Genomic DNA, 112773 nt, shown 5'->3' on the forward strand with positions numbered 1-112773 from the left:
GACCACTAGGGATTTTAAACGAGGGGCTGGCGGCCATTACGGTTGGGAACGCAACCACTCGGGTTCCGGCGATTTTGCTTTCGGCCATTATTAGTAATCTCTTGATGTTTATCGGGCTGGCGAGTCCCATTGCACAGCCACGGTTGATTAATTACTCGACGTTTTCTGGCGCTAACGCTCAATTTGCCCAGGCGCACCACACGTCCTTTGGGGCACCATATCCGATCACGTTACATACGTTGTACGATGTGTTTGGAAACATTGGTGGTGTTGGTGGGTTATTAGCATTGGCAATTGCCATTATTTTAGTCGGGATTACCCATCGTGAGCGACGGGTTGCTTACCGATCACTGTTACCTGCATTGTCAAACCTATCGGGAATTGGCTTAGTTGGGTTGCCTGTGATTTTCAATTCGATTTATCTGATTCCGATGGTCTTTGTGCCGGTCATCAACATGGTGGTTGGGGCAATTTTAATTAAGACAAAGGTGATTCCACCGGTCGTTTATCGAATTCCGTGGACGACACCGGGCGTGTTGCAAGGATACGTGGGAACCGGGGGCGACATCAAAACGTTGATCGTCGCGTTTGTCTTGTTCATCGTGGATGTGGCGTTGTTTATTCCGTTTGTTAAAAATGGTAATCGTCTGCAGGCCTTATTGATTCAGCGTGACCGGGCAAAGAAAGCCAAGGCAAAAGGAGACGACCATGAAGATTAAACGAACTCGGTGGGGCGTGTTAGGCGCATTTGTTCTCTTTCTGGTGCTCATTGTTGTGTGCACCGTGCCATGGGTTACCCATACAGTGACAAAGCCACGGGCCATCCGTGAGTCGCAAATGTCCCCGGTGATTTTTATTCCTGGATCATCAGCTGGTCAAAATCGGTTTGACGACCTGATCAAAACAATTAATTCTGGGAAGGCGAACCCGAACCAGCAGGGAAACAAGCAACCAGTGCAGCACAGTGTGGTTAAGGTAACGGTCAAAACTGATAACACGCTGCGGGTCACTGGTCATGTGCGGGCTGGTGATAACGCACCATTCTTTGTTGTGGCGTTTGAGAACAATAAGGATGGGTACAGCAATATTAAGAAACAGGCAAAATGGTTTAACACAGCCTTTTTGTACTTAGCAAAGACCTATAACTTCAATAACTTCTCTGGTTATGGCCACTCGAACGGGGGCCTCATTTACACCCTCTTTTTAGAGAATTACTTCAACCAGTCTAAATTCAAGATGCACGAGTTAATGATGTTGGGGTCACCGTTTAACCTTGAAGATAAGGATCAAACTAAACGGGTTGACATGTTAAATGATATGGTTGATAACCGGAATAAATTACCAAAGGCCCTTAATGTTTATCTCGTCGCGGGCACGGAAAATTACACCAGTGACGGGATTGTGCCGGTTGAAAGTGTGTACGCGGGTAAGTATGTTTATCAGGACCAGGTGGCTCATTTTACTGAACTAACGGTCACCGGGAGTGACGCGGAACATACCGATTTGCCGCAGAACAAGCAAATCGTGACGCTAATGTCGCAAAACTTGCTTCAGTTCCAGGGTGCCCGGTTCCGGCAGCCACAGTCAACAGGGACGACTAATCAAAAGACTAATGTAGGTGACCTTAATGATCAGTCATCCTCAAAAAAGTAAGCGATGATGATCTAAATCGTGATTAAGAACGGCGGTAACATAAAATGGCTGCTTCCCAAAACTTGGGAAGCAGCCATTTTATGTTATTGAGCAGAATTATTTAACGCGCTATGAAAGGGGCGTGGCCACTTTCCATACATCGAGAACTTTACCGGAGTAAATGTCGGCTAAGAACGCATAAACAACTGTGTGGTGATTCTCTTGACGAGTTACGCCACCGCGGTAGACGAGGACGTCAGACGCCCGTTTTTTAAACGGAACGGGCCGGTGCTCGATCCATGATCCGTCCAGATCACCGGTCTTTTGAAATGATGTTTTAACTTTGGCGAGGATTCGGTCGGGGTGTTTGACATGGATGGCTTGAATGGCTGATCCAATGGCAAATCCGGCGCTGATACCGGCACCGGCCAAGAGTGCTAAACGGCGGTAATAATGGTCATTTGTCACAATGATTCCTCCTAAACGTGTTAATGAATGTTCATAGTGTACACCAAAAGCGCGAATATAAAAAATTGTTCACCACTAAGTTGCTGACATAGGACGGTTGACAGACTGGATCAAGTTCCGTATCGTGTAACGACATAGAAAAGAGGTGACACCATGAATTATGAACGAATCTTGGTGTGTGTTGCCGTAAACGGTGAAGGACGTTTTTCCTAGATTAAATTTTTAAGGAGAATCTGATGAAAAACGTCCGCGGAACAGTTCCGACGCTCACATTATTGGTGACGTTAGTGGGCTTTCCACAAATTAGTGAATCAATCTTTACGCCGATTTTACCGGCATTACAACAAACACTGCATGTGAGTGCAAATCGCGTGCAGTTGACCATGAGCGTGTACTTTATTTCGTTTGCGCTTGGGGTCCTTATCTGGGGGCAGCTTGCTGACCGGTGGGGTCGTCGCCCCGCACTGTTAGCCGGCATCGTGATCTATCTCATCGGCAATGTTGGCCTGCTACTTAGCCAGACATTGACGGGAATCATTATTAGTCGTCTGGTCCAAGCCTTTGGTGCCAGTACGGGATCAGTGGTGACCCAAACCATCATGCGTGAGAGCTTCCATGGCCGTGCGGGAGCCAAAATTTTTGCACAAACCAGTGCGGCGTTAGCCCTAGCCCCAGCGTTGGGCCCATTAATTGGGGGCGCGATCCAAACCTGGGCGGGTGAGCGAAACGTGTTCGTTGCGCTCGTGATTTTAGCCATTCTTGTGTTTGGCTATGCCGTACTAGCCTTACCAGAAACGAGGCCGCAGTCAATAACGGCTGAAACGGATGCTCAGCAAGATCTGTTACACCGTTTATGGCGTGATCCTGTTGTTTGGGCATACGGCATTTTAATTGGTGGAATCAACGGCATGCTGTTTAGCTACTATGCTGAGGCACCGTTTATTTTTGAAACCCACTTTCATTTTCGTGCGGTAACGTATGGGGCCCTTGGCCTGAGCCTCGCATTGGCCAGCCTGTTAGGCAGCTTATTGGTGAACTGGTTATTAACGTGGTGGCAACCACAGCAGTTGATTATTGGCGGTTTATCATTGAGCTGTTTGGCGTCAGCAGGGCTATGGCTTGCTGCCATCAATAATCAGCCAGGTTGGCTGGTGATTGGCTTTTTTCTGGCCTTTTTGGGGTTCAACGTGACGTTACCAAACGCGCTTAACCGTGCACTTGTTGGTTATGAAGCCGTGATGGGCCGCGCCAGTGGGTGGTTCAGTTTGGGATATTACTGTCTGGTTAGCGCGCTGACGTATGGAATGAGTGTTTTACACGGACACTCGATTCAAACGTTACCGAAATATTTTTTGGGAACCGCAATTGTGATGTTGACCGTATTTGGCCTAGTTGATCAGCGCCATAGACATAAAGCAACGTCCTAGCCATTAATGACGATTGAAAAATGCAGGTGGCCGATTCTTCGAAATGACGAAGCGTCGGCCATTTTTGTTTGGTGCAAACGTTTATCGGCATAGTGAAAACTAAATTTTGTGCAAATTGATGAAAACATGGTGTTTCAGGGCCGTTGCACCTTTAAATTGCTGATAATTTCGTATAAACTGGTGTATAAACGTTTATTGGGCACGAAATCTGGTGATTCTCGTGGCCCAATCTTGGAGGATGAAAAATGTTGATTGCAAGTATGAACCAGCAGGCATCACCGGATGTCCTGGTTGTGATTCTCGGACCGGACGTGAGTGAACAGGCCGTGACGGTTACAGGTAACATTGCCCGGATTTTCGATCCAGCAACAGATCAAACATTGGGCTACAATTTCTTAAACGTTAGCGCGATTGATGCCAGCATTTCTGGTAATGGTCAATTAGCATTGACTGACGCCCAGGTTGCCGCGTTGAATCAGGCGTTAACTGCGGCAAACATGCCAGCTGATTTGGAAAATGATCACGAACCACGCTTTGTGGTTGGCTATGTTGAAGCAACAACACCACACCCTGATTCAGACCACCTATTGGTGACAACAACGCGGATCGATAATGATCAAACGGTTCAAATTGTCAGTGGTTCACCGAACATGACGGATCACATCTATGTTGTCGTTGCCAAAGTCGGTGCAATGATGCCAAGTGGGCAAGTGATCTGGCCGGGCGAATTGCGTGGGGTGCCGTCAAATGGTATGATTACTAGTGGTCGCGAGCTTCGGTTAAAGAATGCACCTCAAAAGAAGGGGGCATTAATTTTGCCGGATGATTTTGCGGCGGTGGGAACCCCTTTTGATTTTGAAAAGGGTAATACACTATTTGCGTAATGCAAAATCTAGCCAAACTAATGATCATTAAGTAATGTATTGATGTGAGGAAGGCCAGGGCCTTCCTTTTTTATTCCTGAATAGGAATCGTCATTTATCGCTGAGTAAACAACAAAATTGATTTAGGTGATTCAATGAAACACTATGATGGTCCGACGTTTTTTCGGCAACATCCAGAAGAATTTGAACGAGCACGTGAACAACGGCAACACCGGTTACTGGCGACACCAGCACCAAGACCGTCATCGACAGCCGCAACACCAATGTCCGCAACCAGCGAGGCCGTTCGCTACGGAAGTAACGAAGTTGAGCTAGACCGGTCAATGGCAATGAAGTATGCGTCGCAGCAAGCCCGTGCGATTGCGCAAACCGTTCGGCCACGTCGTGCATGGCATACGCCCGCTAGTGAAGCAGCGGTGGTGGAATCAACTGTTTCAACGGCACCTGCGGCCGCTTCAGTGACGCCAGTTGCGCCAGAAGCAAGCGCGACGAGCGAGGCAGGCTATGTTTCGGCTGTTAACCGGCCATTCTCACAAGCGTCAACGGCGTTTTCTGAGCAAAACAACGGTGCAATGAGTGCGTGGGGGAGTGATGATTGGTCTCATGAAGTCACGTCTGCAACGGAAACGAGCGCGCCAAGCGCCGTCCAATCACTAGCAACGCCAACCAGTGAACCAACAAGCGCCACGGAAGCAACCGTCTTGAGTGATAAGATCAGTGAAGCGCCGGTCACGACCGAGGAAGCGGCCGTTGTTGTCGCGCCAACCACAACGGTCGTTCCCGTAACGAGCCAACCGGTCATGGTGGCATCAACGGCTGCCGAGTCCGCACAATCAAGTGAAGCCCCGGTTGAGCCAGCAAGCGTTACGCCCACAATCGTTGAAGAAGTTCCGTCAGTGGTTACCAAGCCAGCAAGTGCTGCACCGGTCGCACCATCGCGGCCACAGGGGGCGTTGGGCCATGGGTTGGCTGACATCTTCAATGAAGAGCAAAACGGTCAAAAGGACCTGGCACTGTTTAATAACGACCACGCAGATTCTGTTGATGAAGATGAGGTGGCCGAAGAAACCAGCGCACCAATCACCGAGTTACCGTCTGGTCGAAGCTATGCCAATGAGGATGATAAGTCGTTATTAACGTATCATTTTCCAAGCTTAGATCTGCTGAAGCCTCCGGTGATGCGTGATGAAGCAAAGTTGGATGCGTGGATTGAAAATCAGATCGACGTTTTAAACGAAACGTTATCCTCGTTTCATGTTTCAGGTGAGGTAGTTGACTATACTGTCGGCCCAACGGTAACCCAGTTTCAAGTAAGCTTGGGACCAGGCGTCCGGGTCAATAAAATTACCAATTTACAGGATGACTTGAAGCTTGCACTGGCTGCAAAAGACATACGGATCGAGGCACCAATTCCAGGGAAATCAACCGTTGGGATCGAAATCCCTGATTTGAAGTCGCGGCCAGTTATGTTGTCCGAAGTGCTCCGGTCACCTGCATTCCAGAATAGTACGTCACCATTGACGGTGGCACTTGGGGTCGACCTTTTTGGCCAACCACAAGTGACGGATCTTCGAAACATGCCACACGGACTGATCGCTGGGGCCACTGGTTCCGGGAAGTCTGTGTTCATTAACAGCTTATTGTTGTCCATTTTATATAAGGCGACCCCGCAAGAGGTCAAACTGATCTTAATTGATCCAAAGGCCGTTGAAATGGCACCGTATAATGGGATTCCTCACCTGCTGTCACCAGTTGTCTCCGAACCACAGGCGGCCGCAGCCGCATTGAAGTGGACGGTTACCGAAATGGAAGAACGGTACCAACGGTTAGCAGCTGCTGGCGCACGTAACATTGAGCAATACAACGACAAGGCCATGGCAAGCGACCATCCAGAGCAGAAGATGCCATACATCGTAATCATCATTGATGAATTGGCTGACCTGATGATGGTTGCGTCCTCAGAGGTTCAAGATTACATTGCACGGATTACGCAAAAGGCACGGGCTGCCGGGATCCACTTGCTTGTTGCCACTCAGCGGCCATCCGTCGATGTTGTCACGGGGACCATCAAAAATAACATTCCGACCCGGGTTGCGTTCATGGTTTCAAGTCAAATTGATTCCCGAACGATTCTGGATACGGCGGGTGCTGAACGACTTTTGGGTCGTGGAGACATGTTGTATCTAGGTAACGGAAAGAGTCAGCCAATTCGGTTGCAGGGGACTTATGTCGATGCTGAAATTGACGCAGTGACTGATTTTGTTCGGGAACAAATGGCGCCACACTATGCGTTTGAGCCCAAACAATTATTGGCAACTGAAATTGCGGCGGAAGACCAAGATGATTTATGGCCGGAAGTTTTGACGTACGTCGCTGACGAAAAAACGGTGTCAACATCGAAACTTCAGCGCGTCTTTTCGATTGGGTATAACCGGGCGGCCAACCTTGTTGATCAACTGGAATCTAACGGCTACGTTTCTGCTCAGCAGGGTTCAAAGCCACGGGAAGTGTACTTAACGCCCGAGCAGTTGAACCAGGAGACTGATGAAGATTAGGTTAAACAAGGACCATCAATTGCGCCAAGCGTGCAAAACCTGCTACATTATTAATTAGTAAACAGAGACAATGTGTCTCATGAAGGAGCTCATTAGTCATGGATAACACTGAAACAACGTATTATTTTGTTGGTATTAAAGGGTCAGGAATGGCCTCGTTGGCATTGATCTTGCATGATCGTGGTGACCACGTTGAGGGTTCTGACATTGATCAGTACACGTTTACTCAGCGACCACTGGAACAAGCGGGCATTAAGATCTATTCTTTTGACCCAGCTAACATCCACGAAGGCCTAACAATTATTGCCGGAAACGCCTTTCCAGATACACACCCTGAAATTGTTCGGGCTAAGGAACTGGGCTTAACGGTTGTTCGTTACCATGAGTTCCTCGGGCAACTAATGGGCGGTTATACAAGTATTGGTGTGGCTGGTGCTCACGGGAAGACAAGCACAACTGGCCTATTAGCGCACGTGTTGAGCGGGATTGCACCAACGAGTTACTTAATTGGTGATGGAACCGGGAAGGGGACACCGAACTCACGCTTCTTTGTTTTTGAAGCGGATGAATACCGGCGCCACTTTTTGGCCTACCACCCAGACTATGCGATCATGACAAACGTCGACTTTGACCACCCGGATTATTACAAGGGAATCGATGATGTTTTCGACGCCTTTCAAACGTATGCGAGCCAAGTTGGAAAAGCCATTTTTGCTTGGGGTGACGATCCAGAACTTCGTAAATTGAAGGCGGACGTTCCCGTTTACTACTACGGGGTCAATGAACGTGATGATGTACAAGCACGGAACATCAAGCGGACGACAAAGGGCTCAAACTTTGATGTGTACATCCATGACGAATTTGTGGGAAACTTCGAGATTCAATTGTTTGGTGAACATAACGTGCTGAACAGTCTGGCTGTGATTGCCGTGGCACACTTTGAAAAAGTGGACATGGATGATTTACGCAAGGAACTGTTGTCGTTTAAGGGTGTTAAACGACGCTTCTCAGAACGACAAGTTGCGGATATGACCATCATTGATGACTATGCGCACCACCCATCAGAAATCAAGGCGACCATTGATGCTGCTCGGCAAAAATATCCTGACAAGCAATTAATTGCGGTATTCCAACCACATACGTTCAGTCGGACGATTGCGTTGATGGATGATTTCGCTAAGAGCTTAAACCTTGCTGATAAAGTGTACCTCACAAACATCTTTGGATCAGCGCGCGAACAAAACGGGACTGTTTCCAGTGCCGACCTTGGGGCAAAGATCACCAAGGGTGGCGAGGTGTTAACACGGGCGAACATGTCGCCGCTACTCGATTATCACAATGCCGTTGTGATCTTTATGGGTGCCGGTGATGTTCAAAAGTACGAACGTGAATACGAAACGTTATTGAGTAACACAAGTTTGAATAACGGTTAGAGTCGTCATTAAAAAGCACGCCAGATTTTCTGGCGTGCTTTTTTGTCGTTTATGTTTATGAGTGGGCTGCTGGCAATGTGGTGTTTTTACGACTAAACCATAGTAAAAGCAGTCCGGTTAGTTCAAAGAGGAAAATGATGATAATCATTGGCAGGGCACTGTTAGAACCGAAAAGGCCGACTAACGGTGAGGCGATTCCGCCAACAATTTGTGAAAGTGTGCCAAGGACTGCTGACGCCGTCCCAATGTTGGTTGTGGTGCTTTCCATGGCGATGGCAGTCGTAATGGCACTGTTGAACCCGATCGACACAACGACAAGCCATAAAGCAGCGGTAAACAGCCAGAACTGGTTAATCGTCAGTGCATTGATGACTAAAATAACGCAACTAATGATGGGCACTAAAAAGCCAACTTGGGCAATTTGGTGTTCAGACAAGCGACCACTGGCGCGCCCCATGAGCTGGCTACCAAGGGCAATGCCGACACCGTTAAATGCGTAAATTAGACTGAATGCCCCCGTGCTCAATCCGTACTCCTTTTGGAAAATAAAGGATGAATCCGCAATGTATGTAAACAGCGCACCATAGACCAGGGCAAGCAGCGTTGCGTTTAACATGAACCGTGAATTATGGAAAATTGGTTTGAAGTTAAGCGGTTCTGGTGTTGCTGTGTCTGCTGGCGCTGTTTCCGGGAGACCGAAAAATGTTGCGGCAACGAGGATGAGGCCGATTAGCGCGAGGGTAATAAAAATGGCTGGCCACGGAAAGAGGCTGACAAGCCCGGCCCCAACAATCGGGGCGATGACGGGGAAGACCCCGTTGATCGTCATCAATGTTGCATAAAAGCGGGTCAACCGCGGGCCTTCAAATAAATCACGGGCAACAGCACGGGATAGGACTTGCCCCGCAGAACCAGCCAAGCCCTGTAGCACACGAAGAATTAAAAAGAGCGTAATGTTGTGAACGAAAATAAGGGCCGTTGACGTTACGGTAAATAAAATAAGGCCGGTTAGTAGCGGTGTCCGTCGACCAACACGATCACTCCACGGACCGATGGCAAGTTGGCCAACAGCCATTCCGATCAGGCAGGCACTGATACTCGCCTGAACGGCGGCAGAACTCGTGTGCAAACTCGCTTGTAGTTGCGGAAGGGCCGGCAGGTACATATCAAGTGATAGTGGCCCAAACGCCGACAGGGTTCCTAACAGGAGGGTTAAAAAGGTTGTGGGTTTAACGGATGGTGTGTTTGTTTGACTCATGCAGGTGATCCTCTCTTGAAAATAACGAATGACGTTACTAACCATTCTAAGTGAGTGGTGAGGAAAAAACTAGCGGAAACGGTGAAACGTTGAACCCAATAAAACTTTCTAAAGTTGTGCATGGTTAGCGGTAAACACTTGCTTGTTTAGCTAGATTTGTTAAAATACATGTGAAAGTAATTAGTCAACATTCGTCAGACTTTTACGAATGCACACTAGAAATGGGGAATTGACGTGAATAATAATGAATATCAACAACCGCGCCGTGAAGTGAATGTTTCTGCTTCCGGGTTAAGCGCCTTTATGACAAAGGTGTTTGGTTACATGGGTGGTGCCGTGTTGGTGTCCGCCATCGTGGCGCTCTTAGCCGGGAAGGTGTTTGCCACTCAGTACTTTAACTTTTTGTCAGCCAACCACTGGTTCACATGGGTCTTGGTCATCGCAGAATTTGGGATTGTCATTAGCTCATCGTTTAGCGCTCAACAGAATGAGTCGACTGGGGTTGCCCGGCTAATGGGGTTTGCCTTGGTTAATGGCTTGATGTTGTCGACGATTTTCTTGATCTATGCAAATGCAACCATCATGGCAGCTTTTGTGGCCTCCGCGGTAATCTTTGGGGGAATGGCGGTGTATGGATCAACAACGCACCGTGATTTAACAAAGATCGGAACACAGATGGTTTTTGCTTTGATCGGTGTAATCGTCGTCAGTCTGATCAACTTGTGGCTGCGGTCATCATTGATCAGCTACGTTTTTAGTTTCGTTATTGTTGGGATCTTCGTCGTGTTGACGGCGTGGGACACCCAAAAGATGAAGCGAATCTATGAACAGTACGGTAACCAAGTTGATCTTGGCGGATTAGCTGCTCAAGGTGCTTTGCAACTGTACTTGGACTTCATCAACATCTTCCTGTACGTGCTTCAAATCTTTGGTTACGGCAGCAACCGTGACTAATGCATAAGCCAATAAAAAAGAGTGAACAACCGTGAGCGACGGTTGTTCACTCTTTTTTAATGGCTTAGATTACTTTAGTAACTGAATAATATCAACAACTGATTAAATAATTCACAAGCTTTATTATAATCATATCATAAAATAAATGTTGTCTCTTTTGAGAAACTTTAGTAAAATGAAAACATTGTGCACAGTCAATTTTATGTTTTGCTCACGTGATCGTAACGCATAATGAGTTGATGCAAGTTGTTATGTGATGTTAATCACATTTATAGATCAAGTTGAGCAACGGCATGTCAGTGATTGTGTTTGATAACTTATCATATTTTATGGGGGATTCAAGAATGAAACATAAACGATTATTGGTATTACCAGCGTTAATCCTGGCGACACTGCTCACAGCTTGTTCGTCAGGCTCAAAAGCTGGTCAGGCGTCTCAATCAAACGGGGACGCAGTTACGGTTCAATCGGGGACCTATGTAAAACCAGATCAGGAAGCAGCGCCAACCAAAGGCCATGGTTACTTAGCCTTAAAAGTTGAGATTAAGAACAACGGTCAAAAGCAAACGTTGATGGATACCGACATGGTGTTACGTGATTCAAAAAATAATAAAGTTAAGACCACGATGGTTTTGGGTGACGGCAATGAATTTTCGACGATTTCTGATGAAAAAATTGCTCACGGTGACTCAACCACCGGTTACATTGTTTTCAACATTGATAAAAGTCAGAAATACACGCTTGAAGTAACGCCACAAACGGAGAGTGATAAGGACGAACCATCCACGAAGGTGGCAATTGATCCAAAGAAGTATTCTGATAAAACGGATCAGCCACGCCAAGCATTAGACGCATACATTTCAGAAGTCTTCTTAAATAAAAAGAATTTAAACTATGACAAATTAGTGGCCAACAACGCGACGACTGACAAGCAACAGTATCAAAGCGCAACCCGGAAATTCCTAGAAGAATCATTTGATGATTCAACAACAGATGAAGCTGCTAACAAGATGATCAGTGAAATTCAGGACGTTAACAGTAAGAAATCACGGGTAAAATATGCAGTCAAGTCGGTCACACCGACAAGTGCTGAAATCACGGTCACACCGATTGTTCTTAAGCTAACCTCATTGTCAGATGTTGTTAACGACGTTGAAGACTCAGCACAGGATGCTGCTGACGAAGATGATGATCCAGATGATGTTGATTTAGGTGCAAAGAACGCCGTTTATGAAAAGTTCCCAGAATTATTGGCAAAACTGCCAATCCGCCAGACCGATGATGTTGATATTAAGATGACGAAGGTTGACGGAAAGTGGAAGTTTGATACATCCGATGATGAATTTAAGTTACTGATGGGTGATTACACCGGCGAAGCTTATTAATGAGCACCGACGAGGAGAAAGAGGATGGAAATTTTATTAGGCGGTCTTGGGATTCTAATTATCCTGATTATCGTTATCTTGTTAATTAGCTACCGAAAGGCTGGCCCCAATGAAGTGCTGGTGATTACCGGTGGTGCACTCCGCGGACCGTTTGTTCAGGTTAATGAGATTACCCACTCACGGGTTAAAATCGTGAAAGGTGGCGGAGTCTTCGTCATTCCCATTATTCAACAAGCACAAGTGCAAACGTTGGACACGTTTAACATTGATGTCACGGTCGATAACATCATGACGAGTAGCATGGTTCCCGTTAATGCGAGTGCCAATGCGGTGTTGCGGGTTAGCTCAGACCCAAAACTGATTGCAGTCGCTGCGGAAAAGACACTGGGATTAGACGCGCAGGAACGCGATGCCCAAATGACCGAAATTGTTAAGGGTGGCCTGCGTGAGGTCCTCAGTGCATTAACGCCGAAAGAGGCCAATAACCGTTCGGACTTCCAAAACAAGGTTCGTGATTCGATTGTTTCAACGTTTGAAACGCTCGGACTAGAAATTACGAATTTGCAGATCACCAGTATTAATGATAATAACGGCTATTATGAAAATTTGGCCGCTCAAGAAATTGCGGATAAGCAGGCCGGAGCTGAAAAGGCAAAGGCTGAGGCGGACCGGGTAGCTCGTTTAGCCCGCGCCGAAAACGATCAGGAGGCTAAAAAGGCCGAGCTACAAGCAGATCAGGCGATTGCCGAAAATCAGCGAAATACTGATATCGCAAAGGCGCAGTATAACGCACAGGTTCAGGCTGAAAAGGCGAAGGCAGACCAAGCGTATGCATTAAACCAAGCTCAGGCAGAGCAAGCGGTTAAGGAAGCACAAATTATTGTGCGGCAAAAGGAACTAGAGGGAACTCAGGTTGCTGAGCAGGAAGCCAAGGCGAAGGTGATTCGAAGTCAGGCAACGGCGGATGCGTTCGCTACGGAAACGCAGGCAGAAGCCAATGCTAAACAGATCCGCATTGAAGGAACTGCACGTGCTGAGGCACAAACACGGTTAGCGGCGGCCTTTGCGGATCATGGCCAAGAGTTATTGGCACAAGCAGTCATTGAGCACTTGCCAACGATGGCTGGTCAATTTGCCACTGCCATCGGGAACATTGATCAGTTGACAGTGTTTGATGGTGCGGACGGCGTGACCAACCAGGCGAATGCCGGGTTGGCGGAAACACTGACATTTATCAAACAGGCAACTGGTGTCGATATTACAGATGTGATCAACCAGCGCGCCAAAGGCATGACAACGGTCACCGGCAAACTGCCAGTGGAACTGCAACAAGCGGCAGACAAGCTTGTTGAACCGCTGAAGGGTAACGAGCAACACAAGTAAAAATTCAATGATGTTCAAAGAGAGGACTGGTTATTAGAACCGGTCCTCTTTTTATATGGGACTAAATGTGGCTGAAAATGGTGTCTGATGGCGTTTTTTGGTAAAATAGAATCATTAAAATAACGGAAAGAGACGGCCTTATGAGTGAACAATTAGAATTATCAACCACGAAGAAATTACTATTGATTGATGGAAACAGTGTGGCCTTTCGGGCGTTCTTTGCGCTCCACCAACAGCTGGATCGGTTCACCAATCATGATGGCCTGCATACAAATGCACTCTATGCGTTTAAAACGATGCTTGATAAGGTCATCAAAGCGGTCAATCCAGATAAGGCATTGGTTGCGTTTGATGCCGGAAAGACGACTTTTCGGACCGGTAAATTTGCCGATTACAAGGGCGGTCGCTCAAAAACACCGGAAGAATTATCGGAACAATTTCCTTATCTACGCGATCTATTAACGGGTTACGGGATTAAAAGTTACGATTTGAAAGATTGGGAAGCCGACGACATTATCGGGACCATGGCTCGTGAAGGTGAACAGGCCGGTTACCAAGTGATCATTGTAACCGGGGACCGTGATTTGACCCAGCTGGCGACAGCCCAAACAACGGTGGCCATTACCCAAAAAGGTGTAAGTGAAATTGAATACTATACACCCGCTCATGTTCAGGAAAAGTATGGTTTGGAACCACAGCAAATCATCGATATGAAGGGGCTAACGGGTGACACGTCAGATAATTATCCTGGGGTGACCAAGGTCGGCGAAAAGACGGCCCTAAAGTTGCTTAGTCAGTACGACAGTATTGAGGGCATCTATGAGCACATGGATGAGATTAAGCAAAGTAAAATGAAGGAACACTTGATTGAGGATCACGATCAAGCGTTACTTAGTAAGGATTTAGCGACCATTCGGACAGATGCGCCGATTGCCATTCATCTGGATGAAATTGATTATGTTGGTCCAGATATCGAAAAATTAATTGCGTTTTATCAGAAAATGGATTTCAAAAACTTCCTCAACCAACTTCAAAATGCGGGGCTTGATCTCGATTTGGATGAAGGGTCTACACTGCAACCCGTTAAATGGACTGAGTTAACCAGTGCCAACCTCGAGCTAGTCGATCAGTTTACGGATGAAGTCAGCTTTTTCCTTGAAATGCCAGATGAGAATTATCATTTGAGTTCGTTTGCAGGGTTCGGATTAACTGACGGGAACCAAACACTTGTTAGTCGTGAAGTGGACCTTTTGCAAACGCCTGAACTCAAAACGTTGATGAGTCAAGTGGCCCTTAAAAAGAATGTGTTTAATGCAAAGGCCCAGTATGTCGGCCTGGCTCGTCTTGGCGTTGACCTACAGGGTGTTGATTTTGACTTGTTGCTCGTGTCTTACTTGTTAGATACAAATGATAATTCAAATGACTTGGGCAGCTTAGCACAGCAACACGGGTACACCCAGGTTGAAACAGACGAAGCTGTGTACGGTAAAGGGGCAAAACGGGCCTTGCCAGATGATGATCAGGTCTTTTATGACCATCTCGCCCGCAAGACACTTGCCATTCAAAACTTACATGATCAGTTGTTCCATGAACTGGATGACAATGAACAACGTGATTTGTACACGAACATTGAATTGCCGCTGACGTTTGTGTTGGCTGACATGGAACTGGCCGGTGTCTATGTTGATACGGATCAGTTGATTAACATGCGTGAGAAGTTCAAGGAACAACTGGCGACACTCCAACAAAGCATCTACAATGCGGCCGGTGAAGAATTCAACATTAATTCCACCAAGCAGTTAGGTGAGATCCTGTTTGAAAAGATGAAGTTACCGGTCATCAAGAAAACCAAAACGGGTTACTCAACGTCAGTGGATGTGTTAGAACAACTAGCCCCACAAGCACCAATTGTGGAAGATATTTTGGCATACCGTGGCTTGGCTAAATTGCAGTCCACGTACATTGAAGGACTGCTAAAAGTGGTCCACAGCCGTGATCACAAGGTGCACACCCGTTATTTACAAACACTAACGCAAACAGGGCGGCTCTCCTCAGTTGATCCTAATTTACAAAACATTCCAATTCAAACGCAACAGGGCCGGGAAATCAGAAAGGCGTTTGTACCGAGTCACGAAGGCTGGGAGATCTTTTCTTCAGATTATTCGCAAATTGAATTGCGGGTGTTGGCACACATTACCGGTGACGCCAACTTACAGGAAGCGTTCCGCGAGGATGAAGATATTCATGCAGCGACGGCTCGCCGAATCTTTGGTCTTGCGAACAATGATGAGGTCACGCCACTGATGCGGCGTCAGGCTAAGGCCACCAACTTCGGAATTGTGTACGGGATCAGTGACTTTGGTTTGGCCCAAAACCTTGGTTTATCCCGAAATGAGGCCAAGCAATTTATTGACACGTACTTCCGGGAATATCCTGATGTTAAACGTTACACTGAGGAAATTGTGGAACGGGCGAAGGATCAAGGCTATGTTGAGACGATTACGCACCGGCGGCGGTACCTTCCTGAAATCAATTCAAGCAACTTTAACCGGCGATCGTTTGCGGCAAGAACGGCAATGAACACGCCAATTCAAGGTTCTGCGGCTGACATCATTAAGATTGCAATGATTAACATGCAACAAGCGTTAGCGGACGCAGGGTTGCAGGCAACGATGCTCCTTCAGATCCATGATGAATTGGTGTTTGAAGCGCCGCTTGAAGAAATTCCGACACTGGAAAAGTTGGTCCCAAGTGTGATGGACTCGGCCGTGAAACTGGCCATTCCGTTGAAGGTTGAAAGTGCACACGGACAGTCATGGTACGAAGCAAAATAGTGACAAACTAAAGGGTGGAGGCAGAAACAATGCCAGAATTACCAGAGGTTGAAACGGTCCGGCGGGGCCTAACAAAAATGGTGGTTGGTAAGACCATCACAAAAATTGATGTTTTTTACGATAAGATGATTTTAAACGGGGTTTCTGACTTCAAAAAGCGGCTGACAGGTCAACAGATTCTCCGGGTTGACCGGCGGGGCAAGTACCTTCTGTTTCGCTTTACTGATGACCTAACGATGGTGTCCCACTTGCGGATGGAAGGGAAATATTTTGGGGCACCCGCGGGGACACCAGTGGATAAACATACGCACGTTATTTTCCATTTGGATGATGGGCAGGAATTATGCTACAACGACACCCGTAAGTTTGGGCGCATGATCGTGATTCATACCGGTGACGAAGACACTGTGGGGGGCTTGAAATCATTGGGGCCAGAACCCACACCAGAAACGTTGACCGTTGATTATTTAGTGGCGAAGGCCGCTAAAAGTCGTAAAGCCGTCAAAACGTGGCTTTTGGATCAGCAAAATGTTGCCGGGCTTGGCAACATTTATTGCGATGAAGTGTTATGGCTGAGCAAAATTCATCCCGAACAACCCACGAATTCATTAACGCGTTCACAATGGGCAAGCCTGCGTGAAAACATCTTTGCCGAATTACAATTAGCAATCGATCATCATGGGACCACCGTTTTCACGTACAGTGCATTTGGTCATGCTGGTGAATTTCAAAACGAGCTGCATGCTTACGGCCATGTGGGGGAACCCTGTGAACGGTGCGGCACCGAAATGGTCAAGATTAAAGTTGGCGAGCGGGGGACAACATTTTGTCCCAAGGAGCAAGTGCTGACGGTTAATGGGGCGCCTGTAAAGAAGGCCGGCCAATGACAATTATCATTGGTTTAACGGGTGGAATCGCGAGTGGCAAATCCACCGTTTCGAAGATGCTCGCGGCGCAGCACTTGCCAATTGTTGACGCAGACCAGGTGGCTCATGAGGTGGTTGCGCCCAACACGCCGACCTTAGCACAGTTAGTGAAAACGTTTGGCAAGGAAATTTTGACAACCACTGGGACTTTGAATCGCCGGCGGTTGGGCCAACTGGTCTTCGCGGATCCAGAAAAAATGACACAGTTAAATGCCATCATTCAACCCGTCATTCGGACTGCGATAAAGGGGCAGTTGGCGCGGCTAACAGCGGATAAGGCACCAATTATTGTCCTTGATGCACCGCTACTACTTGAGCAACATTATGAGGCAGAGGTTGATTTGGTCGTGGTGGTTAGCGTACCGCGGTCCATCCAATTACAGCGGTTGATGGCCCGTGATCAGTTAACGACCAGTGAGGCGACACGACGAATCATGAGTCAGCAACCATTGGCTGAGAAGGTTCAACAAGCTGACTTTGTGATCGATAATTCGGGGAGTGTTGAAGCAACCCGTTTACAAGTGGTAAAATTGCTGGACAAAGTCCGCCAACCCGGGGATTAAGCGAGAAACATAAAGGAGCCCATAATTATGCAGTGTCCACATTGTCATCATAACGACACACGGGTTGTTGATAGTCGACCAACGGCTGAAGGACAAGCAATCCGGCGGCGCCGTGAATGTGAAAAGTGTGGTTTTCGCTTCACCACGTTTGAACGTGTTGAGGCAACACCATTATTAGTGATTAAAAAAGATGGAACCCGTGAGGAATTTAGTCGGGACAAGATTTTGCGTGGCGTCATTCGCTCAGCCGAAAAGCGGCCGGTGACCATGCAACAAATGAACGAAGTGGTTGAACGTGTGGACGGGAAGGTTCGCGCGTTAGGTGAAAATGAAGTCTCCAGTCAGTTGATCGGTGAATATGTTATGGATGACCTGGTCAATGTGGACGAAATTGCCTACATTCGGTTCGCCAGTGTTTACCGTCAGTTTAAAGACATGACGGTCTTTCTAAACGAAATGAAAGAAATGGTTGACCGGGATAAACGGTTAAAGAAAAAATCGTAATGTAAAAGAGGAGGGCACGATGACGAATTCAGCATCAGTGACAACGCCGCGATCAGGGCTGATCGTGACCGTGCCACAGCACCAGGCGTTTGACCAAGAAAGCTGGCAGTGGTTGTATTTGCCGGTCCTCGGGGCGGACGCCTTTGCCGTCTATGACGGACTAAAGACATTCACGACTGATCGGCCGCAATTATCGACCCGGCGGTTGCACAGTGAGCTACTTGGATGGCTCAACATGGACCTCCCAACGTTTGTTGCGGCGCGACGGCGGTTAGAGGCGTTAGGCCTGTTAGAAACGTTATACCAAACGGATTCTGTCGGGGATGTTTATGTGTATCAACTTCAGTTGCCACTTTCTGCCCAGGCTTTTTTTGCGGACGATTTGTTAAGCATTTTATTATTACAATTGGTTGGACAGCCGCGGTACGACACCGTTCTTGATCACTTCGATCAACCAATGTTTGACGTTAGCCACCTGACCAACGTTTCGGCGGATTTTTTGGAAGTTTATCACATTAATGAACAGCAACTCGCTAATCGGCCTGCGCAATTAACGGCACCGATGGCGGCTGCGACGCTGAAGCAAACCGGGACGCCAGCGATTGATTTTTCATTATTAGCAAACTATCTAAAACCAGAATATGTCGATGTTGACTCTGTTCTCGCTGAGCGCGAGCTACTGACGGCTGAGGCCCAACTGTATGGTTTTACTGAGCGAGAATTGGCGAACCACATCGTTAAGGCAACGAGTGTCACGACAAACCGCTTTGATCCAGAACGATTTAAGCGGTTGGTGGCCGGCAGTTTTCAAATGGAACAGCAGTCCAGTAGTTCGTCACAGGCTGATCAGGCGAGTGTTGCGGCAGCACCAGTTACTGCTAGTGCAAGTGCGCCAGCGACTGTGGACGCCCAGACTGCTGGTTTGTTAGCGGCCGCCAAGGCTTATGCACCAGCAGATTTTCTAGCAGCGTTGAAACAAGAAAAAAATCAGTACGTGACGGATAATGAGCAGCGTGTCCTTTCTAAACTAATGGAGCGCCATTTGTTTGCACCAAGTGTTGTGAACATGCTGATTTATTATCTGATCAATGATCAGGATCAAAACGTGCTGTACCAAAACAGTGTGGATCGCATTGGTAATGACTGGTCGAAGGCAAAGGTACAAACACCCGAACAAGCGGTAACGCACATGCGTGAGTTTGCAACGGCACAAGAACAGCGTCGGATTCAGCGGCAAACAGGCCGTGGTGGGCAGACCGTTTCACGGGAGCAACTTCCGGATTGGAACGAACAGGCTTCATCATCAGCGGCCACCCAGCCAGCCTCGCAAACCAGTGATGACATTGCCCGGTTACGTAGTCAAATTCAGCAGGCAAAACAAGAACAGGAGGATCAATAATTATGCAAGATCTTGGTAAATCAATGCGCGAATTACTTGATCGTCAAAACCTCAATTCGGATTATCAGCAGCTGATTGCAAAGGCTGTGAATGATCCTGATGTGCAGGCGTTTATTACTGAACATCAGTCAGAATTAGCGGAAGATGTTCTGGAAAAAAACGGGTCGAAGCTGTATGAATATGTGAGCCAACGGGATAAACTTGCTGCAGGCCAGCAGGTGTTTGCCCCGGGATATGAACCCAAGTTGGTCATTAGTGACCATTACATTGAAGTGACGTATGAACCAACGGAAGCAACGCTATTGAACCAGAAGCGGGCCCTCCTTAAAAAGCGGGTCCATGCCGTTTCGATGCCAAAGATGATTGAACGGGCTTCCTTTAACGACTACGATGTGGCCGGAGAAGAAGCACAGCGGAGCGTTGCTTTGCGTGAGGCCATGCAGTTTGTGGCGGACTATGCGCGTCATCCACATGAGTTTTATCAAGGCCTTTATTTATACGGGAACTTTGGGGTCGGAAAAACTTACTTGTTAGGTGCGATTGCTAATGAACTGGCAACGTTAGGGTATCAGAGCACACTGGTCCATTTTCCGAGCTTTGCTGTCGAAATGAAGAACTCCATTGGTGAAAACTCAGTGGCCAAAAAGGTTGAGGCCATTAAACTGGCGCCAATTCTCATGATTGATGATATCGGTGCGGACTCCATGAGCTCTTGGGTCCGTGATGAGGTGTTGGGGGTCATTTTGGAATACCGGATGCAGGAAGAATTACCGACATTCTTCACATCGAATTTCTCCATGCAGTTGTTGGCGGACCAACATTTATCTGTCAACCAACGGGGAGAACGTGAGGACGTGAAGGCGGCACGGTTAATGCAACGAATCCATTTTCTGAGTCGTGAAGTGGTGGTGACCGGACCAAATCGACGGCCACAATAAAAATTTAATTAGAATACCGCCATTTCTGGATGAAATGGCGGTATTTTTGGTTCCAATTGAGGTAAAAATTCACGTTTTACTGATAAAAACACCAAATCTGACAAGAAACGTTCTGCTTTTGATGGGTTTTAACATAATTTACGTGAATTAGTTCGTGATTTTTGAATTTGTGTTCGTGTTTTACATTTTTCTTCAATGGTGATACGATGTTATTCGTTCTTCAAAGAAGATATATCCGAACAATTGCTAACGGCCGTTAGATAATTATTCTAAAAAGGGAGTCACTTACTGTGAACAAAAAACTGAATCACTATTTTATGATCGATGAATTACACACAACGGTGCCTCGTGAACTATTGGCTGGATTTACAACGTTTATTTCGATGGCCTACATCATGTTTGTGAATCCGAGCGTGTTGGGCGCCGCTGGTGTTGATAAGGGGGCAGTCTTTACTGCAACGGCATTGGCGAGTGCGATTGGGTGTATTTTGATGGGTGTTTTAGCTCGTTATCCCATTGCTACTGCGCCAGCACTAGGAATCAACGCCTTCTTTGCATATTCTGTCGTGATCGGAATGAAAGTGCCATGGCAAACAGCCATGGCCGGTGTGTTTGTTGCCTCGCTGATTTTCATGGTGATTACGGTCTTTAAATTACGTGAGATGATTATTAATGCGATTCCGGTTGATTTAAAGTATGCCATTTCAAGTGGGATCGGTTTGTTTATTGCATTTATTGGGTTAAATGGTGGGGGCCTCATTACCGCCAACAAGGCGACGGTGGTTGGGCTTGGTTCGTTATCCACACCGACCACCTGGCTGACGATTTTCGGGTTGTTACTAACGGCGGTGCTGATGGTTAAACGGGTTCCTGGTGGAATCTTCATTGGGATGGTTGCCACGGCTGTGTTGGGACTGATAACTGGCTTGATTCCGATGCCAAGTCATTTAGTCGCTGCGGCGCCCAGCTTAGCACCGACGTTTGGTGTTGGGGTGACCCATATTGGTGATATCAATTCCATTCAGATGTGGGTTGTTGTTTTGACGTTCCTATTGGTCACATTTTTTGACACTGCGGGAACACTGGTTGGCTTGGCCCAACAAGCTGGCTTTATGAAAAATAATGAAATGCCCCGAGTTGGGAAAGCACTGATGTCCGACTCAACGGCAATGTTAGCTGGTTCAGTGCTGGGAACATCCCCAGTTGGTGCTTACGTTGAATCTTCGGCAGGGATTGCTGTGGGTGGTCGGACCGGCTTGACGGCCATTACAACCGGGGTGATGTTCATCTTCGGGATGTTCTTCTCACCGTTGTTAACGGTGGTGACTAGTCAAGTAACGGCGCCAGCATTGATTATTGTTGGGGTGTTGATGGCCCAATCACTGGCCAAAGTTACCTGGACGAAAATGGAAATCGCCATTCCAGCCTTTCTGATTGTTTTGGGAATGCCCTTAACTTACAGTATCTCTGATGGCCTGGCATTAGGGGTCATTACGTACCCAATCACAATGATTGCTGCCAAACGGGGCAAGGAAGTTCACCCATTGATGTACGGGCTGTTCTTTGTGTTTATTGGTTTCATGGCCATTTTGAATTTTGGCAAATAGGGTTATCTATGTGAACCGCCAGAAAAACTTGTGGTTTAACATTGACATTTATAAAGTTTGTGTTTTAATAAGTTATAGCATCCAGTCAGATATGATCGATTAACATTTACCTCTCAGAAAGCGTCCCGATGATGAGAACGGACGTAGGTGATTTAGTGGGTTACCCCTGACTCAAGCGTTTGGTGATCAAGCCAGACCGGTCGACCGCGTTATTGGTCACAAGAGGCAGTTATTGAGCTATGCCAGCTCTAACTGTGAATTTTGGGTGGAACAACGTTACTGACGTCCCTGATCGCAATTGCGATTGGGGGCGTTTTTTTATTACCGGTGTTAACCGCGAACATAAAAGGAGAGAAGAATATGGCAGATATTAACATTACGTTCCCAGATGGTGCAGTCAAGGCGTTTGCAGCCGGTACCACAACGGAAGAAATTGCTAAGTCAATCAGTGTGAGCTTAGCTAAAAAGGCAGTTGCAGGGAAGTTTAACGGGGAATTAGTGGACTACACCATGCCACTGACCGCTGACGGAAAGATTGAAATCGTCACCAAGGATGCCCCTGAAGCATTGACCGTTCTGCGTCACACTGCTTCTCAAATTTTGGCAAACGCGCTACACCAGCTGTATCCAAACATGCACTTTGGTGAAGGCGAAGCCAATGACGAAGGGTTCTTCTTCGACACTGACAACCCCGATAACCAGGTTAGTTCTGATGACTTGGCAACGGTTGAAGCCAAGATGAACGAAATCGTTAAGGAAAACCTGACGATTACGCGTGAAGTGTTATCAAAAGCGGACGCATTGGCACTGGTTGCTGGTGACCCTTACCAAACACAACTGGTTGAACAAGCAGCAGAACAAGATGGTCACGTGGTTGTTTACCGTCAGGGCGACTTTGTTGACCTGAGTGATGGCGTTCAATTGGCAGCAACAGGGGCCGTTAAGATCTTTAAGTTGCTGTCCGTTGCTGGTGCTTACTGGGAAGGGAAATCTTCTAACCCAATGCTCCAACGGATCTACGGAACGGCTTTCTTTGATCAAAAGGCAATGGACGCAGATGACGTTCGTCGCCAAGAAGCACGTGAACGTGACCACCGTGTGATTGGGAATGACTTAGACTTGTTCTTTGTTGATCCTAAGGTTGGTGCAGGGCTGCCTTACTGGATGCCAAATGGGGCAACCATCCGGCGGACGATCGAACGTTACATCATCGATAAGGAATTGCAACATGGTTACGAACACGTTTATACGCCAGTTCTGATGAACTTGGATGCCTACAAGACGTCTGGTCACTGGGACCACTACCGTGAGGACATGTTCCCACCAATGGACATGGGTGATGGCGAAATGCTTGAATTACGGCCAATGAACTGCCCAAGCCACATTCAAGTGTACAAACACCACATCCGCTCATACCGTGAATTACCATTGCGGATCGCTGAACTTGGCATGATGCACCGTTACGAAAAGTCTGGTGCCTTATCTGGATTGCAACGTGTTCGTGAAATGACATTGAATGATGGTCACACGTTCGTTGCACCGGATCAGATCCAAGATGAATTCAAACGGATTTTGAACTTGATGGTTGAAGTGTACGCTGACTTTGACATCAAGGATTACTCATTCCGTTTGAGCTACCGTGACCCTGAAAATACTGAAAAGTACTTTGCTAACGATGAAATGTGGGAGAAGGCGCAAGCAATGTTGAAGGGTGCCATGGATGACCTTGGCCTTGACTACGTTGAAGCCGAAGGGGAAGCAGCCTTCTACGGTCCTAAGTTGGACGTCCAAACGAAGACAGCGCTTGGTAACGAAGAAACGTTGTCAACGATTCAATTAGACTTCATGCTACCTGACCGTTTTGACCTGCACTACGTTGGTGCGGATGGTCAAGATCACCAACCCGTTATGATTCACCGTGGGTTAGTGTCAACCATGGAACGGTTCACGGCTTACCTGACAGAAATCTACAAGGGTGCCTTCCCTACTTGGTTAGCCCCACACCAAGTTTCAATCATTCCAGTTAGTGATGACCACCAGGGTGATTACGCACGGGCCCTTCAAAAGCAATTAGCTGCTGCCGGTGTTCGTGTGACGGTGGATGACCGAAACGAAAAGATGAACTTTAAGATCCGTGATGCCCAAACGCACAAGATTCCATATACGTTAGTCGTGGGTGAAAAAGAAAAGACGGATAACACCGTTTCCGTGCGTCGTTACGGTGAAGATGATTCAACGACTGAAGCAAGCACTGCCTTTATTGCAGACTTACTGGATGACATTGCATCATACTCACGTGCAAACAATTAAGATGTTTTTCACGCAAACGTTCAGCTTTTGCTTGACGGACTGATAAAAATTGATTATGCTGTTACCAACATGGAGAACCTTTAACGTAGTCCTGTGAGACTAGTAAGGTAACGGCGGTTATGACACGGAGATGAGGGGAAAGACCATCATCAAGTGTGCTCATAGCGAAAAGACCACTTACCTGAATGGGTGAGTGGTCTTTTTTTGTGCAAATGCAAGCCGTTGGGGTTCACGTGAAAGATGAAGGGAGCGTTCTCAAATGACGCAGAAGGAATTTCACGATGATACAGCAGTGCTCGATATCCACGACCGGCCACGGTTTTGGCCGTGGGTCGGGCTGTCCTTGCAACACATGTTTTCAATGTTTGGGTCGACGGTCATTGTGCCGTTACTGGTTGGGTTGAGTCCCAGCATTGCTTTATTTTCTTCGGGGGTTGGGACACTTCTACATATTATGATCACCCAGCGAAAAATTCCCGCATACATGGGCTCAAGTTTTGCCTTCATCACACCGATGCTGGCGCTCATGAAAACGACCGGGTATCCGGGGATCGGCCAAGGGGTTGTTGCCGTCGGGGTTGTTTACCTGATCGTTGCGTTACTGATTGGGATGATTGGTTCAAACTGGGTCGACAAGGTGCTCCCGCCGATTGTGGTTGGCCCGATCGTGATGGTCATCGGGTTATCACTCGCCGGGAGTGCGGCAACTGATGCCATGATGAAAAACGGCCATTATAACCTAGAATATTTTATGATCGCCTTGGCAACGTTACTGCTTGCCATTTTGTTTAACATGTTTCTCAAGGGATCGTTGGGATTGATCCCAGTTCTGTTAGCCATTGTGTGTGGTTACGTCATTAGTGTTTTTGCGGGGATTGTCGACCTTCATGCAATCGCCGTTGCGCCATGGTTCAAATTACCAGCCTTCCAAATTCCGGGCTTAACGTATCATTTTCACCTCGAGTGGGGCGCCATCGTCACCATTGCGCCAATTGCATTTGTGACCATGACGGAACATATGGGGCACATCATGGTGCTAGATAACCTGACGCACCGTAATTTCTTCAAGGATCCTGGTCTTCAAAGAACGTTGGCTGGAGACGGAACGGCGTCAATTGTCGCCGGCTTGCTGGGGGGCCCCGCAGTGACAAGTTATGGTGAAAACATTGGTGTTATGGCCATTACTAAGGTTCACAGCGTGTACGTCCTGATGGGGGCAGCCATGTTTGCCATCATCTTCGCGTTTATCAATAAGTTAAACGTCTTGATTATGGCCATGCCGCTACCAGTCATTGGTGGAATCAGTTTTCTATTATTTGGAACCATTGCTACCAGCGGAGTGTCCGTCATGGTTGACCACCAGATTGATTTTGGGAAAAAGCGTAACTTGATGATTGCGTCTGCCATTATGGTCATTGGGATTGGTAATGCTTATCTACAATTGGGGAGTTTCCAATTTACTGGCCTAGCACTCGCAACGGTCCTTGGCATTGTGTTAAACTTAGTGCTACCGGAAACGGCGGCTAGCGAACGTAACCAAGCCGCTGAACCAGTGAAAAAGTCAGCCTAAGTGGTTGACACAGATGAATAAATCCAGTATCATTATTAACTGTTGAGAAAAGCAGAAGCGCCCGCTTCTCGCCTAGGTAACGTTGTTGCCGGGCTAAAGATGAGTTGAACCACATCGTTTCGGTGTGGACAGCGGGTGACCTCGGTCATCCGCTCTTTTTCTGTTTACATCTCTTCATTGTTGGTTCGTTAGAATTTTGGAGGTGAATACCATAGCTCAAGATACTTTGGTAAATAACGCAATCCGCGCCCATGAGGTTCGGTTGATTGCCGATAATGGTGACCAGCTTGGGGTTAAGCTGACCAGAGAAGCCCAACAGCTTGCGGACGATGCAAACTTAGATTTGGTTCTGGTTGCGCCTAAGGCAAAGCCACCGGTTGCCAGAATCATGGATTATGGAAAGTACCGCTTCGAGCAACAAAAGAAGCAGCGTGAAGCTCGTAAGAATCAAAAGACGGTCGAAATGAAAGAAATTCGGCTTAGTCCAACGATTGACGAAAACGACTTTAACACCAAGTTGAAGAACGCAGAAAAGTTCCTGTCAAAGGGAAACAAAGTGCGTGTTTCAATTCGGTTCCGTGGTCGGGCCATTACGCATAAAGAAATCGGACGCGATGTGTTGAACAAGATGGCAGCTGCCACCAAGGAAATTGCCGATGTTCAACAACAAGCTAAGATGGATGGGCGGAGCATGTTCTTAGTGCTCTCACCAAAACCAGAAAAGTAGTTACACATAATTAGGAGGACATACTTATGCCAAAGCAAAAGACAAACCGTGCCGCTGCTAAGCGGTTCAAACAATCTGCAAAGGGCGGTTTCATCGGCGCTAACGCCTACACAAGCCACCGTTTCCACGGTAAGACGAAGAAGCAACGTCGTCAATTACGAGGAACAAAGATGATGGATGCTACGACGGTTAAGACTTACAAGAAGTTATTATTGACCAAGTAATTTTTTAGACTAGAATCTGGCCAGTCTTGGTCAATTATTGGAGGATACAATTATGCGTGTTAAAGGTGGAAGTGTTACACGGCAACGTCGCCGTAAGATGATCAAATTAGCCAAGGGTTACCGCGGCGCAAAGCACATTCAATTTAAGGTTGCTAAGCAACAAGTTTGGAAGTCATGGCAGTACGCTTACCGTGACCGGAAGGCTACTAAGCGTAACTTCCGTCGTTTGTGGATCGCACGGATCAACGCCGCTGCTCGTCAAAACGACATGAGCTACAGCAAGTTGATGCACGGTTTGAAGGAAGCAAACATCGAAATGAACCGGAAGATGTTAGCTGACTTGGCCGTTAACGACCCACGGGCCTTCACTTCTTTGACTAAAGAAGCTGCTAAGGCATTAAAGTAGTCAACAACTAATTATGAAAACCACTCGTCCAATTGGATGAGTGGTTTTTGTTTGCCGTAAATTCGTGTTAACGCGTTGATGGTCAAAAACTTTTTTGTCGAATTCAGTCGAAAAGTGTGTGATAAACGCCCGTTTAACAGCGTTTAAAAACTTCACAGTGAAATATAATATATCGTTCGGATGTGGCTGTTGACGCGTTAGGGGCGAACCTGCTAAATTAGTAACAATTTATTTCACTAGGAGGATTTGATCATCATGACCAATTGGGACGCAAAGTTTGCAAAGCAAGGGTTAACGTTTGACGATGTGCTGTTGATTCCCGCAGCCAGTGACGTATTGCCAAACCAGGTGGCATTAGGCACCCAGCTCGGAAAGAATTTAAAGCTGAACATTCCGATTTTAAGTGCCAGCATGGACACGGTTACCGAGGCACGGTTAGCGACCGTTATGGCCCAGCAAGGTGGCCTAGGTGTTGTTCATAAGAACATGAGCATTGATGATCAGGCCCATGAAGTGAGTGCCGTTAAAGCCGCGGTTGTCGACCTGGATGTAACGCCCATGGCCGCTACGGATGAAGCAGGCCACTTATTAGTTGCTGCTGCCGTTGGGGTGACTGCCGACACGTTTGATCGCGCCGACAAGTTGTTCCAAGCCGGTGCGGATGCCATCATTATTGACACGGCTCATGGTCACTCAAAGGGTGTTTTAGACAAGATTGCGGAAATCCGGACCCATTATCCAGATAAGACATTGATTGCCGGAAACGTTGCGACAGCCTCCGGGACACGGGCGCTGTTTGAAGCCGGTGTTGACGTTGTGAAAGTCGGGATTGGCCCTGGCTCCATCTGTACGACACGGGTTGTTGCTGGTGTAGGTGTGCCACAAATTACGGCCATCTCAGACGCCGCTCAGGTCGCTGCTGAATATGGTAAGCAAATCATTGCTGATGGTGGGATCAAGTATTCAGGTGACATCGTCAAGGCATTAGCCGCCGGTGGTAACGCGGTCATGCTAGGCAGCATGTTGGCCGGAACGGATGAAGCACCCGGCGAAGTGTTCACAGCTGATGATGGAAATAAGTACAAGACGTACCGTGGCATGGGTTCCTTAGCAGCGATGGAAAAAGGATCATCTGACCGTTATTTCCAAAGCGGCGTGAAGGAAGAAAAGAAGTTAGTCCCAGAAGGAATCGAAGGCCGGACGGCTTACAAAGGCGCCGTTGCTGATGTTCTGTTTCAAATGATTGGTGGTTTGCGTTCTGGTATGGGGTACACAGGTGCACATACCGTTGACGACCTGATCGAAAACGCCCAGTTTGTTCAAATTACCAATGCCGGTTTGATTGAATCACATCCACACGATGTCCAAATCACCCGGACTGCTCCTAACTACAAGCGCTCATAACACTTGACCAGGAACGAGGAAGATTAATGAAAACAGTAGACCAATCAAAATTTGATCGCGTCATCGTACTCGATTTTGGGAGTCAGTACAACCAGCTGATTACCCGGCGGATTCGTGAATTCGGTGTTTATTCCGAATTAAAATCACATAAAATCTCTGCCGCAGAACTGAAGGCCATGAACCCAAAGGCAGTCATCTTCTCCGGTGGTCCCAACAGCGTGTACGGTGACGATGCCCTGACCGTTGATCCAGAAATCTATAACTTAGGGTTACCAATCTTAGGGATTTGTTACGGTATGCAGTTGATGGCCAAAGACCTTAAGGGTGGTGAAGTTGCCCCAGCCGAAGATAACGGCGATTACGGTCAGTCCACAATGCACATCTTAAACACGGCGTCACCGTTGTTTAAGGGCATGGCTGAAGACCAACAAGTGCTGATGAGTCATGGTGATTACGTGAAGACCGTTCCTGATGGCTTTGAGGCCATTGGGACAGGAGCTAATTGTCCAACGGCGGCCATGCAAAACGTCGCTAAGGGCTTCTACGGTTTACAATTCCATCCAGAAGTTCGCTTAACAGAAAATGGTAATGACATTTTACGGCACTTTGTGTTTGATATTGCTGGTGCTACTGCTAACTGGACGATGAGTGACTTCATCGACATGCAAATTGCCGATATCCGTGAAACGGTTGGCGATAAAAAGGTGCTGCTAGGCTTGTCTGGTGGGGTTGATTCCAGTGTGGTTGCTGTGTTATTACATCAGGCCATTGGGGATCAATTAACCGCCGTCTTTGTTGACCACGGGTTACTTCGGAAGGATGAAGCCAGCCAGGTTCTTGCCAGCTTACAGGGTAAGTTTGGTGTAAACATTGTGGCCACTGACGCGAGTGCGCGGTTCTTGGGTGCGTTGCAAGGGGTTACGAGTCCGGAAGAAAAGCGGAAGATCATCGGTAAGGAATTTATCGAAGTTTTCAGTGATGAAGCGCGGAAACTCGATGGTGTTGAATTCTTAGCACAAGGGACGCTGTACACGGACGTCATTGAATCAGGGACGGACACGGCCCAAACGATTAAGTCACATCATAACGTTGGTGGGCTGCCAGAAGACCTGAACTTTAAACTGATTGAGCCGCTGAATAAGTTGTTTAAGGATGAAGTGCGGGCATTAGGTGAACAGTTGGGCATGCCACATGATCTTGTGTGGCGCCAACCGTTCCCTGGTCCTGGTTTAGCCATCCGGATGTTGGGTGAAGTCACACCCGAAAAGTTAACGCTGGTTCGTGAATCAGATGCGATTCTGCGTGCAGAGTTCGCGAAAGCCGGTTTAGACCAAACGGTTTGGCAATACTTTACCGCCTTACCAGGCATCCACAGTGTGGGGGTCATGGGTGATGGTCGGACGTACGATGAAGCCATCGTTATCCGAGCCGTTACCAGTGTCGACGGAATGACAGCAGAGTTTGCTGAAGTGCCATGGGCCGTCCTTGGGGATGTGTCCGCGAAGATTGTCAATGAGGTGCCGGGGGTTAACCGCGTTCTCTATGACATCACGGGCAAGCCACCTGCCACGATCGAGTACGAATAGCCTGATAAAAAACGGTCACCATCTATGGGTTGTTAACCCTTGATGGTGACCGTTTTTGCGTTGGATGAAGTAAATTAATTTGGGATAGATTGGGATAATTAGGGATAGTTTTGGGGGATTTTCTGGGGGATTTTTTTAAATGTCGAAAAAATCCCCCAAAAAGTTATCAGCCACCTGACATTCCTTTCATAACGCGTAGCATACCCTCTTTAGTTCCTCTGGTATATTCTTCTGTCATTTGTAGATGCTTATGCCCAAGCCAGTGCATAACGTCCATGTTCGGTAAGTTCGCACCGCTTGCCTCGGTGGCAAAATAGTGGCGAAGCAGGTGGGGGTGCACATCAATGCCACAAGCAGCGGAGACTTTTTTTAGCATGCGATTTGGATAGGTGGGATGCACAGGCTTGCCAGTGTCTTCATTTAAATAGATGTAATCACTGTCATTGATCGATAAGTTGTGCCGCCGGCGGATGCCTTCGGATTCTTGAATCACATAGCGGATCATATCAACAATGTCTCCGAATACATAGATCGACCGATAGGCAGACTTAGTCTTCAAAGTGGTCCCATTGGGTTCATCAGGAGTACGCCCACGATCAAACGTAATTTTACATACATCGCCATGAAGATCATCACGTAAGAAGTCAAACGATTCCTTGCGTAACCCCAATATTTCACTCCGTCGTTCGCCAAGTGTCAGTAAATAGAGCATATCAAATTGATAACGATTCAGAACCTTTTTAGCAGTGTTCATGTAGGTTTCATAGTCTGCTTTTTCCAATGTTTGCGACCGAGGTTCTTCACCGCCCAGGACTTGAACCCCACGAAGCTTGTTCTTTTGAATGATGTCGTTGCGTTCGGCGTCATTCATGATGAGCTGCATAATTGCATTTACCGTGCGAATTGTCGTTTTAGAGAGTGCTTCGTCACCGGTCCTTAATCCAAGTTCATCGATCAGATGCTGATAATCAATCCGTCTGACTTTTTCAAGTGGAGTGTCACCAAGTGTGTCTTTAAAATATTGGTTAAAGTAGTTTCGCGAGACTTTAGCGGTGGAAGTTTTCCAGATGCCCATTTTAAGCTTTCGGTCACGTAGTAGCTTGTAATACTGGGCCACAGTAATATCAGAATGGGAAAGGGGGCCAAGTTCGCCACGGGCTAGACGGCCTTCGAATAGTTTCAGTTGAACATCGGCCTCACGCCAAGTTTTAAAACCGCTCTTATTAAACTCTTGCCGTTTGCTGTAAACATCAGTGAAATGTTCTCGGATGCCATAACGGGTTCCTTTTCTTGTTTCGTAGGAATAAATGTTTGGATGTTTAGGTAGTGGAGTCCATTTCGCCATTGGTTTTACCTCCGTTATTGATTACAAAGTTGGATTTTTAGAATTTAAGTTCTCGTTTTACAAACGTACGTTCTTTTTTGCTGATAAATAAAAGCCCAGAAGGGCGATTATCTAGTTGCTCAAATGCGCTATTGCGAAGTCAGCTTGTTCTTGAGTGAATTGTTCACCGTAAGATGACGTCAATTGTTCCCTGATTTCCTCTGTGGACATGTCACCCATTTTTTGATAACTTTTTGCAGACTGTAACGCGTTTTCGTCCCAGTTTGCATTTAAATTATTAATAGCGTATTGAGCGGCTTCAGGAGAGAACTTATCAGCACTTGAAGTCAACTGATCATAAACGCCCTGTTGGGACATGTGTGCACTCGATGAATAATATTGTGCGGACTTTAAGGCCGCCTTTTCATCGTGTGTGGCTGATTCGGTACTTGAACTGTCGTTAGTTGAATCCGACTCTGTATCGCTTGATGAACTACTTTGATCAGAGGAATCATCGTTGTCTGCATTATCGGATTCTGTGTCAGTAGAATCTGCTTCATAAGAATCGTCGTCTTCATCATCATTTGAATCAGTGGTTGTATCGTCATCAGAGTAATTGCGCACACGCACCTTAATGGATTCACTCTTTTTTCCGTTCTTCTGTGCGAACACTTTATAGGTGGAACCCGCAACAAGGGTATCAATACTAAATTTACCGTGGTCATCGACACTGACATGTCCTGCGTCTTCGCTATCTTTTTCGTTTTTAAAATATACAGTAGACATGTCTGCCGCTGTCCCTTTTAAAGTTGCGTCAGGGGAAATGGTCTTCGCTGAAACATGAAGAGTGGGCTTTGCGTTGGCAATTCCCACTATGATTAATAAAACAGCAATTACTGCTAGCACACCCCAAATTTGTCTCTTGTACTTCTCTAGATTATTCATGGAAAGGCCCCTTTATGTGAAATCAGCTTTTAAGGACATCTTTTTTGGTCCATAACTTCACTTCAATGAGAGTATATATTGTTTATTTTTTCACGAATACAGTTTTCAAAATGCAGCGGCACACCAAACTGGTGCATAAAGTCTACTACATTTATTTCAGTTGGATCCGTCTCAAAATCAGCGAGGTAGTACGGTAGTAGCATTGCAATGGCACCAATATTAGCGTCATGTTCAATTCCATAGTCAACATCTTTGGTAGCGGAATAAGGTAGGATAGCTGTTTCATCGTCACCATTTTCAATGTGACTAATTTCATGGGCAAGCTCCATGGCTAAATCATCATAATCGTCAATGGATCTGTGTACCATTGCATTCATGACGATTACCTTGTATCGAGTAGACACGGTGCTGGGGGTATTTGGTGAAAGGCTATAAGACCAAATTACCTTAATTCCTTCTTTTTTGGCTCGCTTACTTAGGTCTTCGATTACATTATTCATGTCCATCTCTAGCACCCCTGATCAATCGCTTAATTAGCTCCAAATCCTCTGGCGGAATTGGTTTGCCGTTATAACGTAAAATTGCTCCTGGCTTGTCTAAATCGACTTCTTGCCTAGCAGGTGAATTGCCGAGTAAGTAATCCGTTGATACATCAAAATATGATGCAAGGCGTTGTAGAGTGTTGAAGTCAGGTTCTCGCTTTCCCTGTTCATAAGATGAATACGTGGTTTTAGCAATTCCTAATTGATCAGCAAGAGATTCTTGAGTCAATCCACGTCTTTCATGTCTCAATTGTTTTAATCGTTCTGGAAACATAATGGCTCCTTGTCTTGCTTATTATGTACTTAGAATAGTACGCAAAACGCGTATTGCATACTTTTATATGAGTTTTAATACAAAAAGAGTAATTTAAGCTTGATAAGTACGCGTATTGTGTTATTCTATATTCATAGCCAATACAGGACGCGTAGAAAGAAGGTGATCAAATGCGAGAATGGTTATATGGAATTCGTAAAAAAAACAATTTAACCCAAAAAGAAATGGCGGTGCGACTTGGCATACCTCTAACGACGTATGCTTCATATGAGCAAGCGCATAGAACTCCTTCAGTAGAATCCGCACAAGAGTTGGCGTCTAAACTTGATACGGATTGGACCTATTTTTTTACAAAAGAAGTACGCGATACGAGTACAAAAATCAATAAAGCAAAACAGAACGCGTAGGAGGACGAAATGAAAAACGTAGAAGACAAGGTTGAAAAATTAATTTTAGATTTGGCAGATGACCCGCAAACAAAAGCAGATGCGGAAAGGTTAGAGGCTTTCACACACCTGCTTAATGTCTACACGATGTTAATCGGACGTTAGTGTAGTTCTTCGCGTTCTGATGAAGTGGCTTTTTCTTCAGACTTTTTATATTCACGAAGAATGGCCTCAATGGCACTAGATAATTGATTATTGCTATCAGTTATTCCGTGTTGCATCAGAATCCGAGCAATGGTGAATTGGTTAATCATTTGTATCACCTCCTTTGCATTAATTATCGCGCAGAAGGTAAGTAACATATTTAATTTTTAAAGAACGCGCAGGAGGACGAAATGGAAATACTAGCCTTTTTGCTGATTGGGTTTCTCGCTGGCGTCTTTACAACAATGACGGTTATCTTTTTCTTGATTTATTTTAACAAGATTTAGCTGTCGAGTTGTTGAGCAATGATATTAAGCGCGGCAATGATTTCGTTAACACCATCTGGAAGACCACTTTTACTTGCTTCCTCATATATAAGGTCGTCACCATATCCAAAGTTGACTGAAAAGGTGTCGTTGAAAGTGTTTTTATTAGCGTCCGTATACATTACTTCAAAAATAACGGTATCACTGAAATTAGCATTTACGTTTGCACGGACAGACATGCCTGGGGCCAATACAAAATTCTTTAATGATGCCAGTTTCCTCTCTTGATTAGGTTTATCTAGATTGCCTTTAGGAATTATGGAAGATATGTTAGCAGCTGATTTGCCAAAATTTTTGATAACAAGGTATTTGTGCATAGACATTACACCTGTATCTAAGGCAGTCATGTAAATGGTGACGTATGGTCTGGATTCATTAAAAGCAATGTCTTTAGTTCTTAAAGCAGCCTTTCTGGTTTGGAGCAACGCAAGTACCGCAATGGTTACGGAGACTGTGGATGCTGTAAATGAAGCAATAATGCCGATTATTTGAATCCAGTTGTCAGTTGTCAAATGTGTCATTTGAATTCCTCGCTTTCAATCTAATTATTGCATAGCAAGGTGATGAATACTTAATTTTGAAAGGTGCTTTTATGCAAAAAATTAAAGCATGTTGGTACGCCAAAAAAATTACAGCCAATGACCCAACTCATTCTTTCGATGAGATGGTGACGTTGTTGACTCAACATGGTGAGGAATTTGCTGAGAACGTTCTGGCCGTGTCGGAGGGTGTTGCAAGGCGCAGAGCAGTTGCTACTGATTATGACTAAAGCATAGCAAATACCATTTAGAAAATTAGAGGCTTTTTTTCTAAATGAGAGGGGGTGATTATGATGCAGACACAACAGGTAAATAGATTTAGCCGTTTACTAAATCACACAATGGAACGGTTATCTCTAAATCAAAAGGCAGTTGGATTATCGTCAGGAGTTAATAAATCATCTGTTAGTAACGCAGCCAAAGGGGTTCAAGTATCCACTGAAAATATGGTGAAAATGGCTAACGGAATTAATGATTACGAGGCAACGTTGAGTGTTGCTTATGAGCTGTTGCGGGTGCTGCCTTTGTTTAATGGGTCAGCATTTAGACATGAGGCATTAGCAGTCGACGCGTTCAGTGAACAGGAAGAACGGGAACGACAAGAAGCTTATGTAACTGATCAGGTTCGCACGTTACTAGCAACGGGTCATTTAGATCATAAACAACGGGAACAACTTCATCACTATGTCGGTGAAGAAATGGACTCTTTGCTCATGCTACTAACTGACTTCGTTTACGCCTGTCGCTTGTTGGATGTTAACCCGTCTGATCTGTACGACGAGCGTAAGGGCGAGTATTTGAAGAAAGGCTACATTAAGGAGGTGTAACCATGGACATTCAAGTGAATGGACTTGATGAACGTGAAATCGTACAGGCGGTAGTTAACCAGGTGTCTCGCGATTCAATTAATCCATTGTTGGAGCACATTAAGATTCAACTGCAACCGCATGACGAACTTGTTGGCAAGCAGGCAATCTGTGATCGGGTACTTCATTGCGACGTTGGAACGCTGAATGATTTTTACATGTACCAACCGGATTTTCCCTACAGTCGCAAAGGGACGCGCTTACAGTTCTCGCTTAAAGCCGTTGATCAATGGATTGCAAACAATCAAGAAAGGGTGGCCGGGTAAACAATGCTAATTAAAATCATTGATTTTATGTTTTGGGCATTCCATGAATTGCAGACCAACTGGCTTGCACTAGTAGTGTTCGGGACAATGTACACTTATTACCATCAGAATCAACTGTTTAAAGAGGAGGAAAGCACAGATGAAACAAACGCTACAAACAAGACTGATTCAGTCGTCCGGCATGATCGGGCAGCATAAAGGCAATAAAAAAGCCGCAAGCCACGGCAATGGCTTGCGGTTTGGAAATTTGGCAAAACAACTATACCTAAAGCTTATCACGAAATGGCGGTGGCAACAATGACTGAAAACGACTTTGAACAGCAGGTGTTGCCAGACAAGATCTACTCATATGGCGCCTTTAGTTTTACCGGTCAGCAATTACTCAACAACGAAGTCAACATGATTGATGTGATCGCGGCCTACGGCGACACGGTGGCGGTTAACCTGGTGGACCGGATTAACGACGAAGGAAAGGCGTTCTTTATGATCGCCAGTGAGGAGTAAACAATGAGTGAAGCAACGAGTATCAGTTTGAAACCGGAAGTAACTGTTAAGCCCAGTTCCATCGAAATTACTAACTTTGAATCATTACAGAAACAAGTAACCATGTACGCAGCGAAGTACGAAAACTATGTAGCGACTGAGGCAACCCTTAAAAACGACAAGGGGTTACGCGCAGAGCTAAAGAAAACCACCAGCTTACTTGATGAAAAACGTAAAGAAGTGAAGCGAGGTTACAACAAGCCTCTGAATGATTTTGAAACGCAAATCAAGGGTCTGGAAAGAATTATCCAAACGGTTATTGATCCAATTGACGCTGGAATTAAAGACCTCGAAAACAAGGAACGAGAAGCAAGGCGTGCCGATGTACAAACAATCATCGATGAGATGGCGCCTAAGTACGAAGTTGACGCTAACGACGTTGAAATAGATTCCACTTGGCTTAACAAGTCGATCAGTAACAAAAAGTTGCTCGATGGTATCGGCGGAGCAATGCACGACATTAAGGCTGCTAAAGATAAATTAGCAGGCGATATCAAAGCCATTACTGAATATTGTGCTGCTATGGGTATTGACGCTGGTGGTTATATCGACCAAATCAAGTCGGGGGCACTGTTATCAGACGTTATGCAGCGTGCCAATAATTATCAACAACAACTAAAAGAGCAAGCTGAAACAGAACGCAAACAGGAAGAAGCGCGTCAGGCCGTCACTAGATTAGAGCAAATCAAGCACGGTGATAAAACGGTCAATGCCGACACTGGTGAGATCATCATTGAATTCCCAGAGTTTTATAGTGTTGTATTCGAAGTGATCGGTACTGATGAACAGCTAGACAGCTTGGCTCGCTTCTGTGTGCAGAATGACTTGAAGGTTAATACCAAACAACCACGTGAAAGAGTAGGTGCGTAGCTATGAGTGAAGTAGCAAGAAATGAAATAACAATTTCACCGATGGATTTAATTGAACATGTAAATCAGCAAGAAATGAGCAAAAAAGTTCAAGCAATTGATAATTTCCAAAAATTAGTTCAGTCACAACTGGCAAACAAACATGACTACGGTGTGATTCCCGGCACGCAAAAACCGACCTTATTAAAACCTGGTGCAGAAAAAATTTTGATGCTGATGGGGCTCACAAGCGATTATGACATCGTTGATCAGGTTTTGGATTATGACAACGGGTTCTTTAGTTACACGGTTAAATGTACGTTAACGCAAGGCACGCAACGAATTACCGAGGGACTTGGTTCTGCTAACACTAAAGAAAATCGGTACCAATTAAAAACCTGGAACAAAAAAGAAAATAAGAAGATGTGGGATGGGGTTACCTATCAAGACCCATATACATTGAATAACACAGTTTTGAAAATGGCTAAAAAACGGGCACAAATTGACGCTACTTTGACCGTTGCAAGTCTATCAAACGTCTTTACGCAAGATCTTGAAGACTTAGGAAGCACGATGGACAACGGATACTCACGACAGCAGTCAAATAGCGGTGAACAGTCGAGTGGGCGACCAGAGGACTTTACAATGACTTCCGGTAAGCATAAAGGCGAATCGCTTGGACAACTGGTAAACACCGATCGTGAATACGTTGAGTGGGCTGGGTCTGATAAGAACACCTATAACTCTCGTTTGCGTCAGGCCGCGCGTGAAGTGCTTGCTGGGCAACAGACGGCTAAATCACAAGCGACAGCGCCGGTAAGTTCACAGAGCTCTCCATTTGATGGGGATAGGATTGATATTCCAAACGAACAGTTGCCATTTTAGGAGGCGCTCATGGGAAAAATTCTGTTCGATGAACCGCCAATGCTATTGGTTCCATCTTTAGCGGAAGCCTTAGGGGCTAAGGAAGCCCTGTTACTCCAACAAATGCATTACTGGGTGGAGAGGTCGACTAATGTCAAGGACGGCCGTAAATGGATTTACAACACTTATGAGGACTGGCATAAGCAATTTACATTTTACAGTGTAGCGACAATCCGCCGTACTATTACACACCTCGAAAAAATGGAAATTTTGGTAACGGCAAATTACAACAAGGCCGGTTTTGACAAAACCAAGTGGTATTCAATCGACTATGAGAAGTTAGAAAAATCAGTGAGCAGACGATCTGCTCAAAATGAGCAGACGATGAGCTCAAATTGCGCAGATGGAGCTGCTCAAAATGAGCAGACCAATACCATAGACTACACAGAGACTACAACAGAGACTAACAAAGAATCAGCAGCGACTGCTCAGTTACCCGCGGTTCCTGCTGAAAACGACCCACGACCACCGGCCGGTGAGGCAATTGAATATTTTGAAACCACGTGGAGCAAGTTTCCTAATCCTCAACAAGTTCAAGACTTGACCGAAGACGTAGATGAGTATGGCAAAGATTTGACCATTGCTGCGTTGAAGCTGGCAGCCAGGAATGAAGTGAAGAGCAGTGGGCTAATCCGCTATGTGGAAAAAGTGTTGCGGGATTGGCGCGCAGCCAAAATAACCACGGTCGAGGAAGCGCGGGAAGAAATGCGGCGGCACTTAATTCAAGGCCGAGGAAGCTACGGGCCCAAACAATCTATGTCCCGTGAAGAATTGCCTGATTACAACCAGCAAGAGGTAACCTCACAGCCTGATTCAGCAGGGGAAACGATTGAGCAGTTGCGTGCCAGAATTGACGCCGCAAAGAATCAACATGCAGAGGAGGAGCAATCATGACAACTCAAGTACTAGACAAAGAGTTTAACAACCCAGCAGTTAACCTGGGCGATTGGATTCAGTTTCAAGGCGGCGACATCGTGCTCGTTTGCGGAGTTAACGATATTTTCACTCGTTTCGATTTGTTCAGTGTAAAGGACGACGCCGCCAGCACGGCAACACGGGAGAATGATGGAGGCTTATCCACATCTGAACCCTATCGGCTGCTAGATGTGGCTGTGCGGGTTATAGGCACTAAACGGCCAGAGGAGTAAGTCATGGATGAACGAGTTTTCTTGAAGCTAACGCCAAAACTGTTTGCTGACATCGTGGACGCTTTGGACCCAGTGCAGGACCAGAAGACAATTCACCGATTGGCTAAGCTACAAGGTGGCTTGTTCGAAGCCCAGTTCCGCGACGAACGGAAGATAACGGCTGATCAGCGTGCCAAAATTTTCGCCATGATTCGCGATTATTGTAAATCTCAATATGGCTGGCCTTTCAAAGAGACGCTGGCAGCGGCTGAGATGGATATGAAGCTGTTCTTCTGGGAGAAGACGAAACGAGAGCCATTTAGTTTTAGCGATTGCTCAATCGATGCGGCAAGCGACTTCATCGAGTTTCTAATTGAGTTTTTCTATGAGTGGAAGATTCCGTGGGCTAGGCGAACATGGGACCTGTTACAAGGCGATCCTGGGCGGATGTACTACGGCATTAAGTATCGCGTCTGCTGTATTTGCGGCAACGAAGCACAATGGGCGCACGTTCATACGGTTGGTATGGGACGGCCTAGAACAAAAGTGGACCATCGCGGCAACTACGTGATGCCAATCTGCGTTAAGCACCACAATGAGCAACATAACATTGGCATTTGGACATTCATGGACAAGTATCACATCAAAGGTGTGAAGGTCGATGACGAAATCAACGCCATGTTGCAGTACAAACATTTCAGCATTGATGACACGGAGGACGGAGACAAAAATGAAAGCAATTACGGAAATTGAACGCGGCGGCGTTGAACAATATGAAGACGAGATTAACCAGCATGGTAAGACAATACTCAATCCCACCAAACTTGGGATTGAGTATCATAACGGAAAAATGCAAGTGGTGATGGATTGTGAGCCAGTTGAAGCGGGAATGCTACTTGCTAACTTGATTACTAACTTAATTACTGACCATGGCAAAGAGTTTACCGGCTACACAACTGAGGTTGTAACCCACTTGGCAAACACGATTGTGCGGGCACAAATGCCTAAGGAATTGCGCAGCATTGTGGATCATTTAGAAAGTGACACCAAAAATAGCGAGGATAACGGAAATGATTAAAACGAATCTATCTCCGCTTGAGGAAGCATACAACAAGTGGTGGATGGGAAGATTTGATGCCGAAGAATACAAGATTATTTCGCTTATTTCCTATGGCAAAAAGCTTTACGAATACACCACTGCTAACAATCGTTATAGCGATGAAGAAGATTTATGGTGCGCTATCTATGTGGCGAAACAGTACGGCATTCGCGTTGATCAAGTTGGCATTAACGGCAAGCTATTCAAGGTTAGCCACAGAATGTATGAATCAGTGGACACGTCGGACAATCTTACGGGTGGCCGCCTATGAAGACACTGGAAGCCATCACTGTTGTGATTCTAGCGTTTGGAATGTTGGCCGTCACATTTTACTGTAGCATGCACCGGGAAAGCCTAATAGCACTATGGGGTGCTGCAATGACGGCCGTTTTAGGCATTATGCTAACTCAGTTAGCGGGGAAGGATTGAACCATGCTGTACAGAGTAACGACATTAGGCGGGCAGACCCTTGTCGGGTGCGTTCGACTAACAGAGGCCGAGATCATGCGCAAGTTGCAGATTGAGTGTCCATACAAACGGCGTAAGAGTGATTCACTATTGCCCGATGTGTGGAAGAAAGTTAATGGATAGGTGTGAATTTAATCTGAAAAGTAAAAAGCCCACCATTTAGGTAGGTTTCAAAGGTCATTTCAAAGTAGGTATGGATTAATTTAAAATTGCCACTCCTAAAGTCAGATATGTGGCAAATGTAATCCAAATTACGTAGGGCACTAGCAAGTATGATGCTAGTGTACTTGTCTTGTGGAAGACGTTAATGCAGGCAAAGACGACGGCAACCAGGGCGATAATAATAGCTACGCCTACCCAGTAGTTACTTCCTCCGAAAAACACAATGCTCCAGATAAAATTCAGGAATAGCTGTCCGAAGAAGAGGAAAAGGTTTGTTCGTAATTCTTTGGGACTAGTGGAATGATACACAAGTAAATATCCAGCGATACCGATTAAAGCGTATAGTACTGTCCACACAGGTCCAAATACGTAAGATGGTGGGGAAAGCACGGGTAGGTTAAGTCCTTCGTACATGGCTTTGATATTGCCAGCAAAAAGGGATGATAGGATTCCAATAAACTCCACTGCTATTATCCACAATAGTAGTAGCAACCAGCTGAATCTTTTACGGGACATTCTTATGTTCATGATTAGTTAGCCTCCGATCTTTTGAATGAAAAAGGCCACATAAGTGTGGCCGCAAACGTTCTTACTTCTTAGGCTCGTTAATCAAGCCGATGAAACGAAGACAATAAATGGCACTGATGCCAACCAGTATATAAATTATTCTGGAAAGCATGGCTCCTTGGCCTCCAAATATGGTAGCAACTAGATCAAATTTAAAGGCGCCGATTAGCAACCAGTTTAAGCCACCAATAATTAACAGAACTAACGCAGTAATATCTAAAGCTTTCATAAAATAACCTCCTTTGACAAAGTGACGTAAGCTACTAATGCATTTGACAAGTTCATCTTATTCAAAAGCCAATAACAACACAAAATAACTGCTTCATAAACAAAAAAAGCCGCCCTCGAGAACGAGGACGACTGCTTACTAAAACCTGGTATGTCTTAGTATAGCAATCATTCGGGAGGGCGACAACGTGACAGAAGTAGAAGAACTAACATTTTTCCCAGCAATCGACGACGATCAAACGGTGAAGAACGTCCGTGACTTCTTCACACATAAAGTGCCAAGATTTCAGCGGATGAGTGGGTGGCAATTAAAGGACAGTCTCCGCTCTCCGGTTTATGATGGGATGCCTAAGTCACATAGCAACAATAACGGGGCAGAGCGGGCCATTTTGGACGAATTAGAGCGGTTAGATGATGAGGGGTACTTGCTGAATGCTGGCCGAATCATTGAGGCGACTGTTCAAGCCGTGCGGAAATGTGAAGCTGACTTGCAGTACATTCTGATCGGCACACACGTATTACACCAATCGCAGGATTACATCATGGATCACTTCAACTGTGAACAGTCGCAGTACCAGTTGAGGAAGCGTGATGCTTACCTACAATTTGCTGATTACTTTATGCGAACGAGAAAAGAGTGTCATGCAGGCTATCCGAACCTGGTAGCATATGCAAATCGGAAAACGACCGGAGTTTAACCGGAAAAACACCGGAAAAAATCCGTAAGAATTTTGGGAATTGCGGGGTTATATTGGTATTGTGCCATTTAACCGATGGCGCCCTCCAATGATGATGACGTTGGTAGCCGTGATAGGACGTATGGGCGGTTCGATTCCGCCACACGGCATTGGCTTCGGCCAAAAAATATATTATAGAAAAGAGGTGAATGTGCTTCTCTCTTTTTTGTTAATTAGTCCAGCTTCATGTCTGGGCACCATTCATACTTAGTTGGCCGCTCATTTTGGGCGGTTTTTTATGATGTGGTAAGATATTCATATCATAAATGGAGGTCTTGATATGAATATTTTAGCCACAATAGGAACGGTTCTTCTTTTTGTCTTGATCATTGTCATTCAACAGTTGCCGAAACATATCAGTGCGGACATAATTAAAAGACTGGAATTTGGTAACAATCGTCAGCTTCAAGTTGAACAATATTTTAGACAAATAGGCGGTAATGAATTAAAGTCTGTATTGAATGATTGGACTGAATATATCAGCAAAATGAGTGAAAAGAACAAAGAGATGGACACCGATAAAGGAAGAGAAAAATTTATTGATTTAACACATAAAACGCTATTGTATGGTTCTAAGAAGACGGTGGTTTTGTTGTCATTACTTAATCAATATAATTATAAAGGCCAGGATGAGGGTGGGGCGAAGTTTATGATTTACCTAGCAAATCTTATTGCGTCTTTAAAATATGATTTTACTGGTTATGAAATGAACCCACTGGATCTATTAATGACAAAATTAACGGATTATGAAAATGAAAAGACTCAGTACGAAAAATGGAATAATGAAGTGAAAAAAGAAGTGGAAGATGGTTTGAATTAGCGAGGTGCATAAATGCTTGATGTCAGCAATTACGTGACCATTATTTTTACAGCAGTTGCGACGTTGACCATTATTATTTGTATCTTTGTTTATTGGTATTTACATCGCGGAAAGTAAAACGTCCTTCGGGGCGTTTTTATTTTGCTTACATAGTGCGCTTTAAACTTAACCAGTACGGGTGCAGGAACATCCAATGCGCAGTTAACGGTAATCATGGCATGGTAGTCATGCCATACATAGTTTTAAACCCGTCGATTTCGACCAGTTTAGAACACGAACATTAAACCCGAAAGGCATGATAACAAACATGCAGATGACTAGCACCACGTTTGGTTATATGACCAAGCAAGAGGCCGAAATGATTGGCCGCCTCGATAATCGGAATAAACACCAGACTAAGCGTCGTCCAAATGGGCGGCGCTTTTCTGATGCACCCAGAACAAGGACATGGAGGGCTAATGATGAAGCGAGTTCAACGAGGAATCAGACAACAGACCGAGAGTATGACTGCAGCCGAATACGAGAAGGTTAAACGGCACAATGAAGCCGAACGTTTCTTGGTAACAGTCATCAATGATTTACCGGAACCACTATGCGGACCCCACAAAGCACTAATGAAAGTTCTGATGGAACAGTTTGTTAAAATGGCCAGTGCGTTTTGATGAGTAGTAATACTAACAGGAGGTGGCGGTGATATGTAATGGCAGAACAAGTCAAACAGGCTGAACAAGACTACATGGCCGGCATGAAGTACAAGGATATTGCCGCTAAGTATGATGTGTCGATGAACACCGTCAAGTCATGGAAGACACGGCATGGGTGGTCACGTAGTAATGATGCACCGCCGAAAACAAAAAGGGTGCACACACAACCGAAAAAGGGTGCACACAAATCTGCTGTTGATGAGGATGTTTTAGAACCACGGCAGGAGCTGTTTGCTCAACTGGTTGGTGGTCAGAGATTGCCATTATACAGAGCGTATCAGATTGCATTTGACGCGTATAAGAGATCTGATAACTCGGTAATGTCGGCGTCGTCAAAGCTTGCTAAGCAACCGGCCATCAGGGAAAGAATTAACAAGATTTCAGCAGAGGCAGCGGCTAAACATAAATGGTCATTAGACCGTGTACTTGATTCGTTGACGTTCATCCATGATGAAGCTAAAGCTGCTGTTTACATGGAAGGCCCGAAGAAGGGCAACACTGACGCGATGATGAATGCGTTAGACAGAATCGTGAGCCTGTTACGGTTGGACGACGCTTCACGAGACACAGCAGCTAAGGCTCGAATTACTGAACATCAGGCTGATGAGATTGAGGGTAAGGGTGCTACTAACCCATTACTGACAGCCTTGAGTACACAAGCTACATCATTAATACCTGAGGAGGCTAACCCGGATGAGGACACCACTGACTAATGTACATTATGGGGCCAAACAGTGGGATTTTATAAATTCGCTGTTTGATCACACGTTTGATGTCAATGAGGGTTCCATCCGTTCGGGAAAGTCGGCAGCGGATGCCGCACGGTTGGCGATGTTCTATTTAGCAACGCCAGACGTCAATCATCTAGTGAGTGCGTACAACCAGGAACTAGCCTACAACTTGTTTATTGAGGGTGATGGCATGGGATTAGCGTACATCTTCGATGGGGCCAGCCATTTACGACGCGATCGAGGTGGTGACCACTTGGCTTTAGACCTGCCGAGCGGAGAAAAGAAAATTTACTTTAAGGGTGGCGGTAAGTCAAACAGTGCTAATGCTATCCGTGGGTTGTCTTTAGGTTCGGTTGCATATTCTGAAATTCAGCTGCTTAACAAAGAGTTTCTTGAAGAGACGTTTAGACGGACTGCGGCGGCAACGTATCGTTACCATCTAGCTGACTTAAACCCGCCAGCTCCGCAAGACCCAATCATTAAGTTTTTTGATGATCACGATGCTCATTGGCTTCACTGGACTATGCATGACAACCCGATTATGACGCCAGCTAGATTGGCAACCATGAAAGCTGAACTCATCCGCAATCCTTACCTGTACAAACGTGACTGGTTAGGCTTACGGGTAATGCCACAAGGGGTTATCTATGACATGTTCGATCAAGACGCCATGACCGATCAGACGTTAATTGGTAAGCCAGTTGAAATGTTTTTCGAGGGCGATGCTGGTCAAGATGATGCCACCACGATGAGCTGCAATATTGTTACAAGCGTCCGTCAACCTGATGGGCGCTTTAAATTTGTCCTCAATCGGGTAGCTAACTACTACCACAGTGGGACAGAGACCGGCCAAACTAAGGCCATGAGCACGTATGCGGTGGAGCTAAAGCGATTCATTAACTGGTGTGTGAAAACGTACCAGCTTCAATACAGCATGGTTCAAATTGACCCGGCGGCACTGTCACTGCGGCAGGAACTGATTAAGGTTGGCATTCGTGCTGGTAAGGCTGACAACAACGGTCACGACCACGTGGGTGCCGCCAAGGGGATTGAAGTTGGTGTTGAGCGGATGCAGTCACTAATGAGCGACGGTCAGTTTGCTTTGGTTGATACGCCAATGAGTGGACTGGCAGAGCAAAGCTACGACCACTATCACTACATTAAAGAACTGGGGATGTATGTGCGTGATGAGGCCACAGGCAAGCCGGTAGATGCCAATAACCATGCAATGGATGAGAGCCGTTATGCGGCCAACTACTTCACGAAACGATATAAGAGGTGATTAGCCTTGTTTAACAAAGTATGCGACTGGATAAAGGGGGTGTTAGTTAAGATGGGATTAGCAACGACGTTACAGAACGTGAGCGATCACAAGAAAGTGATGGTGGATGACCAGCAATACTCACTGATCAGTGACTGGTTTAGCATTTATCAATCACATCCAGGGTGGCAACGGATCCACCGGCAACTGCCAGACGGAACGTTCCTTGATCGTCAAATGTACTCACTGAACATGGGGCAGGTGTCGGCTAAGAAGATGGCAAGCCTTGTGTTCAACCAGAAGGCGTTGATTTCAGTGTCTGAACACAAGGATAAGGAACCAGACCAGACTTCACCCGATGATTACAACAACGTTGAGAACAACTTCATTCACGGGGTGCTGCAAGATAACCACTTTTACCATAATTTTGAACGGTACCTTGAGTATATGTTTGGTACTGGTGGCATTGTGCTACGTCTGTATACCGACCGCGGCAAGGTCAAGATTCGATTTGCTACAGCGGACTCATTCTATCCAATCTCATCAGACGCTAACGGCGTTACTGAGTGTGTCATCGCTTCGACGATCGTTAGCAATGGGCAGCGCTATACGTTGCTTGAATGGCATGAGGAAGATGACGGCGCCTACATCGTGACTAACGAAGTCTATAAGAGTGTTGATGACAAGGGCAATGATCTTGGTATGAAGATTGTTGACTGGTCCGTGTTGCCAGAAGCGTTTAAGAACATGGCACCACAGACCCGTTACTCTAAGGCGTTGTATTCGCAACCGACATTCATCTACCTAAAGCCCAACCTAGCGAATAACCTTGAGATGAGTAGTCCGCTTGGTGTGCCTATCTACGCGAATGCAAAAGATACACTGAAAGAACTTGATGAAGCTTTCGACATGCTGAGACAAGAGTTCAAGATGGGACGCCGGCGCATTGTGGCACCATCTAACCAGTTAGAAAGTAGTGTTGATCCAGTTACTGGGAAGCGGCGCTTCACGGTAGACTTCAAAGAAGAAGTTTACATGCCATATTCAACGGAAATGAGTGGCGGTGATGGTGAAAGTACCAAGCCGACTGACATCACATTGCCACTGCGTAATGAGTCCATCGTGTCCGGTATTAACGACTTGCTACACATGTACGCTTCACAGGTTGGTTTTAGCTCAGACGCGTTCACGTTTGATTCTAAGACGGGCATGGTGACCGCTACGGCTGTCGTGAGTGAAAACTCTGACACATACCAGACGAAGAACAGTCATGAAACCCTGATTGAGGACGTGCTACACCACATGTGCCAGGTAATCGTTGAGTTGGCTCACAATGACCCGTCGGTGCAGTATAGCGGTGCCACTGATATTGATGTGTCGGTTAACTTCGATGACTCAATCGCCAAGGACCGCGATGAGAACCTCAAGTATTACATGACTGCGAATGGGAACCGGCCTGTGATGTCACAACTTGAATCAATCAAGCGTGCCATGAGTGTTACTGACACAGAGGCACAAGAAATGCTGGATAAAATTAACGCGGAGTCGGCTAATGCTGAGGGTGACATTAGCGACATTGTGGGTGGTGACGGTAAAGACGGTGAGGCTAATGCTTGATCCGTGGGACCTAGATAAAGTCGCTGCCAAAGATTCACAGAACTTTGCCGACGTTGAGGGTTTAATCTGGCAGCACATTGCGAACGTGTTAGCTGAGGAACAACAGAACCAAGCAGATGACACACCACCATCCAAATGGCAGCAGGAAATGCTTAACCATGCTGACGACATTCGGAGGTATGCTAAGCAAGTAACCGGTAAGCCGCAAGAAGATGCCGTGTTGACGTTAATGACGACGCTGGGTCCAATGAGCTACAACAATGTTAAACGGGCCGAGGATTGGTTAAGGACGCACTCCCATAAACCTGTGGCGCACATTGGTGATACTGCTACGGTTGCCGCCGAGGTTGCTAAAGGGCAGAAAGACGGCGAGAAGTATCTGACAATTGCCCGCAACAATATGTCTGAGAATGCCTACACACAGTTCAACAAAATTGTGACCACGGCGGCGTCGGACATGCGCACCGGTACAACGTCCACTAAAGCATTGAGCAAGGCGGCTAAGCAGTGGGCCGACCAGGGCATACCAGCATTGATTGACAAGGCAGGCCGCCACTGGTCGCCAGACGTTTACATTAGGACCGTTATTGAAGCCTCAGTGAACAACACGACCAATGCGGTTGAGCTGGCCCGCTACAAACAATACGGGGCTCTGGTGAAAATCAGTTCACACGCCGGGTGCCGTCCGTCACACTTGCGATTTCAAGACCACATTTATTCCCTCACTGGGGACACTGATAAATATCCTGACTTCGAGTCAACGACTGGTTATGGAACTGCCACAGGAATCGGCGGTATTCATTGCCGCCACCACACCTTGCCCTACATTGAGGGTGAGGGTTACATGAAAGTCCCACAAATGGACGCAGATGAAAACGCCGCTATGTATGCTAACAAGCAAACACAGCGGCGTTTAGAGTCCAGTGTTCGAAAAGCTAAGCGGCAACAGGTAGCCGCCGAGAAACTGGGTGAACCTGCTGACATTCAGAATGCCAAGCACCTTGTCAGCCGTCGCCAGAAAGCCGTACGTGAGTTTACTAAGGACCACAAGTTAACTAGGCGTTACGATCGTGAACGAGTTCTTGTTGATAGTAACCAAGCAGAAATTAAAGGGGCTACATTAAGTAAATCTGAACTTGCAGCGGTTAATTCTTATATTAGCTCAGATTCTTATAAGATTAACTATGCGCTTCGTAACGGCGCGGAAATTCCTTCTGAATTTAAAAATACTGTGCCTCATTTGGATGCAGCATTGTTGAAGACACCTAAGTATAAGGGGCAGATATATCGGTCTTATACTTTTTGGGATAGTGATGATTTAAGGAATTACCTTGCTACCCGTAAGGTCGGCCAAAAGTTTACCACACGTGCCTTTACATCATTTGGAACGTCTGTATACGATCCTGATGATACTGTCAGGGAAATTATACTTAACTCAACACAAGCACATGATATGCGAAGTTTTAACGCGGCTGAGCATGAAGTATTATATGAACGTAATAGCCGTTTTGTAGTGGTTGATAATTACATTGATGAAAATGGCAAACCGATAATAGTTTTAGAGGAGCGTAAATAATGGCTAAAGAAATGACCGAAGCAGAAATTATTCAGTGGCTAAGATTACACGATATTACGGTGGGACCGACTACGGTAGTTGTTGATGCTGCTGCAAAATCAGCGTTGCCCAAAGAGCAAAAAAAAGTGGATGATGAATTTCTTGCAGCAGCTATGGCCGGAATTAAGCAGTGGCCGCCAGAGGTGGTGCGATATGTAAAGAAAGCAAAGTCGGAAATGAATCGTAAACAAGAGTAGAGATAATGATTATCTGTCCTAGATACGACATTAAAAGGTCTATTTTTTATACCCAAATTAGGAAAGGAGCAACAATATGGCAGAAGATAATTCAACGCCAGCAACAACTGATCCAACTTCTGCGCCAACACCGGCACTGGAAACACAACCGACTCCTTCGCCGGTCGATACGCAGAAGGTGGCCTCAGAAGCACGAGCTGAGTTGTTAAAGTCGCTTGGCTTTGACAATGAAGATGATCTGAAAGGATTGGTCGACCAACACAACAAAGATGTTGCAGCCAATCAAACGGAACTGGAGGCCAAGTCCGGCGAACTGGATAAAGCAACGGGAAAGCTGTCCAAAGCAGAGGCTGAGCGTGATAATGCGTTGGCTCAAGTGGCGGCACTTAAACAAGGGGTTAACAACGACCACTTGAATGATGCCCTGGCACTAGCTAAGGCTGACCTAGCTGGAAAGGCTAACGGCGTCAAGACGATTGATGACGCCCTAGCTGGTGTGTTAGAACGCAACCCAGCATTTAAGGGTGAATCTGGGCCAGTTTCAACCGCAGTGGCAGGACAAAATCTCGGTGGAGGCATGCCGGTGACGGTCCCAGATTTATCTAAGATTAGCTATGAAGAGGCAGCTAAACTTAAACTGGAGCACCCCGATATTTATAAGCAAGCAGCTGAAAAGCTGTCAATTTAGGAGGAAAGCATAGATGGCTAATGATATTACTGTATTAGACAACCTGATTGATCCGCAGATCATGACGGCGCAAATTTCTGCAAAGCTACCAAAAGCAATCCGTTTTGGTTCTATTGCACCAATCGACACAACTTTAGAAGGCCAACCAGGGGATGTTATTAGTGTTCCGCGTTACAAGTACATTGGTGACGCCACAGACGTTGAAGAAGGTGGCGCAATTGATTACGCTATGCTGACAACGGACACTGACACGTTCACCATTAAAAAGGCCGGCAAAGGGGTAAAAATCACCGATGAAGCGGCACTGAGCGGCTATGGTGACCCAGTTGGTGAAGGCCAACGTCAAATTACAATGGCGATTGCCTCAAAGATCGATAACGACATCTTGGCAGCTGCCATGAAAGCTCGCTTGAAGTTGACTTCTAACGTTGACGTAACGACGCTGGACATGATTGATTCTATTGAAGCAGCTTTCAATGATGACACGAGTGAGTACGCAGTTGAAGATGATTCCGCTGCAACCGGTGTTTTATTTATGAATCCAAAAGACGTCAACAAGTTGCGTAAGGCAGCGGCGGAAAACTGGACACGGGCTACTGACCTGGGTGATAACATCTTGATCAACGGTACATTTGGTGAGTTGTTAGGATGGCAAATTGTTCGCTCTCAGAAGATTGCTGTTGGTTCAGCGCTAGCAGCCAAGCCTGGGGCAATGAAGACCTTCATGAAACGTGGGGTATTGGCTGAAAAGGGCCGTGACATGGACAACAAGGTTACCAAGTTCAACGCGGATGAACACTATGGTGTTGCAATTTATGATGACACTAAACTGCTTGTTATTAACCCATTTGACGTCGTAGGCGGAACAGTTATTGACCAAAACGTTACGAAATCTCCTGATCCTTCGGTTAAATCATCTGTTAAACGTGGGAAGGCCGCTAGCTCATCTACAACGGGATCAAGCACTACAACACCCACTAAGTAACGAGGTGATTTAAATGCAAATGGTCGATCAAGGGTTTTATAGTAGCACCTATTATGGGGAGCCACTTAAAGATGACGCCGACTTTAATCGTTTAGAGGCCCGGGCTGAGGAACTTGTTAATGAATACGCCAACCACTATTTTGATAGTCATAATCTTGAGGATTTGCCACTGGATGCTGACCGCCTGAATGTGAAAAAGGCCATCTGCGCTCAAATTGAGTGGTTCCTTGATGCTGGTGGCGTTGAGGAACTCGCCAATGCTAAACAGTCTGCCGGTGGTCTCACTCATGTGTCTGTGGGTAAGTTTAATTACGATAAGGCAGCGTCTGTGAGCCTGCCTCGTGGGACTGCCCAACGGTCGAACATGGCAATCAACTACCTGCGGCCGACTGGCTTGCTATACAGGGGAGTTGGTCAGTATGGTTGATGCCATTCCGTTAGAATTGCTGTCGGATTCAATCAAGGTATTGCCAGACGAACCGGACAAGGACAAAGACGACTCGTGGAGCGACGGGGATTCAACCGCCGCCGACACCAGTTACACCATTGACCATGTTCGCGTTGACCCTGCGGCCGGGGTGTCTGTCCAATCGGTGGGTAGCGGGACAACAGTAACAACCATTACCGGTAATTACATGTTGTTCGTTGATGCGGCCAACTCGACACCGTTGGCTAGGTTACCGAACGTTAACGATCATGTTGTGGTTAGTTCAACTGGTCAGAAGTTGCTAGTTAAGTCGTTTGATCCAACCTACGATTTCGGCAACCACATTCATCACTGGGAAGGGGTGTTGTCATGAATAATCAGGTTAGCTGGGGCATTTTGAACACACTCACCAACGATTATCTACTGATGAACATGCTCAAGGATAAAATCGTTACAGACGTTGACCCGTTTATCCCCAATTTGAATAGCAACTTGCAAAAGAGTGTTACTCGTATCACTCGGCCACACGGGGTCACATTAATTTGGAATGAACCATATGCCCAGTATGTCTACGGTGGTAAGGCCATGGAGTATCCAGCTGGCACACCCGTTGGTTGGGCCGCCAAAAAGGGCTACAAGAAGGTCGTGACTGGTCGGCCGTTACATTACACCACCGAGGTTAATCCGCAGGCGCAAGGCCACTGGGTTGACCACGCGTGGCTGATTAACGGTCAATCATGGGAGCAACTCGTGATGCATGGTTTGGGGGCTAAATGATGGGGCAGGTAAATCTTGACCTCGATGAGGCCGTTAACAAATACATTAGCGCAAATGTTGAGTTGTTTACCAAGATGGAACTGGGGAACAGTTACCATCCAGGTAACACGCTTAGCTATGAAGTTCAACCAACAGGCCCAGCAGTCCGTTACTACAACGGGATCCGCAAGCGGGCCTTTTCATTTGCTGTCACGTCAAAGCACACCAAGGGCATTGTGTCATTGAACACACTAAATGCCATTATGGATGCGATGGAAGATGCGACACACGTATCAATTAAGAGTAGTAACAGCTCTTTCAAATTTCAAAACGCCAAGATGACTGAATCTGCGCACATTATTGCTACCGTCCAAGACGATGCCAATAAGGACTCGCAACAGTATTCGGTCTATCAAGGCGTTTTTTCTGTAACCGTTATTTTAGTTTAGGAGGATTTATAAGATGGCAGATGCGACTCAAACGTTAAACGTCCACGGTAGTATTCAAGAAAACTACCTTGACGAGTATTTCGAAGGAAAAGTTGATAATGATTCAAAAGTAAAAGACTGGATGTACGTGGCTGAAGGCATTACGAACGTGACGCCTAAGTACACCGATAAAAAGAAGACGGCCGCATACTACAACGGTGGTGGGCAAGAAAACACAACCGTTACTGGGGTTACATCTTCATACGATATCACTGGTGATCGTTCAATCGGTAATCCTGCACAAGATGATATTGCTGCCATGAAACAAAAGACTGGTTCGGCCCGTGAACGGATGTTCCGTAAGTGCCAATACTTACAGAATGATGATGGCTCATTAACACTTCACTCCGTCGAGACAGGAATGGTCACATTCTCAGACATCGACGATGGTGGTGGGGCTGCGGATGATAACGGTGGTTTTAAAACTACCGTTAGCTACAAATCTTCGCCTGCAACAATTGGACCGGATGAAGCTGATAAGCTGGCTGCTGTTTTACTAGAAACGCCATGTCAAAACAAGGACATCTTAGGTGTTGAACTAAAGCCAGCGAGTAAATAGTGGCAATAGTTCCGCACCGGTAACGGCTGATCCAACGCCAGCACCCACACCTAATCCCGCACCAACGGATAATACTGGTCAATCTGTGCAAGGTGGTACTACGGCGTAATTTACAGGCGGCTTCGGCCGTCGTACATAGAACACACTAAATTTATGGAGGTCTACACATGTCTGACGTAATTAGCTTAATTATTCCCAAAGATCACTTGGATTTTGAAATTGGCGGCAAAACGTTCACCGCTTCATTTGCCGACAAGTCGGTAGCTGTGTTTAAGGCGACTGCCTTAGATATTGAGAAGCAAGAAGTACACAGCGTTCAAGAAGTAGATCGGTTAGCAACCGAGGTTACTGCTAAGAAGGACGAAGCACGCAATAAGGAACATGACAAGCTGAAGCCTAACGAGGTCGCACTTCAAAAGATATTGGCTGCGCTGGATCGCGATTACAACAAACGCTTTGTGAAAGTATATGAGAAAGCAAGCAAAAAAGCCACAGAACAATACAAACAGTATCTGGATGATCTATTCGGGGATGGTTCTGGTGAGCAGATTTACAAGTTGTGTTCAGAATCCAGTAACGTTCTTGCCAAAGTGGTCACTCAAATTATTGAAAACGTGACGCAGGCGACTGATTTGTCTGACTATCGCCAACGCTACGCTGATGAAATTGCGGCCATTAAGGCCAGTGAGACGAAGTAGGTGAATAGCCATGAGCTTCACGCAAGTTAAAACCAATTACGTAGATTTTAAGAACCACCGGTACCAGTTGGACCTCTCATTTAGAATTGTGTTGCTATATTTTCAGCTCATTAAAGATGAAGGGTTAACTGAGAAAGAACGTATAGAGCTTGCTGTTAAGGCATTAGTGGCAAGTGATACAAGCGGCTTGGATGTAAATGAGAAAGCACAGCTTCTTGACGCCATTTTTAAGCAAAAGCTATATACGGAGCGGGAAAAGCGACGCGAAAAGTTATTCAGACACAGTAAAACGTCATTTGATTTTGATGCTGACGAGGACTTAATTAAAGCCGGCTTTCAACAGCAATACGGTATTGACTTAGATTCTGTAACGCTTAGCTGGTCGAAATTTAGTGCCATGCTCGAAGGCCTAACAGACGATACACAGTTTCGTAAGGTGACTACCTACCGCTCTATTAAATTAAATGACGACATGTCGGACGAACAAAAGGAGCTCATCAACCAGATGAAGCTCCTTTATTCGTTGGATAACACTAACCACAATGGCAAGCTAACCCAATCGGAGCTTGAACTGGAATTAGCTGGGCTTGATATGCCGCATAAGGCTATAAGGCGAGCGGAATTAATCAAAGCAGGAAAGATTTAGGAGGTATTAGTGTATGGCCGTTGATGGGGCTGTCAGAATTAACGTTGATCTAGAATCTAAACAGGCCCTAGCCAATGCTAAGACCTTAGACCAGGCATTGAAGGGTGTGGACGTTAACCCAGCGTTAGCAATGCACATTTCAGAGTTTACAAAGAGTTTGGCAGCTAGTCGGGCGACTGTTCAGCAGGCACGTACCGAAGTTGATAAGCTCGCTAAGAGCGAAGACAACAATAGCGATAAGCTTAAAGAGGCCAAAAAGGCCCTAGCACAAGCTGAGGCTGAACAAGGCAAAATGATTCAGCAATTAAAGCTGAGTGCGTCAGCGTGGAAGTCTGTGGGGTCTGAGCAAGAAGAAGCTGGACTCAAGACATCAGCAAATGTCTCCAAGCTAAAAGGGTTGCGGACTCAGTTGGCCGCTAACCAAGCTGAAATTGTACGGACCGGTGATCAGTTACGACACCTTACTCAAGATGAGAATGCAAATGGCGCTGAAGTTGCGGCTACTCGCACTAAATACCAGCAGTTGCAAGCACAGCAGCAGGCCCTAGTCGTTGAAACCGGCAAGCTAGACAAGTCAGTTGGCGGGTTAACACCAGCGATGGCGGCTTCTGCTGATAAAGCTCTTGCGTTGTCTGGGCGTTTTAAAGAAGCCGGAGAAAACATGCAGAACCTGGGCCGAACGGCGACCATGGGAGCAACACTGCCGATTGTTACCGGTTTTGGTCTGGCTTATAAAGCCGCGTCCGACTTCCAGTACCAATTGCAGGACATTCGAAAAGAAGTTCAGGCTCAAGGCTACTCAACCCAGCAAGTGAACCAAATCATGAAGCAGCTGTCTGCGGACACACTTTCATGGTCCAAACAGTTTGGGGTTGGTACTAAAGAAATCAACGACGGTATGTTCGAGTTGGTTTCTAACGGGTACAACGTTAAGCAGGCCATGGGCATGATGCCGAGCCTGTTAAAGACGATGACTGCCAACTCTGATAAGTCTGGTCAGTCCATTAAGCTCACAGCGTCTATGCTGGAACAGTTCGGGCAAAACCTGGGGTCTAACGGAACAGTTATCAAGAATGGTAACGCGTTAATGAATCAGATGACGGAGGCGACACATAAGTCGGCGATGTCACTGGGTGACCTGCAAGAAATCAGTGGTAACGCTGGGGCCGCCATGCACGCGATGGGGGTCAAAACTAACGAGTTCCTGGCAATTTCCGGGCGATTGAAGTCAGCTGGGATTGATGCCAGTTCTGTCGGGACTGGTTTATCAGCGATGATGACGAGACTGGGTACTGGGACCGGGCAAGCCGCTGCTGACTTGAAGAAGTACAACATCGCTATCTACGATTCACACGGCAAGATGAAAGACGTTTTTGACATCATTGGACAGATGCAAAATGCCTATAAGGGCATGAATGATCAAGAACGCCAGAAGTTTATGTATGACACGATCGGACAGGAAAACATGAAGGTTGGTATGACCTTGATGGACGCCAACTTGGGCCGCTATAAGTCGTTGTCTGATGAGATTGAACACAGCAACGGAACAGTGGACAAGTACAACAAGACCATGCGTGACACTAGCCAGTTCTCGCAGCAACAGTTTAAGGCCAGCCTACAAGCGCTCGAAATCGAGTTCGGCCAAAAGCTGTTGCCAACCATTACGCCCGTTATCAAAGAAATCACTGACCTGATGAAGCGATTTACCGAGTTAGATGGTCAGATGCAACAAAACATTATTCACACGGCTCTACTTGTGGCCGCCGCCGGGCCAGCGTTAAGTCTGTTGGGTAAAGGGACGTCATTAGTGGGGCTTTTCGTTAACAAAAATACACGTCTATTAGAGCAGCTAGTACGTTTAACGGCAGGCACTAAGGGCGTGGGCGGTGCGTTGGAAGAAAGTGCGTACAGTGCGGTCAAGGCCGGGACTTCTGTTTCAGGGGTAACCGGTAAGATGGGACTGTTCTCAACAGCAACACGCGGCGTGTTGAGTGGCTTGTCAGCCATCGGGCCGATGTCCGTGGCTGCTGATGCCGGTATCGGCACGCTTGCACTAGGAGCCGCACCAGCCGCATTGGCAATTGCTGGCATTGGAACGGCCGCTGTCTTCGCGATTAAGTCAGAACGTGAACATGAAGCTGAAATCAATAACCACAACAAAAAGATGGATGAGTTTGGTATGAACATCAGTGACAACACCGCAAAGTCACTGAAAGGGTTCAATGATCTGCACGCAAAAGCTGAGAATGACATGGTTGAACTTGATGGATCAGTTGGTGAACAGTCCCGTAAGTTGTCTAGCGACGTTGTTTCGAAATATAGCCAAATGGCGGACAGCGTTGTTGGTAAATTCTCGTCAATGAAAAATGATGCTCTAAAAGCGTTGCAAGGATTGAGCAATGGCCTTGGAACGGCCGGAAGCCAGTGGGTCAAAGACGTAAAAGTATCTGTTAAGGATCAGAGCGGGGACATCATTAATTCAGTGACTGACGCCAAAAAGACAATTACCGACCTTAACAAAGAGTTAGGTGGAGACTTGTCAAAGGCCAATTCAACTCAAAAGGCAGAATTACAAGACGCGCAGGAAACGATTGCAAGTAGTGCAACGGTGTTCGCTAAGTCTTATCGGGACCAGTCGCTTATTTACCAGCGGTATACGAACGACCATGGAAAATTAACCGATAAGATGTATAAGGACGACCAAAAAGCTACGGATAAGGCTTATCAGTCCGCAACGGATGCAGCTGTAAAAACATATGATCAGCAAACCAAAGCCTTAAAAACGGCTTATGAAAATAATGAGATGTCCTATAATCAGTACACCGACGCGATGAACGTAGCTGATGCAAAGCGTAATGCCAACAAGGCAAAGGCCAATATTGAGTACACCAAGACTGAAAGTGCTTTTGCTGAACATTACAACAACACAGGTACCGAAATGCTTCGTAACAAGGAGAAGCTCAATAAAGCGTCTATTCGTCTAGACGATTATGGCAATACACAGTATTACAGTAAAGTTAGCCAAGAATGGCTTTACCGTGATCAATGGGTGGCAGAGGCGAAGAAAGATAATGCCAAGTACATTCAAGAGCAAGAAAAGTCACATGGGACCATTAATAGCAATTTGAAAAAGTTTACGGATGCCCAGGTCAAGGCCTACGAGAATATTGGCCTAAGTTCCAAACAAGCCAAGGCGCAAGCAGAAGTTGATGCTCAAGACTTAGCGGCTGAAGAAACAAAGTCTGGTGAAAAGCTGGCACAGGCGGCTAGTAAAACTCATGATAGCTATATCAAAGGATTACAAAGTGGCACACTTGGTAATACGGCAGATGTCGCTAAAAAATGGGGCCTTGATTTAACTAACACCGCTGACACAATCAATTTAGGGAAATACGGTGATAAGACCGCTGCTGATTTTTGGAATGACTTTAGTTCTGGTAGCAAGGTTGGGTTTAAAGAAGCCCAGGTCTATTTTCAGAGTCTTTTTGACACCTGGAAAAGTAACGATGAAACACAGATCAAAAAACTATCTCAGTCAGATCAGCAAACCTTATTGCAAGGGCTTGAATCTGGCATGATTACTGTAAAACAAGCTGGAAAACAGTTTGGCAGTAGCATTATCGATTTATTCCCAAAGGACTTATCTCAGGTTGGACAGCAGGACCTCGATACGTTATATCAAGGACTTAAACAAGGCGTCATTAGTAAAGGGGAACTATTAAAACAATTTGGTAAATCTGCTCTTGATATTTTTCCAACTGATCTGAGCCAAGTTGGAAAAAATGACATTGCGACACTTCAAAAAGGGTTAAAAGATGGTACGTTCAGCTCTGAGGACTTAAAGCAAAAATTTGGCGATCAGTTCACGCAAATTTTTCAACAAGATCAAGTATTAAGTAAGATTTCTGAAAAAGACATGAGTACCCTAAAGCTTGGTCTGTCTACGGGAATTACTAATAAAGATGAATTGTCAGCACAGTATAAACAACAGCTAGATTCAATTTATGGACAAGACTTATCAAAACTTGGAAAAGATTCAATTTCGACGCTCGCTCAGGGGTATAAGCTTGGTTTGCCAGAAGCAACCGCTCAAATGGACGCACTGGAAAAATTTGTGGGTGAGAAAACTAAAGTGAACGTCACGGGCCATGGGAAGCAAACCATGGACCAGTTGAATAAGGAATATAAAGACGGTTCGATCACTTCCGAAGAGTACTTCGACGACTTGGCTAAGTTTTTGCATAAGACTTCTAATGTCACGTTGACTCCCGAAGGTATTGCAACAATGGGAAGCTATGGGAGCGGATTGGATAGCCAACATGATTTTGTGAGAGGCACAGTCAAGGGCATTCGCACTGATGCGGAAAATAACACTGCCCCAAGTGGTGTGGTTTACAGTAATGGGCAACTATTTTCAACGGGATGGTCCAATGGGATAGATTCAAAAGGAGACCTTCCAGTGACTTCAACGTTCAACATCATGAATGGGATTGTAGGAAATATGAACACCTCCGCTGATGCAATTAATACCATTTCTAAGGGAACGGGTGGATCAGGAAACGCAGTAAGTAAGCCAGGAGGTCAAGGCTTTAATAAGCCAACGAGCATATCACAATTTAGGTACGCCACTGGTACTCGTGGACAATTAACTCGGCCTGAATTGGCTATGGTTGGTGATGGTGGCCGTAGCGAATTGATCGATTACGGTAATGGTCAATTGGAATTGTCTCCAGACACGCCAACAATGCGTTACTTAAATGCAGGTACCACGGTTTTTAATGGTCAAGACACATTGCGTGTGTTGCCTGCCTTAAAGGCTATGGGTGTACCAATGCACGCTACTGGGACCGGTGGGAATATCATGGATTGGTTCAAGAACCTGTTTGGAGATGTGTTCAAGTTCTTTGAACATCCAGTTGAAAACTGGGGAAAGTTAATCGATCAATCTTACGACATGACGCCTTTTGGAAGCGACCCCACTACCATTGGTTCAAGTACTAAGACCTGGGAAAAGAAGCAGACGAGCTTCTTAGAGAAGATAAAGCAAGAAATTGAAGCTATCGGCACTGGTCAAGGGTCTGTTAGCAGAGGTGACTTTGGGACAGCGGCTAAAATGGCCGCAAGTATGATGGGACAAACCCTATCTGATTTTGATATTGACCATCTTTATCATCAAGCAATGGTTGAAAGTAACGCTAATCCGTCACAAGGTGGTGGCTATGATGACCACGACGGTACTGGTTTGCCAATGGGGATTTTTCAGTACAAACGTGGTACTTTCGGTACTTGGGCGATCCCTGGCCATAACAACATCTTAAGTTTAATGGATCAGTTGCTTGCCGTTCTGAATGATAGTAATTGGCGTTCAGATATCGCGCCAATGAACTCCCGGCGTGGTTGGGGCCCTACTGGTCACCCAATGTACGATAAGGGTGGTATTTCTTACTCAAAGGAACTTGCCTGGGTCTCTGAGCATGGACAGAAGGAAATTCATATTCCAGATGATCAGTCATCATATTCAAAGGAACTCACTGAAGACGCAGTTAAGATGTCGTTCGGCCAACAAGCGTTTGTGGCAACAACGGCAGAACAAGCGTCAGGCTTCCGGCCGACGGTGATGGCTGCACCGCAACCCGTGCAATTGAGTGCACAGCAAGCAGTACAACCGGTTAATAATGGAGGTCTTGGCGGTGAACTCAAGGGGTTAGTGGATGCTTTGAGTTCGAAGATGGTCAACATCAATTTGCAACTGGATAACGGCGTATTATTTAACGCACAATATCCGCTGATTAAGCTGGCATTGGGGCAAGATGTAACGATTGATAAAACGAGAGGAGGTAAGTGATGGATCAGTTAGATGTGGAAATCATTTTAAAAGATGGTACTAGCCATTGGCTTTCTGAGTTAGGGATTCAAGTGGAAAAGTTTTCGCCACCAGCGCCATCCTTTTCGCGGAGTTATGCGCCAGTTGGAATGTACAACGTTGTGGCGTCTGATGTTCACACAATGGAGCGCAAAATTCCACTCGTGTTCGATGTGCGAACGGAAGACACGCCGGAGCAAGAGTTAGCGCGATTGCAGGTGTTCGACCTGTTCCGTGGTTATGAGGACTTCTACGTGATTAGCAGTGTGGCGCCGTTCATTCGTTGGCCCGTTCATGCTGACGATGGGTTTAGTTTTGATCCTTATGGTGCTTCACCGATTCTTACAGAAGATATTACGGTTAATTTAGTAGTAACAAGCGGGTTCGGTGAGACAGTCAACACAACGGATGCGATGGACAAGCCAGCATTTCTTGGGTTCGACATCCCGTTTAATTGCTTGCCACCGTACCACTTTCAGAATCAAACAGATGTGCAGGTATTCGTTGGCGGTAGCATTCCGCTAACAGCCGATGGTAAACCCGCCACATTATTTTTCCGTGGTGACGTTGGCAGCCAATTGACGATTACGAACAAAACAACCGGTCAAACATTTCAGCTTAACCAGTCGTTGAACAAGAACCAAGAACTAATTTTATATGGCATGGTCCCAGTCGTTGACGGTGTGAACGTTTACGACAAAGGGAACCATGCCTATTTGGATTTTGCCAAGGGTGTCAACGAGTTGACCATTAGCGGGGCAACCGATTTCGATTTAACGTTTACCACCCGCTACTACGTTTAAGAAAGGATGGATTGCATGCTGTACTTACATGATGTGTCGGGAAACGAAGAGCCAATACAGCCTACATCGGCTACACTAACCAATACTCTGAACCAGATTGCCAAGCTTGACGTGTCATTCTTAAACAACGGTTTGAACGAAGCGGCCGCAGGAATGTTGCAACCTCGAACGTTATTGATCGACACTGATACCGGTGAGCAATATCGGATTCAGACTACTAGTGGAGCCAACGTGGGCGACCATCGCAGCTGTAAGGCCACCTTTCTTGGTGTTCTTCATGATTGGAATGACCACTATATAGAAGGCGTGTTGACGGGAACACAATCATTAGATGCATGTCTTAAGCTAATCACGTCCAATACTGGTGTGACTTATACCATTCACGATAATTTCGATAATTACGCATTTAGTGAGAATTTTGGTGGTGGAAAAGGCTTTGACTTGTTCTTAAACACGTTAATGAGTGATTTTGGTTTTGAATGGTCATACAGCAATTCGCATGTAAATATTTACAAGAAGGTTGGCAAAGACAAAGCTTTTGTGTGGTTGGATAACCTAGACTTGTTCTCGATGAGTGATCAAGGTGACTTCACTGGTATTGCCACTCACATTAAGGGAACAGGTAAGATGGATGACAATCAGCACCCATAGGCTACTGCGGAGTATACAAGTCCAAACGCAGCACAGTGGGGCATTATTGACGCTGATCCCGTGAGTGATGAACGTTTTACCGATAACACCTCATTGCTGAATTATTTGAAGACTAAAATTCAGGACACGCCACAGGTTCAACGAACAGCGACGCTAAATCAATTCGAGCAGAACACACCGCGCGGAAAGACCAATGATGGTCATATTGGTAATTATGGGTATATCCGAGACCGTAACGGTGTGGATGTATTAACGCGCGTCAGTGAAACATCAAGCGACTTAGTTAATCCTGAATCTAAAAGTGTGACATTTGGTAATTTGGACCAAAGTTTTACGCAAATCATGGCTGGTTTAAAGACCGCGCATGAGGATTCAGGAAAGACGATTGAATCATTGAAGAACGAGGCAGCCAAGTGGAAACCGGATATTGCCATCTTGCCGAAAGTTGGTGAAGTAAATGACTGACATTAGGCCTGTGGCGCTTCCGGGCACGCAGCAGCAGTTTTACCCGCAAACGCACGTTAATGCGGTTATTGGATTAACCGGCCAGTTCCTGTATGCCCAGGTTAAAACGTTACTTAAATGGAAGGACATCGCCAATAAACCGGACCTTGTTACGCAGAATGATCTAAAGACCGCAATTGGTGGTATTCAGGTGCCAACGCTCACTTGGGCGGGTATTACGGACAAACCAGATGTGGCGACTAAAGCGGATGTATCAAGTGCTGTTGCCGCTGCTAAAGTTACAACATTGCCCTGGGGTAGTATTACGGATAAGCCGGATATTGCCACTAGGGCAGATATAGCTACCGCGGTAGGTGCGATTAAGGTCCCTGATGTTAGTGGCTTAGCCAAACAGACTGATCTCGCATTAACTCAAAAATACGGGTTACCCGTCAACTACTGGATCAACAAAACACAAACGCTTGGTAAGTCATTAGATTCTAGCGGATTGCCTACCGTCGTTAATGCCAAGGCAATCACTTCTGATTTGATTTCCTACGATTCAACGGCGCAACTAGTTTGCGTCGGCTGGGGTGCTGAAATCAACGACCAACTAACTGTGGCTTATTTTGATGCCAACAAGAAGTTTTTAAGTTCAACGATTTGGACCATCACTGCTAAGGGAACGGGTGACAGACCACGGACCATCATCGAGTTCTATAAATATGCGGTAGCGTCGACGGCGTTTATTCGGATTAGTTGCGGTTATAGCGATTCACCGCTTTGCATGGTAGTTAGTTCTGCATTTGAGCAGCATGATTTCGTGCCAGCTCTAACAGATTTAGCCGGCAATCAGTACCCACTTGTGACGGATTTGTCCTCCAAAATAACACCGTTTAATGCCAATTGGAGTGTTGGCAGCCCGGTAGTGGAAGAGGTTCGATTGTCAGCAAATAGTGGATATTTAAAGGTCAATGCAACTATCTTAAGCGCAAGCGAACAGGCAGCCAATATTCAATGGGACGCTGTTAATATCACTGGCATTGTTGGGACGCCTAAACTGCCTGTGGACAAAAGAGTTGGCATTGGCGTTAGCCAGGTAAACGCAGGTGTTGGCAACGTGGTTATGTCTGGTTTGGTCAATGGCGGTGTGACGCTTGGCGCCACGTACATGTTTAGTGTTAGCAGTAATTTCCCACGTGCGTTTGATGCGCGGATACCGCTTAAATATTAGGAAGGGGGCCTAGTTACGACATTACTAGAACAGACGCAGCAGTATGTATACCTGGCCATGACGTTCGATGAAATTAAATGGCCTGGGCCTACAATTAGTCATTTAATCGCTTCAAACGATGGGATCAACTGGGACGAGTTAAAACAGTATGATTTCGGCTGGCGCGACCCCTCATTGGCGCAATTCGATGGATGTTGGTACGTCATTTATACCGGTGGTATTGTTCGAACAAAGGACTGGGAACAGTTCGATCAATTGTCTTATCCGATTGACAAACCAGGTTGTATGACCTGGGCGCCAGAGTGGGTCAATGACAATAGCGGTTGGCACATCATTTATGCCCAAACGCCACCTAACGGAACTGAGCAGGACTTCGATTTGTATGTTGTCGATTTTGACCCGGACACAGGCAGCATTGACATGACAACTAGCGAAAAAGTGGTTGCTAACTACGTCAAGGGCAGCCCGATTGACCCGAATGTCACCGTTGTCAATGATCATTATTACTTATGGGTGCGTGAACGTGATCTAGTTATTCGACTATATCGAAGTGATACGCTTTCTGGGCCTTACACGCCCGTCGACACAAATTTCCCCGATGTTCAAAGCGGGTTAAATGACGAAGGGCCAGAGATGATCCTGATCGATGGTCAATGGGTACTGTACAGCGACCCATGGGCTGGTTGGATCCCGAAGCGGCGGCTGTATTATTCAACCGCAATTAACAACGATCTGACTAACTGGTCAGCGCTAAAACCGATTGAGGGATTGAATTACATGCCTCGTCATTTCGGACTGATCAAGCAATGGGCCGTTAAAGAGATGTCGATAACTTCTGTTCGTGACCTTAAATGGACGATGAACAACAACCTGAATCTATTTACGCAACGACTGCAAGAGTTGTTAAATCAGTTCAATTACGAATACGATGACACGTTAGTGGTTAGTCCAATTAGTGAGTTAACTAGTAATAGTCTTGACCGTAAGCTTTATCTAGAGTTACAGAACATGTTCGCGCCAATTAATGCAGATTTATTGCTACTGACAGACGTGTTGCGACAACACAAGGTTAAGGATGACGATGGCAATGTTTACGTGGCGCCGCAGTTGATGACGCCAACTGGGCTAACCATTGATGACAATTACATTAAACTACTGAATGATAATTGGCGTGGCGCATTTAATTCACTGTCACTTTATCAAGAAGCATTTAAAAAGAACTTACTCTAAGCAGCAAGTTCTTTTTGTTTACTACTAATTAGAAAGGTGTGAAGAAATGGACCAAAATTTTAACGACGATTATGTAAATAATCCCCCAGAATGGGATCAAGTGCCCGTTGATGATTCTGTCAATGGGTATAGTAGCGTGGATATCACTAATCCAAAGATTGTGAGCTATCAGATTCCCATGCACCCTCGTATGGGTGATCGCTTGTGGCCGTTGCCAATTCGTGTGACGAGCAACCAGAAGACGTTGCATTTCACGCAAAACACGTCACTAACACTGTACGGTGAAGATGCTGAAAGCAAGATCAAGGTGCAGCATTTAAGCTTCGATGGCGTGTCTGACAGTGATAAAGATAACTGGGGAATTGGCCGGGCAATCTTTCTGCTTCCTGAGGAATGGTTTTTATCGTCTGGCTCATATAAGCAGTTGATGTTGCAGGTGTCGGAAGGCCCGCAAATCCTAGGAACAGTTAACTTTAGTTTATCCGTCATGCCTAATGGATTTACAACACTATCAGTGACCAATCACGATTTCGATAGTGATTTCCAAACCAAATTAGATGCTCTGTACAAATCACTGTACGACCAATTTCAGGCGGAATATCAGAAATTTGAAGGCATTTTGAGCAATGCTCAAACCACTGCCAGCAGTGATTTAGAGGCGTTCACGGCTTACATGGCCAACATTAAAAAGCAGTTGGACGATGCGACGGGATCGATGCCAGCGCAAGTTGCCTTATTACAGTCCGCACTTGATGGTATTCAGAAGCAAATCAATGAAATCGTGGGCGTGTTTGCGCCACAAGTTCAAAACGTTAAGTTTACCGGTTCGCTGCCGAGCGTGGTGGCTTTTGCCTACAATTATGGTGCTGGCCAGCCGCAGATTGATCCAGTGACTTATAAACCAGTGGAACAGATTGAAGTGCAATGTCAGGTTCACGGCGATGATTCAACTGTGATGGACTTGTACATTAAAAATCTACGGGTAGTAGCGGGGAATACCTACATCAGCGATGATGGGAAGCTGCTTACCGTGGTGGATCAGAAAAATAATCAGTACATTTCTTTTCAAGCAAATGGCGATACTAAATTTATGGAGGTAGGTTAGAGATGGATTTAATTACTAGAGGAACGTCTAATTGGGATAAGATTTTGAATGACTATTTATCTCGTGAAAAGCAAGTGTTTACGTGGACCGGACATCACCCCAATGGCTATATCGTGACCGCTAAACGGATTGGGAACACAGTTATGTACTCATTCTCAGTCGATAACAACCGGAAGCAAGTCAAGGGATGGGTACAGTTTACGGATGCGGGGTTTATCCCAGCGGGATTCAGACCAACAACCAATAATTATTTGACGGCAGAAAGTGCGCCAGGAATCATTGATGGCAAGCCAGCTGACTGGGCCTCTGGATTCTTGGTTGTTAACCCAGATGGCAGTTTGGCAACTCGGGCGTTCGTTATTCCGTCCGCAGTGACCGACAATCCAGATTCATCTTGGGTAAATGCCAAAGGCACCGCAATCACTAGTGACGACTACCCAGCAAGTAATTAATAAGGAGAAAAGACATGATTGAATACTACAAATATGACCCGAAAACATTTGCATACGCTGGTGCCGGTGTGGGCGATAAGGTGCCAGAAAACGCCACAGCAACGCCAATTACTGGACTGGTGGGCAACATCGTTTACAACCCGGCGTCGAACGGGTGGACTGGGGACCGTTTACCAGCAACACCAGATCAGACAGCAAATCAACCCACGACTGATCAGTTGTTGATGATGAACTTGACGCAGCAAGTGGCAGCCTTGAATACAAAAGTGGCCGCCTTAACGGCAAGTAACGCGACGAAAGGGGCGAATGCATAATGTTTCCTACATTTGACGATTTAAAGATGTTTAAGTCATGGGGTGCCAGTGTTTCATACTTCCAGTTCTATTTGGACAATGGAATTATCACACAGGACCAATTTAAGGAACTTACTGCTTAGTGGTCTTTTATTTTACGCAGAAAGAGGATGCATTTGTGAATGTAACACAGTGGAGTATTGAGGATTGGGCTGCTCTAATTGCGGTCTTGACTGGTGTGGGCGGGTTTGTTATTTGGCTGGTTACCATTATTCAACGAATGATGCGGCAATTAGTCCGTGAGATGATTACCGAATTAACAACACAGTTTAATAATTTGTCGCTTAGTTCGGTTAACGAACACAGAGATTTGCACGATAAGAACGATGAACAAGACCGACGACTTAACAGTCATTCAACGCGCATTGACGATCATGAGCAGCGCCTCTCAAAAGTTGAGGGTGCTGTTTTTTATAAGGAGGAAAAATGAAGCAATTTAAGCTGAATTTCAACGTGCATTCTGGTAGTGCGTGGACTGCCTTACTGACAGCAATTGTGACCGGTGGTATTGGTGTTGCGACGGCATTGGGCTGGGTCGTAAGCAAGACTGAGGCAACAACACTATACGGCGGGATCACAACGATTGTTTCTATCTTTACCGCAGCAGGTGTATTAACGGCAACGGATAAACATACACCAGAAGATACTACTGATGATGGTTACGAGCCAAAACATTAGAAGGGAGGAAGCATGAAGAAAAATAGAATTATTACAACTGGGGCGGCTATGCTGGCCGCTTTTTCTTTGGCCTCAGCACCGGTTAGCGCTTTAGCAGCCATTGGTGACCTTGGCACTGACACGAGTGTGTACAATGGCTTTAATGCAGTTAAGGGTACCGATTCAGACGCGTTTAGTGTCGCCCAGATCGGTGGTTATACGGGGGCAGGACTGTACGACCAAGCTACTTATAATAGTCAGGTATCGACTGGTATTGCTGATGGTATGCGCATGCACACCTACATCTGGTGGCAAAACATCACGACGCAGTGGCAAGCTGATTACACGTTGAACTACTTTCTGCCTAAGGTACAAACGCCCAAGGGGTCCATTGTGGCCCTCGATGTAGAAGCGGGTGGGCAAAATACGGCTGTACTAGACTACGCATTGAACCGGATTAAAGAAGCTGGTTATACGCCAATGTTATACGGGTACAAGAACTTCCTGGTTAACAACACCGGGTTACAGTATCTGTCTTCCAAGTATGGTTTGTGGTTAGCTGAGTACCCGAACTACGCGGTAACGCCGTTCCCTAACTACAACTTTTTCCCAACGTATGACAATGTGCAGATGTTCCAATTCACTTCAACTCGGGTAGCGGGTGGATTAGATGGCAACGTTGATCTAACAGGAGTTACCGACAACGGATATACGAAGTACGACAACCCGAAGACGGATACGCCGGCAGCCAATCAAGGCGAGGCCATCAAGCACGCTGACGAAGATTACATGCAAAGCGGGTCATTCACCGCTAACCAAACAGTTAACGTGCGGACCGGTGACCAAACGAGCGCTGACATCGCCGGCCAATTGCATGATGGTGATACCATTTACTACGACCACGTTTTCATTGCCGGTGGCTATGTGTGGGCCCATTATATGAGTTACAGCGGTCACGATCATTATGTAGCTATGGGTGTTGATAGTGGTGACGAGTTTGGCTCACGTTCAACCTCAACACAAACGGTTTCGCAACGATTGTGCGTGGTTGAATCTGGTGACAGCTGGTGGAGCATTGCCAACCAGTATGGCGACAATATGTATGGTTTGGCGGCCTTAAACGGACAGTCGATTAATGACGTGATTTATCCCGGACAAGTTTTATATTATTAGAAGCAAGTTTATAAATTCCTAAAAGGTAGACTTTATAAATTAGAAATCAATGGCCTTCGAGAATAGATATTTGAAAACTTAGATATTCAGGTGTTTTAATGAGGTTCTAAAATGAAGGGTTAAAAATGGGGGAATTAATTATGAATCAAGATGTTGTTAGCCCAATCACGGATAAAGCACTAGAGGATCGTCAATCTGCGGAAGAAGCAAAAGCTGCTGGTAATTTTGTCCATTCAAAGCCAACACCTGAAAACAGTATCTTATTGTTGATTGATCACCAAACGGGGCTCTTATCAAGTACTCGGCACCAATCATTAAGTGAATTGAAAAATAATATTGTTGGACTCGGAAGAATTGCCAAAGCGATGAACATCCCAACAATGTTGGCTACTTCAAATGCACAGTGGCAAAATAGCGATTTAATTCCTGAACTAAAGGCGGTTTTTCCTGACAACCCCATTTATCGACGTACTGGAATTATCAATGCCTATGAAGATCCGAGTTTTAGAAGTGCTTTTGAAAAAATTGTCGATGAAACAAAGCGCACCCATATTATTATCGCAGCAGTTACAATTGGCACATGTTGCACATTTCCGACATTATCAATGTTAAATGATGGATATAAGGTGTTCCCAGTTATTGATGCATGTGGTGCGTGGAATAGCTTTGAATTCGACGCAGCTTCTAGTCGGATGGCTAATGCTGGTGCAGAGTTAGAGACGGTGTTTTCACTAGCCGCCGAACTGCAGGCAGATTGGAAATTACCGACCGCAGAGGCTGCCTTGGCACCTTTTGTTGATAATCTGCCTGAATATGGATATGTTATAGATAGTTTTAATGCAAATGTCGCTAATCCCTTTAAAGAGGGCTAAATGTATTCTAGTATCAGAGGTTGCAATGGCAATGGTGGCGTGTAAAAAGTCAAGAGGTTGTTAACCCATCGAATGACAAAGATAAAAAAAATACAGAGACAATGAATGGGTGTTGAATTTGTGAACTGAGTATGAAAAAGGCTCTAATCTCCTAATTTTATAGGAGGCTAGAGCCTTTTTTACTTACACTTAATTCACGTCGTTTAAAATACATGAGATATAATGTTTATATAAAATAAATTATTATACACTTAATTAAAGTGTATATTGTTTGATAAAAGAAGCCCTATAAGAGAACATTGTGGTGCAAATAGAATTTATTCTAATCACGTTGCATTAGTATCTTGGAGGTTTAATATTATGTCAAAAAAATTAACTACTGCTGAGGGACAAGCATGGGCCAATAATGAACATTCGTTAACTGCGGGTGAACGAGGTCCTGTTTTGATTGAAGACTATCAATTATTGGAGAAACTCGCCCATTTTAATCGAGAACGAATTCCTGAGCGTGTTGTTCATGCCAAAGGAGCTGGTGCCAAGGGTTATTTCACGTTGACTCGTGATATGAGCGACTATACAAAGGCCGCAATATTTACCGAAACAAATACAAAAACGCCAATGCTTATTCGATTCTCCCAAGTCGCTGGTGAGGCCGGATATCCAGATACAGTCCGCGATGTGCGTGGCTTTGCCATGAGATTTTATACGAATGAGGGTAATTATGACATTGTCGGAAATAACACTCCTGTTTTCTTCATTAATGATCCGTTAAAGTTTCCTGATTTTATTCATTCACAAAAACGCGATCCTAAAACACATCTCCGTAGTAATGACATGCAGTGGGACTTTTGGTCTCTTTCTCCAGAGTCTGTTCATCAGGTGACCTATTTAATGGGCGATCGTGGTAATCCGGCTAGCTACCGGACAATGAACGGCTACGGAAGTCATACTTTTAAGTGGGTCAATGCTGCCGGCAACACATACTGGGTTAAATATCATTTTATTAGTCAACAAGGTGTTCAAAATATGACCGATGAAACAGCCGCTAAAATTGCCAGTGAGGACACGGATTACCTTCTTCATGATTTGTATGATGCCATTGATAACAAACATTTTCCTTCATGGGATGTTTGTGTTCAAATATTGCCTTATGACGAAGGACTTCACTATAAATATGATATTTTTGATGTCACAAAGGTAGTCTCTCATAAGGATTATCCATTAATTAAAATCGGGACATTTACCCTGAATGAAAATCCTGAAAATTACTTCGAAGATATCGAAGAAGCGGCGTTTTCACCAGCCAATTTAATTCCCGGAATTGAGCCATCGAATGATAAACTGTTACAAGGACGGCTTTTTGCTTACAAAGATGCTGCACGCTATCGTCTAGGAGCCAACTATGAGCAGCTTAAGTCCAACCGTCCGTTAGATACAGTTAAAGTCGATAACTATGAGCGGGATGGTTTTATGGCGCAACAGCAAGATGCAAGTGTCAATTATGAGCCAAATAGCAAAAATGGCCCAGTTCAAGATACTGATGCGGCGCCGAGTCATGAACCTGTATCTGGTGAAACCGGAGCTTACCGAGCATATGATCAAGACTTTTACTCTGCAGCGGGTAGGTTATATCGACTCATGACACCTGCAGAACAAGAAAGGTTAATTAGTGCTATTCAAACTCGGTTAGGGACGGTTGATAACACTGAAACTAAGATTCTCGAAACGAAACAATTTTATAAGGCCGATCCAGAATATGGTACGCGGGTTGCAAAAGCACTTGGGCTTAGTATCACTGATGTCCAATAGGTAAAAAAGGAGACTGTATAATTACAGTCTCCTTTTTATTGGTTCTATAAATAAGTAAACAACTACCAACGAATCACCTCGTAATGTAAGGTGTCAAACTCCCGTAAACATGATGATCTACCTATTAAGGAGTTGGAACCCTTTATTTGTGATTAGCGATTATGTTTTTTGATTACGAATAAGGTTGTAATACCAGCTAAGATAATAATGTCAATGGTGCTGGTTGATAAACTGAGTTACCAACGAGTTATTTTATGATGGAATGTGTCTGATTTTTGAGACCGAGAGAAAATGGCATTTAACGGATGACACCCACCAAATGTTGTTTCATTTAAAGACACTCTTAATTGGGGTAGAAATTTTTCGATATCAGTAATTATCATGATAAAAGCCACGTCCTTTAATAAATGCGCATTGAAGTAGACATTAAAGACAAATGAATTTAACGATTATAAACATACGTGTAATTACCGTGCTCATCCTGTTTAAAAGTGAATTCATGATCTAATGAATCGTTGGCACGCCAACGGGTTACTTCATAGTGTAAGGTATTAGACTCCTGTAAACGATTTAACACACCTCCAACAAGTGCATGATCGTCTGAATATGAGCCACGTAAGACGCTCTTTAACTCCGGTAAAAATTCTTCAACATTAGTAATTTCCATTCTAAACACCTCTCTTATTAAAACTTAAGTTCATTTAATCACAAATTAGTAAAAACAGCAACTATACAATAACGCTTTTTTGACAAGGGGTTAACTTGATAGATATTCATAAAATAATTTAAATGATTGCTATTTTGTTCTTTTAATCACATTTAAAACCCTTTTAAGGTGTAATGGGCATTGAAAATGAGCTAAATGTGGATATAGTCTGAAAATGATAAAACAGGCTTTCACTTCCTATTAATTTAGAAAGTGAAAGCCTGTTGTGATTTGATGATTTTGTTTTTCAATTGCAAAAAGGGTTGTCACCCAAACTGAGATAACGATATCGATATTTGGTTTTACTTTAGACCGAATTCAGAACGGTAATCAGCATAACTAGTAGGCATGAATTCGGTCTCCACAATATTTGTTTTATCTAAATCTGCAATGGTCATATCCGGGAAAGATGCTTTTCGAGATTCAAGAGATTGCAGTTTAAAAACGTTGGTAGCAAGTGTTTGGGCCAAAGCGTTAACTTTGGCGGTGTAGTCTGCGTGAGCAATATTATCCAACAGTAAATCGCGATCAAGCTTTTGCTTCTGCTGGAACACACGTTTGTCAACGGTATCTAAGAGAGTATTTAGAGAATCTTGATTGTTAATGTAAGATGACAGCTCCTTTGCACGGGAATTTCTTGGATATGGCATGGTAAGGTACTGTTGATTAAGTCTGGAGTAGGGATCAATAGCTCCAAGGAGTTCAGAATTTAAATCTCGTTGTGCACTTTCCGAGTTTTGTTGTTCCGTTGGGAGTTGTTCAAAACGAACAAGTTTGTTAATAAAAGTCTGAATGGTGTAGTCGCGAGCTGCACCAAACATGCCTCGATTTGAAAATAGCAGTTTTGAGGCAGAAAAGGATGGTGGCTTTAAGAGCCATCCATGTGCAACATCATCAGGAGTGGCAGCTGCTAAAATCGTATTGGCCATTTGATGGCAGACACCACCAAGACCGTAAACAAGTCCGGACCATGACCAGAATTTACTCTGCTCCGATTCGTTGAAGCGTGGACGACCGTTCATCGTTGATAAATAAAAAGCAATTTTTTCATCACAAGTCACATTAGTGGAGCGGGTGTTACCTTTTTCTAAAATTTTTCCTAACTGACGATCGTCATGGCCTCCGTAACAGTTAAAATTCACTGGTCTGTTAATAAGCTTATTGTCGGTCATCTGTAAATATGTGTGTTGCAGAAACCTAGCACCGCGGATATCATAGTATCCTGCTCTAAGCTGTGACATGTATAACCTCCTGTTTGCGAAAGGGACAAAGTTCCGTTCTTAATGATGCATGGACAGAATAGCAAGTGATTTTTCAATTCACAAAAAAGATGCTTTAACGATCAACCGGCATACATTAAAGAATGTCCCCAATTTTAAAATGCATTGAGGAAAAAGACATAATTTGGGGGATAATTCGGGGATAGTTCCGGGCGAGTGCTTATGCGGCGCTGTTCACAGAGGATGGCAATTATTGAGTACGAATAGCCTGATAAAAAACGGTCACCATCTATGGGTTGTTAACCCTTGATGGTGACCGTTTTTACGTTGGATGAAGTAAATTAATTCGGGATGGTTTTGGGGGACATTTTACCCTAGTGAACCTAGCCTCCATAATCAACGCTCTACGTTAATCGTTATTATTATCGATTGGGTCCTTAACCAGTTGATCGATGACCATCGTAATGATTTCTTTATCAACTGAAGAATCGAACTTACGGGCAAAGAGGTGACCCATTTCTTTAGCAGCCTTTAATTTCGAAAGATCTTGGCTACGCCAGGTATAAGGCGATCCGTCCCACCAATTGATGTAGCGTAAATTGCCTTGGAGTTCATCTGGTTTATCATGGACTTTTTCAGCATGGTAGATTTTAAAGTTAGCTGACGCATGGTTGATAACTGCTGGGATAAATAATTCGTCGACTAAGAATCCGTGACTAAACGTTGACGTAATCCATTGTTCAGATTGGACCACAGCGGTAGCAAGGTCATGCGAAATTGAAAACCAGTTTGATCCAAATTCAATTTCATGTTTAATTTTACTTGGGTGACGGTTGGCCGCTAGCTTCAAGAATTTTCCTTCGATTTTGTTAAACATCCGATAAAAGACCCGGCGATCGCGATAATGCTTAGATAAATGGTGCTTCATCATGCGAACTTCTAAATCGGATTGAGCCACTTGAGCACTGTATGTTAGAAAATTTTCACCAATATGCTGATCAAAGAATGTGTGGATATAATCTTGATTTGCTAGTGGTAAATCCAGTCCTGATAATAAATGATAAAACGAGTAATGACCTTGTTTTGTGGCAGCTTTTATTAAGTCGATTTCAGCCTAAACTTGCGAAAAATCACCCCAATAAATATTAATCCGCGGGACTAATTTAAGCTGTGAGTGTTGAACAACTAGATGTAGTGAATCCACTTTTGCCTTGTTATCAATCAAAATATAAATATCATTACGAGGGTCATCCAGTAAGGTGACCAATGATTGTAGTTGTTCAAAATTACGATTTGCAATGATAAGGTATGCGTGCTTTTCCATAATAAATCCTCAATTTTCCACAGTGCAGTCCAATAAATAAAGTGCTTTTGAAGCGCAATGTTTATTCAATTTTATTAATGCGTAAAACGGGTTAATAAGAGCCTTTTTAATTCAAGCAACTTTTGTTTATTGACCAGTGTGTCGATGGATAATAATGGTCATTAAATGATTTGTGTGCCGTTGAGCGTTGGAAAGCCATAAGAATGAACCAACTCTTCCCAGTTTTCGGGAAGCCGTTCATTTTCTTCAATAAAGTATTGGCTTAACAAGGCAACGGAAAACTCATCGGCCTGTTCTTCCAGTGAAGAACGTCCGTGTAATGCCGTTGTATAGTAACCAATGAGACCCTCTTGCAGCACAATGTGACCGAGTTCATGGGCCATAACGAAGTATTGCTTGGGTGTGTGGTTAATTGCGTCATTGAGCAAAATAACCGGTGCGTCCTGATCGTAAACAACCTTGCCCAGTGGATAATGACCAATGTTGATCCAGTCAACCTGAATATTCAGCAATTCAGCGATCCGAAACGGGTCAGCTGTCTTATATTTTTTTGTCATGTATTTCGTGATTTCTTTAATGTCCAAGTAATCAGCCCCTAGTTGTGTTTATGGCGCTTCCAGAAGATTGTTTCCATCGCCACGCGTAATTGTGCTTGTTCATCCTCCGTTAAATCATCACCTTCATAGGTCATTGATCCTTCATTAGAGGAGAGGAATTCTGCGAGATCTTGCCGATCCTGCTCATCAGCCCACGCGGGTGTTTGATGATTGTTCAGCAGGTAGTCGACGGTCACGTTAAAGTACTGCGCAATTTTCACGAGGGTGCTGGTGTCTGGTTCATTACGGTTATTCTCAATGTGAGAATAGGTCGCCCGGCTAATGGCTAAATCCGCGGCAACTTGGTTTTGGGTCTTCTGCTGTTCATTGCGAAGGGCTTTGATTCGATCACCAAGCATAGTGTAACTCCTAACGTCTGATAGTTTATGAACTCAGTATAGATACAAAATGTACCAGTTTCAAGTGTAGATACTTTTTGTATCTGATTTTAGTTGACGATACAAAAAGTATCAGTTATGCTAATCATTGTTAATTAACAGCAAGCTCATTCAAAAATAGAATGACGGAGAAAATTTTTTAAATATTTTTGATACAAAATGTATCCGAGACTAAAACGGAGGTCTTTAAAAAGATGAACGATCAGGAAGTTGACGACATGTACCCAGAAATCGACGATAAACAAACCATTAAAAACGCCCGTGATTTCTTTACGCATAAGTTACCACGATTTCAGCGAATGAGTGGTTGGCAATTAAAGGAAAGTTTGCGATCCCCCGTCTTTGATGGCATGCCAAAGGGCCAGTCAAACCAAAATGGTGCAGAGAAGGCGTTGTTAGATCGGTTAGAACAATTGGACGAGGAAGCAGACGGGCACCTGGTCAATGCGGGTCGGATCGTTTTGGCGACAGTTGAGGCCATTAAACAATGTGATCCCACCATGCGGACGATGTTAATTGGAACCTATGTGCTACACCAGTCACAGACGTACATAATGACCCACAGCGGTTACGAGGAGTCCCAGTACCGGGTGAAGAAACGGGAAGCCTACCTCCAATTTGCGGATTACTTTGAACGGACGCGGAGGGAGTGCCATGCTGGTTATCCCAGTTTGCTAGCGTATGAGGATCGTCGTTCAATCGTCGGTTGACCGTCGCAGGTTCATCGGTTTCTAGGGAAAAAGGGCGTTATATTGGTATCGTACCAAAACAACAAAGAAGCGTCCCTGGCCCCAAACTTCAATTTAGGCGAAACGACTGATTTTCCATGCGGAAAGTTGGTCGTTTTCATTTGTTCAAAAAGGTGATTGGGACACGAGCAACGAGGAGGTGATTAATCATGAGTCAAATGATCAAAACGGCGTACGGATATGTCAGTTTAACTGAGGCAGCCATTTGTGCTGATTTGGAAGGATGGCTTCAAAAAAAGCGGCATCAACAACCTTGTTCAAATGAAGAACAACGCCGCACGATTGCTAAGGACCGTTCACAAACTGCGACACGCAATGATCCGTTAAAAAATGAGCAGGGGGCATAAGAATATGTAATGGCTGATAAGAAGCAATTTGAGCTGGCCGAACAAGATTACCAGGCAGGAATGACCTATCCGGCAATTGCTCAAAAGTATGGCGTGGCTGTGAACACAGTGCGGTCGTGGAAATATCGTCATGGGTGGGCGCGCACTGAGCACGTTTCAGCGCAGCAACCGCAGGCCACGACGGAAAAAATCGTTGCTGACGTTGCGGATAATGGCACCCTTAATGATAAGCAAAAGTTATTTTGCCTTCACTATTTACAGTCGTTTAACGCAACCAAAGCGTATCAACAGGCATACAACGTGGGTTACAAGACGGCGATGGCAAGCGGATCGCGGCTGTTGACCAATCCAAAAATCACGGCGGAATTGAAACGGTTAAAGCAAATTCGCCAGGAAGCGGAGGCGTTAACAGCCGAAGATGTGTTGCATGAACTAAAGCGGCAGGCGTTTGCTGATCTCGGCGATTACATTGAGTTTGCGACTCGTGAAGAGGCGGCCACAACAAAACGTGACGGCAATGCGGCGACAAAACACTCTTATGTCTATTTGAAGGATCAGGCAGATGTTGACACGTCCCTGCTTAAATCCGTCAAGGTGGGCAAAGACAGTGTGGTTGTGGAGTTAGCTGATAAGCAACGGGCACTGTTTGAACTTCTTAAACACCTGGAGCCAACAGCATCAGCACAACCACAACCAATTATTGTTGACGACATTCATGCCGAACAAATGGGAGTTAACGATGATGAAGAAACTGAGTGAGCTTGTGGCGCCATCTTTCTACCGGCTGCACGATGACTTACGGCAACACGCCCACCTTGATTATTGGCTGAAGGGTGGCCGGGGATCAACCAAATCATCCGTCATTTCCTTAGAAATTGTGTTGGGCATTATGAATGATCGCGACGCAAACGCGGTGGTGTTACGAAAGGTGTACGGCACAATTCGTGAGTCATCGTTTGATCAGTATCTTTGGGCAATTGATTGTTTAGGTGTGTCCGCGCTGTGGAAAGCGTCGATGAGCCCAATGCAATTGACGTACGTTCCGACAGGGCAGCAGATTCGGTTTAAGGGTGCCGATAAACCAGAGAAAATTAAGTCACAAAAATTTCGCCACGGTTATATGAAGTTTAAACAGTACGAAGAGGTCACCGAATTTCGCGGCATGCGCGAGTTGCGTAGCATCAACCAGTCATTGGATCGTGGTGGGACGGACATCATAACGTTTTATAGTTATAACCCACCGGAATCGCAAAATAACTGGGTGAACCAGGCTGTTGAACAGGCAAAACGACGTGCAGATACACTGGTGAGTGCAACGACTTATTTGACGGTTAATCCAGAATGGCTCGGTAATAAGTTTATTGCGGATGCAGCGCAACTGAAACGAGACAACGAAAAGGCCTATCGCCATGAGTATTTAGGTGAGGTCACCGGGACGGGCGCCGAGGTCTTCGGGAATTTAGAGCAACGTGAGGTGACATTGGCAGAGCGAGTGGTGTTTGACCGCTACACGTTTGGCCTTGATTTCGGCTTTGCCCATGATCCGTTGGCGTTTGTTGTGACACATTATGATAAAAAGCACCGGATCCTGTATCTATTGAACGAAGTGTACCAGGTTGGGATGACCAATCGCCAAGCGGTCGCAGCGATTGAATCACTAAATGAAATGAATGATCCCATTATTGGTGATGCCGCCGAACCCCGGACAATTAATGAATTCAATGAACTAGGGTTGAAAATTACGGGGGCAAAGAAGGGGCCAGGTTCCGTTGAACATGGAACCAAATGGTTGGCCGATTTGACCAAAATCGTGATTGATCCGCTGATGTGCCCAAATGCCGCCCGTGAATTTAGTGGTTACGAACTAGATCGTGACGTGAACGGAAACTTTAAGGCGGGCTATCCTGATCGGGATAACCACGCTATTGACGCAGTTCGTTACGCCATGAATGATGTGATGAACGATAACGGCACGTTAAAAATAACAAACCTAGGAGGCCGATTTTGAGTCAATTTACTTACGGTGGAAACACGTATAGCAATAGTGGAACGGCGACGATCGACGACAATGGCACTTTTTTGGTCACTGAAACGAATGCTGACGGTCAACCGCATGTCTTGACGGCTGCTGATCTGGCATTCTTCTTGCAAGAGCACCAGCACACGGTCATGAGACAAAATGCAAAGTTACGGCGCTACTATAAAGGTGACCACGACAAAATTCGTAATGTCCGCGGTAAGGCGGCATGGAAACCGAACAACAAATTACCGATCAACTTCCCCAAAAAGTTGGTGGATACGTTTGATGGTTACTTTGCCGGAACGCCAGTCAAGGTTGACGTTGTGCCAACGGTTGACGATCAACAGGACGTTGTGACAGCGGATAAATTTCTGGCCACGTTTAATAAACTAAACGATGTTCCACAAACAATTTTTCAACTTGCGAAAGAAACGTCCATTGTTGGGCGGGCGTACGCCTACTTATATCAAGGACCGGACAGTCAAACACACTTGGCGTCGTTACGCGGTGAAGACGGATTTGTGATTTATTCCATGAACATTGACCGCACACCACTGTACGCCGTTCGGCTCGTCCGGATGAATCCACAAACGCAAACATACATCGTGGATGTCATGACGGCTGATGGAATCGTTGAGCAATTTGATGTTGCAAGCTTCCAGATCAATGATGAAGAGTCACTTGGATTTGAGCCCGTGCCAATCAGTTATGGCATTGTTCCCATGATCGAGTTTAATGCTGATGATGAGCGAATGGGCTTGTACGAAGCGGCGTTACCGGTGATTGACGGGATCGACCTTGCTATTTCGGAGAAGGCTAATGATGTCAGCTACTTTGGCGATTCCATGCTTGAAATTATTAACTTCAACATTGCGGATGATGATTTGCATAATTTGAAGGATAACCGGGTGTTTAAGGGAAACAGTCCGGCAGATCGACCAGCAGAAGTGAAGTTTTTGGAGAAGCCTAGTAATGACCAAACGCAGGAAAATTTATTAAGTCGGTTAGTTGATTATCTCTATCAAACCACCGGGGTAGTCAACATTGATGATCAGGATTTTACGAATGCAGCGAGTGGGAAATCACTCGATCACAAGTTATTGCCGATGACCAACAAGGCGGACGCAAAGGCAGCAAAGTTTACGGAATCATTGATGCGTCTGTATGGGGCATTACTGCGCTTTAATGGGTTCGATGAACTGGTGACCAACCTGCGAATCAAGTTTATTAAGACAGTTCCACACAGTTTGACGGATGAGGCAACAGCGCTGGTGAGTCTCGTTCCCGTGATTGAAGCTGGCTTGTTATCAAAAGAGACGGCGTTGTCCCTGTTTAGCTTTATTGAAGATCCGGCGGCGGAATTAGCTAAAGTTCGTAACGAACAAGAACAGGCGCAGATGGTTATGAAGCCAGGAAGTGATGACACCGGCAACTTAACAGAATAAGGAAACGCGCGTAGGAAACCAAAACCTAGGCGCTTTTTTGTCCCCAAAATTTGACCGAACCGTGCTGATGTCATTAAACGCCGCATGAGTTATTTCGGGTCAACCAAGACCAAAAAAAAGTGGGCGGCGGCCGTAAAACGCGGGAGGTTTTAACATGAAGATCAATGATCTAGCAGTGACATTGCCGATGAATTTGCAGTTCTTTGCCGAGGCAACTGGTGATGCGAATGGTCCGTCAGAAGCCACTGAAGCAACTGGCAGCGGCCCCATGAAATCCGCGGGTGCGAGTGATCGTCCTCAATCAATGGTTTCAATGACACCACAGCAATTTGAGGAACGGCTTTCCCGGGCTTCTAGTTCAGCGGCAAAGGTGGCCGTTGAAAAGTATCAGTCAGCCCAAACGGAGGCGAAGAAGCTAGCTGGGATGGACCAGGTTGAAAAAATTGAATACGAACGCGACCAATTACGGGCCGAGAATAATCGGTTGACAGCTAAGCAAAATCGCAATGAGTTAGAAAAAACGGCCGCAGCGATTCTGACCGATAAGGGGTTGGCCGCCACGCCGGCCTTGCTTGACGTCGTTGTTCGAAAGGATGCTGATGAGACCAACACGGCCATTTCAGCGTTGGTTCAGGCTGTTGATGAACTCGTCACAGCACAGGTGGCGGATAAGTTGCGAGGAAAAACGCCGAGTCAGCAGCCCGTTAGCACGAAGCATGGCGGCAACACAGCGTCTTTTGGGAAACAGATTGCTGACCGAACGAACCGGCAGGGTCAGGCGGTCGCAACGGACTTTTTTGCAGTTAAACATTAGGAGGAGATCGTGATGGCAGTTCAAACACAAACGTTTGAAGCACCAAATTGGTTAGCTTCAGCACATTATCAAAACTTTACGGAACAGGCGACAATCAACCTAGTTTCTGGGCAACCGTTTCAAAAAAACGGCAAGACAGTGGGGTTAGTGGTCAACGACGTCACCTTAACTGACGCAACAGAACCGCAACCCGTTGCCGTGATGTACGAAGGCTGGGTGTACGCCGAGCGGTTACCCGTTTCACTGAGTGATACGGATCGCTTGGCACTGATTGGCAGTGGGATTCATTTCCGTGGCGAAGAAGCCGGCGTTCCGGCAGCAACCACACCCGCAAGTAACTAAACATAGAAGAGGAGTGTTCATTAATGGCGACAATGACCGATTTATTTCCGGCGCATGACGTGCTGGATTACACCAACGCAGTTCAAACCCCAGCGTACTTAGGAAGCCAACTTTTTCCAAACAGAAAGGTCCGTTCAAATGACATTAAGATGCTGACGAACGGAACGTTTGTGCCAACCATTGCGCACGTTCACGCGCTGGATACGGAGGCGGAAATGGGGAGCCGTTCTGGTGAAATTAGCAGCACGGAGCCATTCTTTGTGAAACGAAAGATGGTGCTTAACGAAAACGACTTGTTGGTCCTAAACAACCCGCGGAGCGTTGAGGAACAAAATTACATTAAGAACAATGTGTATAACGACTTGGGGAACTTGTTGGCCTCCATCGAAGCAAGCGCAGAATTGATGCGAATGCAGGCGTTAATGCACGGCAAACTGGCGTTGACGGGGGCAGATGGGAACGCTTATTCCGTCGATTATAAGATCAATAAGGCCCATCAGGGAAAGGCCGATTTTTCAGACGCGAAGGTCAACCCAATTGAAGTGATCGAAAGCTGGGCTGATCAGCTGGACGTGACGCCAACGCGGGCCGTGATGAGCACTAAAGCACTTGCACAGGTCCGCCAACATCCGCTAGTGATTGCGGCAGTTTTTGGCAATGCAAGCGGGCGGATGCTCATGCAAAGCGACTTGGATACGTTTATGGAAGCAAACGGGTTGCCGGTATTACGTGCCAATAAGGCGAAGTACCGTGATGTCACCAAGGCGGGCAAACACGTGACAACACCATTTATTGCGGATGGCGATTTTGCCATGTTCGCGGACGGCGTTGTTGGTGAAACGGTGTACGGTGTGACACCAGAAGAATCACGTGCTGTGGCTGCCGGTGATGTAACGGCTTCACAAATTGGAAACGTCATGGTGGATGCCTATGAAGAAACACATGATCCAATTGAAGCAACCATCAAGGCGTCAGCCATGATGATGCCAACGTTGGCTCAACGCGACAATATTTTCCAAGCACAGGTCTTATAATGACGACCGTGTTGACAAGCATCGAGCAGGTGAAATTACTGGTGGGCGATGCCACTGAATTATCAGCGGATTTGTTAACCCAGCTGATTATGGATGCCTCCCAGCGGGTCATTATCGACCGCGTGCCTGGACCGATGCAAGCCTCACTGGCGCGGCTGTATGCGGCCCACTTAGTGATGGTTTGTAAACAGGCCACAAGTGGTGCCATGGCTGGCGTGACAACGGAAAAAGTGGGCCCCATCGAACGCGATTATGGTCTTTATGACCGCACGGCGGCAACGTACGACGATCCGTTCATTAAAGAGTACCAGAGTGTGCTCAATGAACTGACAACCGGTCGCGGAGATAATAGTGGGCAATTTATTTAAGCAGGAAAGGAGTCGTTAAATGAATAATGATTCAGAAAAAGTGACTGAAACGGATGCCGGTGTGGACAAAACAACGATTGAACCGGATGTCTCTGTGGCAGTTAGTCAAGCCGCTAGCGGGGCACCTGATGCAAAATCACAAGCTGGTTCACTGGCAAGCACTGTGGCTGCCAGTCCGGTAACGACGGTTGCGCAACCACTGCGGCTGACTGAAATGAGTTATACCTATACAGAAAATGATTCAATGTTTGGTCTATTTCTTCAGTTTGGGTGTTCGGTGGCCAACATCCGCCGCTGGAACAACTTTTTAAGTTCACCACGAGTGGGGCAAACGTTGAAACTATGGGTCATGCAATGATTGTTGATGATGATCACATTGTTGACGCAATCACTACGTTGCAACAGATCAGTGGAACGACCATCCAGGCGGGCGTATTGGATGAGGGCAAACTTGGAACGATTGCTGCTGTTCAGGAATATGGGGCAACCATTGTCGCGCATAATCCAACCGGGTTTTTGTGGGTGCCAATGAAAGATGGCACCTATCGTAAGTTGCGCCAGGTGACAATCCCGGCCCGCTCGTTTATCCGTGCCACCGTGCTGGCGCAGAGTGCTTCGTGGACAAACATGGCGATTGACGCGCTGAATGAGGCGGTTGCTAAAAATTCAGCAACTGGGTTTAGCACCAAAATTGGGCAACAAATGCAACGTGACATTCAGGAAAAAATGACCACAATTCAGAGTCCACAAAACGCACCGTTGACCATTGCCAATAAGCAAGGCGGAAGCCCGCTGATCAATACTGGTGGTTTGAAAAATGCGGTGACCTACGAGGTGACGCGATGAAAAAACTAGTTGCTACGGCGCTGTTAGAAACATTTGCCGTTTCGTTTACATTGGAACGAATGCAGCACTCAACCCACGTTCACGGGCAAACGGTGACTGGTGGGTTAACGGAACCAGAAGTGATCAATGAACCGGTGATGCCGTTTGCCCAAGGGGGGAGTCCGTCAACAAGTGGTCATTCATCGGGGATGGAATTCACTGACGGTGGGCAGCTGGAACAGGCTGACTGGGTCTGGTATTCAACACATGACGCCATCCCGCTCGGCTCAGTTGCGACAATTAATGCAAAACGGTATGAGGTCGTTGATTCAGATGACTGGCAGGGTTATTCAGACGTAACAATCTACTACTTAAAGGGGTTGACTGGCTATGGCAATTAACGCGTTTGATTACGGCGCATTTATGGACGTGCTGATTAATGGCATCAAAGCAGGCGTTGGTTGTGACGTCATTATTGCTGATGACACCGGAACGCCGCCAGCGTTTCCGTATGTAACGGCGCAGTTTTTGCAACCACGATTAGACATCATGGCACCGGTGATTGGGCGACCAACCCAGTTTGACATTGTGGTCAGCCTAACGGTTCACAGTTCTGATTTGTATGAAACGCTGACGGTTGTGGGTCAGCTTCAGGCATGGTTTCGTGACCATGAGACGCGGTTTGCCCTAAGTCAACAAGCAATTTATCTTGTTGATGTTTATGACTATGAGCAACGGGATAACGCCTATTCAATCGGGTATGACCGCCGCGGTGGGTTTGATGTCCGTCTCCGCGTGCCTGACGTGCTAAACGACAACACGCCGGCCATTGAAACCATCGGCTTAACCAATGCAACTAATGAAACCAAATTTACGACCACTAAACAATCTGAAGGAGATTAGCATATGTCATTATTACCACAAATTACAGATGTAAACGTTGTTCTAACCGTTTCGAAGCCGACTGCTATCGAAGGGCTTGGGATCCCGGCGATTTTTGTTAAGGCAGAGGCGCCAACTGCCAAACCGGCGTTTAAGAAGTATTCAGCCCTAGACGAAATGATGGCTGATTTTGATGCGACAACACCAACCTATCAGTTGGCGGAAGCAATTTTTGCCCAAGCAAATGCACCAACGCACGTTGATGTGGTGACGTACGTTGACTTGGCAGCGGAAGCGACGACGTACTTCTTTGAGGACTGGCACTTTGCGTTGTTAGCCACTTACAATGATGCAGATGCGTTGATTTTGTCTAATTTGATTGAATCACAACAATATAAATTTGCAGTCTTCCAACTTGAAACAACGGATAAATTTCCTGATTTTGGGGGCAATTCCCGGACGGTCACGTATGTTCATCCAGCCAAACTTGGTCGCCTAGACGGGGCCGTGATTGGGAATACAGCTAATCTGGTGGTTGGGAGCACAACGTGGAAGTTCCGGCATGGACTTGTCGGCATTCAGCCAAATGACGCGGTGCTATACAGTGACTATCTTGCCGCAAATAAGGTTCACGCCAACATGTATGTGACCCGGGCCGGTGTTGCCTCAACAACTGAGGGTGTGACGCAGTCCGGTGACTTTATTGATGCGCTTCACGGTGATGATTGGGTGCGGTCCACGGTTGTGAGTGCATTACAAAATGCGATGATTGCTAACGCCAAAATCGCCTATGATCAAACGGGGATTTCAGTGTTGCGGTCCCAAGTTGAACTGGTGCTGGAAACGGCCTACCGAAATGGCATCATCGAACAAGACGATGCCACGGGGAATGGGGCGTACGTGGTTACGGCGGCTAGTCGTGCAAACGAAACGGCGGCCCAACTGCTTAAGCGTGAGTATGGGGGATTAACGTTTACGTACAACCGGGCTCACGCCATTCACACGGTAACGGTTCACGGCACAATTGTTGACGGACAATAAAAAGGGGAGATTAGATAGATGGCAGATGTAAATGTATTTGACGTTGCGTCCACGGTTGTTACGGTGGACAACTTCCAAATTATGGACTTTTCAACGGGCGATCCCGTAACGGCCCAAAAAGACGCCGATGACGTTCAGGCAGATCAGGACATCATGGGCAACGCATTTTTAGTTAAGCAACATAATGGGACAGGAACGGCGACGCTACGAATTCTGCCCGGGACGCCATCATACAAGAAGATGATGACGTTGTGGAACAGCAAGAAGGTCTTCCCGTTTGTGTTGGATACAGCAGAAGAAACAATTTCCGCAACAAAGGCAACACTGATGCGGTCACCATCAACGGCAATTACGGGTGGTGCCCCCGTCCGTGAATTCCAGGTGAAGTGTTTAGATTATAAGCACGTGGCAAAGTAAGACTTCGATTAAATTTAAAGGGAGAACAAAATTATGACAGAAGAAACGACAACAACGAAAACACGGGCAACCAAGACGACAAAGAAGCCAACGGAATTAGTGTCTGTCTTTGGCGCACAGGACCACTTTGAGGTGGAAGAAACGAACAAAACGATCACTAAGTACACGCTTCAATTCCCGGGAACGGAAGCGGCCCAGCGTATCTTAGCCCAGGCACAACTGGCGGGTGAAGGGATGATTGATTCTTACACCTACCGAAAAGCGTTAATGGAGCAGGTTATTGTGGCCCCTAAAGGCGTCGACTTTGACTGGTTTGACGCGCACGCCGGCTTTATGACGGTGATGGACCGCGTTGATACGTTTCTTTTCACAAAGCTCGACCGGTCTGCCGAGTAACGAGGCCATTGAGCGGACGATTGCAGCGGCGTACGGTCGGTGGATGCCCTACTTGTTGGGCTTGTTGACATTTACTCACGAGGACTTTGTGTGGGCAACGTGTCGCAATCGTGATGTGATGGAATACATTGGCATGCAGCGTTTAGAACCAGATGCGGTGCGTCAAGCGTTGGTTAACGTTAGCCAACAGCAAACATGGTTAGAAAAGGGGGCGTCGCTAGCTTAGCGGCGCCTTTTTGTAACGGGTGCTGTAATTTCAGCACCCATACATAAAATGACTGAGGGGGAGAGGCCGTGTCAGGAGAGATTAGAAAAACAGCAGCAACATTTGCGGTTGAGGTGGCAGGATTAGAAGGATTGCAGCAGTTAGAGTCCCGGTTTAACCAGTCGATCGACGGTGCAAAACGATTAGACGATGCCTTAACAAGACTCGAACATCGTGCCAGCAATTCGTCATCCGCTAATCTTGCGGTTGGTCTTGAGCGGGCCGTTCGCGCTGCCGATAAGTTAACAAATGCGTTAGGTAGCACGAGAATCACGGCCTCGTTGGCCCGGGTCGATGGCGCACTCGCTGCAATCAAACGACAAACACAGGGTGCAATTCAAGCGGTCGATCGACAGATTAGTGGTGTTAATAAACTGGCCGACGCGTACGCGCGGGTGGCAAAGAACGCCGCAACCGTGTCAACACGATCGCAACAGAGTGGATCCGGCCAGGTAAGCCGGGCACCGCAAGTGCAGGCAACGGTTGCCAGTGTTAATACAGCTGGGTTGACCCAAATGACATGGGCACTGAGTAGCATTAACGCCACCGCTGGAAATACGGAGAGTCGCTTAGGCGCCGTCAGTGCAGGCCTGCAAAAGGTCGGTGCCGTTGGTAGCCAGGTCATTGGTCAGTTGGCGGCCGCTCAGTCAGCAATTGCCAGTGCTGGCACTGGCGCAAAAAAGCAGGCACCAAGTAGGTTTAACTACGTTGGTGGGTCGGTCGCCACGGTGTTAAACACAGGGCGTAAACCGCAACCCAACCAAGTCATTCAATCACGGCCGTCACAGTCTAGAACGCCAGCAGGGCCAAGTTGGGCGGATTCAGCCAAAAGCATCATTCAGCAGACGGCGGATGCCCATGAATTGATGCAAACGATTCGGGATTCCCAAAGTATGGGGCAAATCGCGGGACGTGGTGCCATTGGTAGTGGCACGATGGTCAAAAGTGGCCGGGTAGTGGCGGCCGATGGGTTAACCCGAATGTTTGATACGGGCGCGCAATTATCTGAACATAGTGGTGTACGTGGTGCTGCCGGAAACGGCATCATGAAGTTTAGTACAAAATTAGCTGGTGCTTCGGAACGTTTTTCTGGTGGTGCACTTGGTAAAGGCATGGGGCTGTTAAAGAAGGGAACCCCCATTTTAAACGCAGCGCTAACTGGCGTCGATGTTTTGGACACGTTGAGCAAGACTAAAGCGGGATCGTTAGCGCGACATAAAGGTGTCGGAAAAGATATCGGTAGTGGTGTTGGCGCAACCCTTGGTTCAATTGCTGGATCAGCCTTAGGACCGGTTGGGACCGCCGTTGGCGGGATGGCGGGTTCTTGGCTCGGGGGTAAAGCGGGTGAATGGCTCGGTGGTAAGTTTGGTGGTTCAAAACCAAAGCCGAAGAAACCGCAGCTTACACATGGCCAAAAGGTCGCGAATGCGCAGGCCAGCGCAGCGGCTGAGTTTGACGAGCAACAAACAACGGCCGCCATGCAAGCAAGCTTTCAGGGGATGACGGCTAAGAAGGCCAAGGGCTATTACAAAACTGATAAACGCGCGGGAAAATCGACCTCTAAAAATGTCCAGTTGGCGAAGGATAATTACGAGCAGGCGCTACAAGATGGCGATGGTGCCGGTATTGATAAGTACCAAAAGCAGATGCAAAAGGGCATCGAAAAAGAAGACCGTAATAGTGTTAAGTCGGCTAAGTCCAAAAAGAATAGCGCCTATAGTAAGGCTTACAACAAGGCCATGAAGAATCAAAAGGCCGCCAATAAGGATACGGTTGTCCCTGCTGGTATGGATGGCTACGCCACTGTTAAGGGGAAGCATTTATCTAAAAAACAGATGGAAGCTAATGCCAAAAAAGAGGCCCTAAAGAGTAAGGATTATAAAAACGCATCAAAGGGCGTCGATAAGGCCAACAAGCAGTATAAAAACGATACTGGGAAAAAGTATCAAAATAAAAAAGGCGGTAAGGGTTCCAACAGTAAGAATGACGGTAAGAATGGTACCAGTCATCGTAATAGCAATTCTGAGAGTAAGAATAATCATTCAACTAGCGCTAAACGAAAAAAGGTGACCAGTGGATCAAAAGCTGCTAAAGCAAGTGACCGGCAGATAAGCAAGTCCGGTAAGGGGGCGTATAAAGCGCGTGCCAAAGCGGCCAAGTCTTCTGGCCGTGAAGCAGAAAAGGCTCATGGTAAAGAAGCCAAAGCTGCAAAAAAAATTGGTCAAGAAATTAAAAAGGCTGGCAAAGACGCTTCTAAGAGCAAAATTAAAGAGAGCGCAAGATCTTTAAAAGCGGCACAAAAGGCCCATGCCAGTGAAAAGAAGTCCGCGAAGGCAGCCGGTCGGGAGATAAAAAAAGCTGCTAATGACGCCTACAAAGGGCATGGGAAAAGTGCTGAAAAGGCCGGCAAGGCTGCGGTTAAGGCACAGAAGAAGGCTGCAACCGATACCGTTAAGGCGATGAAAAAGCAGGGAAGCAATCTTAAAAAGGCGCTTGCTTCTCAAAGTAAAGGTCAAAAAAGTGAACTAAAGTCGATGGCTAAGTCCCAGAAGTCAGCTTTTTCGGGGATGAATAAGAATGCCCAGAGCACCTTTAAGAAAATGGGTAAGGCCATTACTAGTGGAATGAAGAGCGCCAACAAGGCGATCAAATCGAGCACCAAGTCGATGACCAAAGGGATGAAATCTGGCTTAAAGCCCTTGGATTCTGCCGGAAAGTCAGCCTTTACGAAGCTAGCGAAGAGCGTTCAATCCGGGATGAAGAAGGCCACGACGGCCGCTAAATCCGGTGGTAAAAAGCTTACTCAAAGTGTGAAATCAAGTTTGAAACCGCTGAATAATGTGGGTAAATCCTCGTTTAATAAGTTGGCGAGTGCGGCCAAAAGTGGGGCTTCGAAGGCCGCTAGTGCATTGAAAAAGGTTGGAACAGCCGGAAAATCGGCCGCTAAGAGTGTGAGCCCACTTCAAAAAGCCCTGACGAAAATCAAGAGTAAAAACGTCAAGGTGAAGGTCAAGGCAACGGGCGCTAACACGGTTAAAACACTTCAAAAATCCGTTAGCCGGATGAAAGGAAAATCTGTTAGTGTCCGGGCTCGAGCCACTGGTTCGGGAAACGTTAAGTCATTGGCATCAGCGATTCGTCGATTAAAGAGTAAATCCGTTAGTGCGAAGGCGAAGGCTAGCGGAACCGGGAGCGTTAAGTCACTAAGCTCAGCTTTAAACCGGGTGCACTCTAAATCAGTCACGGCAAAAGCGAACGTTAGCGGTAAATCAGAAGTCGCCAGTTTAACAGCGGCCATCAATAAGTTGCATGCGAAGACGGTCAAGGTTGCCGCTGCTGTTAATGGGACCGGTGCCGTGCAGGCCCTGGCGTCGGCGATTAATGCGGTGCACTCTAAGTCGGTGACAATTACGGCCAATGTAAGTGGTAAAGGTGCTTCAAAGCTGGCTACGGGAACACCCGGAGCGGCGATGGCATTTGCTCATTATGCAAACGGCACGCCAGCAAATGGTGGTCATCAAGGCGGAATGGCGCTTGTCAATGATGGTCATGGTGCTGATTTTCGAGAAGCCTTTATGATGCCAGACGGTACAGTGGGCCTGTTCCCGAAGATCCGTAACTTCCTAACAATGTTGCCACGTGGTGCGCAAGTTCTTGACGCGATTTCAACTAAAAAGAAGTTTGGTGGCAATGTGATGCGCTACGCCAGTGGGACTAAGGGGGCTAAAACGGCTCTGGCCGCACTAACGAACAAAACTGATGCAACGCCAGTGAAGACCAGTGCGAAAGTGACGTTTTCACCGGTTGTGAAGTTCGGCGATATTGTGATCAATGGTAACGCCGACGCTGGAACGGCTAAACAATTAATGGGCCAACTGGAACCGATGATTAACAAAGTGTTGGAAGATACGTTCCGCAACTTGCTGGCAAAGAACGGGGAGGCGTTAGCTTAATGGATGGGATTAACTATGGTGAACATTTATGGTTTCAGGCCGAGGGGAAAACGATTGAAGTGTTCCCTCAGGATGAAGGAAAAGAGGAAGTGGCCATGAATGTGGCCCAGTACCCCGTGGAAAACGGTGCACCCATGGCAAACCACGTGCAAGAGGATCATAAGCAACTGGACTTTTCAGGGCTTGTTGTCGGAGATAATCTGACCGAAGCCGATGCAAAATACATTCAATTGATGTACTGGGCGCAGGCCGGCACGTTGGTTGATATTCATGGAGTGTGGACGGTTTATAACTGTTTAATTAGCAACGTGACAAAGACACGGAAAGATGGGCAACAAAATGCGTTAGGGTTTTCAATTAGTTTGATTGAGGTTCGTTTGCCCAAATCATCCTGGACAAAACGACAGAATCTTGGTGTTCAGCCGGCGGCACAAGGACCGGGGACCTACGTGACGGTTCAACCGGGAAATACCTATTGGGGCTGGTGGTGTCAATATGGGACTGCCATCCAAACACTGCGGGACTGGAACCATTGGCCTGACCGGATTATCCCAATTGGCGCCCGCGCCCGCGTGAAATAATAAAGGAGGTGGGCATATGTCATTGCGTAAGGCATTAGCGTTTCAAGCAGCGCAAGCCCCAAGCATTTTACGGACAACGTTTGGTCAGCTTGATTACTATTTAGCGCTGACCCATAACGAAACCGGTCATTTTTACACGATTGATTTGTATGACGTGTCAATGAACCCGCTTGTCCTGGGTGAAAAATTGGTGTTAAATCAGCCACTATTTAATGAAGTCATCGATGAACGGCTGCCAGCAATCACGCTGGTTCCCCTTGATGAGGCCGGTCATGAAACGACAATCACGCCAGAAAACTTTGGCAAGACGGTTTTCATTTATTTGGATACGTTAGCGTATGATCCAGGAGATCCGGATGCAGCATTTATCCATGACTTTGTGGAGGTGGCACCATGAGTCAACAGTTTGGCTTTCACATTCGCCTAGAGGTCGATACGGCCACGGATACGCTAACGTTAACGTACCCCGAGTTTGAAATTCAGTTTACATCCGATTTTGATGATCAACCGACACCAATGGAAACAACGATTGATATCTATAATTTATCACCAAGCACCATGAACCGCGTGGCCACGGGGCAGGCTGTCCGTTTACAAGCCGGCTTTACCGGTGACGTGGGGCTATTGACGAAGGGAACGATTACCCACGTGGCGCCAGCGTTACAAGATGGTGGCGACGAAAAATTTTCGATCATTATGCAGGAGGGCACCGACTACGGCGATGAAAATTCACAGTGGGGCAAGCTCGACATCGACACGACGTTTGCCGCTGGGACCAGTGCCCGGACGATTTTAGCGCAGGTGGCGCAGCAAGCAGGGATCAACCTTCAAATTATCAGTCTCACTAACGAGCCAAGTTATGCAGAAGGTTATTCAGCCTCGGGGAAGCCAATTGACGTGTTACAGGAAGTCGCGGAGTATACCGGTTCTAAACTAATGTATCGAAACGGTCAGCTGGTCATTATGAACATGAAGGTTGGGGATTTTGACGCGTTTGATCTCAATACGGATAGTGGGTTATTAACAATGCCAACCCGTGAGGAAGATTACGACTGGAAGGGTTACAGTTTTGACAGCATTTTTAATCATCGTCTAACGACAGCGGCCATCATTAACTTAAAGAGTCGCCACGTGAACGGCACCTTTCGTGTGATCAGTGGTGAACACACATTTGATGGTACGGAGGCCAAAAGCACATTGGAGGTTTTGGAATGAGTAAACGGGGGAATGTCGATGCCTTTTATCAACTATTGCTCACAAATACGTCGCGACAGCTAAACGTGGCGCAATTGGCACGGGTGTTACAGGTCAACGGTCGTCGGGCCGATGTGGCACCGCTGGCCCAAAAGGAAAATGGTAAACAGCGTGGAGTGTTACTGAACGCCTGGATCGAGCACTCGTTGCGCACTGACTTAGCGGTTGATGACGTTGTCGTGGTGCTCTTTTTGGATCGCAACACGGATGCGTTTGACGGGACCAATCGTGCGTATCCGTTAGCGGGTGGTCGTTCGCACAGTTTAAATGACGCCGTAATTATGGGGGTGATTTAATGGCACAGGATTTAGCCGTCGATGAGAACGGCGACTTAATTGTGGGAAATGACATTGCTTTAGTGACAGACGATGAGGAACTGCGGCAACATGTCTGGACCATTATCAAGAGTCAGCGCGGCAGTGATCCACTCGATGAAACCGCGGGGACGGATTTGTTCAGTGTGTTTGGGGGTCGGTTAGATCAAGCGGCTGTAGCCTCAGTCATTAAAACGGCCGTGCTGACCCAAGAACCACAAATAAGTGATGTCACGTTAACAACGGCCACGCTGAACCCGGTTACCCGGGCACTAAGCATGGCCGTTGTTTTTCAAAAGCAGGATGGAACAAGCATTGAAGTTAGTGGGGTGCTAAATGATTGATGAACACGGGTTTACAAAGCCTACGTATGATGAACTGTTACAGACCGTGATTGACAAGATGCAGGAAGTCTTTGGCGCTGACATTGACGTGACAGCGACGGGACGGTTTGGCATCTTGGCCCGGATGATGGCCTGGCTGGCCTATCAGAATCACAATTTGGCTGAGGATGTCTACAATGCGGCGTTTGTAAGTAAGGCAACTGGCGTTAATTTAGACCGCCTTGGTAGTAATTATGGTCTCACACGTTTACCAGCATCCATTGCATACGTCAATCTAACGTTAACCGGAACACCTGGGACCATGATTCCAGCAGTAAGTCAGTTTAAAACGGCGGCTGGACAAGCCTTTATGACAACGGTTGACGTCACGCTTAATGATGATGGGAATGGGACCGTTGCGTGTTATTCGGTCGCGCAGGGTAAAGCGTATAACGTGGCTGCCCACACGATCACAGCTGCCGTTCAGCCAAATGCCAATATCACAGCAATCACCAACGAACAGGCTGCGGCGGGTGGCGCCAATTTAGAAACTGATGTGGACTACCGGTACCGGTTATTGAACGCTGCCAAAGGGGTCAACAACGCGACGGCAAACGGGTTGATCAGTAGCGTTCAAGCTGTTAACGGGGTGCGAGCTGTGAAAGTGATCGCTAATAACGGCGACGTTATCGACAATCAGGGCAATCCGCCACACACGGTGCATTTTTATGTATTAGGTGGGCAGGCCCAGGCCATCGCGACCGCCATTTTTAATAACTTGGCGTTTGGTGTGGAAACGGTCGGTGGTGAACGTCGAACGGTGCTTGACGCAAGCCAGCATAACCAAACGATTGCCTTTGATTACGCCACGGAGAAGCCGCTATTTGCGGCATTGACGGTCACCGTTAATGAAGCCTTTCCACCTGATGGCGTCGCCCAGATTCAAAACCAAGTGGCGGCCTATTTGGCACAGCTAACGATGGGGGATGCGGTGGTTTACACACGACTGTATAAATTTATCTATGATAATGTGCCCGGAGTGGTTGACGCCACAATCAAGCTCGGTACCAGTGCGGATCAATTGGCGGCTCAAAACGTTGCGGTGGCAACAAACGAAATCGCGACGTTTAATGCAACCAACGTCACCGTGACGGAGGTGCCTGCCTAATGAGCATTTTTGATTGGGCCGAGCAGGTTCCTAAAGGGGCAGTTCCAATGGCACCGGAGACCAATAATTATCGGTTGATGCAGCTGGTGGCAAACATGATGGGTGATGTCACGCTGGGGTTAGAAACGATGGCCCAGTGGCTAAGTATCGACGAGGCAAAGGGCGAAGCACTTGACGCAATCGGAACCAACTATGACGAATATCGAGGTGAGGCCGACGACCGGTTTTACCGGTTCATGATTAAATCAAAAATTGCCGTGGCTCGTTCAAAGGGGACTGCCAACGACATTATTAACATTATTGCGGGCTCACTTGATGTAACGCCGGAACAGATTCAGCTAGTCAATAATCGGGATGCTGATGGGCAGGTGTTGAGCATTTCGATTCAAAACCTCCCGTTATCATGGGTCAGCAGTGATTTTGAAAAGCGGTATATTATTCGCCGGGTTCAGGAGGCTGTGGCGTTAGGGGTGCGGATCAACGACATCACCTTTGTGGATATTAGTCACGGAATGAGCGTGGTTGTTGGGGCTGCTAGTCACCAAATGATCTACGATATTAAAACGAGTCAAAAAGGAGCGTGAATTTATGGCGTCAAAGTTTAAACCAACGATTGTCACACAAGAATATGTGAACGCGTTAAATGCGAGTGTTGTCAGTGGTCAACCAGTGATTATCACAAAAGCAATTGCCAGTAATACGCCACTGTCAGATGCACAGGCTAGTTCATTAACGGCCGAACAGGCAAAAACGGTGGTCGTGAATCAAACGGCCGAGCTAAAAGGGGCCGTGCGGATCGATGCCGATGCAAGCCAACTTTTGGTACGCGCACGGTTAAGCAATGAAGCAATCACGAGTGATTACCAATTAAATAGTTTGCTGCTTTACGGCACCTATGCGGGCAAAGATATTTTAGTGGCTGTTACGCGAACAGTAAGCCCGGAAATCATGCCAGCGTATGATGAAACCAGCCCGGTTGCTATCGAAGTGAACATTTATCTAAAGGCTATTGCCCAAGGTGATGCCACAGTCCAAGTTGCCACGGCTGGTCTAGCAACGATGGAAGCTGTGAACGATGTTCGAGAATACGTTGACGGCCCGTTCGATGCCAAACTGGTTCATTTAGCTGGGAGTGAAACGATTAGTGGCGATAAGACGTTTACAAAACCCGTCAAAGCAACCGGTGGGGTCGTCGGGGACGTGATTGGTAACGTAACGGGTCGCGCTGACTTGGCGACAGAGGCGGTTCACGCAGCCGCAACCGATCATGCTAAGGTTAGTGATCAAGCCACGGAAGCGATTCATGCAGGCAAGACTGATGAAGCAACTCATGCCACTAATGCAGATCAGGCGACCCATGCCAATGCAGCCGACATCGCAACTAAATTGAGTCATCTAATTAGCGTGAATGACCAAACGGTTGATACAAGTAACGGTGTCGCAAACGTTATTAAGAGTGACCCACAAGTTCATGAATTAGTGGTGAATGGTGATTTTAATAATTACACCACTGCGGGACTTTGGAAAAATGCACTGACGGTCAATGTGAAAAGTATGGCGAACCATCCAGGCGATGGGGTTGCCGGGACTTTAGTGGTATTAGAAACAGCTGGGGTTGTTCAGCTGTTTATTGAGTATGTTGATGCGAATGCTGTAAGTAATTCTATTTGGAAGCGTGGTTGCTACAATGGAAAATGGTCACCATGGGTAAAGCAGGCGGCTGATGACAATAAGTTAGTTCATAACACGGGTAATGAAGTAATCACAGGTTCTAAAACGTTTAGTCAAAATGTTGTTGGCGGCCTTGCCACACGTGAATTCCCTAAGGGGGTTAAGCTTGCAGATGTTGCCACTGCAATGGACCAATACAACGGTAATTGGTTTGTACGTGGTGACAATGTGCCAAGCGATCTCCCCCCACAACTGGAAAACTGGTTCACCGTTAGTGTAACTGCTGGTAATTCACCGACAACTGGGATGATTTTGTTAAATGGGTTTGCGAACAACATTCGTGTGATCACAACAGTTAATAACCAAATGATTTCTGGTTGGCAGAAGCTTCCTGATGATGCGGCTGTTATGCATAAAGGGGATACTGCTAATCCGACGATGAATGTCTTGGCTGCAAATAGTGATTTTAACAGCTACACAACGGGTGGCGTGTGGCAGAATGCGAATTCTGGCCCAATAAAAACGATGGCAAATTATCCGGGCGATGGGGTAGCGGGTGCGCTAGTAGTATTAGAAACGGCCGGACCTGTTCAAATATTTATTGAGTATATCGATGCCAATGTTACAACTGGAAATGGCTCCATTTGGAAGCGAGGCTGTTATTACGGAAAGTGGTCGCCATGGATGAAGCAGGCGGCTGATGATAACAAACTTGTCCATAATACCGGCAATGAAACAATTGTGGGCGTCAAAACGTTTGCTCAGCAGCTTAAAGCAAATGGCGGGGTTACTGCTGATGGGAATCTTGATTTGTCAGCTGGTAGTCATAAGTTATCGTTGAACAACAATGGACAGTTAATGTTAGACCAACGGCAGATTGCGAACCAAGAGTACGGGAATCTGTCGACAATTGATCTGCCAGATTTTAATGCTTTATTGACGCCGGGAAACTATTCTTTAACGCATCCAAGTGGTGGAAAAAATGGCCCGGATTCGACTTCATGGGGGCGGTTAGAAGTTCGGATAGTTGGGAATGCTACTAATCAACGTTTTATTAATGATACGGGCGGGTTAATTTATACGCGGACTTACTATAGTGGTGCTTGGTCTCCATGGGTCGAAACCGTAACAGATGATGCAAGCGTGGTTCACCGAACAGGGACAGAAACGATTGCCGGACCAAAGACATTTACCTCACCACTTAATGCCACGGGTTTAAACATTGGTAGTTTGTCTGTGAATGGTCAAGCAGTTAGTTATTCATCAGGTAGTAATAATGCAAAGTTAGATCTACTCGAATTTGCCAAAAATGATAGGGTGATTCAGCCAGCATACACTTTACCTAGCGCCGAATGGAAAGTGCCGCAAGCACCAGTTTTAATTCAAAGACCATCGCTTACAAATTTAGGACACGGTATGGCGACTATTTTTGGTGTTCTTGACAGGCCAAACCATGATCAACCAGCATGGACAGAGTGGGACGTTTTAACTCTCAAAGGATGCCCAAGCCCACATTTTGGACAGATCGGAATGATCTTTGGAAATAACGGTTTTATTTGCCCCTGCTATTTGTTTGGACAGAGTAATGGAGATTTAATTTTACATGTATCTTCCAAAGATAATGTCCTGAACAGTTATCGATGGTTTCAAATAAATTATGATTATTAAGGGGGAACAGTGATGATTTATTTTTTCTATAACGATGATTTTTTGCTGACTGATTCGCGGCCGATTACTGAGGAACAGTTTACTCAGCTAAGTGACTATGAAAAAACACATTGCACGACTGTGTTGATTAGTCCAGAAACGCCAGATCAGCAAGGCTTTGACGGATTGCGGCCACAGTTTGATCCTGATAAACAGACCTGGCATCCCTACAAGGAGCCGGTTGTACCGGACGTTAAGGATCAAGCCTTAAATCAACTGGGTCTTCAGGTCGCTAAACTAATGGCGGAGGTGCAACACAATGACTGAGTTTATTAAATTAATGGCTGCCGCAGGATGTGACATTACCGAATATGTTGAATTAGGAACCATTACACCGGCACAATACACAGAATTTACGGGTAAACAATACGATTAAACGGGGGATAAACATGTGATTGGACCAATAATGACACACAACTTGATCTGGCGGGAGCTTCTAAAAATGGAGCAGATGTATCCACTGCACCTATTCTTAGCAATTCAAGTTGCAGACATTGCGCTGGGCACCATCAAGGGCGTCTTGACGAAGAAAATGGATAGTACCACCGGAACCCAGGGGCTGATCAAACATCTAACGATGCTGATTACAACGCTCATTGGGTTTTTCTTTGCTGACATTGCGGGGCTCGGTAACTACGCCATGATCTTTATTACGTTTGGCATCATTCAGTATGGAAATAGTTGTGTTGAAAACTGGTGCCAAATGGGTTTGCCCTTTCCTGAAAAGTGGCGCGGTTACTTGAACAAACTTAAAGACGACGAGGGGAACTTAATTGACTATCCTAATGTATTTCGCAAGGAGGAGAAGTAGTGACGTTTAAAAAGAAATTAATGATGATGGGAGCGGTCATGATGGCCGCTTTTTGTTTTGCCGTCATGCCGAAACCGGTCGCTGCCGCAAGTGGCAATCTTGGCACTGATACCAGTGTTTACAATGGGTTTTACGCCGTTAAGGGGGCAGATTCAGATACGTTTAGCGTGGCACAAATTGGTGGTTACACCGGAGCGGGGCTGTATGATCAAACGACGTACAATAGTCAGGTCTCGACAGGAATTGCGGCTGGACTGCGGATGCACACCTACATCTGGTGGCAAAATGTCACGACACAGTGGCAGGCTGACGACACACTGAACTACTTTTTGCCCAGGGTGCAAACCCCAAAAGGGTCCATTGTGGCCCTCGATGTAGAAGCCGGTGGGCAAGATACGGCTGTCTTAGATTACGCATTGAACCGGATTAAAGAAGCCGGTTATACACCGATGTTGTATGGGTACAAAAACTATTTGCAGACAACAACTGACCTACAATATTTATCTTCTAAATACCAGCTATGGCTGGCTGAATACCCGGATTACGCGGTGACACCATTTCCAAACTACAATTATTTTCCGTCATTTAATAATGTTGGGATTTTTCAGTTTACATCAACCCGTGTGGCGGGTGGATTAGATGGTAACGTTGACCTCACAGGGATTACCGACAACGGATATACGAAGCACGATAATCCGAAGACGGATACGCCGGCAGCCAATCAAGGTGAGGCCATTAAGCATGCTGATAGTGATTACATGCAAAGTGGGACGTTTACTGCTGATCAAACGGTCAACGTGCGGACAGAGGATCAAACCAGTGCAAGCGTCACCGGACAATTAAATGGTGGCGATACCATTTACTATGATCATGTTTTCATTGCTGGCGGTTACGTATGGGCGCATTACATCAACTACAGGAATCAAGACCGCTATGTGGCGATGGGCGTTGATGGCGGGGATGAGTTTGGTTCACGTTCAACCTCAGCACAAACGACGTCACAACGGTTATGCATTGTTGAACCTGGCGATAGTTGGTGGCAAATCGCCCAACAATTCGGAGATAACATGGACAGTTTGGCGGCCTTAAATGGGCAGTCAATTGATGACGTGATTTATCCCGGTCAAGTTTTATATTACTAAATCAAAGGGCGCTAACCTCCTATTTCAACAGGAGGTTAGCGACCTTTTTTAGTTAAGTGTTCATAATAAGTCTTAGCAAATTTATGGGCATCGCCGGGCCATCGGGACGAAATATAATTACGGTCAACCACAACCAGTGACCGTTTGGTGTCGGTAGCCGTGTCACGTGTGAAGGGATGACTGCCGTGAATGAAATTAGCTGGGTTTGCTAACATCGATTTAACTTCGTTCTCAACGGTTTCTGGATACGTCCGGTAGTAATCACCAAGCCACAACCGAGTTAGCTGATAAGCACTAAGTTCCTGAAGGTTAAGTAGGCTGGTCGTTTTATAGTCTGTAAGAACAGAACGGCCCGTGGCGGGGGATGTTGCTCGAGCAGCGGCTATCGTTCCGTGACAGATTGCACCAACTAGTTTTTTAGTCGTAAAAAACTGTGCGATTACTCGCCGTAAAATGGTGGATTCTAAGTAAACACGCATCCCTTTGTCATGACCGCCGGGGAGCAACAGACCATCATATTCAGCGACACTGATGTCAGCGTATGCAAGTGGGTGCTGAAAGGCCGGTGTCTTAAGCATTGCTTGATATGCTGTTCGCGCCGTGGTGTCTGCCATGAGAAAGTGTTTGAAAATACCGAAACCATGTCCCGTTAATAACCGGTCGTCAGCCGCTGCTGGTGTTCCGTCGGGGGTGGCAAAGACGACTTCAATTTTCCTGTCGGTTAAATATTGCCATGGAATGGCTGCTTCGGTGGGGTCAAAACCGTAAGCTGGTAAGGGAATAATGACCATGAGTAAAACCTCGTTGGTGGGATTTTTTTCTTAATGGTAGCACGTTCATTAACATATTAATACTTAACGTTATTTATGTGGGTAGGTGCGGTGTGGCAGGAACCGGGGAACATTGTCTAATGATGATTCAGAGGCGCTAAAGAAGCTCAAGAAAAGCGCATAAATCGTCACAAAACGAAGGCAGACAGTTCGAAGCTCTTGCCGAGTTAAAACCAAATTAAAAGGCAGATCACCGGTTCAATACCAGCAATGTGCCTTTCAATTAGTTGCTTAATTTAATTGTCAAATCTAACGATTTCTTCTCTTAATGACAAAGAACGTCGTTACGCCAGCTAAGATAGCAACACCGATAATGCTGGTTGTGTAACCAATAGCAGCGGTGCTTGGCAGGCTAGCGTGACGAGAGGTGTCACGCGTATTAGTTTGCTTAACTGATGTTGCTGAGGAACTACTTGAAGAAATGTTTTGAGTTGGAACAACGGTCCTTGCTTGACTGCTGGTAGTGCTTGATTGTGAGTTGCCGGTTACTGAGGATGATTGACCATTTGATGTCACACTTGAGCTATCAACGTTGTTTGAGCTTGATGATGAGCTTCCTGAATTACTCGAACTTGACGAACTTGAGCTTTCGGAACTTGAGGAAGTCGTAGGGGCGTAAGTAATCGTAACAACGTTAGCGCCAGCACCGTCTTTAACAACTTTATAGGAAGTTGGTTGATTTGCTGAAATCGTGTAGCCGTCAAAACTTGGCTGGTCGATCGTGATGATGCGGCTAAATTTAGTGGCAATCGTCTTAGAACCCAAATTTTTACCATCAGTAGACACGTAATTAATCGTTACAGTTTCATCGTTAGGAATTAAAACGCTGAAGAAGGTTGTGTTCAGACCCAAGTCATCTTCGCCAACCGTTGATGGTCCTTGATTATTATGATTGATAAATTCTTCAATTGAATTGATGTGAAGTAGCGTGAAAATATCAGCATAACTTTGCTGCTCACCGGATGGATACTCGAGGTAAGATTTATTTGGATCAATGGTGTACCCCGTGTAAATCATCGGAGGAAGAAAAAGCTTGTCGTCAACTTTGTAACTAGTAACGACATTAGCTGGTGTTGTTCCTTCAGAATCAGTATTAGACCACGCATAGGTGACTGTTTCTGTGTTGGGATCCGCCTTGACTGTTGAAGCTGCGGTTGAGAACAATAAAAGTGAGAAAACTAGGGTTAACGTAACCCTGAATACCGATTTAATTAGTTTCATAGCGTAATCCCTTCTTAAATATAGATTGATCAATAGTAAAACAAGAAAACTATCTTTCAAGCTAAGTATACATGATTAAAATAAGTTCACAAAAAAGGCTCCTCAAAAAGTGAGTTTTACTAAGAAATAAAGTCATCTAGTACTCGTTCACACTGATTCCTTTACATGTTTCTTAGTAGGTCTGTATCGTGATGGTGGGGGATGTGTCAGACACTCGTTACATGACTGAAGCTGTCTTCAATAAGGCAACGGGAACCGATGATAAAGAATTAGTGCTGATTAAAGGAGCTAGCCACATTGAAACATACTGGGTTCCAGAGTATGTAGATCAGGAAGCGACCGCAATGACAACGTTCTTTGACGAAAAGCTGGCATAAACAATTTAAACTAATTGTCTTAGTTGATGCATGAATGCGATTTGCAATTAAAAACCGTTTGGCCTGAGAAATGAAATTTCAGGTCAAACGGTTTTTTGTGTGGTTAACTTGATAAGTAGCAATCAGCTTATTCCAACGTCGAATTTTCCGATAGTAGCCATTTAGAAAAGCTGTTCATGTGAATTTGATCGTACTGCTTGTTGTAAATGTCCACGAGCATATCACTTTTGAGACTTTTATTAGGAGCAATGGCGCTCGTGTTGCCGTCCATAATGTCTGCAAAATCTTCAATGGCTGTGGGATCGTCGTCAAATTCACGATCAACCTGCCAGTCAATGAATTGGTCTGACGTCGCTTTTCCTTTGGAGCGTTGCATATGACGATTTAATCGTTTGGCAGCTCCCTTGGCGGTAGCCTGTGCATCCGCGTTTGAAAAATGACTGGTTGCTTTAACAAGCTCTGTGGCGTCAGCACGACCAGTGGCGAGAGATTCTTTGGTGGGTTCCTCGTAGGCGTTACGAATCCCGTTGATGTCATTCACAATGGTTTGGGTTCGTCGGTAATCACTTCGCCAAATTCGGTACCCGGCATACTTAGTTGTGGCAACTGGGCCAGCGATTCCAAACCCAAGGGCCAACACAAACATGATGCTCGTCAACGTAATGCTCAGGCCCCGGTGCGCCCGTTTTTGAATAAGTTCAACAAGCATCCAGATTCCCAGACCTAATGTTGCGAGTCCAAATAAAATGGTGAATAAGATGCAAAATAAATAAAAGCTAAATGCCATGTGTGCCTCCAAAAAATGCTGGCCCCAAAAGGTACCAGCAAGAAAATTAACGTTTAGTAATCAGATGATGCTGCGGCAATCCCGATAATAACTGCAAAAATAGCAAAGATTAAGTACAGCCCTAAGATTGAGACATTGATGATAAAGCTGACAAAACCAGCCCGGTTCCATGTTGCTTGAACTTGCTTAAAGGTGGCAACGTCCGTATAGTGACCGTCACGCCATGCCCATTCATTTCCTTTGACCCCACAAACGAAGATCCAACCGAGGTTAAAGAAGGGAATCAAGCATAATAATGGTAGGTAAGTCTTGTTCCCAATTCCCCAGAAAATGTTAAAAGTGAAGGCACCCCAGTTCCATTTCTTGATTTCAGTAGGAACATCTGGTGTTTGCTGAACAGCTTGCTGTTTTGGCGCAGCAGCTTGTGATGCAGGGGCCGTGGCTTGTGAAACGGGTGCTTCAGACGTTACGGGTGCTGTTGAAGTTGCAGAAGCAGGTGCTTGTGACTCAGGTGTCTTATTTGAATCCATGTGATGTCTCCTTAATAGTCGTCGTCAGAATCATTATTGCGAAAAAGCTAGTTTGCCGATGCCACTGTTTTAGCAGGGCGTTGCATCAAGGTATAAACGGTTCCGATGATCAACACAACGAGTGCAGGAAAGGCAAGGAAGGCGGTGAGACCGAATAAAGCACTACCGATAATTCCTAGAACGGGACCGGTAATGGAAATACTGTGCTTCCGTGACAGAACTAGGGCAACAATGTTCAAAATAACACCGATCCAAGCAATTGAATAAAAGACAATTGCAGTGCCACTAGTGACGTTAGTTCCAGAAAATGAATCAGAAAAGGCGGTTCCAAAAATCACAGGCCATGAAATTGTGAATAGCACACAATTGATGATGTCTAAGATTCCGGTCCACATGTTAATTTTTAATTTGGTCATTTGAGTGACCCCCCTAAAGAATGATTCAGCTTTTTAAGACATCAGTGATTTGGTCAAACTGAATGATGATCATTAACTTGGTCAATCACTTAACTTTTGTTAAAGAAATCACACAGCAATTAAAAATGTAACATAAAAAAATATGAATTAGTAGTGTTTAATGGAGATATGTTTTAATGATGATATTGATTAGTGACATAGTGGTTAATCCAGTTAACGCTGGTTTTTAGTTGTAACGATCATTAAACTAGGAGTGAGGATTCAAAGGGAGGACGTATTAATCATGAAGTTAGTGATGCTGGGTGATTCGATTACACAGGGATGGGATGGCTACAAGGATGTGCAATATCCGGCGTCCGTGACCGTCGCGCAACGATTAGGCATTTCAGTGACCAATTTAGGCCATGGGGGTGGCGCAATCATTGGCGAACGAAAAAATGACCTAACAGCATCAGTGGCGTCGTGTTCGTTTGCCGATTACGACATTGTAACGGTGGTCTACGGAATTAATGATTTTAACCAAGGGACGGGGACGCTGGCGACAGTGACTGAGACCCTTACCGCCGAACTCGCCCGAATCCGAGCCCAAACGGCGACAATTCAGCTGGTCGGGATTTTGCCAATGTGGGGCAACATTGACGCGGTAAAGGAAAACCAAAATCAGCGGGGGATTAGCTTTACGGCGTTTCAGGATGCACTTGCAACGACGTATCAGGCTGCCGACGGTGTGGTATTAGATTGGCGGGTGGCCCCTATTGTGACGGCGGCTAATGCTGAACAAACGCTGGCTGACCACTGGTTGCATCCCAATCAGGCGACGTACAATAAAATTGGGGCGCGAATCGCTGATGTTATTCATACAACACTCATAAAATGATTAGACAAATGAGCCGTGTTGGCGAGTTGATGAGGGCTAGTAAAATGCCTCAATTAACTCACCAACACGGCTTTTTTTGTGTAAACGATGTGAAGACTGCGCCCGTTCATAAAAAGGCGTAGCGTTTGGGGGCAAGGAACGGTAAACTATTTGAATACTGTCAAATTTAGGCGGGGGGAATTTGTCCCGAACCGACAACGCGATGGTGAAATTGCGGTAGCAAGAGAAGAATGGGATGGGAAAGTTAATGCATCAGCTATTATCAGAGTTTATGGGAACGGCACTAATGATTATTTTTGGGGTCGGGGTTCATGCCGACACGGTTTTAAACGATACAAAGTATCATGGTTCAGGACACCTTTTTGCCATTACAACATGGGCTTTCGGGATCACAATTGCCCTGTTTATTTTTGGAAACGTCACGATCAATCCAGCAATGGCACTGACGCAAGTGCTGCTTGGAAACATGAGCTGGCTGACCTTCTTCCCAACCGCGATTGTTCAAGTGTTCGGGGGAATGGCAGGGGCGATCATTGTGTACATTATGTATGCTGATTCGTTTAAACATTCTTACGGCAAACTGGACGGCGTAACGATTCGAAACATTTTCTCCACTTCACCAGCCGTTCGGAATTTACCCCGGAACTTCTTCGTTGAATTTTTTGCAACGTTTGTCTTCCTGTCAGGAATTCTGGCCATTTCACAGGTTAAAACGCCAGGAATCGTGCCAATTGGTGTTGGTCTCTTAGTGTGGGCTGTCGGTATGGGGATGGGGGGTCCAACTGGATTCGCCATGAACCTTGCGCGGGACCTTGGCCCACGGTTGGCCCACGCGGTGCTACCCATTAAGAATAAGGCTAGCAATGATTGGCAGTATGGGTTACTGGTTCCAGGAATCGCCCCCTTTGTTGGGGCCATCGCGGCAGCATTATTCGGCAAGTTTTACTTGGGCCTATAAAGAAGTAAACCATTTAATGGGAGAATTTGGTCAACAAGCGCGATAATCTCGAACTAAAATGGTTAAGGTGGTACTCGAATTAGCTTTTTTTGTGTATACTTCCTTGTAGGAGGATTTCAACTAATGAAATTTTTAGGAATGGGACTTGGCTTTTGGATTGGTCTATTAATTGCCATTATTATTGTGGGGATCATTACGTATGTGCTGGCTAAGCGGTATACAACGGCGCAAGCACACAAACGTGAATTAGACCGGCAGGCGGCGTTTGTTAAAGCGGCTGGCCGCATTCAATATGATGTTGACGTGATGACAACAATGGTTGACGATCAACGCCGGTTCAATAAACAAATGTGGCTTGAGTCACCAACAGGGAAGGCGCCAACGTTGGTGGATGATTTGTGGTATGAACCCTTAATGGATGATTTGCACGAACTGCGTCAGTTGAACAATGGCGAGTTACCAGATAACGTTATTTCAGAAGCGTTAACGGTAGCAACCTCGTTAAAAGGGTGGCGGCCATCGTTGATTGCACAGGCTACTGATGAAAAAACAGACTACACGATGTGGTTGGTTGAAACAGGCGCCCGGTTGCAACATATTTTAGATTCATTGGCGCCTGCCTTGAATAAGGCGGCAGTGACAGCACCAAGCAAGTAATTAACAAAAGACTGATCGCCCGTTCACGGGTTGGTCAGTTTTTTTGTATTGGTGGGCCCAAATGTGAGCGCTTGGTGAGCGCTTTTTTAGAAATTCTCAGTCAGGCGCCCGATTGGTCTAAAACTTCCTGTATAATAGTTAAGGTAATAAAATAATCGAAACGAGGCCGTTATGATGTACAAAAATCGAGTTTACTTAGCTAGTCCGTTCTTTTCAGATGAACAAAAGCAGCGCATTGAGACGGTTGTGACAGCACTCCGTCAAAACGAAACAATTGATGCGGATGGGATTTTCATTCCTCAAGAACATCAGGAAGAGTCCTTGGAATTTGGTTCATTTGAGTGGCAAGATTCCGTGTTTGCAAGTGACATGCGCCAGGTAAAACGGGCAGATGTTGTCGTGGCCATTTTGGATTACAAGTACGAAGAGGGGAACCTCGAACCAGACGCAGGAACCATTTTTGAAATTGGGGCCGCTTGGGCTTGGAACATTCCGGTGATCATGGTTCAATTCCATCCAGAAAACGAACTTAACTTAATGTTAGTGCGGTCACTGACAGCAATGTACACAGGTGACAAAATCGCAGCCGGATTGCAGGACTACGACTTTAATAACTTACCAACGAAGTACACGGACATGAAAATCTTCTAACGAACGGACCGTTGAATAAAAGTCCGTTACTAATGGCTAAAATTGTTTAACAATCGGAACGTTTATTAAATGAATTTTTAAAAAAAGTGAGTTTTAGTGGACATCAAGCGTAATTGCCTGTATCGTGGTTGCCAACTTAGGTAAAAGGGAGTGGCAACCATGATTACAAATACAGACGCCTTCATTACGGATCTGAAGCAGATTTTACGAGGCAGCTTTGATGATGATCAGTATTTAGTGGAAGCAGTGGTCAATCGACTAAACGTTTCTCAGACAACGCACTATGAAGTGTCAAAGTGGCGGGCAAATGATCATAAAGATCATGAGTTTACGTTCCGATTGAATGACGACGCGTCCTATACATACGTGACTTCGCGTTAAGGTCCATTGAAAGCCGATTGTTAAACGTTAATAATCACGAAAAGGGATAAAATCATTACTGATTTTATCCCTTTTTATTATGGTTTTGATTAATTATTATGCTCAATCGTGAACGGGTATGACTATTTTGTTGCATGAGCAATTGTTCAAGAGGAAATCATTTTTAATGATCTAGCGACGAAAAAGTAATGGGGGTTAATTATAAAGCAAATGAAAATTAAAAATCTATCGTAATTAAGCTGTCGAAGGATATTGATATACCAGTAATCAAGGTAAAAAAATTCATAAACAGCGCTTCTCCATTTGTGAATTGAAAAAATATTTAGTGTAGTGATTAGTCCGTAGAAATCAAGTGTGATGCTGTAAAAGGTGTTCCTCTTTAGATAAAAAGATTGTGAATTTTAAAATAAGATGTTGACGGATTGGTTAATAATATGCAACTATAAGACGTCCAAAACATTATTTTTAACAATATATATTATAAGGGGGAATTTGATATGGCAGGACGGATTAAAGTCACACCAGAAGAATTACGATCACAAGCAAAGGTTTACACGAATGGTGCCCAAACGGTTGAAGGGGTTTTGCATTCATTGGATAGTGCAAATAACCAGATCAGCCAAGAATGGGAAGGGCAAGCCTTCCAACAATACATGCAACAGTATCAGCAATTATCGCAAAAGGTTAAGCAATTTGATCAGCTGTTAATTGACATCAACCGTCAATTGGACAACGCAGCGAACACGCTGGAACAAACAGACCAACAACTCTCAAAAGGTTTTGGTTTCAATTAATGCGAGGAGGGTCGATGGACGCTTGTTCATCGACCCTTTTTTGCGTTTAGCGATGAATTTTTTGAAAAAAAGGTTAGAGAGAAATCAGGGAGAGATCGATGAAAGCATTTTTGACGAAATACTGGCACTTAGGGGTGGGGCTAATTTTGGCATTAGGGCTCATCGGTTTTTTTGTGCATGCAAGTATCAATAACAGCAGCGTTAGTGAATCATCCAAGCAGAAATCATATAAATTAACGGTTGCTCTGGTCAATGAAGACCAGGGTGGTCGCTTTCACAACATGGATTATAACTTCGGGAATAACTTCGTGAACATGATTACCAAGGACCCCACGAACAACTGGACCGTGACCTCACGGGATATTGCCGAAAGTGGACTCCGCCATAAGACCTACGAAATGGTCTTGATCATTCCAAATAACTTTACCCAGCGAACGTTGCAACTGGAAAATCGTAACCCGCAGCAGGCGCAGCTTCAGTATGAAGTGAACACAAGCAAGAACCCCAACATCCGAACACAGGCGCAACAAAAAGTTACAGCGTTATTGCAATTATTCAATCGACGCGTCATTAACATGTATTTTTCGAGTGTGGTCAACAATCTTCACACAGCACAGACCAACGTGGGAAGCATGGTTAATCGTGAGGGGTACCTTAACGGGAACCTGCAAAACAGTGTGAATAAGCCATTCCAAGGGCTAAACGACAATTTTTCAGAAATTACGGATCAGAGTAAGGACATTCAGGACAGCTACAACGACTGGCAGGATCAGGCGAAATCGTTTAACGATGAGGCGAAGTCCGCCATGGATGACACCGTCAGCAACGGGAAGGATTCACTCAAGGGATTGAGCGATTTCAATAATTCGCAAAATAGTCAGATGACCGATAACAAAAAGGTGGTCACTGACTACTACACGAAGTCCATTGACACCGAAAAGGAACTGCTAGATACGGATCATCAAAAGCTGTTGGCGAATGATAAACAGTCCACGGACGCCTACGATAAGCAGTACCAAGCCTATACGGATGAGCTGAAACTGGTGAAAAGCGATGAGGTCAATAAGCTGAGTGCCCTCAACAGTGAATTGCTGGATGGTGGTCCAGATCAGCCGACGACGGCATTACAGTCATTATTGAACGCCAACAACCAGCTGATTCCAGCCATTGACACGTTAAAAGACCGGTATGACGCCCAAACAAAGGTCCTCAGCGATGAAAACGATCAGTTAGCGATGGATCAAGGCAACATGCGTGAATTCTTCACGGGCGATAAAACGACGGCCCTCACGGAAGACAACATGGACGCGGTTCAGACGCACCTTCAGGAGATGATCAAGAGTTCACTGGAACAGGATTACGACCTCGAGAAGACACAGGTCAACGACAAGGGTCGTCAAGCGATGACGGACTACATGAACCGAAGCGTTGGTGCCGTTGACAGTAACATTACCGCGGCCGTTGACTGGATGCAGTTTGCCGGCGGGTTGCCACAGAATCAAGCGGCAAAGTACCAGCACGACGCCCAGCTAGTGGAAAAGTACGCAAAGGAACACAACGTGACGCAAACGAACACCTCAGCGGTCGACAGCATTAAATCAATTTTGGGAACGAGTGTTGGGACCAATATTCAACAAAGCATTCAGTTCACCATCCCTGAATTAAAAAAAGGGGAATTTGCCTACATCGAATTAAGCGATGTTAAAGGCGCAAAGTTGGATCGGTCTGCGTTAGTTACCCTGTTGAATAATGCTAGTAACGGTAATTTCCATGCGGCATTATCGGATTCACCGGTTGATAAAAAAAGCGGCATTCAAATTACAGCATTAAAGGACCTCCTCGATAAAAAGGATACCGATGGTGGCGTGATCGAAAATGACGCGCGAATCATCGACATCAGCGCTGCTGATCTTAATAAAAACAATGTCATTACACTGGACCAGGATAATTTCCCCCAGTCGTTATTGGCTAATTCGGGACTTTCCTATACATGCACCATGAACGTTACCCATAAAGACCCTGATACAGAGAAAACGAGCTTGCAAGTCGTTGACACGAGCTACCTTGGGTTCACCTACATCAACAACACAAATTCCACCGCTGTGACGCGGATAATGGGCCAGTCGAATAAGATGCTGTACCAGGTGGCGCAAGCTGCGTCTGTGATCGAGGCATACTACGGCGCGAATGCTGCTGATGATGGGCTTCAAACGGACACTTACAGTGCAACGTTAGAAGAACAGGCACCTGATGGTTCCGTTTATAAACAAATGAACAACAAGAGCATGATCGATGAAATTGCGGCGCTTGTGTCTAGTCACCTGGTTGAACAGTATCGGCAACCCGTAGAACAGCTTGATCAGCAAATGACGACGGAGCAGGAAACACTTCAAGCACAGATGAAAGACACTGGTTATGTGGATGCGCAAACGTCAGCATTAGCCACGCTTAAGCAGGCCAACGATGCCATCACCCAAAAGGGGAAGGACCTCATGGCCTGGTATCAAGAAGCACTGGATTACACCAATGCGGTCAATGAGCCAGCTAAAACACCGCTCGTTCTCGACGAAACACTGGTGGACTTTAAACCAGCGGAGCAACCAGAGCTGGCTGATGATCAAACGACGGGGCCAGAGTTGATCAAGAGTTACCAGCAACAGCTGAGTGATAGTCAAAACACGATTACCCAGACGATGGCTGACTCCGCGAAGATCAAGAGCATGACACCAGCATTTGAACACCTAAAGTCCTCAACAAACCAATTGTCCAGCACCAGTAAGGGCATTGTGAACAACGCCAGCGGTTTAGCGCAAACGTGGAGTAACACGATTGCCAAGAATGGTGACTTCTCGAAGGGCTTCAACACGGTGCTTGCAAACACCAAGCAGGGGAACGGGGACAATCAAAACGTGTATAACTACATGGCAAATCCGGTGAGTGCGAAGAACACCAGTGAGATTGCGAACAGTACGTCCATCCTGCCGTATTACCTGGTCTTGATTAACATTTTTGTCACCTTGTTTACGGCCTACACGCTGTCCGTCTTAGAAAAACGGCGGGGTGTGCGGTTGGTTGACCGGTTCGTTAACGTCGACAACCTGGTGTGGAAAAACTTGCCATGGACGCTCGTGGTTGGGGCCGTCGGGGTCGTTGAAGGATTATTGATTGGATACCTCTCACGACAACTCTTACAAACGAACCAAATCGCACCAACGGCATGGGTCTTAACGGTCATGATGATTCAGGTCGCATTGTTGTCCGCTACGACATACTTGTTGCGGCAGGTGAAGACGATGGGCATGGCGATCGCCATGGCGTTAGCGGCACTCTACCTGTTCTTTACACCGAGTTTGGGGATCAAGGTGGCAAACGGCACGCTGACCAAACAATTCATGACGATTTCACCGTTCCAGTATGTGGAACACGTCTACACCAAGTTAACGACAGGAATCGGGCTTGGCACGCAGGGATATGTGATCTTAACGGTCATCGCACTTGTTGTGACCGCCTTAAACCTTGTTGTTTATCACCCACAAAAGGAGGCACCAGCACATGCAGCAACCACAACGAAATAGCCGTCATGGGTGGCTGATCCTGGTTGTTCTTTGCCTGTTTGGTAGTGGCCTTTTGACCCTCACTGCTCGGGCAGATACCGGTCAACCTGGTGTTGCCTCTAGCAGCACTGCAAGTCAGCAGGCGGCCGTGACCAAAAATGAGGATGAGGGCAAACTGGTGGTCAATCAGCAGGTGCTTGAACAGCAACAGTCATCTAACCAGCAACACGGTCACTCAACGAAGGCCGCAGATGAGATTCCGGATCTGTTTGACCCGAAGTATTCGAAGGGGTTGGCGAAGGAACAAGCACAGCAACAGGCCGGTAATAAGGCCGCTAAGCACCAGGTTTTTGCCAAGAAGAAGCTCCAGGTTGACGGTGACGTAAAGGGAATTACGAAGTCTAAACAGCATTTATTCACCAGTAAAAATCAACTGGCGACCTCTGCGGGAGCGGATCCCACTGCCACCACCGGCATTAACGGCGGTCACTGGCTCATGATTGGGGCCATCATGGCTGCCTTTGTGGGTGCCGGTGTGCTGCTTGGCTTCAAGGGACAGAAATTACTTTTCAGGAGACGGAAACATGGCTGAGACAGATTCAAATTACATTAACGTAACCCTTAAAACGGATCATACGGCTGACCGGGGCCTGGTTAACATTGATCTACGGATTCCAAACCGGTTGACGGTGCGCCAATTACTCACCCAACTGATCGATGCAATGGCCGCCCAAGCGGTCACATTGACCCCAGACGACCGCAACATGATTCGGGTCATTAATAAAGCACTTGTCTTAAGCGATGACGATGTGTTGGCCGACTTTCCGGTCACTAACGGCGATGTCATCGAAGTGCTTTAACAACCACTACAGAAAGCATGAGGGAAAAAGACGTGATGAACGACGTAACGATTACATTAGGGGACGACAAGTACCCACTGCACTTTGAACAAAACACAATCAGCATTGAACTTTCGAAGGGACGGATCAAATCAGATAACCGCCAACTCCTTGAAATGACATTAACGAACCATCCCC

129 protein-coding genes, 1 pseudogene and 1 other annotated feature (2 of these 131 running past the window's edge) are annotated in these 112773 nt (G+C 45.9%); of the genes and pseudogenes, 109 read left to right on the top strand and 21 right to left on the bottom strand.

The window, feature by feature from the left end:
* A protein-coding gene (locus ACRYI5_RS00775) for a hypothetical protein (protein ID WP_448223906.1) crosses the window boundary here: on the top strand, positions 1-719 show its 3' portion. Its footprint begins 631 nt before the window's first position; only the last 719 of its 1350 coding nucleotides appear in the window; its start codon lies off the left edge, out of view; it ends in the stop codon at positions 717-719.
* Positions 709-1653 (top strand): alpha/beta hydrolase, encoded by a 945-nt coding sequence (locus ACRYI5_RS00780; RefSeq protein ID WP_448223907.1) that lies wholly within the window; start codon positions 709-711, stop codon positions 1651-1653. The genes ACRYI5_RS00775 and ACRYI5_RS00780 overlap by 11 nt, the downstream gene beginning before the upstream one ends.
* A 108-nt stretch (positions 1654-1761) precedes the next feature.
* Here the strand turns inward: ACRYI5_RS00780 and ACRYI5_RS00785 are convergent, their stop codons facing one another.
* Positions 1762-2100, bottom strand: coding sequence for a hypothetical protein (locus ACRYI5_RS00785; RefSeq protein WP_448223908.1), 339 nt, complete (start codon positions 2098-2100; stop codon positions 1762-1764).
* Between the two features lie 236 nt (positions 2101-2336).
* Between ACRYI5_RS00785 and ACRYI5_RS00790 the strand changes: the two genes are divergently transcribed.
* From ACRYI5_RS00790 to murC, 4 genes are all read left to right on the top strand, one after another.
* Positions 2337-3527, top strand: a complete 1191-nt coding sequence (locus ACRYI5_RS00790) for a multidrug effflux MFS transporter (protein WP_448223909.1) — start codon at positions 2337-2339, stop codon at positions 3525-3527.
* A 245-nt stretch (positions 3528-3772) separates the two neighbouring features.
* A complete protein-coding gene (ytpR, locus tag ACRYI5_RS00795) occupies positions 3773-4411 on the top strand; it encodes a YtpR family tRNA-binding protein (RefSeq protein ID WP_448223910.1) in 639 nt (212 codons plus the stop codon).
* Positions 4412-4545: 134 nt separating this feature from the next.
* Positions 4546-6966, top strand: coding sequence for a DNA translocase FtsK (locus tag ACRYI5_RS00800; protein WP_448223911.1), 2421 nt, complete (start codon positions 4546-4548; stop codon positions 6964-6966).
* Between the two features lie 98 nt (positions 6967-7064).
* Positions 7065-8399: a UDP-N-acetylmuramate--L-alanine ligase gene (murC, locus tag ACRYI5_RS00805; RefSeq protein ID WP_448223912.1), complete on the top strand. Its 1335-nt coding sequence runs from the start codon at positions 7065-7067 to the stop codon at positions 8397-8399.
* 55 nt (positions 8400-8454) lie between these two features.
* Here the strand turns inward: murC and ACRYI5_RS00810 are convergent, their stop codons facing one another.
* On the bottom strand, positions 8455-9657 hold the full coding sequence (locus tag ACRYI5_RS00810) for a multidrug effflux MFS transporter (RefSeq protein ID WP_407880112.1): 1203 nt from the start codon (positions 9655-9657) through the stop codon (positions 8455-8457).
* A gap of 234 nt (positions 9658-9891) precedes the next feature.
* Here ACRYI5_RS00810 and ACRYI5_RS00815 point away from each other — a divergent pair, with 234 nt between their 5' ends.
* The 17 genes from ACRYI5_RS00815 (at position 9892) to guaA (ending at position 30377) form a co-directional block, all read left to right on the top strand.
* The gene (locus ACRYI5_RS00815) at positions 9892-10611 is read left to right on the top strand and encodes a Bax inhibitor-1/YccA family protein (protein ID WP_448223913.1); all 720 of its coding nucleotides are present in this window, start codon (positions 9892-9894) and stop codon (positions 10609-10611) included.
* Between the two features lie 344 nt (positions 10612-10955).
* Positions 10956-11996 carry a DUF5105 domain-containing protein gene (locus ACRYI5_RS00820; protein ID WP_448223914.1) on the top strand — a complete coding sequence of 347 codons (1041 nt, stop codon included), beginning with the start codon at positions 10956-10958 and terminating at the stop codon, positions 11994-11996.
* Positions 11997-12020: 24 nt separating this feature from the next.
* Positions 12021-13379 (top strand): flotillin family protein, encoded by a 1359-nt coding sequence (locus ACRYI5_RS00825; protein WP_448223915.1) that lies wholly within the window; start codon positions 12021-12023, stop codon positions 13377-13379.
* Positions 13380-13519: 140 nt separating this feature from the next.
* A complete protein-coding gene (polA, locus tag ACRYI5_RS00830; RefSeq protein WP_448223916.1) occupies positions 13520-16213 on the top strand; it encodes a DNA polymerase I in 2694 nt (897 codons plus the stop codon).
* A 29-nt stretch (positions 16214-16242) separates the two neighbouring features.
* A complete protein-coding gene (gene mutM, locus ACRYI5_RS00835) occupies positions 16243-17100 on the top strand; it encodes a DNA-formamidopyrimidine glycosylase (RefSeq protein ID WP_407878171.1) in 858 nt (285 codons plus the stop codon).
* On the top strand, positions 17097-17702 hold the full coding sequence (coaE, locus tag ACRYI5_RS00840; RefSeq protein ID WP_448223917.1) for a dephospho-CoA kinase: 606 nt from the start codon (positions 17097-17099) through the stop codon (positions 17700-17702). Before mutM ends, coaE begins: the two co-directional genes overlap by 4 nt.
* 27 nt (positions 17703-17729) lie before the next feature.
* Positions 17730-18206, top strand: a complete 477-nt coding sequence (gene nrdR, locus ACRYI5_RS00845; RefSeq protein ID WP_407878173.1) for a transcriptional regulator NrdR — start codon at positions 17730-17732, stop codon at positions 18204-18206.
* 19 nt (positions 18207-18225) lie between these two features.
* The gene (locus tag ACRYI5_RS00850; protein ID WP_448223918.1) at positions 18226-19605 is read left to right on the top strand and encodes a DnaD domain protein; all 1380 of its coding nucleotides are present in this window, start codon (positions 18226-18228) and stop codon (positions 19603-19605) included.
* Positions 19606-19607: 2 nt separating this feature from the next.
* Positions 19608-20543 carry a primosomal protein DnaI gene (gene dnaI, locus ACRYI5_RS00855; RefSeq protein ID WP_448223919.1) on the top strand — a complete coding sequence of 312 codons (936 nt, stop codon included), beginning with the start codon at positions 19608-19610 and terminating at the stop codon, positions 20541-20543.
* Positions 20544-20860: 317 nt separating this feature from the next.
* Positions 20861-22150: an NCS2 family permease gene (locus tag ACRYI5_RS00860; protein WP_407878466.1), complete on the top strand. Its 1290-nt coding sequence runs from the start codon at positions 20861-20863 to the stop codon at positions 22148-22150.
* A gap of 360 nt (positions 22151-22510) precedes the next feature.
* A complete protein-coding gene (thrS, locus tag ACRYI5_RS00865) occupies positions 22511-24460 on the top strand; it encodes a threonine--tRNA ligase (protein WP_448223920.1) in 1950 nt (649 codons plus the stop codon).
* Positions 24461-24719: 259 nt separating this feature from the next.
* On the top strand, positions 24720-26030 hold the full coding sequence (locus ACRYI5_RS00870; protein WP_407878177.1) for a uracil-xanthine permease family protein: 1311 nt from the start codon (positions 24720-24722) through the stop codon (positions 26028-26030).
* 43 nt (positions 26031-26073) lie between these two features.
* Positions 26074-26197, top strand: a sequence feature (ribosomal protein L20 leader region).
* A 59-nt stretch (positions 26198-26256) separates the two neighbouring features.
* Complete coding sequence (gene infC, locus ACRYI5_RS00875) at positions 26257-26757, top strand: translation initiation factor IF-3 (RefSeq protein WP_448224289.1); 501 nt, start codon at positions 26257-26259, stop codon at positions 26755-26757.
* Positions 26758-26783: 26 nt separating this feature from the next.
* Positions 26784-26981, top strand: coding sequence for a 50S ribosomal protein L35 (gene rpmI / locus ACRYI5_RS00880; RefSeq protein WP_017261696.1), 198 nt, complete (start codon positions 26784-26786; stop codon positions 26979-26981).
* Positions 26982-27030: 49 nt separating this feature from the next.
* Positions 27031-27387 (top strand): 50S ribosomal protein L20, encoded by a 357-nt coding sequence (gene rplT, locus ACRYI5_RS00885; protein WP_407878470.1) that lies wholly within the window; start codon positions 27031-27033, stop codon positions 27385-27387.
* 255 nt (positions 27388-27642) lie between these two features.
* A complete protein-coding gene (gene guaB / locus ACRYI5_RS00890; protein WP_448223921.1) occupies positions 27643-28791 on the top strand; it encodes an IMP dehydrogenase in 1149 nt (382 codons plus the stop codon).
* 26 nt (positions 28792-28817) lie between these two features.
* Positions 28818-30377 carry a glutamine-hydrolyzing GMP synthase gene (guaA, locus tag ACRYI5_RS00895; protein WP_448223922.1) on the top strand — a complete coding sequence of 520 codons (1560 nt, stop codon included), beginning with the start codon at positions 28818-28820 and terminating at the stop codon, positions 30375-30377.
* 166 nt (positions 30378-30543) lie between these two features.
* On the opposite strand, the gene ACRYI5_RS00900 is transcribed toward guaA, so the two are convergent.
* The 4 genes from ACRYI5_RS00900 to ACRYI5_RS00915 form a co-directional block, all read right to left on the bottom strand.
* Positions 30544-31722 carry a tyrosine-type recombinase/integrase gene (locus ACRYI5_RS00900; protein WP_448223923.1) on the bottom strand — a complete coding sequence of 393 codons (1179 nt, stop codon included), beginning with the start codon at positions 31720-31722 and terminating at the stop codon, positions 30544-30546.
* Between the two features lie 111 nt (positions 31723-31833).
* Complete coding sequence (locus tag ACRYI5_RS00905) at positions 31834-32646, bottom strand: Ltp family lipoprotein (RefSeq protein WP_448223924.1); 813 nt, start codon at positions 32644-32646, stop codon at positions 31834-31836.
* 62 nt (positions 32647-32708) lie between these two features.
* A complete protein-coding gene (locus ACRYI5_RS00910; protein ID WP_448223925.1) occupies positions 32709-33152 on the bottom strand; it encodes a hypothetical protein in 444 nt (147 codons plus the stop codon).
* Complete coding sequence (locus tag ACRYI5_RS00915) at positions 33139-33462, bottom strand: helix-turn-helix domain-containing protein (protein ID WP_448223926.1); 324 nt, start codon at positions 33460-33462, stop codon at positions 33139-33141. Before ACRYI5_RS00915 ends, ACRYI5_RS00910 begins: the two co-directional genes overlap by 14 nt.
* 170 nt (positions 33463-33632) lie before the next feature.
* Between ACRYI5_RS00915 and ACRYI5_RS00920 the strand changes: the two genes are divergently transcribed.
* Together ACRYI5_RS00920 and ACRYI5_RS00925 are read left to right on the top strand one after the other, a co-directional pair.
* On the top strand, positions 33633-33869 hold the full coding sequence (locus ACRYI5_RS00920; RefSeq protein WP_448223927.1) for a helix-turn-helix transcriptional regulator: 237 nt from the start codon (positions 33633-33635) through the stop codon (positions 33867-33869).
* 9 nt (positions 33870-33878) lie between these two features.
* Entirely contained in the window at positions 33879-34013 is a 135-nt protein-coding gene (locus ACRYI5_RS00925) for a hypothetical protein (RefSeq protein WP_448223928.1), read from the top strand.
* Here the strand turns inward: ACRYI5_RS00925 and ACRYI5_RS00930 are convergent.
* Positions 34010-34162 (bottom strand): hypothetical protein, encoded by a 153-nt coding sequence (locus ACRYI5_RS00930; protein ID WP_448223929.1) that lies wholly within the window; start codon positions 34160-34162, stop codon positions 34010-34012. The two genes, ACRYI5_RS00925 and ACRYI5_RS00930, sit on opposite strands and share 4 nt — an antisense overlap.
* 173 nt (positions 34163-34335) lie before the next feature.
* The gene (locus ACRYI5_RS00935) at positions 34336-34899 is read right to left on the bottom strand and encodes a hypothetical protein (RefSeq protein ID WP_448223930.1); all 564 of its coding nucleotides are present in this window, start codon (positions 34897-34899) and stop codon (positions 34336-34338) included.
* Positions 34900-34970: 71 nt separating this feature from the next.
* On the opposite strand from ACRYI5_RS00935, the gene ACRYI5_RS00940 reads away from it, so the two are divergent.
* From ACRYI5_RS00940 to ACRYI5_RS01000, 13 genes are all read left to right on the top strand, one after another.
* Positions 34971-35147: a hypothetical protein gene (locus tag ACRYI5_RS00940; RefSeq protein ID WP_448223931.1), complete on the top strand. Its 177-nt coding sequence runs from the start codon at positions 34971-34973 to the stop codon at positions 35145-35147.
* A gap of 60 nt (positions 35148-35207) precedes the next feature.
* Entirely contained in the window at positions 35208-35744 is a 537-nt protein-coding gene (locus ACRYI5_RS00945) for a hypothetical protein (protein ID WP_448223932.1), read from the top strand.
* A gap of 2 nt (positions 35745-35746) precedes the next feature.
* Positions 35747-36049, top strand: coding sequence for a DNA-binding protein (locus ACRYI5_RS00950; RefSeq protein WP_448223933.1), 303 nt, complete (start codon positions 35747-35749; stop codon positions 36047-36049).
* A gap of 3 nt (positions 36050-36052) precedes the next feature.
* Positions 36053-36247: a hypothetical protein gene (locus ACRYI5_RS00955; RefSeq protein WP_448223934.1), complete on the top strand. Its 195-nt coding sequence runs from the start codon at positions 36053-36055 to the stop codon at positions 36245-36247.
* 99 nt (positions 36248-36346) lie between these two features.
* Positions 36347-36553: a hypothetical protein gene (locus ACRYI5_RS00960; protein ID WP_448223935.1), complete on the top strand. Its 207-nt coding sequence runs from the start codon at positions 36347-36349 to the stop codon at positions 36551-36553.
* Positions 36554-36556: 3 nt separating this feature from the next.
* Positions 36557-37462 (top strand): DUF1351 domain-containing protein, encoded by a 906-nt coding sequence (locus ACRYI5_RS00965; RefSeq protein ID WP_448223936.1) that lies wholly within the window; start codon positions 36557-36559, stop codon positions 37460-37462.
* A gap of 2 nt (positions 37463-37464) precedes the next feature.
* A complete protein-coding gene (locus ACRYI5_RS00970) occupies positions 37465-38325 on the top strand; it encodes a hypothetical protein (protein ID WP_448223937.1) in 861 nt (286 codons plus the stop codon).
* Between the two features lie 9 nt (positions 38326-38334).
* Complete coding sequence (locus ACRYI5_RS00975; protein WP_448223938.1) at positions 38335-39258, top strand: DnaD domain-containing protein; 924 nt, start codon at positions 38335-38337, stop codon at positions 39256-39258.
* On the top strand, positions 39255-39512 hold the full coding sequence (locus ACRYI5_RS00980) for a hypothetical protein (RefSeq protein WP_448223939.1): 258 nt from the start codon (positions 39255-39257) through the stop codon (positions 39510-39512). Before ACRYI5_RS00975 ends, ACRYI5_RS00980 begins: the two co-directional genes overlap by 4 nt.
* A gap of 3 nt (positions 39513-39515) precedes the next feature.
* Positions 39516-40244, top strand: coding sequence for a putative HNHc nuclease (locus tag ACRYI5_RS00985; RefSeq protein ID WP_448223940.1), 729 nt, complete (start codon positions 39516-39518; stop codon positions 40242-40244).
* A complete protein-coding gene (locus ACRYI5_RS00990) occupies positions 40222-40569 on the top strand; it encodes a hypothetical protein (protein ID WP_448223941.1) in 348 nt (115 codons plus the stop codon). The genes ACRYI5_RS00985 and ACRYI5_RS00990 overlap by 23 nt, the downstream gene beginning before the upstream one ends.
* Complete coding sequence (locus ACRYI5_RS00995; protein WP_448223942.1) at positions 40562-40861, top strand: hypothetical protein; 300 nt, start codon at positions 40562-40564, stop codon at positions 40859-40861. Before ACRYI5_RS00990 ends, ACRYI5_RS00995 begins: the two co-directional genes overlap by 8 nt.
* Entirely contained in the window at positions 40858-41019 is a 162-nt protein-coding gene (locus tag ACRYI5_RS01000; protein WP_448223943.1) for a hypothetical protein, read from the top strand. The genes ACRYI5_RS00995 and ACRYI5_RS01000 overlap by 4 nt, the downstream gene beginning before the upstream one ends.
* 237 nt (positions 41020-41256) lie before the next feature.
* Here the strand turns inward: ACRYI5_RS01000 and ACRYI5_RS01005 are convergent, their stop codons facing one another.
* Both ACRYI5_RS01005 and ACRYI5_RS01010 read right to left on the bottom strand, forming a co-directional pair.
* On the bottom strand, positions 41257-41736 hold the full coding sequence (locus tag ACRYI5_RS01005) for a TspO/MBR family protein (protein ID WP_448224290.1): 480 nt from the start codon (positions 41734-41736) through the stop codon (positions 41257-41259).
* Between the two features lie 73 nt (positions 41737-41809).
* Entirely contained in the window at positions 41810-42016 is a 207-nt protein-coding gene (locus ACRYI5_RS01010) for a DUF378 domain-containing protein (RefSeq protein ID WP_448223944.1), read from the bottom strand.
* Positions 42017-42203: 187 nt separating this feature from the next.
* On the opposite strand from ACRYI5_RS01010, the gene ACRYI5_RS01015 reads away from it, so the two are divergent.
* From ACRYI5_RS01015 to ACRYI5_RS01160, 30 genes and pseudogenes are all read left to right on the top strand, one after another.
* Positions 42204-42713: an ArpU family phage packaging/lysis transcriptional regulator gene (locus ACRYI5_RS01015; protein ID WP_448223945.1), complete on the top strand. Its 510-nt coding sequence runs from the start codon at positions 42204-42206 to the stop codon at positions 42711-42713.
* Between the two features lie 319 nt (positions 42714-43032).
* Positions 43033-43572, top strand: a complete 540-nt coding sequence (locus ACRYI5_RS01020) for a hypothetical protein (protein ID WP_448223946.1) — start codon at positions 43033-43035, stop codon at positions 43570-43572.
* A gap of 458 nt (positions 43573-44030) precedes the next feature.
* Positions 44031-44234 carry a hypothetical protein gene (locus ACRYI5_RS01025; protein ID WP_448223947.1) on the top strand — a complete coding sequence of 68 codons (204 nt, stop codon included), beginning with the start codon at positions 44031-44033 and terminating at the stop codon, positions 44232-44234.
* 38 nt (positions 44235-44272) lie between these two features.
* On the top strand, positions 44273-44989 hold the full coding sequence (locus ACRYI5_RS01030; RefSeq protein ID WP_448223948.1) for a terminase gpP N-terminus-related DNA-binding protein: 717 nt from the start codon (positions 44273-44275) through the stop codon (positions 44987-44989).
* On the top strand, positions 44970-46289 hold the full coding sequence (locus tag ACRYI5_RS01035; protein ID WP_448223949.1) for a PBSX family phage terminase large subunit: 1320 nt from the start codon (positions 44970-44972) through the stop codon (positions 46287-46289). Before ACRYI5_RS01030 ends, ACRYI5_RS01035 begins: the two co-directional genes overlap by 20 nt.
* A gap of 51 nt (positions 46290-46340) precedes the next feature.
* The gene (locus tag ACRYI5_RS01040; protein ID WP_448223950.1) at positions 46341-47885 is read left to right on the top strand and encodes a phage portal protein; all 1545 of its coding nucleotides are present in this window, start codon (positions 46341-46343) and stop codon (positions 47883-47885) included.
* Entirely contained in the window at positions 47878-49461 is a 1584-nt protein-coding gene (locus ACRYI5_RS01045) for a phage minor capsid protein (protein ID WP_448223951.1), read from the top strand. The genes ACRYI5_RS01040 and ACRYI5_RS01045 overlap by 8 nt, the downstream gene beginning before the upstream one ends.
* Positions 49461-49697 (top strand): hypothetical protein, encoded by a 237-nt coding sequence (locus ACRYI5_RS01050; protein WP_448223952.1) that lies wholly within the window; start codon positions 49461-49463, stop codon positions 49695-49697. Before ACRYI5_RS01045 ends, ACRYI5_RS01050 begins: the two co-directional genes overlap by 1 nt.
* A gap of 76 nt (positions 49698-49773) precedes the next feature.
* Complete coding sequence (locus ACRYI5_RS01055) at positions 49774-50385, top strand: hypothetical protein (protein WP_448223953.1); 612 nt, start codon at positions 49774-49776, stop codon at positions 50383-50385.
* A gap of 13 nt (positions 50386-50398) precedes the next feature.
* A complete protein-coding gene (locus ACRYI5_RS01060; protein ID WP_448223954.1) occupies positions 50399-51370 on the top strand; it encodes a N4-gp56 family major capsid protein in 972 nt (323 codons plus the stop codon).
* 13 nt (positions 51371-51383) lie between these two features.
* Positions 51384-51797, top strand: coding sequence for a hypothetical protein (locus tag ACRYI5_RS01065; protein ID WP_448223955.1), 414 nt, complete (start codon positions 51384-51386; stop codon positions 51795-51797).
* Positions 51790-52170 (top strand): putative minor capsid protein, encoded by a 381-nt coding sequence (locus ACRYI5_RS01070; protein WP_448223956.1) that lies wholly within the window; start codon positions 51790-51792, stop codon positions 52168-52170. Before ACRYI5_RS01065 ends, ACRYI5_RS01070 begins: the two co-directional genes overlap by 8 nt.
* Complete coding sequence (locus ACRYI5_RS01075; RefSeq protein ID WP_448223957.1) at positions 52167-52574, top strand: minor capsid protein; 408 nt, start codon at positions 52167-52169, stop codon at positions 52572-52574. Before ACRYI5_RS01070 ends, ACRYI5_RS01075 begins: the two co-directional genes overlap by 4 nt.
* Positions 52571-53002, top strand: coding sequence for a hypothetical protein (locus ACRYI5_RS01080; protein ID WP_448223958.1), 432 nt, complete (start codon positions 52571-52573; stop codon positions 53000-53002). Before ACRYI5_RS01075 ends, ACRYI5_RS01080 begins: the two co-directional genes overlap by 4 nt.
* Before the next feature lie 13 nt (positions 53003-53015).
* Positions 53016-53600: a phage tail tube protein gene (locus tag ACRYI5_RS01085; RefSeq protein ID WP_448223959.1), complete on the top strand. Its 585-nt coding sequence runs from the start codon at positions 53016-53018 to the stop codon at positions 53598-53600.
* Positions 53601-53767: 167 nt separating this feature from the next.
* Positions 53768-54298, top strand: a complete 531-nt coding sequence (locus ACRYI5_RS01090) for a hypothetical protein (protein WP_448223960.1) — start codon at positions 53768-53770, stop codon at positions 54296-54298.
* 10 nt (positions 54299-54308) lie between these two features.
* A complete protein-coding gene (locus ACRYI5_RS01095) occupies positions 54309-54944 on the top strand; it encodes a Gp15 family bacteriophage protein (protein ID WP_448223961.1) in 636 nt (211 codons plus the stop codon).
* Positions 54945-54957: 13 nt separating this feature from the next.
* Positions 54958-60789, top strand: coding sequence for a phage tail tape measure protein (locus ACRYI5_RS01100; protein WP_448223962.1), 5832 nt, complete (start codon positions 54958-54960; stop codon positions 60787-60789).
* A complete protein-coding gene (locus tag ACRYI5_RS01105) occupies positions 60789-61610 on the top strand; it encodes a phage tail domain-containing protein (RefSeq protein ID WP_448223963.1) in 822 nt (273 codons plus the stop codon). Before ACRYI5_RS01100 ends, ACRYI5_RS01105 begins: the two co-directional genes overlap by 1 nt.
* Before the next feature lie 153 nt (positions 61611-61763).
* Positions 61764-62726: pseudogene (locus ACRYI5_RS01110) on the top strand (phage tail protein).
* Positions 62719-63939, top strand: coding sequence for a hypothetical protein (locus ACRYI5_RS01115; protein ID WP_448223964.1), 1221 nt, complete (start codon positions 62719-62721; stop codon positions 63937-63939). The pseudogene ACRYI5_RS01110 and the gene ACRYI5_RS01115 overlap by 8 nt, the downstream one beginning before the upstream one ends.
* A 57-nt stretch (positions 63940-63996) precedes the next feature.
* Entirely contained in the window at positions 63997-65169 is a 1173-nt protein-coding gene (locus ACRYI5_RS01120) for a hypothetical protein (RefSeq protein ID WP_448223965.1), read from the top strand.
* A gap of 46 nt (positions 65170-65215) precedes the next feature.
* The gene (locus ACRYI5_RS01125) at positions 65216-66274 is read left to right on the top strand and encodes a hypothetical protein (protein ID WP_448223966.1); all 1059 of its coding nucleotides are present in this window, start codon (positions 65216-65218) and stop codon (positions 66272-66274) included.
* Between the two features lie 2 nt (positions 66275-66276).
* On the top strand, positions 66277-66726 hold the full coding sequence (locus tag ACRYI5_RS01130; RefSeq protein ID WP_448223967.1) for a hypothetical protein: 450 nt from the start codon (positions 66277-66279) through the stop codon (positions 66724-66726).
* Between the two features lie 14 nt (positions 66727-66740).
* Positions 66741-67040 carry a hypothetical protein gene (locus tag ACRYI5_RS01135; RefSeq protein ID WP_407880655.1) on the top strand — a complete coding sequence of 100 codons (300 nt, stop codon included), beginning with the start codon at positions 66741-66743 and terminating at the stop codon, positions 67038-67040.
* Between the two features lie 157 nt (positions 67041-67197).
* Positions 67198-67509 carry a hypothetical protein gene (locus tag ACRYI5_RS01140; protein WP_448223968.1) on the top strand — a complete coding sequence of 104 codons (312 nt, stop codon included), beginning with the start codon at positions 67198-67200 and terminating at the stop codon, positions 67507-67509.
* On the top strand, positions 67506-67757 hold the full coding sequence (locus tag ACRYI5_RS01145; RefSeq protein ID WP_448223969.1) for a hypothetical protein: 252 nt from the start codon (positions 67506-67508) through the stop codon (positions 67755-67757). The genes ACRYI5_RS01140 and ACRYI5_RS01145 overlap by 4 nt, the downstream gene beginning before the upstream one ends.
* Before the next feature lie 12 nt (positions 67758-67769).
* Positions 67770-68909, top strand: coding sequence for a GH25 family lysozyme (locus ACRYI5_RS01150; protein ID WP_448223970.1), 1140 nt, complete (start codon positions 67770-67772; stop codon positions 68907-68909).
* A gap of 140 nt (positions 68910-69049) precedes the next feature.
* The gene (locus ACRYI5_RS01155) at positions 69050-69781 is read left to right on the top strand and encodes an isochorismatase family protein (RefSeq protein WP_448223971.1); all 732 of its coding nucleotides are present in this window, start codon (positions 69050-69052) and stop codon (positions 69779-69781) included.
* A 360-nt stretch (positions 69782-70141) separates the two neighbouring features.
* The gene (locus tag ACRYI5_RS01160; protein WP_448223972.1) at positions 70142-71590 is read left to right on the top strand and encodes a catalase; all 1449 of its coding nucleotides are present in this window, start codon (positions 70142-70144) and stop codon (positions 71588-71590) included.
* A gap of 442 nt (positions 71591-72032) precedes the next feature.
* On the opposite strand, the gene ACRYI5_RS01165 is transcribed toward ACRYI5_RS01160, so the two are convergent.
* The 6 genes from ACRYI5_RS01165 to ACRYI5_RS01190 form a co-directional block, all read right to left on the bottom strand.
* Positions 72033-72257: a hypothetical protein gene (locus ACRYI5_RS01165; protein WP_448223973.1), complete on the bottom strand. Its 225-nt coding sequence runs from the start codon at positions 72255-72257 to the stop codon at positions 72033-72035.
* A 341-nt stretch (positions 72258-72598) separates the two neighbouring features.
* The gene (locus tag ACRYI5_RS01170) at positions 72599-73537 is read right to left on the bottom strand and encodes a hypothetical protein (RefSeq protein ID WP_448223974.1); all 939 of its coding nucleotides are present in this window, start codon (positions 73535-73537) and stop codon (positions 72599-72601) included.
* 388 nt (positions 73538-73925) lie between these two features.
* A complete protein-coding gene (locus ACRYI5_RS01175; protein WP_448224291.1) occupies positions 73926-74624 on the bottom strand; it encodes a beta-1,6-N-acetylglucosaminyltransferase in 699 nt (232 codons plus the stop codon).
* A 6-nt stretch (positions 74625-74630) separates the two neighbouring features.
* Positions 74631-74840: a hypothetical protein gene (locus ACRYI5_RS01180; protein WP_448223975.1), complete on the bottom strand. Its 210-nt coding sequence runs from the start codon at positions 74838-74840 to the stop codon at positions 74631-74633.
* 161 nt (positions 74841-75001) lie between these two features.
* Positions 75002-75424, bottom strand: coding sequence for an ImmA/IrrE family metallo-endopeptidase (locus tag ACRYI5_RS01185; RefSeq protein WP_448223976.1), 423 nt, complete (start codon positions 75422-75424; stop codon positions 75002-75004).
* 11 nt (positions 75425-75435) lie between these two features.
* Complete coding sequence (locus ACRYI5_RS01190; RefSeq protein ID WP_407878182.1) at positions 75436-75795, bottom strand: helix-turn-helix domain-containing protein; 360 nt, start codon at positions 75793-75795, stop codon at positions 75436-75438.
* Positions 75796-76028: 233 nt separating this feature from the next.
* Between ACRYI5_RS01190 and ACRYI5_RS01195 the strand changes: the two genes are divergently transcribed.
* The 30 genes from ACRYI5_RS01195 to ACRYI5_RS01340 all read left to right on the top strand — a co-directional run bounded on the left by ACRYI5_RS01195 (position 76029) and on the right by ACRYI5_RS01340 (position 99703).
* Positions 76029-76544: an ArpU family phage packaging/lysis transcriptional regulator gene (locus ACRYI5_RS01195; protein ID WP_407878183.1), complete on the top strand. Its 516-nt coding sequence runs from the start codon at positions 76029-76031 to the stop codon at positions 76542-76544.
* 188 nt (positions 76545-76732) lie between these two features.
* The gene (locus ACRYI5_RS01200) at positions 76733-76930 is read left to right on the top strand and encodes a hypothetical protein (RefSeq protein ID WP_407878184.1); all 198 of its coding nucleotides are present in this window, start codon (positions 76733-76735) and stop codon (positions 76928-76930) included.
* Between the two features lie 9 nt (positions 76931-76939).
* Positions 76940-77689, top strand: a complete 750-nt coding sequence (locus tag ACRYI5_RS01205) for a terminase small subunit (RefSeq protein WP_448223977.1) — start codon at positions 76940-76942, stop codon at positions 77687-77689.
* Positions 77670-78938, top strand: coding sequence for a PBSX family phage terminase large subunit (locus tag ACRYI5_RS01210; protein WP_448223978.1), 1269 nt, complete (start codon positions 77670-77672; stop codon positions 78936-78938). Before ACRYI5_RS01205 ends, ACRYI5_RS01210 begins: the two co-directional genes overlap by 20 nt.
* Positions 78935-80395: a phage portal protein gene (locus tag ACRYI5_RS01215; RefSeq protein WP_448223979.1), complete on the top strand. Its 1461-nt coding sequence runs from the start codon at positions 78935-78937 to the stop codon at positions 80393-80395. The genes ACRYI5_RS01210 and ACRYI5_RS01215 overlap by 4 nt, the downstream gene beginning before the upstream one ends.
* A gap of 154 nt (positions 80396-80549) precedes the next feature.
* Positions 80550-81209 (top strand): DUF4355 domain-containing protein, encoded by a 660-nt coding sequence (locus tag ACRYI5_RS01220; protein WP_448223980.1) that lies wholly within the window; start codon positions 80550-80552, stop codon positions 81207-81209.
* 12 nt (positions 81210-81221) lie between these two features.
* Positions 81222-81551 carry a hypothetical protein gene (locus tag ACRYI5_RS01225; RefSeq protein ID WP_448223981.1) on the top strand — a complete coding sequence of 110 codons (330 nt, stop codon included), beginning with the start codon at positions 81222-81224 and terminating at the stop codon, positions 81549-81551.
* Between the two features lie 23 nt (positions 81552-81574).
* On the top strand, positions 81575-82585 hold the full coding sequence (locus ACRYI5_RS01230; protein ID WP_448223982.1) for a major capsid protein: 1011 nt from the start codon (positions 81575-81577) through the stop codon (positions 82583-82585).
* Positions 82585-82953 (top strand): hypothetical protein, encoded by a 369-nt coding sequence (locus ACRYI5_RS01235; protein ID WP_448223983.1) that lies wholly within the window; start codon positions 82585-82587, stop codon positions 82951-82953. The genes ACRYI5_RS01230 and ACRYI5_RS01235 overlap by 1 nt, the downstream gene beginning before the upstream one ends.
* A 19-nt stretch (positions 82954-82972) precedes the next feature.
* A complete protein-coding gene (locus ACRYI5_RS01240; protein ID WP_448223984.1) occupies positions 82973-83311 on the top strand; it encodes a LysM peptidoglycan-binding domain-containing protein in 339 nt (112 codons plus the stop codon).
* Positions 83308-83799, top strand: a complete 492-nt coding sequence (locus tag ACRYI5_RS01245) for a hypothetical protein (protein WP_448223985.1) — start codon at positions 83308-83310, stop codon at positions 83797-83799. Before ACRYI5_RS01240 ends, ACRYI5_RS01245 begins: the two co-directional genes overlap by 4 nt.
* Positions 83796-84179 (top strand): hypothetical protein, encoded by a 384-nt coding sequence (locus ACRYI5_RS01250; protein ID WP_448223986.1) that lies wholly within the window; start codon positions 83796-83798, stop codon positions 84177-84179. Before ACRYI5_RS01245 ends, ACRYI5_RS01250 begins: the two co-directional genes overlap by 4 nt.
* Positions 84169-84681 carry a phage neck terminator protein gene (locus ACRYI5_RS01255; protein WP_448223987.1) on the top strand — a complete coding sequence of 171 codons (513 nt, stop codon included), beginning with the start codon at positions 84169-84171 and terminating at the stop codon, positions 84679-84681. The genes ACRYI5_RS01250 and ACRYI5_RS01255 overlap by 11 nt, the downstream gene beginning before the upstream one ends.
* 3 nt (positions 84682-84684) lie before the next feature.
* Positions 84685-85701 (top strand): DUF3383 family protein, encoded by a 1017-nt coding sequence (locus ACRYI5_RS01260; RefSeq protein WP_448223988.1) that lies wholly within the window; start codon positions 84685-84687, stop codon positions 85699-85701.
* Between the two features lie 18 nt (positions 85702-85719).
* On the top strand, positions 85720-86118 hold the full coding sequence (locus tag ACRYI5_RS01265; RefSeq protein WP_448223989.1) for a hypothetical protein: 399 nt from the start codon (positions 85720-85722) through the stop codon (positions 86116-86118).
* 33 nt (positions 86119-86151) lie between these two features.
* Complete coding sequence (locus tag ACRYI5_RS01270; protein WP_448223990.1) at positions 86152-86514, top strand: hypothetical protein; 363 nt, start codon at positions 86152-86154, stop codon at positions 86512-86514.
* A complete protein-coding gene (locus ACRYI5_RS01275; protein WP_448223991.1) occupies positions 86471-86740 on the top strand; it encodes a hypothetical protein in 270 nt (89 codons plus the stop codon). Before ACRYI5_RS01270 ends, ACRYI5_RS01275 begins: the two co-directional genes overlap by 44 nt.
* Before the next feature lie 68 nt (positions 86741-86808).
* Positions 86809-90732, top strand: coding sequence for a hypothetical protein (locus ACRYI5_RS01280; protein WP_448223992.1), 3924 nt, complete (start codon positions 86809-86811; stop codon positions 90730-90732).
* Positions 90732-91313: a phage baseplate protein gene (locus ACRYI5_RS01285; RefSeq protein ID WP_448223993.1), complete on the top strand. Its 582-nt coding sequence runs from the start codon at positions 90732-90734 to the stop codon at positions 91311-91313. The genes ACRYI5_RS01280 and ACRYI5_RS01285 overlap by 1 nt, the downstream gene beginning before the upstream one ends.
* A 16-nt stretch (positions 91314-91329) precedes the next feature.
* A complete protein-coding gene (locus tag ACRYI5_RS01290; RefSeq protein WP_448223994.1) occupies positions 91330-91710 on the top strand; it encodes a phage baseplate plug family protein in 381 nt (126 codons plus the stop codon).
* Positions 91707-92528 carry a phage protein gene (locus tag ACRYI5_RS01295; protein ID WP_448223995.1) on the top strand — a complete coding sequence of 274 codons (822 nt, stop codon included), beginning with the start codon at positions 91707-91709 and terminating at the stop codon, positions 92526-92528. The genes ACRYI5_RS01290 and ACRYI5_RS01295 overlap by 4 nt, the downstream gene beginning before the upstream one ends.
* Positions 92525-92863, top strand: coding sequence for a hypothetical protein (locus ACRYI5_RS01300; RefSeq protein WP_448223996.1), 339 nt, complete (start codon positions 92525-92527; stop codon positions 92861-92863). Before ACRYI5_RS01295 ends, ACRYI5_RS01300 begins: the two co-directional genes overlap by 4 nt.
* The gene (locus ACRYI5_RS01305; RefSeq protein WP_448223997.1) at positions 92863-93225 is read left to right on the top strand and encodes a hypothetical protein; all 363 of its coding nucleotides are present in this window, start codon (positions 92863-92865) and stop codon (positions 93223-93225) included. The genes ACRYI5_RS01300 and ACRYI5_RS01305 overlap by 1 nt, the downstream gene beginning before the upstream one ends.
* Complete coding sequence (locus ACRYI5_RS01310) at positions 93218-94372, top strand: baseplate J/gp47 family protein (RefSeq protein WP_448223998.1); 1155 nt, start codon at positions 93218-93220, stop codon at positions 94370-94372. The genes ACRYI5_RS01305 and ACRYI5_RS01310 overlap by 8 nt, the downstream gene beginning before the upstream one ends.
* A complete protein-coding gene (locus ACRYI5_RS01315) occupies positions 94372-94956 on the top strand; it encodes a hypothetical protein (RefSeq protein WP_448223999.1) in 585 nt (194 codons plus the stop codon). The genes ACRYI5_RS01310 and ACRYI5_RS01315 overlap by 1 nt, the downstream gene beginning before the upstream one ends.
* Before the next feature lie 4 nt (positions 94957-94960).
* Entirely contained in the window at positions 94961-97711 is a 2751-nt protein-coding gene (locus ACRYI5_RS01320; RefSeq protein ID WP_448224000.1) for a pyocin knob domain-containing protein, read from the top strand.
* Positions 97712-97723: 12 nt separating this feature from the next.
* Positions 97724-98017: a hypothetical protein gene (locus tag ACRYI5_RS01325; RefSeq protein WP_448224001.1), complete on the top strand. Its 294-nt coding sequence runs from the start codon at positions 97724-97726 to the stop codon at positions 98015-98017.
* Positions 98010-98126 (top strand): XkdX family protein, encoded by a 117-nt coding sequence (locus ACRYI5_RS01330; RefSeq protein WP_448224002.1) that lies wholly within the window; start codon positions 98010-98012, stop codon positions 98124-98126. The genes ACRYI5_RS01325 and ACRYI5_RS01330 overlap by 8 nt, the downstream gene beginning before the upstream one ends.
* Before the next feature lie 66 nt (positions 98127-98192).
* Positions 98193-98561: a phage holin family protein gene (locus ACRYI5_RS01335; RefSeq protein ID WP_448224003.1), complete on the top strand. Its 369-nt coding sequence runs from the start codon at positions 98193-98195 to the stop codon at positions 98559-98561.
* On the top strand, positions 98561-99703 hold the full coding sequence (locus tag ACRYI5_RS01340) for a GH25 family lysozyme (RefSeq protein WP_448224004.1): 1143 nt from the start codon (positions 98561-98563) through the stop codon (positions 99701-99703). Before ACRYI5_RS01335 ends, ACRYI5_RS01340 begins: the two co-directional genes overlap by 1 nt.
* A gap of 35 nt (positions 99704-99738) precedes the next feature.
* On the opposite strand, the gene ACRYI5_RS01345 is transcribed toward ACRYI5_RS01340, so the two are convergent.
* Positions 99739-100494: a type 1 glutamine amidotransferase domain-containing protein gene (locus ACRYI5_RS01345; RefSeq protein WP_448224005.1), complete on the bottom strand. Its 756-nt coding sequence runs from the start codon at positions 100492-100494 to the stop codon at positions 99739-99741.
* A gap of 288 nt (positions 100495-100782) precedes the next feature.
* On the bottom strand, positions 100783-101754 hold the full coding sequence (locus ACRYI5_RS01350) for a hypothetical protein (protein WP_448224006.1): 972 nt from the start codon (positions 101752-101754) through the stop codon (positions 100783-100785).
* Between the two features lie 203 nt (positions 101755-101957).
* On the opposite strand from ACRYI5_RS01350, the gene ACRYI5_RS01355 reads away from it, so the two are divergent.
* Positions 101958-102131, top strand: a complete 174-nt coding sequence (locus ACRYI5_RS01355; protein ID WP_448224007.1) for an alpha/beta hydrolase — start codon at positions 101958-101960, stop codon at positions 102129-102131.
* 127 nt (positions 102132-102258) lie between these two features.
* Here the strand turns inward: ACRYI5_RS01355 and ACRYI5_RS01360 are convergent, their stop codons facing one another.
* The 3 genes from ACRYI5_RS01360 to ACRYI5_RS01370 form a co-directional block, all read right to left on the bottom strand.
* Entirely contained in the window at positions 102259-102918 is a 660-nt protein-coding gene (locus ACRYI5_RS01360; RefSeq protein WP_448224008.1) for a hypothetical protein, read from the bottom strand.
* A 53-nt stretch (positions 102919-102971) separates the two neighbouring features.
* Positions 102972-103286 (bottom strand): ribonuclease G, encoded by a 315-nt coding sequence (locus tag ACRYI5_RS01365; RefSeq protein ID WP_448224292.1) that lies wholly within the window; start codon positions 103284-103286, stop codon positions 102972-102974.
* Between the two features lie 209 nt (positions 103287-103495).
* Positions 103496-103864, bottom strand: a complete 369-nt coding sequence (locus ACRYI5_RS01370) for a transporter (protein ID WP_448224009.1) — start codon at positions 103862-103864, stop codon at positions 103496-103498.
* Positions 103865-104147: 283 nt separating this feature from the next.
* Between ACRYI5_RS01370 and ACRYI5_RS01375 the strand changes: the two genes are divergently transcribed.
* The 10 genes from ACRYI5_RS01375 to essB form a co-directional block, all read left to right on the top strand.
* Positions 104148-104741 carry an SGNH/GDSL hydrolase family protein gene (locus ACRYI5_RS01375; protein ID WP_448224010.1) on the top strand — a complete coding sequence of 198 codons (594 nt, stop codon included), beginning with the start codon at positions 104148-104150 and terminating at the stop codon, positions 104739-104741.
* Positions 104742-104976: 235 nt separating this feature from the next.
* Positions 104977-105699, top strand: a complete 723-nt coding sequence (larD, locus tag ACRYI5_RS01380) for a D/L-lactic acid transporter LarD (protein ID WP_448224011.1) — start codon at positions 104977-104979, stop codon at positions 105697-105699.
* A gap of 123 nt (positions 105700-105822) precedes the next feature.
* The gene (locus tag ACRYI5_RS01385) at positions 105823-106356 is read left to right on the top strand and encodes a hypothetical protein (protein WP_407878200.1); all 534 of its coding nucleotides are present in this window, start codon (positions 105823-105825) and stop codon (positions 106354-106356) included.
* A gap of 174 nt (positions 106357-106530) precedes the next feature.
* Complete coding sequence (locus tag ACRYI5_RS01390; RefSeq protein WP_448224293.1) at positions 106531-107007, top strand: nucleoside 2-deoxyribosyltransferase; 477 nt, start codon at positions 106531-106533, stop codon at positions 107005-107007.
* Positions 107008-107166: 159 nt separating this feature from the next.
* On the top strand, positions 107167-107388 hold the full coding sequence (locus ACRYI5_RS01395) for a DUF5960 family protein (protein WP_407878201.1): 222 nt from the start codon (positions 107167-107169) through the stop codon (positions 107386-107388).
* Between the two features lie 497 nt (positions 107389-107885).
* Positions 107886-108182, top strand: a complete 297-nt coding sequence (locus ACRYI5_RS01400; RefSeq protein ID WP_448224012.1) for a WXG100 family type VII secretion target — start codon at positions 107886-107888, stop codon at positions 108180-108182.
* Positions 108183-108280: 98 nt separating this feature from the next.
* Positions 108281-111757, top strand: a complete 3477-nt coding sequence (gene esaA, locus ACRYI5_RS01405; RefSeq protein ID WP_448224013.1) for a type VII secretion protein EsaA — start codon at positions 108281-108283, stop codon at positions 111755-111757.
* A complete protein-coding gene (locus ACRYI5_RS01410; protein ID WP_448224014.1) occupies positions 111735-112328 on the top strand; it encodes a hypothetical protein in 594 nt (197 codons plus the stop codon). Before esaA ends, ACRYI5_RS01410 begins: the two co-directional genes overlap by 23 nt.
* A complete protein-coding gene (locus ACRYI5_RS01415; protein ID WP_448224015.1) occupies positions 112321-112596 on the top strand; it encodes an EsaB/YukD family protein in 276 nt (91 codons plus the stop codon). The genes ACRYI5_RS01410 and ACRYI5_RS01415 overlap by 8 nt, the downstream gene beginning before the upstream one ends.
* 35 nt (positions 112597-112631) lie before the next feature.
* Positions 112632-112773, top strand: partial view of a type VII secretion protein EssB gene (gene essB, locus ACRYI5_RS01420; protein WP_448224294.1) — the beginning only. Its footprint extends 1040 nt past the window's final position; the window shows 142 of its 1182 coding nt (coding positions 1-142); its start codon is at positions 112632-112634; its stop codon lies off the right edge, out of view.

The organism is Furfurilactobacillus sp. WILCCON 0119 (assembly GCF_053471565.1).

What these genes read in the sequence shown, in the direction of transcription:
- ACRYI5_RS00790 (WP_448223909.1), top strand. Translation starts at nt 2,337, where the DNA reads ATGAAAAACGTCCGCGGAACAGTTCCGACGCTCACATTATTGGTGACG.
- ACRYI5_RS00825 (WP_448223915.1), top strand. Translation starts at nt 12,021, where the DNA reads ATGGAAATTTTATTAGGCGGTCTTGGGATTCTAATTATCCTGATTATC.
- ACRYI5_RS01270 (WP_448223990.1), top strand. Translation starts at nt 86,152, where the DNA reads ATGACAGAAGAAACGACAACAACGAAAACACGGGCAACCAAGACGACA.
- ACRYI5_RS00850 (WP_448223918.1), top strand. Translation starts at nt 18,226, where the DNA reads ATGACGAATTCAGCATCAGTGACAACGCCGCGATCAGGGCTGATCGTG.
- ACRYI5_RS00950 (WP_448223933.1), top strand. Translation starts at nt 35,747, where the DNA reads ATGGACATTCAAGTGAATGGACTTGATGAACGTGAAATCGTACAGGCG.
- ACRYI5_RS01010 (WP_448223944.1), bottom strand. Translation starts at nt 42,016, where the DNA reads ATGAAAGCTTTAGATATTACTGCGTTAGTTCTGTTAATTATTGGTGGC.
- ACRYI5_RS00820 (WP_448223914.1), top strand. Translation starts at nt 10,956, where the DNA reads ATGAAACATAAACGATTATTGGTATTACCAGCGTTAATCCTGGCGACA.
- ACRYI5_RS01165 (WP_448223973.1), bottom strand. Translation starts at nt 72,257, where the DNA reads ATGGAAATTACTAATGTTGAAGAATTTTTACCGGAGTTAAAGAGCGTC.
- ACRYI5_RS00985 (WP_448223940.1), top strand. Translation starts at nt 39,516, where the DNA reads ATGGATGAACGAGTTTTCTTGAAGCTAACGCCAAAACTGTTTGCTGAC.
- ACRYI5_RS00970 (WP_448223937.1), top strand. Translation starts at nt 37,465, where the DNA reads ATGAGTGAAGTAGCAAGAAATGAAATAACAATTTCACCGATGGATTTA.
- ACRYI5_RS01265 (WP_448223989.1), top strand. Translation starts at nt 85,720, where the DNA reads ATGGCAGATGTAAATGTATTTGACGTTGCGTCCACGGTTGTTACGGTG.
- ACRYI5_RS01120 (WP_448223965.1), top strand. Translation starts at nt 63,997, where the DNA reads ATGACGTTCGATGAAATTAAATGGCCTGGGCCTACAATTAGTCATTTA.
- ACRYI5_RS00920 (WP_448223927.1), top strand. Translation starts at nt 33,633, where the DNA reads ATGCGAGAATGGTTATATGGAATTCGTAAAAAAAACAATTTAACCCAA.
- mutM (WP_407878171.1), top strand. Translation starts at nt 16,243, where the DNA reads ATGCCAGAATTACCAGAGGTTGAAACGGTCCGGCGGGGCCTAACAAAA.
- ACRYI5_RS00900 (WP_448223923.1), bottom strand. Translation starts at nt 31,722, where the DNA reads ATGGCGAAATGGACTCCACTACCTAAACATCCAAACATTTATTCCTAC.
- ACRYI5_RS01145 (WP_448223969.1), top strand. Translation starts at nt 67,506, where the DNA reads ATGAAGCAATTTAAGCTGAATTTCAACGTGCATTCTGGTAGTGCGTGG.
- ACRYI5_RS01095 (WP_448223961.1), top strand. Translation starts at nt 54,309, where the DNA reads ATGAGCTTCACGCAAGTTAAAACCAATTACGTAGATTTTAAGAACCAC.
- ACRYI5_RS01395 (WP_407878201.1), top strand. Translation starts at nt 107,167, where the DNA reads ATGATTACAAATACAGACGCCTTCATTACGGATCTGAAGCAGATTTTA.
- ACRYI5_RS01240 (WP_448223984.1), top strand. Translation starts at nt 82,973, where the DNA reads ATGAATAATGATTCAGAAAAAGTGACTGAAACGGATGCCGGTGTGGAC.
- ACRYI5_RS01415 (WP_448224015.1), top strand. Translation starts at nt 112,321, where the DNA reads ATGGCTGAGACAGATTCAAATTACATTAACGTAACCCTTAAAACGGAT.
- polA (WP_448223916.1), top strand. Translation starts at nt 13,520, where the DNA reads ATGAGTGAACAATTAGAATTATCAACCACGAAGAAATTACTATTGATT.
- ACRYI5_RS00870 (WP_407878177.1), top strand. Translation starts at nt 24,720, where the DNA reads ATGACGCAGAAGGAATTTCACGATGATACAGCAGTGCTCGATATCCAC.
- ACRYI5_RS01040 (WP_448223950.1), top strand. Translation starts at nt 46,341, where the DNA reads ATGGGATTAGCAACGACGTTACAGAACGTGAGCGATCACAAGAAAGTG.
- ACRYI5_RS00940 (WP_448223931.1), top strand. Translation starts at nt 34,971, where the DNA reads ATGCAAAAAATTAAAGCATGTTGGTACGCCAAAAAAATTACAGCCAAT.
- dnaI (WP_448223919.1), top strand. Translation starts at nt 19,608, where the DNA reads ATGCAAGATCTTGGTAAATCAATGCGCGAATTACTTGATCGTCAAAAC.
- ACRYI5_RS01160 (WP_448223972.1), top strand. Translation starts at nt 70,142, where the DNA reads ATGTCAAAAAAATTAACTACTGCTGAGGGACAAGCATGGGCCAATAAT.
- ACRYI5_RS01050 (WP_448223952.1), top strand. Translation starts at nt 49,461, where the DNA reads ATGGCTAAAGAAATGACCGAAGCAGAAATTATTCAGTGGCTAAGATTA.
- ACRYI5_RS01060 (WP_448223954.1), top strand. Translation starts at nt 50,399, where the DNA reads ATGGCTAATGATATTACTGTATTAGACAACCTGATTGATCCGCAGATC.
- esaA (WP_448224013.1), top strand. Translation starts at nt 108,281, where the DNA reads ATGAAAGCATTTTTGACGAAATACTGGCACTTAGGGGTGGGGCTAATT.
- ACRYI5_RS01230 (WP_448223982.1), top strand. Translation starts at nt 81,575, where the DNA reads ATGGCGACAATGACCGATTTATTTCCGGCGCATGACGTGCTGGATTAC.
- ACRYI5_RS01260 (WP_448223988.1), top strand. Translation starts at nt 84,685, where the DNA reads ATGTCATTATTACCACAAATTACAGATGTAAACGTTGTTCTAACCGTT.
- ACRYI5_RS01385 (WP_407878200.1), top strand. Translation starts at nt 105,823, where the DNA reads ATGAAATTTTTAGGAATGGGACTTGGCTTTTGGATTGGTCTATTAATT.
- ACRYI5_RS01315 (WP_448223999.1), top strand. Translation starts at nt 94,372, where the DNA reads ATGAGCATTTTTGATTGGGCCGAGCAGGTTCCTAAAGGGGCAGTTCCA.
- ACRYI5_RS01290 (WP_448223994.1), top strand. Translation starts at nt 91,330, where the DNA reads ATGTCATTGCGTAAGGCATTAGCGTTTCAAGCAGCGCAAGCCCCAAGC.
- coaE (WP_448223917.1), top strand. Translation starts at nt 17,097, where the DNA reads ATGACAATTATCATTGGTTTAACGGGTGGAATCGCGAGTGGCAAATCC.
- ACRYI5_RS01000 (WP_448223943.1), top strand. Translation starts at nt 40,858, where the DNA reads ATGAAGACACTGGAAGCCATCACTGTTGTGATTCTAGCGTTTGGAATG.
- ACRYI5_RS00780 (WP_448223907.1), top strand. Translation starts at nt 709, where the DNA reads ATGAAGATTAAACGAACTCGGTGGGGCGTGTTAGGCGCATTTGTTCTC.
- ACRYI5_RS01180 (WP_448223975.1), bottom strand. Translation starts at nt 74,840, where the DNA reads ATGGAAAAGCACGCATACCTTATCATTGCAAATCGTAATTTTGAACAA.
- ACRYI5_RS01320 (WP_448224000.1), top strand. Translation starts at nt 94,961, where the DNA reads ATGGCGTCAAAGTTTAAACCAACGATTGTCACACAAGAATATGTGAAC.
- ACRYI5_RS01255 (WP_448223987.1), top strand. Translation starts at nt 84,169, where the DNA reads ATGGCAATTAACGCGTTTGATTACGGCGCATTTATGGACGTGCTGATT.
- rpmI (WP_017261696.1), top strand. Translation starts at nt 26,784, where the DNA reads ATGCCAAAGCAAAAGACAAACCGTGCCGCTGCTAAGCGGTTCAAACAA.
- ACRYI5_RS00915 (WP_448223926.1), bottom strand. Translation starts at nt 33,462, where the DNA reads ATGTTTCCAGAACGATTAAAACAATTGAGACATGAAAGACGTGGATTG.
- ACRYI5_RS01170 (WP_448223974.1), bottom strand. Translation starts at nt 73,537, where the DNA reads ATGTCACAGCTTAGAGCAGGATACTATGATATCCGCGGTGCTAGGTTT.
- ACRYI5_RS01410 (WP_448224014.1), top strand. Translation starts at nt 111,735, where the DNA reads ATGCAGCAACCACAACGAAATAGCCGTCATGGGTGGCTGATCCTGGTT.
- ACRYI5_RS01130 (WP_448223967.1), top strand. Translation starts at nt 66,277, where the DNA reads ATGGATTTAATTACTAGAGGAACGTCTAATTGGGATAAGATTTTGAAT.
- ACRYI5_RS01135 (WP_407880655.1), top strand. Translation starts at nt 66,741, where the DNA reads ATGATTGAATACTACAAATATGACCCGAAAACATTTGCATACGCTGGT.
- ACRYI5_RS01335 (WP_448224003.1), top strand. Translation starts at nt 98,193, where the DNA reads ATGGAGCAGATGTATCCACTGCACCTATTCTTAGCAATTCAAGTTGCA.
- ACRYI5_RS01005 (WP_448224290.1), bottom strand. Translation starts at nt 41,736, where the DNA reads ATGTCCCGTAAAAGATTCAGCTGGTTGCTACTACTATTGTGGATAATA.
- ACRYI5_RS01235 (WP_448223983.1), top strand. Translation starts at nt 82,585, where the DNA reads ATGACGACCGTGTTGACAAGCATCGAGCAGGTGAAATTACTGGTGGGC.
- ACRYI5_RS01065 (WP_448223955.1), top strand. Translation starts at nt 51,384, where the DNA reads ATGCAAATGGTCGATCAAGGGTTTTATAGTAGCACCTATTATGGGGAG.
- ACRYI5_RS01085 (WP_448223959.1), top strand. Translation starts at nt 53,016, where the DNA reads ATGGCAGATGCGACTCAAACGTTAAACGTCCACGGTAGTATTCAAGAA.
- ytpR (WP_448223910.1), top strand. Translation starts at nt 3,773, where the DNA reads ATGTTGATTGCAAGTATGAACCAGCAGGCATCACCGGATGTCCTGGTT.
- ACRYI5_RS01360 (WP_448224008.1), bottom strand. Translation starts at nt 102,918, where the DNA reads ATGGCATTTAGCTTTTATTTATTTTGCATCTTATTCACCATTTTATTT.
- ACRYI5_RS00925 (WP_448223928.1), top strand. Translation starts at nt 33,879, where the DNA reads ATGAAAAACGTAGAAGACAAGGTTGAAAAATTAATTTTAGATTTGGCA.
- ACRYI5_RS01020 (WP_448223946.1), top strand. Translation starts at nt 43,033, where the DNA reads ATGAATATTTTAGCCACAATAGGAACGGTTCTTCTTTTTGTCTTGATC.
- ACRYI5_RS00810 (WP_407880112.1), bottom strand. Translation starts at nt 9,657, where the DNA reads ATGAGTCAAACAAACACACCATCCGTTAAACCCACAACCTTTTTAACC.
- ACRYI5_RS00860 (WP_407878466.1), top strand. Translation starts at nt 20,861, where the DNA reads ATGATCGATGAATTACACACAACGGTGCCTCGTGAACTATTGGCTGGA.
- ACRYI5_RS01075 (WP_448223957.1), top strand. Translation starts at nt 52,167, where the DNA reads ATGAATAATCAGGTTAGCTGGGGCATTTTGAACACACTCACCAACGAT.
- ACRYI5_RS01245 (WP_448223985.1), top strand. Translation starts at nt 83,308, where the DNA reads ATGATTGTTGATGATGATCACATTGTTGACGCAATCACTACGTTGCAA.
- murC (WP_448223912.1), top strand. Translation starts at nt 7,065, where the DNA reads ATGGATAACACTGAAACAACGTATTATTTTGTTGGTATTAAAGGGTCA.
- ACRYI5_RS01035 (WP_448223949.1), top strand. Translation starts at nt 44,970, where the DNA reads ATGAGGACACCACTGACTAATGTACATTATGGGGCCAAACAGTGGGAT.
- ACRYI5_RS01310 (WP_448223998.1), top strand. Translation starts at nt 93,218, where the DNA reads ATGATTGATGAACACGGGTTTACAAAGCCTACGTATGATGAACTGTTA.
- ACRYI5_RS00990 (WP_448223941.1), top strand. Translation starts at nt 40,222, where the DNA reads ATGAAAGCAATTACGGAAATTGAACGCGGCGGCGTTGAACAATATGAA.
- ACRYI5_RS00980 (WP_448223939.1), top strand. Translation starts at nt 39,255, where the DNA reads ATGACAACTCAAGTACTAGACAAAGAGTTTAACAACCCAGCAGTTAAC.
- ACRYI5_RS01190 (WP_407878182.1), bottom strand. Translation starts at nt 75,795, where the DNA reads ATGCTTGGTGATCGAATCAAAGCCCTTCGCAATGAACAGCAGAAGACC.
- ACRYI5_RS01150 (WP_448223970.1), top strand. Translation starts at nt 67,770, where the DNA reads ATGAAGAAAAATAGAATTATTACAACTGGGGCGGCTATGCTGGCCGCT.
- ACRYI5_RS00995 (WP_448223942.1), top strand. Translation starts at nt 40,562, where the DNA reads ATGATTAAAACGAATCTATCTCCGCTTGAGGAAGCATACAACAAGTGG.
- ACRYI5_RS01125 (WP_448223966.1), top strand. Translation starts at nt 65,216, where the DNA reads ATGGACCAAAATTTTAACGACGATTATGTAAATAATCCCCCAGAATGG.
- ACRYI5_RS01345 (WP_448224005.1), bottom strand. Translation starts at nt 100,494, where the DNA reads ATGGTCATTATTCCCTTACCAGCTTACGGTTTTGACCCCACCGAAGCA.
- ACRYI5_RS01305 (WP_448223997.1), top strand. Translation starts at nt 92,863, where the DNA reads ATGGCACAGGATTTAGCCGTCGATGAGAACGGCGACTTAATTGTGGGA.
- ACRYI5_RS01285 (WP_448223993.1), top strand. Translation starts at nt 90,732, where the DNA reads ATGGATGGGATTAACTATGGTGAACATTTATGGTTTCAGGCCGAGGGG.
- ACRYI5_RS01200 (WP_407878184.1), top strand. Translation starts at nt 76,733, where the DNA reads ATGAGTCAAATGATCAAAACGGCGTACGGATATGTCAGTTTAACTGAG.
- guaA (WP_448223922.1), top strand. Translation starts at nt 28,818, where the DNA reads ATGAAAACAGTAGACCAATCAAAATTTGATCGCGTCATCGTACTCGAT.
- ACRYI5_RS01325 (WP_448224001.1), top strand. Translation starts at nt 97,724, where the DNA reads ATGATTTATTTTTTCTATAACGATGATTTTTTGCTGACTGATTCGCGG.
- ACRYI5_RS01350 (WP_448224006.1), bottom strand. Translation starts at nt 101,754, where the DNA reads ATGAAACTAATTAAATCGGTATTCAGGGTTACGTTAACCCTAGTTTTC.
- ACRYI5_RS01330 (WP_448224002.1), top strand. Translation starts at nt 98,010, where the DNA reads ATGACTGAGTTTATTAAATTAATGGCTGCCGCAGGATGTGACATTACC.
- larD (WP_448224011.1), top strand. Translation starts at nt 104,977, where the DNA reads ATGGGAAAGTTAATGCATCAGCTATTATCAGAGTTTATGGGAACGGCA.
- ACRYI5_RS00975 (WP_448223938.1), top strand. Translation starts at nt 38,335, where the DNA reads ATGGGAAAAATTCTGTTCGATGAACCGCCAATGCTATTGGTTCCATCT.
- ACRYI5_RS00965 (WP_448223936.1), top strand. Translation starts at nt 36,557, where the DNA reads ATGAGTGAAGCAACGAGTATCAGTTTGAAACCGGAAGTAACTGTTAAG.
- ACRYI5_RS01195 (WP_407878183.1), top strand. Translation starts at nt 76,029, where the DNA reads ATGAACGATCAGGAAGTTGACGACATGTACCCAGAAATCGACGATAAA.
- ACRYI5_RS01400 (WP_448224012.1), top strand. Translation starts at nt 107,886, where the DNA reads ATGGCAGGACGGATTAAAGTCACACCAGAAGAATTACGATCACAAGCA.
- ACRYI5_RS01295 (WP_448223995.1), top strand. Translation starts at nt 91,707, where the DNA reads ATGAGTCAACAGTTTGGCTTTCACATTCGCCTAGAGGTCGATACGGCC.
- guaB (WP_448223921.1), top strand. Translation starts at nt 27,643, where the DNA reads ATGACCAATTGGGACGCAAAGTTTGCAAAGCAAGGGTTAACGTTTGAC.
- ACRYI5_RS00910 (WP_448223925.1), bottom strand. Translation starts at nt 33,152, where the DNA reads ATGGACATGAATAATGTAATCGAAGACCTAAGTAAGCGAGCCAAAAAA.
- ACRYI5_RS01090 (WP_448223960.1), top strand. Translation starts at nt 53,768, where the DNA reads ATGTCTGACGTAATTAGCTTAATTATTCCCAAAGATCACTTGGATTTT.
- ACRYI5_RS00955 (WP_448223934.1), top strand. Translation starts at nt 36,053, where the DNA reads ATGCTAATTAAAATCATTGATTTTATGTTTTGGGCATTCCATGAATTG.
- ACRYI5_RS01070 (WP_448223956.1), top strand. Translation starts at nt 51,790, where the DNA reads ATGGTTGATGCCATTCCGTTAGAATTGCTGTCGGATTCAATCAAGGTA.
- ACRYI5_RS01155 (WP_448223971.1), top strand. Translation starts at nt 69,050, where the DNA reads ATGAATCAAGATGTTGTTAGCCCAATCACGGATAAAGCACTAGAGGAT.
- ACRYI5_RS00905 (WP_448223924.1), bottom strand. Translation starts at nt 32,646, where the DNA reads ATGAATAATCTAGAGAAGTACAAGAGACAAATTTGGGGTGTGCTAGCA.
- ACRYI5_RS01250 (WP_448223986.1), top strand. Translation starts at nt 83,796, where the DNA reads ATGAAAAAACTAGTTGCTACGGCGCTGTTAGAAACATTTGCCGTTTCG.
- ACRYI5_RS00960 (WP_448223935.1), top strand. Translation starts at nt 36,347, where the DNA reads ATGACTGAAAACGACTTTGAACAGCAGGTGTTGCCAGACAAGATCTAC.
- ACRYI5_RS01205 (WP_448223977.1), top strand. Translation starts at nt 76,940, where the DNA reads ATGGCTGATAAGAAGCAATTTGAGCTGGCCGAACAAGATTACCAGGCA.
- ACRYI5_RS01220 (WP_448223980.1), top strand. Translation starts at nt 80,550, where the DNA reads ATGAAGATCAATGATCTAGCAGTGACATTGCCGATGAATTTGCAGTTC.
- ACRYI5_RS01055 (WP_448223953.1), top strand. Translation starts at nt 49,774, where the DNA reads ATGGCAGAAGATAATTCAACGCCAGCAACAACTGATCCAACTTCTGCG.
- ACRYI5_RS01100 (WP_448223962.1), top strand. Translation starts at nt 54,958, where the DNA reads ATGGCCGTTGATGGGGCTGTCAGAATTAACGTTGATCTAGAATCTAAA.
- ACRYI5_RS01030 (WP_448223948.1), top strand. Translation starts at nt 44,273, where the DNA reads ATGGCAGAACAAGTCAAACAGGCTGAACAAGACTACATGGCCGGCATG.
- ACRYI5_RS01225 (WP_448223981.1), top strand. Translation starts at nt 81,222, where the DNA reads ATGGCAGTTCAAACACAAACGTTTGAAGCACCAAATTGGTTAGCTTCA.
- ACRYI5_RS01045 (WP_448223951.1), top strand. Translation starts at nt 47,878, where the DNA reads ATGCTTGATCCGTGGGACCTAGATAAAGTCGCTGCCAAAGATTCACAG.
- ACRYI5_RS00945 (WP_448223932.1), top strand. Translation starts at nt 35,208, where the DNA reads ATGATGCAGACACAACAGGTAAATAGATTTAGCCGTTTACTAAATCAC.
- ACRYI5_RS01390 (WP_448224293.1), top strand. Translation starts at nt 106,531, where the DNA reads ATGTACAAAAATCGAGTTTACTTAGCTAGTCCGTTCTTTTCAGATGAA.
- ACRYI5_RS00800 (WP_448223911.1), top strand. Translation starts at nt 4,546, where the DNA reads ATGAAACACTATGATGGTCCGACGTTTTTTCGGCAACATCCAGAAGAA.
- ACRYI5_RS01025 (WP_448223947.1), top strand. Translation starts at nt 44,031, where the DNA reads ATGATGAAGCGAGTTCAACGAGGAATCAGACAACAGACCGAGAGTATG.
- ACRYI5_RS01080 (WP_448223958.1), top strand. Translation starts at nt 52,571, where the DNA reads ATGATGGGGCAGGTAAATCTTGACCTCGATGAGGCCGTTAACAAATAC.
- ACRYI5_RS01105 (WP_448223963.1), top strand. Translation starts at nt 60,789, where the DNA reads ATGGATCAGTTAGATGTGGAAATCATTTTAAAAGATGGTACTAGCCAT.
- thrS (WP_448223920.1), top strand. Translation starts at nt 22,511, where the DNA reads ATGGCAGATATTAACATTACGTTCCCAGATGGTGCAGTCAAGGCGTTT.
- ACRYI5_RS01375 (WP_448224010.1), top strand. Translation starts at nt 104,148, where the DNA reads ATGAAGTTAGTGATGCTGGGTGATTCGATTACACAGGGATGGGATGGC.
- ACRYI5_RS01210 (WP_448223978.1), top strand. Translation starts at nt 77,670, where the DNA reads ATGATGAAGAAACTGAGTGAGCTTGTGGCGCCATCTTTCTACCGGCTG.
- ACRYI5_RS01115 (WP_448223964.1), top strand. Translation starts at nt 62,719, where the DNA reads ATGACTGACATTAGGCCTGTGGCGCTTCCGGGCACGCAGCAGCAGTTT.
- ACRYI5_RS00935 (WP_448223930.1), bottom strand. Translation starts at nt 34,899, where the DNA reads ATGACACATTTGACAACTGACAACTGGATTCAAATAATCGGCATTATT.
- ACRYI5_RS01370 (WP_448224009.1), bottom strand. Translation starts at nt 103,864, where the DNA reads ATGACCAAATTAAAAATTAACATGTGGACCGGAATCTTAGACATCATC.
- nrdR (WP_407878173.1), top strand. Translation starts at nt 17,730, where the DNA reads ATGCAGTGTCCACATTGTCATCATAACGACACACGGGTTGTTGATAGT.
- ACRYI5_RS01300 (WP_448223996.1), top strand. Translation starts at nt 92,525, where the DNA reads ATGAGTAAACGGGGGAATGTCGATGCCTTTTATCAACTATTGCTCACA.
- ACRYI5_RS00930 (WP_448223929.1), bottom strand. Translation starts at nt 34,162, where the DNA reads ATGATTAACCAATTCACCATTGCTCGGATTCTGATGCAACACGGAATA.